General features: G+C 65.2%; 114 protein-coding genes, 4 tRNA genes, 1 pseudogene and 1 riboswitch (2 of these 120 cut by a window edge). Of the genes and pseudogenes, 52 read left to right on the top strand and 67 right to left on the bottom strand.

The features are described 5' to 3' along the window. The 11 genes from JF52_RS0111365 to JF52_RS0111310 form a co-directional block, all read right to left on the bottom strand. Window positions 1-1283, bottom strand: the 5' portion of a protein-coding gene (locus JF52_RS0111365; RefSeq protein WP_033106705.1) for an AAA family ATPase. Its footprint begins 1297 nt before the window's first position; only the first 1283 of its 2580 coding nucleotides appear in the window; the start codon lies at window positions 1281-1283; its stop codon lies off the left edge, out of view. Window positions 1284-1316: 33 nt separating this feature from the next. Further along, window positions 1317-3287, bottom strand: coding sequence for an AAA family ATPase (locus JF52_RS0111360; protein WP_160175054.1), 1971 nt, complete (start codon window positions 3285-3287; stop codon window positions 1317-1319). A gap of 5 nt (window positions 3288-3292) precedes the next feature. Then, the gene (locus tag JF52_RS0111355; protein ID WP_033106703.1) at window positions 3293-6280 is read right to left on the bottom strand and encodes a restriction endonuclease; all 2988 of its coding nucleotides are present in this window, start codon (window positions 6278-6280) and stop codon (window positions 3293-3295) included. Further along, window positions 6280-8268, bottom strand: coding sequence for a site-specific DNA-methyltransferase (locus tag JF52_RS0111350; RefSeq protein WP_033106702.1), 1989 nt, complete (start codon window positions 8266-8268; stop codon window positions 6280-6282). The genes JF52_RS0111355 and JF52_RS0111350 overlap by 1 nt, the downstream gene beginning before the upstream one ends. A 55-nt stretch (window positions 8269-8323) precedes the next feature. Beyond that, window positions 8324-11203: an SNF2-related protein gene (locus tag JF52_RS0111345; RefSeq protein ID WP_033106701.1), complete on the bottom strand. Its 2880-nt coding sequence runs from the start codon at window positions 11201-11203 to the stop codon at window positions 8324-8326. Between the two features lie 436 nt (window positions 11204-11639). Next, window positions 11640-12152: a DUF3846 domain-containing protein gene (locus JF52_RS0111340; RefSeq protein ID WP_033106700.1), complete on the bottom strand. Its 513-nt coding sequence runs from the start codon at window positions 12150-12152 to the stop codon at window positions 11640-11642. Continuing rightward, a complete protein-coding gene (locus JF52_RS0111335; RefSeq protein ID WP_033106699.1) occupies window positions 12146-12670 on the bottom strand; it encodes a DUF3846 domain-containing protein in 525 nt (174 codons plus the stop codon). The genes JF52_RS0111340 and JF52_RS0111335 overlap by 7 nt, the downstream gene beginning before the upstream one ends. Before the next feature lie 181 nt (window positions 12671-12851). After that, the gene (locus JF52_RS0111330) at window positions 12852-13169 is read right to left on the bottom strand and encodes a ribbon-helix-helix domain-containing protein (RefSeq protein ID WP_033106698.1); all 318 of its coding nucleotides are present in this window, start codon (window positions 13167-13169) and stop codon (window positions 12852-12854) included. A 190-nt stretch (window positions 13170-13359) separates the two neighbouring features. Then, a complete protein-coding gene (locus JF52_RS0111325; protein WP_152594879.1) occupies window positions 13360-15411 on the bottom strand; it encodes an NACHT domain-containing protein in 2052 nt (683 codons plus the stop codon). After that, window positions 15366-16816 (bottom strand): IS3 family transposase gene (locus JF52_RS0111320; protein WP_223309011.1). Its coding sequence is split into 2 segments (ribosomal slippage): window positions 15366-16441 and window positions 16441-16816, totalling 1452 coding nucleotides; the frame shifts between segments, so codons are not numbered across the junction. Before JF52_RS0111320 ends, JF52_RS0111325 begins: the two co-directional genes overlap by 46 nt. A gap of 61 nt (window positions 16817-16877) precedes the next feature. Beyond that, window positions 16878-18245 (bottom strand): NACHT domain-containing protein, encoded by a 1368-nt coding sequence (locus tag JF52_RS0111310; RefSeq protein WP_152594878.1) that lies wholly within the window; start codon window positions 18243-18245, stop codon window positions 16878-16880. A gap of 376 nt (window positions 18246-18621) precedes the next feature. Between JF52_RS0111310 and JF52_RS0111305 the strand changes: the two genes are divergently transcribed. From JF52_RS0111305 to JF52_RS18025, 16 genes and pseudogenes are all read left to right on the top strand, one after another. Continuing rightward, window positions 18622-19389, top strand: a complete 768-nt coding sequence (locus JF52_RS0111305; protein WP_033106695.1) for a hypothetical protein — start codon at window positions 18622-18624, stop codon at window positions 19387-19389. Between the two features lie 5 nt (window positions 19390-19394). Next, window positions 19395-20480 carry a hypothetical protein gene (locus JF52_RS17480; protein ID WP_160175053.1) on the top strand — a complete coding sequence of 362 codons (1086 nt, stop codon included), beginning with the start codon at window positions 19395-19397 and terminating at the stop codon, window positions 20478-20480. Then, the gene (locus JF52_RS0111295; RefSeq protein ID WP_033106693.1) at window positions 20477-21190 is read left to right on the top strand and encodes a hypothetical protein; all 714 of its coding nucleotides are present in this window, start codon (window positions 20477-20479) and stop codon (window positions 21188-21190) included. Before JF52_RS17480 ends, JF52_RS0111295 begins: the two co-directional genes overlap by 4 nt. Before the next feature lie 188 nt (window positions 21191-21378). Next, window positions 21379-21759 carry a hypothetical protein gene (locus JF52_RS0111290; RefSeq protein ID WP_033106692.1) on the top strand — a complete coding sequence of 127 codons (381 nt, stop codon included), beginning with the start codon at window positions 21379-21381 and terminating at the stop codon, window positions 21757-21759. Window positions 21760-21931: 172 nt separating this feature from the next. Then, window positions 21932-22534, top strand: a complete 603-nt coding sequence (locus JF52_RS0111285) for an MT-A70 family methyltransferase (protein WP_033106691.1) — start codon at window positions 21932-21934, stop codon at window positions 22532-22534. Beyond that, window positions 22534-22731 (top strand): hypothetical protein, encoded by a 198-nt coding sequence (locus tag JF52_RS0111280; protein WP_033106690.1) that lies wholly within the window; start codon window positions 22534-22536, stop codon window positions 22729-22731. The genes JF52_RS0111285 and JF52_RS0111280 overlap by 1 nt, the downstream gene beginning before the upstream one ends. A gap of 104 nt (window positions 22732-22835) precedes the next feature. Beyond that, the gene (locus JF52_RS0111275) at window positions 22836-23240 is read left to right on the top strand and encodes a hypothetical protein (protein ID WP_033105362.1); all 405 of its coding nucleotides are present in this window, start codon (window positions 22836-22838) and stop codon (window positions 23238-23240) included. 2 nt (window positions 23241-23242) lie between these two features. Continuing rightward, window positions 23243-24268, top strand: a complete 1026-nt coding sequence (locus tag JF52_RS0111270) for a DDE-type integrase/transposase/recombinase (RefSeq protein ID WP_152594825.1) — start codon at window positions 23243-23245, stop codon at window positions 24266-24268. A gap of 170 nt (window positions 24269-24438) precedes the next feature. Next, window positions 24439-24642, top strand: coding sequence for a hypothetical protein (locus JF52_RS17290; protein WP_152594877.1), 204 nt, complete (start codon window positions 24439-24441; stop codon window positions 24640-24642). Next, complete coding sequence (locus tag JF52_RS17285; protein WP_152594876.1) at window positions 24635-26770, top strand: type IV secretory system conjugative DNA transfer family protein; 2136 nt, start codon at window positions 24635-24637, stop codon at window positions 26768-26770. The genes JF52_RS17290 and JF52_RS17285 overlap by 8 nt, the downstream gene beginning before the upstream one ends. A gap of 166 nt (window positions 26771-26936) precedes the next feature. Next, window positions 26937-27779 (top strand): replication-relaxation family protein, encoded by an 843-nt coding sequence (locus JF52_RS0111255; protein ID WP_084595811.1) that lies wholly within the window; start codon window positions 26937-26939, stop codon window positions 27777-27779. Further along, window positions 27776-28069: a hypothetical protein gene (locus JF52_RS0111250; RefSeq protein WP_033106688.1), complete on the top strand. Its 294-nt coding sequence runs from the start codon at window positions 27776-27778 to the stop codon at window positions 28067-28069. The genes JF52_RS0111255 and JF52_RS0111250 overlap by 4 nt, the downstream gene beginning before the upstream one ends. Further along, window positions 28066-28872: a hypothetical protein gene (locus JF52_RS0111245; protein WP_033106687.1), complete on the top strand. Its 807-nt coding sequence runs from the start codon at window positions 28066-28068 to the stop codon at window positions 28870-28872. Before JF52_RS0111250 ends, JF52_RS0111245 begins: the two co-directional genes overlap by 4 nt. Before the next feature lie 162 nt (window positions 28873-29034). Then, window positions 29035-29871: a recombinase family protein gene (locus tag JF52_RS0111240; protein WP_084595810.1), complete on the top strand. Its 837-nt coding sequence runs from the start codon at window positions 29035-29037 to the stop codon at window positions 29869-29871. 61 nt (window positions 29872-29932) lie between these two features. Further along, a protein-coding gene (locus tag JF52_RS0111230) for an IS3 family transposase (protein ID WP_235272326.1) occupies window positions 29933-31383 on the top strand; the annotation gives its coding sequence in 2 pieces (ribosomal slippage) (window positions 29933-30308 and window positions 30308-31383; 1452 coding nt in all). Window positions 31384-31457: 74 nt separating this feature from the next. Then, window positions 31458-31520 (top strand): annotated as a pseudogene (locus JF52_RS18025) (hypothetical protein); the annotation flags it as partial. A 552-nt stretch (window positions 31521-32072) separates the two neighbouring features. On the opposite strand, the gene JF52_RS0111220 reads toward JF52_RS18025, so the two are convergent. The 5 genes from JF52_RS0111220 to galU form a co-directional block, all read right to left on the bottom strand. Next, window positions 32073-32372 carry a hypothetical protein gene (locus JF52_RS0111220; protein WP_033106685.1) on the bottom strand — a complete coding sequence of 100 codons (300 nt, stop codon included), beginning with the start codon at window positions 32370-32372 and terminating at the stop codon, window positions 32073-32075. A 94-nt stretch (window positions 32373-32466) separates the two neighbouring features. After that, a tRNA-Ala gene (locus tag JF52_RS0111215) sits at window positions 32467-32542 on the bottom strand. A 54-nt stretch (window positions 32543-32596) separates the two neighbouring features. Next, a complete protein-coding gene (locus tag JF52_RS0111210) occupies window positions 32597-33457 on the bottom strand; it encodes a hypothetical protein (RefSeq protein WP_033106684.1) in 861 nt (286 codons plus the stop codon). Between the two features lie 75 nt (window positions 33458-33532). Next, window positions 33533-34162, bottom strand: a complete 630-nt coding sequence (locus JF52_RS0111205) for a GNAT family N-acetyltransferase (protein WP_084595841.1) — start codon at window positions 34160-34162, stop codon at window positions 33533-33535. 23 nt (window positions 34163-34185) lie between these two features. Next, a complete protein-coding gene (galU, locus tag JF52_RS0111200; RefSeq protein WP_033106682.1) occupies window positions 34186-35073 on the bottom strand; it encodes a UTP--glucose-1-phosphate uridylyltransferase GalU in 888 nt (295 codons plus the stop codon). Between the two features lie 50 nt (window positions 35074-35123). Between galU and JF52_RS0111195 the strand changes: the two genes are divergently transcribed. The 3 genes from JF52_RS0111195 to mscL are packed head-to-tail and all read left to right on the top strand — an operon-like array spanning window position 35124 to window position 36443. Further along, a complete protein-coding gene (locus JF52_RS0111195; RefSeq protein ID WP_033106681.1) occupies window positions 35124-35720 on the top strand; it encodes a 5-formyltetrahydrofolate cyclo-ligase in 597 nt (198 codons plus the stop codon). Window positions 35721-35735: 15 nt separating this feature from the next. After that, a complete protein-coding gene (locus tag JF52_RS16975) occupies window positions 35736-36008 on the top strand; it encodes an FmdB family zinc ribbon protein (protein WP_033106680.1) in 273 nt (90 codons plus the stop codon). 27 nt (window positions 36009-36035) lie between these two features. Then, on the top strand, window positions 36036-36443 hold the full coding sequence (mscL, locus tag JF52_RS0111185; RefSeq protein ID WP_033106936.1) for a large conductance mechanosensitive channel protein MscL: 408 nt from the start codon (window positions 36036-36038) through the stop codon (window positions 36441-36443). A 61-nt stretch (window positions 36444-36504) separates the two neighbouring features. Here the strand turns inward: mscL and JF52_RS0111180 are convergent, their stop codons facing one another. Further along, window positions 36505-36705, bottom strand: coding sequence for a hypothetical protein (locus JF52_RS0111180; protein ID WP_033106679.1), 201 nt, complete (start codon window positions 36703-36705; stop codon window positions 36505-36507). After that, on the bottom strand, window positions 36698-40360 hold the full coding sequence (locus JF52_RS0111175; RefSeq protein ID WP_052167019.1) for an ATP-binding protein: 3663 nt from the start codon (window positions 40358-40360) through the stop codon (window positions 36698-36700). The genes JF52_RS0111180 and JF52_RS0111175 overlap by 8 nt, the downstream gene beginning before the upstream one ends. Window positions 40361-40571: 211 nt before the next feature. On the opposite strand from JF52_RS0111175, the gene JF52_RS0111170 reads away from it, so the two are divergent. After that, a complete protein-coding gene (locus JF52_RS0111170) occupies window positions 40572-41081 on the top strand; it encodes a methylated-DNA--[protein]-cysteine S-methyltransferase (protein WP_033106678.1) in 510 nt (169 codons plus the stop codon). A gap of 57 nt (window positions 41082-41138) precedes the next feature. Here JF52_RS0111170 and JF52_RS0111165 read toward each other — a convergent pair whose 3' ends face one another. Beyond that, on the bottom strand, window positions 41139-42773 hold the full coding sequence (locus JF52_RS0111165) for a solute symporter family protein (RefSeq protein ID WP_033106677.1): 1635 nt from the start codon (window positions 42771-42773) through the stop codon (window positions 41139-41141). After that, window positions 42770-43117 (bottom strand): DUF485 domain-containing protein, encoded by a 348-nt coding sequence (locus JF52_RS0111160; RefSeq protein ID WP_052166983.1) that lies wholly within the window; start codon window positions 43115-43117, stop codon window positions 42770-42772. The genes JF52_RS0111165 and JF52_RS0111160 overlap by 4 nt, the downstream gene beginning before the upstream one ends. Window positions 43118-43228: 111 nt before the next feature. Between JF52_RS0111160 and JF52_RS0111155 the strand changes: the two genes are divergently transcribed. The 3 genes from JF52_RS0111155 (at window position 43229) to JF52_RS0111145 (ending at window position 44912) form a co-directional block, all read left to right on the top strand. After that, complete coding sequence (locus tag JF52_RS0111155) at window positions 43229-44086, top strand: LuxR C-terminal-related transcriptional regulator (protein ID WP_033106676.1); 858 nt, start codon at window positions 43229-43231, stop codon at window positions 44084-44086. Window positions 44087-44114: 28 nt separating this feature from the next. Beyond that, window positions 44115-44182, top strand: a riboswitch (guanidine-III (ykkC-III) riboswitch). 11 nt (window positions 44183-44193) lie between these two features. Further along, window positions 44194-44520 carry a DMT family transporter gene (locus JF52_RS0111150; RefSeq protein ID WP_033106675.1) on the top strand — a complete coding sequence of 109 codons (327 nt, stop codon included), beginning with the start codon at window positions 44194-44196 and terminating at the stop codon, window positions 44518-44520. A gap of 47 nt (window positions 44521-44567) precedes the next feature. Further along, window positions 44568-44912 carry a histone-like nucleoid-structuring protein Lsr2 gene (locus JF52_RS0111145; protein WP_033106674.1) on the top strand — a complete coding sequence of 115 codons (345 nt, stop codon included), beginning with the start codon at window positions 44568-44570 and terminating at the stop codon, window positions 44910-44912. Between the two features lie 10 nt (window positions 44913-44922). Here JF52_RS0111145 and JF52_RS0111140 read toward each other — a convergent pair whose 3' ends face one another. Further along, on the bottom strand, window positions 44923-45510 hold the full coding sequence (locus JF52_RS0111140; RefSeq protein ID WP_033106933.1) for a MarR family winged helix-turn-helix transcriptional regulator: 588 nt from the start codon (window positions 45508-45510) through the stop codon (window positions 44923-44925). 72 nt (window positions 45511-45582) lie between these two features. Here JF52_RS0111140 and JF52_RS0111135 point away from each other — a divergent pair, with 72 nt between their 5' ends. Beyond that, entirely contained in the window at window positions 45583-47757 is a 2175-nt protein-coding gene (locus JF52_RS0111135) for an MMPL family transporter (RefSeq protein WP_033106673.1), read from the top strand. A gap of 19 nt (window positions 47758-47776) precedes the next feature. Here JF52_RS0111135 and JF52_RS0111130 read toward each other — a convergent pair whose 3' ends face one another. Next, window positions 47777-48157: a hypothetical protein gene (locus JF52_RS0111130; protein WP_033106672.1), complete on the bottom strand. Its 381-nt coding sequence runs from the start codon at window positions 48155-48157 to the stop codon at window positions 47777-47779. A gap of 113 nt (window positions 48158-48270) precedes the next feature. Between JF52_RS0111130 and JF52_RS0111125 the strand changes: the two genes are divergently transcribed. After that, entirely contained in the window at window positions 48271-48516 is a 246-nt protein-coding gene (locus JF52_RS0111125; RefSeq protein ID WP_052166982.1) for a hypothetical protein, read from the top strand. A 25-nt stretch (window positions 48517-48541) separates the two neighbouring features. On the opposite strand, the gene JF52_RS0111120 is transcribed toward JF52_RS0111125, so the two are convergent. The 4 genes from JF52_RS0111120 to JF52_RS0111105 all read right to left on the bottom strand — a co-directional run bounded on the left by JF52_RS0111120 (window position 48542) and on the right by JF52_RS0111105 (window position 51290). Then, window positions 48542-48616, bottom strand: a tRNA-Arg gene (locus JF52_RS0111120). A gap of 39 nt (window positions 48617-48655) precedes the next feature. Then, window positions 48656-49153 (bottom strand): HNH endonuclease, encoded by a 498-nt coding sequence (locus tag JF52_RS0111115; protein WP_033106931.1) that lies wholly within the window; start codon window positions 49151-49153, stop codon window positions 48656-48658. Window positions 49154-49480: 327 nt separating this feature from the next. After that, a complete protein-coding gene (locus tag JF52_RS0111110; RefSeq protein ID WP_033106930.1) occupies window positions 49481-50227 on the bottom strand; it encodes a M23 family metallopeptidase in 747 nt (248 codons plus the stop codon). Window positions 50228-50588: 361 nt separating this feature from the next. Next, the gene (locus tag JF52_RS0111105) at window positions 50589-51290 is read right to left on the bottom strand and encodes a metal-dependent transcriptional regulator (RefSeq protein ID WP_033106671.1); all 702 of its coding nucleotides are present in this window, start codon (window positions 51288-51290) and stop codon (window positions 50589-50591) included. Between the two features lie 101 nt (window positions 51291-51391). Between JF52_RS0111105 and serC the strand changes: the two genes are divergently transcribed. Continuing rightward, complete coding sequence (gene serC, locus JF52_RS0111100; protein ID WP_033106670.1) at window positions 51392-52504, top strand: phosphoserine transaminase; 1113 nt, start codon at window positions 51392-51394, stop codon at window positions 52502-52504. Window positions 52505-52584: 80 nt separating this feature from the next. Here the strand turns inward: serC and JF52_RS0111095 are convergent, their stop codons facing one another. Together JF52_RS0111095 and JF52_RS0111090 are read right to left on the bottom strand one after the other, a co-directional pair. Then, window positions 52585-53217, bottom strand: a complete 633-nt coding sequence (locus JF52_RS0111095; protein ID WP_033106669.1) for a DUF3027 domain-containing protein — start codon at window positions 53215-53217, stop codon at window positions 52585-52587. Then, entirely contained in the window at window positions 53210-53590 is a 381-nt protein-coding gene (locus JF52_RS0111090; RefSeq protein WP_033106668.1) for a cold-shock protein, read from the bottom strand. The genes JF52_RS0111095 and JF52_RS0111090 overlap by 8 nt, the downstream gene beginning before the upstream one ends. A 94-nt stretch (window positions 53591-53684) precedes the next feature. Between JF52_RS0111090 and JF52_RS0111085 the strand changes: the two genes are divergently transcribed. The 6 genes from JF52_RS0111085 to JF52_RS0111060 all read left to right on the top strand — a co-directional run bounded on the left by JF52_RS0111085 (window position 53685) and on the right by JF52_RS0111060 (window position 60289). Continuing rightward, window positions 53685-53960, top strand: a complete 276-nt coding sequence (locus tag JF52_RS0111085; RefSeq protein WP_033106667.1) for a hypothetical protein — start codon at window positions 53685-53687, stop codon at window positions 53958-53960. Window positions 53961-53962: 2 nt separating this feature from the next. Beyond that, window positions 53963-55723 carry a helicase-associated domain-containing protein gene (locus JF52_RS0111080; protein ID WP_052166981.1) on the top strand — a complete coding sequence of 587 codons (1761 nt, stop codon included), beginning with the start codon at window positions 53963-53965 and terminating at the stop codon, window positions 55721-55723. Window positions 55724-55750: 27 nt separating this feature from the next. After that, window positions 55751-57394, top strand: coding sequence for a DNA repair helicase XPB (locus tag JF52_RS0111075; RefSeq protein WP_033106666.1), 1644 nt, complete (start codon window positions 55751-55753; stop codon window positions 57392-57394). 72 nt (window positions 57395-57466) lie between these two features. Further along, on the top strand, window positions 57467-58153 hold the full coding sequence (locus JF52_RS0111070) for a response regulator transcription factor (RefSeq protein WP_033106665.1): 687 nt from the start codon (window positions 57467-57469) through the stop codon (window positions 58151-58153). Window positions 58154-58171: 18 nt separating this feature from the next. Continuing rightward, on the top strand, window positions 58172-59890 hold the full coding sequence (locus JF52_RS0111065) for a sensor histidine kinase (protein WP_084595809.1): 1719 nt from the start codon (window positions 58172-58174) through the stop codon (window positions 59888-59890). A 111-nt stretch (window positions 59891-60001) separates the two neighbouring features. After that, a complete protein-coding gene (locus tag JF52_RS0111060) occupies window positions 60002-60289 on the top strand; it encodes a WXG100 family type VII secretion target (RefSeq protein WP_033106664.1) in 288 nt (95 codons plus the stop codon). 77 nt (window positions 60290-60366) lie between these two features. Here the strand turns inward: JF52_RS0111060 and groL are convergent, their stop codons facing one another. The 4 genes from groL to JF52_RS0111040 all read right to left on the bottom strand — a co-directional run bounded on the left by groL (window position 60367) and on the right by JF52_RS0111040 (window position 63991). After that, window positions 60367-61986 carry a chaperonin GroEL gene (groL, locus tag JF52_RS0111055; protein ID WP_033106663.1) on the bottom strand — a complete coding sequence of 540 codons (1620 nt, stop codon included), beginning with the start codon at window positions 61984-61986 and terminating at the stop codon, window positions 60367-60369. 111 nt (window positions 61987-62097) lie between these two features. Further along, window positions 62098-62673: a LytR C-terminal domain-containing protein gene (locus JF52_RS0111050; RefSeq protein ID WP_033106662.1), complete on the bottom strand. Its 576-nt coding sequence runs from the start codon at window positions 62671-62673 to the stop codon at window positions 62098-62100. 58 nt (window positions 62674-62731) lie between these two features. Continuing rightward, on the bottom strand, window positions 62732-62989 hold the full coding sequence (locus tag JF52_RS0111045) for a DUF3263 domain-containing protein (RefSeq protein ID WP_033106661.1): 258 nt from the start codon (window positions 62987-62989) through the stop codon (window positions 62732-62734). Window positions 62990-62998: 9 nt separating this feature from the next. Then, window positions 62999-63991, bottom strand: coding sequence for a DUF2332 domain-containing protein (locus JF52_RS0111040; RefSeq protein ID WP_033106660.1), 993 nt, complete (start codon window positions 63989-63991; stop codon window positions 62999-63001). Between the two features lie 85 nt (window positions 63992-64076). Here JF52_RS0111040 and msrB point away from each other — a divergent pair, with 85 nt between their 5' ends. Continuing rightward, window positions 64077-64487, top strand: coding sequence for a peptide-methionine (R)-S-oxide reductase MsrB (gene msrB / locus JF52_RS0111035; protein WP_033106659.1), 411 nt, complete (start codon window positions 64077-64079; stop codon window positions 64485-64487). Next, complete coding sequence (locus tag JF52_RS0111030) at window positions 64484-65044, top strand: nitroreductase family protein (RefSeq protein ID WP_033106658.1); 561 nt, start codon at window positions 64484-64486, stop codon at window positions 65042-65044. Before msrB ends, JF52_RS0111030 begins: the two co-directional genes overlap by 4 nt. Here JF52_RS0111030 and JF52_RS0111025 read toward each other — a convergent pair whose 3' ends face one another. Then, complete coding sequence (locus JF52_RS0111025; protein WP_033106657.1) at window positions 65045-65989, bottom strand: DMT family transporter; 945 nt, start codon at window positions 65987-65989, stop codon at window positions 65045-65047. A gap of 64 nt (window positions 65990-66053) precedes the next feature. Between JF52_RS0111025 and JF52_RS0111020 the strand changes: the two genes are divergently transcribed. Continuing rightward, complete coding sequence (locus JF52_RS0111020; RefSeq protein ID WP_033106656.1) at window positions 66054-66680, top strand: SOS response-associated peptidase family protein; 627 nt, start codon at window positions 66054-66056, stop codon at window positions 66678-66680. Between the two features lie 9 nt (window positions 66681-66689). Next, complete coding sequence (locus JF52_RS0111015; protein ID WP_033106655.1) at window positions 66690-67964, top strand: cation:proton antiporter domain-containing protein; 1275 nt, start codon at window positions 66690-66692, stop codon at window positions 67962-67964. Window positions 67965-67976: 12 nt separating this feature from the next. On the opposite strand, the gene JF52_RS0111010 is transcribed toward JF52_RS0111015, so the two are convergent. After that, window positions 67977-68702, bottom strand: a complete 726-nt coding sequence (locus JF52_RS0111010) for a tyrosine-protein phosphatase (protein ID WP_052166979.1) — start codon at window positions 68700-68702, stop codon at window positions 67977-67979. 66 nt (window positions 68703-68768) lie between these two features. Here JF52_RS0111010 and JF52_RS0111005 point away from each other — a divergent pair, with 66 nt between their 5' ends. Next, window positions 68769-69074 (top strand): hypothetical protein, encoded by a 306-nt coding sequence (locus tag JF52_RS0111005; protein ID WP_033106654.1) that lies wholly within the window; start codon window positions 68769-68771, stop codon window positions 69072-69074. Window positions 69075-69093: 19 nt separating this feature from the next. On the opposite strand, the gene JF52_RS0111000 is transcribed toward JF52_RS0111005, so the two are convergent. Together JF52_RS0111000 and JF52_RS0110995 are read right to left on the bottom strand one after the other, a co-directional pair. Beyond that, a tRNA-Thr gene (locus JF52_RS0111000) sits at window positions 69094-69169 on the bottom strand. A 45-nt stretch (window positions 69170-69214) separates the two neighbouring features. After that, window positions 69215-70168 (bottom strand): DsbA family protein, encoded by a 954-nt coding sequence (locus JF52_RS0110995; protein ID WP_033106653.1) that lies wholly within the window; start codon window positions 70166-70168, stop codon window positions 69215-69217. A gap of 216 nt (window positions 70169-70384) precedes the next feature. On the opposite strand from JF52_RS0110995, the gene JF52_RS0110990 reads away from it, so the two are divergent. Beyond that, entirely contained in the window at window positions 70385-71491 is a 1107-nt protein-coding gene (locus tag JF52_RS0110990) for an ABC transporter ATP-binding protein (protein ID WP_033106652.1), read from the top strand. Between the two features lie 67 nt (window positions 71492-71558). Next, on the top strand, window positions 71559-72863 hold the full coding sequence (locus JF52_RS0110985) for a DUF4032 domain-containing protein (protein ID WP_033106651.1): 1305 nt from the start codon (window positions 71559-71561) through the stop codon (window positions 72861-72863). Between the two features lie 48 nt (window positions 72864-72911). Here JF52_RS0110985 and JF52_RS0110980 read toward each other — a convergent pair whose 3' ends face one another. Genes JF52_RS0110980 through JF52_RS0110960 form a run of 5 tightly spaced genes read right to left on the bottom strand, consistent with a single transcriptional unit; the run spans window position 72912 to window position 77724 of the window. Beyond that, window positions 72912-73550, bottom strand: a complete 639-nt coding sequence (locus JF52_RS0110980; protein WP_033106650.1) for an NAD(P)-dependent oxidoreductase — start codon at window positions 73548-73550, stop codon at window positions 72912-72914. A 12-nt stretch (window positions 73551-73562) separates the two neighbouring features. Next, the gene (rlmB, locus tag JF52_RS0110975; RefSeq protein ID WP_033106649.1) at window positions 73563-74573 is read right to left on the bottom strand and encodes a 23S rRNA (guanosine(2251)-2'-O)-methyltransferase RlmB; all 1011 of its coding nucleotides are present in this window, start codon (window positions 74571-74573) and stop codon (window positions 73563-73565) included. Continuing rightward, window positions 74566-76005 (bottom strand): cysteine--tRNA ligase, encoded by a 1440-nt coding sequence (gene cysS / locus JF52_RS0110970; RefSeq protein WP_033106648.1) that lies wholly within the window; start codon window positions 76003-76005, stop codon window positions 74566-74568. Before cysS ends, rlmB begins: the two co-directional genes overlap by 8 nt. Window positions 76006-76014: 9 nt before the next feature. Beyond that, complete coding sequence (gene ispD, locus JF52_RS0110965; protein WP_033106647.1) at window positions 76015-77205, bottom strand: 2-C-methyl-D-erythritol 4-phosphate cytidylyltransferase; 1191 nt, start codon at window positions 77203-77205, stop codon at window positions 76015-76017. 36 nt (window positions 77206-77241) lie between these two features. Further along, window positions 77242-77724, bottom strand: coding sequence for a CarD family transcriptional regulator (locus JF52_RS0110960; RefSeq protein ID WP_033106646.1), 483 nt, complete (start codon window positions 77722-77724; stop codon window positions 77242-77244). Window positions 77725-77858: 134 nt separating this feature from the next. Between JF52_RS0110960 and JF52_RS0110955 the strand changes: the two genes are divergently transcribed. Beyond that, entirely contained in the window at window positions 77859-78338 is a 480-nt protein-coding gene (locus tag JF52_RS0110955) for a hypothetical protein (protein WP_033106645.1), read from the top strand. A gap of 76 nt (window positions 78339-78414) precedes the next feature. Here JF52_RS0110955 and JF52_RS0110950 read toward each other — a convergent pair whose 3' ends face one another. Further along, window positions 78415-79098, bottom strand: coding sequence for a response regulator transcription factor (locus JF52_RS0110950; RefSeq protein ID WP_033106644.1), 684 nt, complete (start codon window positions 79096-79098; stop codon window positions 78415-78417). Continuing rightward, the gene (locus JF52_RS0110945) at window positions 79095-80315 is read right to left on the bottom strand and encodes a sensor histidine kinase (RefSeq protein WP_033106926.1); all 1221 of its coding nucleotides are present in this window, start codon (window positions 80313-80315) and stop codon (window positions 79095-79097) included. Before JF52_RS0110945 ends, JF52_RS0110950 begins: the two co-directional genes overlap by 4 nt. 198 nt (window positions 80316-80513) lie before the next feature. Here JF52_RS0110945 and phoU point away from each other — a divergent pair, with 198 nt between their 5' ends. After that, on the top strand, window positions 80514-81242 hold the full coding sequence (phoU, locus tag JF52_RS0110940) for a phosphate signaling complex protein PhoU (RefSeq protein WP_033106643.1): 729 nt from the start codon (window positions 80514-80516) through the stop codon (window positions 81240-81242). Between the two features lie 75 nt (window positions 81243-81317). Here phoU and JF52_RS0110935 read toward each other — a convergent pair whose 3' ends face one another. The 4 genes from JF52_RS0110935 to JF52_RS0110915 form a co-directional block, all read right to left on the bottom strand. Next, window positions 81318-82067, bottom strand: coding sequence for a phosphoglyceromutase (locus JF52_RS0110935; RefSeq protein WP_033106642.1), 750 nt, complete (start codon window positions 82065-82067; stop codon window positions 81318-81320). Between the two features lie 55 nt (window positions 82068-82122). After that, the gene (gene ygfZ, locus JF52_RS0110930; RefSeq protein WP_033106641.1) at window positions 82123-83247 is read right to left on the bottom strand and encodes a CAF17-like 4Fe-4S cluster assembly/insertion protein YgfZ; all 1125 of its coding nucleotides are present in this window, start codon (window positions 83245-83247) and stop codon (window positions 82123-82125) included. Between the two features lie 2 nt (window positions 83248-83249). Then, window positions 83250-83852 carry a nitrobindin family protein gene (locus JF52_RS0110925; RefSeq protein WP_033106640.1) on the bottom strand — a complete coding sequence of 201 codons (603 nt, stop codon included), beginning with the start codon at window positions 83850-83852 and terminating at the stop codon, window positions 83250-83252. 191 nt (window positions 83853-84043) lie between these two features. Next, window positions 84044-84334 carry a hypothetical protein gene (locus tag JF52_RS0110915; RefSeq protein WP_033106638.1) on the bottom strand — a complete coding sequence of 97 codons (291 nt, stop codon included), beginning with the start codon at window positions 84332-84334 and terminating at the stop codon, window positions 84044-84046. Between the two features lie 138 nt (window positions 84335-84472). Between JF52_RS0110915 and JF52_RS0110910 the strand changes: the two genes are divergently transcribed. The 8 genes from JF52_RS0110910 to JF52_RS0110875 all read left to right on the top strand — a co-directional run bounded on the left by JF52_RS0110910 (window position 84473) and on the right by JF52_RS0110875 (window position 93731). Beyond that, window positions 84473-85156: a winged helix-turn-helix transcriptional regulator gene (locus tag JF52_RS0110910; protein ID WP_033106637.1), complete on the top strand. Its 684-nt coding sequence runs from the start codon at window positions 84473-84475 to the stop codon at window positions 85154-85156. Window positions 85157-85223: 67 nt separating this feature from the next. Beyond that, window positions 85224-87389: an RNA degradosome polyphosphate kinase gene (locus JF52_RS0110905; RefSeq protein ID WP_033106925.1), complete on the top strand. Its 2166-nt coding sequence runs from the start codon at window positions 85224-85226 to the stop codon at window positions 87387-87389. Further along, window positions 87386-88354: an NUDIX hydrolase gene (locus JF52_RS0110900; protein WP_052166978.1), complete on the top strand. Its 969-nt coding sequence runs from the start codon at window positions 87386-87388 to the stop codon at window positions 88352-88354. The genes JF52_RS0110905 and JF52_RS0110900 overlap by 4 nt, the downstream gene beginning before the upstream one ends. Before the next feature lie 135 nt (window positions 88355-88489). After that, the gene (gene pstS / locus JF52_RS0110895; RefSeq protein ID WP_033106636.1) at window positions 88490-89593 is read left to right on the top strand and encodes a phosphate ABC transporter substrate-binding protein PstS; all 1104 of its coding nucleotides are present in this window, start codon (window positions 88490-88492) and stop codon (window positions 89591-89593) included. 136 nt (window positions 89594-89729) lie between these two features. After that, a complete protein-coding gene (pstC, locus tag JF52_RS0110890) occupies window positions 89730-90698 on the top strand; it encodes a phosphate ABC transporter permease subunit PstC (RefSeq protein ID WP_033106635.1) in 969 nt (322 codons plus the stop codon). Window position 90699: 1 nt separating this feature from the next. Then, entirely contained in the window at window positions 90700-91785 is a 1086-nt protein-coding gene (gene pstA, locus JF52_RS0110885; RefSeq protein ID WP_033106634.1) for a phosphate ABC transporter permease PstA, read from the top strand. A 51-nt stretch (window positions 91786-91836) separates the two neighbouring features. Beyond that, window positions 91837-92616, top strand: a complete 780-nt coding sequence (gene pstB, locus JF52_RS0110880; RefSeq protein WP_033106633.1) for a phosphate ABC transporter ATP-binding protein PstB — start codon at window positions 91837-91839, stop codon at window positions 92614-92616. A 263-nt stretch (window positions 92617-92879) separates the two neighbouring features. Then, window positions 92880-93731, top strand: coding sequence for a type IV toxin-antitoxin system AbiEi family antitoxin domain-containing protein (locus JF52_RS0110875; protein ID WP_052166977.1), 852 nt, complete (start codon window positions 92880-92882; stop codon window positions 93729-93731). 155 nt (window positions 93732-93886) lie between these two features. Here JF52_RS0110875 and JF52_RS0110870 read toward each other — a convergent pair whose 3' ends face one another. The 4 genes from JF52_RS0110870 to sigK form a co-directional block, all read right to left on the bottom strand. Continuing rightward, window positions 93887-94771: an aminodeoxychorismate lyase gene (locus JF52_RS0110870; protein ID WP_033106632.1), complete on the bottom strand. Its 885-nt coding sequence runs from the start codon at window positions 94769-94771 to the stop codon at window positions 93887-93889. A 197-nt stretch (window positions 94772-94968) separates the two neighbouring features. After that, on the bottom strand, window positions 94969-95598 hold the full coding sequence (locus tag JF52_RS0110865; RefSeq protein ID WP_033106631.1) for a hypothetical protein: 630 nt from the start codon (window positions 95596-95598) through the stop codon (window positions 94969-94971). 19 nt (window positions 95599-95617) lie between these two features. Next, on the bottom strand, window positions 95618-96379 hold the full coding sequence (locus JF52_RS0110860; RefSeq protein ID WP_033106630.1) for an anti-sigma factor: 762 nt from the start codon (window positions 96377-96379) through the stop codon (window positions 95618-95620). Beyond that, a complete protein-coding gene (gene sigK, locus JF52_RS0110855; protein WP_200881011.1) occupies window positions 96376-96975 on the bottom strand; it encodes an ECF RNA polymerase sigma factor SigK in 600 nt (199 codons plus the stop codon). Before sigK ends, JF52_RS0110860 begins: the two co-directional genes overlap by 4 nt. A gap of 155 nt (window positions 96976-97130) precedes the next feature. Between sigK and JF52_RS0110850 the strand changes: the two genes are divergently transcribed. Then, on the top strand, window positions 97131-97787 hold the full coding sequence (locus JF52_RS0110850) for a fasciclin domain-containing protein (protein WP_033106629.1): 657 nt from the start codon (window positions 97131-97133) through the stop codon (window positions 97785-97787). 545 nt (window positions 97788-98332) lie between these two features. Here the strand turns inward: JF52_RS0110850 and JF52_RS0110845 are convergent. From JF52_RS0110845 to JF52_RS18020, 8 genes are all read right to left on the bottom strand, one after another. Beyond that, window positions 98333-98830, bottom strand: a complete 498-nt coding sequence (locus JF52_RS0110845; protein ID WP_084595808.1) for an IMPACT family protein — start codon at window positions 98828-98830, stop codon at window positions 98333-98335. A 122-nt stretch (window positions 98831-98952) separates the two neighbouring features. Then, complete coding sequence (locus JF52_RS0110840; RefSeq protein WP_033106628.1) at window positions 98953-99552, bottom strand: isochorismatase family protein; 600 nt, start codon at window positions 99550-99552, stop codon at window positions 98953-98955. Between the two features lie 71 nt (window positions 99553-99623). Then, a tRNA-Thr gene (locus JF52_RS0110835) sits at window positions 99624-99699 on the bottom strand. Between the two features lie 104 nt (window positions 99700-99803). Then, window positions 99804-101303, bottom strand: a complete 1500-nt coding sequence (locus tag JF52_RS0110830) for an alpha/beta hydrolase (protein ID WP_052167018.1) — start codon at window positions 101301-101303, stop codon at window positions 99804-99806. Between the two features lie 65 nt (window positions 101304-101368). After that, window positions 101369-102529 carry a DNA polymerase III subunit delta' gene (locus JF52_RS0110825; RefSeq protein ID WP_033106626.1) on the bottom strand — a complete coding sequence of 387 codons (1161 nt, stop codon included), beginning with the start codon at window positions 102527-102529 and terminating at the stop codon, window positions 101369-101371. A 171-nt stretch (window positions 102530-102700) separates the two neighbouring features. Then, on the bottom strand, window positions 102701-103327 hold the full coding sequence (gene tmk / locus JF52_RS0110820) for a dTMP kinase (protein ID WP_374058512.1): 627 nt from the start codon (window positions 103325-103327) through the stop codon (window positions 102701-102703). Window positions 103328-103333: 6 nt separating this feature from the next. Then, window positions 103334-106135, bottom strand: a complete 2802-nt coding sequence (gene topA / locus JF52_RS0110815; protein ID WP_033106624.1) for a type I DNA topoisomerase — start codon at window positions 106133-106135, stop codon at window positions 103334-103336. A 152-nt stretch (window positions 106136-106287) separates the two neighbouring features. Continuing rightward, complete coding sequence (locus JF52_RS18020; protein WP_407661509.1) at window positions 106288-106794, bottom strand: RNA polymerase sigma factor; 507 nt, start codon at window positions 106792-106794, stop codon at window positions 106288-106290. Between JF52_RS18020 and JF52_RS17815 the strand changes: the two genes are divergently transcribed. Further along, window positions 106756-106902 (top strand): hypothetical protein, encoded by a 147-nt coding sequence (locus JF52_RS17815; RefSeq protein ID WP_235272412.1) that lies wholly within the window; start codon window positions 106756-106758, stop codon window positions 106900-106902. The two genes, JF52_RS18020 and JF52_RS17815, sit on opposite strands and share 39 nt — an antisense overlap. On the opposite strand, the gene JF52_RS0110805 is transcribed toward JF52_RS17815, so the two are convergent. The 6 genes from JF52_RS0110805 to JF52_RS0110780 form a co-directional block, all read right to left on the bottom strand. Beyond that, window positions 106890-107501, bottom strand: coding sequence for a hypothetical protein (locus tag JF52_RS0110805; protein ID WP_033106623.1), 612 nt, complete (start codon window positions 107499-107501; stop codon window positions 106890-106892). The genes JF52_RS17815 and JF52_RS0110805 overlap by 13 nt on opposite strands. 219 nt (window positions 107502-107720) lie before the next feature. Next, the gene (locus tag JF52_RS0110800; protein ID WP_033106622.1) at window positions 107721-108050 is read right to left on the bottom strand and encodes an Rv3654c family TadE-like protein; all 330 of its coding nucleotides are present in this window, start codon (window positions 108048-108050) and stop codon (window positions 107721-107723) included. Beyond that, entirely contained in the window at window positions 108050-108394 is a 345-nt protein-coding gene (locus tag JF52_RS0110795; protein WP_033106621.1) for a TadE family type IV pilus minor pilin, read from the bottom strand. The genes JF52_RS0110800 and JF52_RS0110795 overlap by 1 nt, the downstream gene beginning before the upstream one ends. 33 nt (window positions 108395-108427) lie before the next feature. Beyond that, window positions 108428-108625, bottom strand: a complete 198-nt coding sequence (locus JF52_RS0110790; RefSeq protein WP_033106620.1) for a DUF4244 domain-containing protein — start codon at window positions 108623-108625, stop codon at window positions 108428-108430. A 28-nt stretch (window positions 108626-108653) separates the two neighbouring features. Further along, window positions 108654-109571: a type II secretion system F family protein gene (locus JF52_RS0110785; RefSeq protein WP_307823261.1), complete on the bottom strand. Its 918-nt coding sequence runs from the start codon at window positions 109569-109571 to the stop codon at window positions 108654-108656. After that, entirely contained in the window at window positions 109565-110569 is a 1005-nt protein-coding gene (locus JF52_RS0110780; RefSeq protein ID WP_084595806.1) for a TadA family conjugal transfer-associated ATPase, read from the bottom strand. Before JF52_RS0110780 ends, JF52_RS0110785 begins: the two co-directional genes overlap by 7 nt. Before the next feature lie 370 nt (window positions 110570-110939). Here JF52_RS0110780 and acs point away from each other — a divergent pair, with 370 nt between their 5' ends. After that, window positions 110940-112907, top strand: a complete 1968-nt coding sequence (gene acs / locus JF52_RS0110775; protein ID WP_033106619.1) for an acetate--CoA ligase — start codon at window positions 110940-110942, stop codon at window positions 112905-112907. Between the two features lie 65 nt (window positions 112908-112972). Here the strand turns inward: acs and JF52_RS0110770 are convergent, their stop codons facing one another. Both JF52_RS0110770 and JF52_RS0110765 read right to left on the bottom strand, forming a co-directional pair. Then, window positions 112973-113431 (bottom strand): RidA family protein, encoded by a 459-nt coding sequence (locus tag JF52_RS0110770; protein ID WP_033106618.1) that lies wholly within the window; start codon window positions 113429-113431, stop codon window positions 112973-112975. Then, window positions 113428-113516, bottom strand: the 3' portion of a protein-coding gene (locus JF52_RS0110765) for a hypothetical protein (protein ID WP_033106617.1). 136 nt of this gene lie beyond the right edge of the window; only the last 89 of its 225 coding nucleotides appear in the window; the start codon falls outside the window, past its right edge; it ends in the stop codon at window positions 113428-113430. Before JF52_RS0110765 ends, JF52_RS0110770 begins: the two co-directional genes overlap by 4 nt.

Here is a 113516-nt window from a genome sequence, read left to right as displayed (position 1 = left end):
TGCAGCTTCTGCAGATCGTTCTTAGCACTCTGCGCGGCAGCTTCTTTGGCCTTTGCATTCTTGGCCGTCTCGTCATGAACGAACGAGCGGAACCGCGCAAGTCGCGCAGACGCATCCGAGCCGAGCTCCTGCTGGCAGAGCGGGCAGCGGGCGTTGGCATCAACGTTCGGGAAGTCGTGTTCATGGTAGGCCTCTTGACGTGAATACGCTTCGGCAGCTTCCCATAATGCCCTCCACGTTGTAGAGCCGACGCCGTCGAGAGGTTCGTCTGTGAAGTTCGACTTGGACGCAAGGTCAGCGGCAGCTCGGAGCTCCTGCGCTTCTATCTGAGTCGCTTCGAGCTTGGTGCCAGCGTCCACGCTCAGTTCGTTCCCCAACGTGTCGAAGTGATCCGCCAGAAGATCGAGGGACGCAGCGACCTTCACCAGCCGCGCCTTCTCGTTCACTGGGTTCGTCGATTGCAGACGCCCCTCTTCCTTTACGCGATCAGCGAGTACGTCCTCGGCCTTTGTCGGGAGTTCAACCGCTGCGTCGATCTGCGCGTCGGTAGTGTCGGCGTCGAGCGACACAGCGAAGGCACCAGCGGCAGTCGAGTCGAGAAGCCCTGGAACCTCGTAGGGCGCACCATCGACACTCGTCAGCGCACGATCCACGCCTCCCCGAAGTAGATCGGTAGCTTGGATGAGTTGGTCAAGCAGGGTTAGTGCTGAAGGGCGATAGCTAAGTTCAGTGTCGTTGACGAGATAGTGATCGCCGCACGCCTCGTCATAAAAGTGGACCTGACGTAGCTCCGCGTCAACGTCGTTCGGCCACACGAGTGTCCGTTCTTCTCCATCCACGCGATACGTGATGACAGCACTTTGTTCCTTCGGCGCAGTGGGGCTGAAGGCGTTCGGCAAGATCGTCTGCTGGTGGCGCGCTCCGACTGCGTCCTTGACTAGGCGGGCGAAACCAGACTTGCCGCTGCCGTTGTCGCCATAGATCACCGTCAACCCCGACTCGCCGAACGTTAGCTCTCCACCATTGGCGAGCGCGTTCACATTCGCGAGATCGCCAATCTTAGTTAGCTCAACTCGCGCGCCCGTGCTCGCGGAGGTTGGAAGATCCTTCGCCGTGAATTCAGAGGGTTCGCGCAGCTCACGTCCCGCGACCAAATCAGCCGAGAGCGATATCGCAAACGCTTCGTCGACTCCACCCCCTCGGAGTATCTGGGCTGCAAGAATGCGGATCCAGAGGGGCCGCTGATTCAACCAGGTAGAGATCTCTTCTTCAATCGACGGCATCGGTTGCTCTCTTCCATGTTGGGCCGGTGCTCATCAGACTGAGTCTCCTGGATTGTTTTGGGGCGACGGACGCATCAAAAGGTCTTCGATCTCGCGATGTAGTTGCTTCAAGATCGGCAAGCCGTATGTACTGGGAGATGCGCCACCTTCCTCGACGAGCCTGCTTGCGACGACACGCTTGCCGGGCATCTTCAGCGCGTGTTCGGACGCCCAACGGTCGAGAAACTTCGGCCAAACTTCGCCAGTTGCGTCTGGCAACGTTGGCATCTCGGGTACTACTGCATCCGGGTTGCACTCGGTCAGCAACTTCGCGATCACACGCAGATATGGGCCAGAATCCAGAAGGTTCTCGAGCGTCAATGCACCGAGGGTGATGATGCGCTCTGCGGGTACACCGCCCGCTATGAGTGATGAGCGTCGCTCGAGTCCGCCGCGATCCCCGTCCACCAAATACGCCACACGTGCTCCCGCAAGGTCTAGCTCCGGATACATCTCCGGAGCGACTTCCGACAGCCCGGGCGCAACCTGGTACTCGAGATCAGCGACACCAATCGCTCGCTTGATGAGCGTTGGCAACGCGAGCATTTCGGAAGCGCCCTCGCCGAGCACTACGTACCGAGCGGTCGAGAATGCAGCGGCTCCCGCTCCCATTGCTAGAAGCAGTGGAGAGAACCCGGCAGCAGCGCTCCAAAATGATCCTTGTATGACGCTGCGGTACTCGAGTGTCGGATGAGGGACAACTGCGCGGATATTGGAGCCTAGATCGGGTGGGAGACACGCAGGTGAATGGGTGGTGTAAATAATCTTCGCTGCCTGCTGCTGAGTCATGAACGTGTTCACCAGATCGGCTTGCGCATCAATATGGAGATGAGTCTCCGCTTCGTCGATCAGGAGAACGGGCGGCACCTGCTCTTCCCGCACTTCCAGGAACGCGACAAGAGCAACAAACATCTTCAGTCCAGCGCTGCGCTCATCGAACTGTGTGATCCGCCGACCGTCCTGCTTGATGCGAATGGACAGCACGGTGCGTTCCGTCTTCAGCACAACCGTCACGTCAGATTGCTTCCAGGCAGTCGCGAACTTCTGTGCAAGAGTCTGGTTTGCCGCGTCTATGAGCGTTTCACGTTCGCCCTCGTCTCCGCTCGTGTAGGTCGCCCAGAGCTCACGAAGGTCTAGCTCGGCCATGCCGACGAGATTGGCAAGTGACGCAGGAGGGTTTGCGACGAGCTCATCCGAAAGGGTGTGGGACGACTCAAGCGTCCGATCCTGTTCACTGAACAGCAGGATGTTTGGTGCCCTCTCATAGAGTTCCGAAGCCACACTGTTGGCTGGATCTTCGCGATCGATCCACGTCACCATCGCGCTCAATGCGGTGGTGAGCGGTTCGGCGACACCGTAACGTATCGCAGCGTCGCGAATCTCGCGCAATTCTATTCCGTGATTAGTGGCAACCGAGGCAATATCGCCTTCTCGCACGTCCTCGAAGAACGCGGATAACACAGCCTCTGCGCGCTCCGCCAAGACGGCATGTGCTTCATCGCTGGGTTCCACGTTGCCGTCCGCATCGGGCTCTGGATCCGAATAGGCCAGCTCTGCCATCACCTTCTTGGTGTGAGCAGCGCGAACCTTCTTGATGGCGTCAGCGAGCGGCGCGACGGCCTTGCGCGGAGACGGTTCGACTTCGCTTCGAACGTTTGACTCCCCGGCCGCTGTGCGTGAAATCCAAAGTGATGTCGGCGCATCCTCAAGGTCGTACTGTGCAGTTGCTTCTCGATCCAAGTCGTCAAGAATGTACTGCACACGACTTACAACCGCGCCATCCCCGATATTGAGCCCGCGCGATCTCTCGGAAGCCGTCAGAGTCGCGCCATTATCGATATACGCGAGCGCACGAAGCAGTGTCGTCTTCCCCGCCTCGTTTGGTCCAACGATCGCCACAACCTTGTTGTCGAGGTTCACGTTGCCATCGGCAAGACGACCGAAGCCGTGGAACTCAGCCTTCACCAGCCTCATATGTTCCAACTTCCCGGCGCAGATCGCGCGTAATCCTCAATACCAATCGCCTTGAAGTGCTGCTTCGCGGACTTGATCTTCGCGAGTTCGCTCGGGCGAAGCTTCGAGTCGTCCATAGTGCTTTTCGTCTCGCGAATCATGTAGATCCGGTCTTCACCGTCTTCACGCTTGATGATCGCCCAGTCGGGGTTATACGGGCCGACAGGTGTGTCGATCTTGAACTTCGACGGCAACTTCATGAACATCTTGACGTCCTCGCGAGAGTCGAGAAGTTCGGCGAACTGACGCTCAACGTCGGAGTCGTAGACAACGTAGTCGAAGTCGGTCTTCTGCTTGTTCTGCACCTGATACATCTGGTCGAGGAAGCGCTCCTTCTCTTCGAGCCCGTCCGCTTGCAGGTCCCGCAGTTCGTAGACATAGCCAGCAATCTTCTCGTACTGGATGCCGTCCACGACGATCTTGGACAGCTCGGTCTGCAGTGCGCGCTTTGCCATCGCGATGAAGTCGTTGGGGTTGCTAATGAACTCTTCGAGCCGACCAGAGCCGATCAGGATATCGACGATTGTCCGACGAGTGAGGGACGTCGCCTCTTGCAGTTCAGCGATGATGTCGGGGAGGTCGTAGCTTCCCTTGAGATCCGCCGAGCGTGTGCCTAGTTCGGCACCCTTCGCACCGCCGCGCAACACCTTCACACCGGCACGAGTGACTTGGATACGTAGTGCGTCAATCTTGGGCGACTCCCGGATCGCCTTGACCGAATTCTCGATGATCTGGTCGCGCTTCACGCTGACCCGATACGTGGTCTTACGGCTGATCGCGTGCCAGAAATCATCGAACTCCGGCGTCGAGTACAACTGCTTATTGAGCAGACGCGGGTGCCGATTGCTCTTGGGCCTGACGTAGCGCTCGATGCTCGTGTGGCGCACCAGGTCGATGATCTGCGGTTCGTAGTCGTCCAGATACTCCGGCAGATTGAGCGAGAATCCAATCGTGTCGGGAAGGAACTTCGACGTGACGTTCCCCTCTGCCAGATAGCCGTTCAGCGTCAGGTGGTCAAAAACCTCCTTCGACCATGTGAAGCCAAACAGTTCATCGGTGACCGCGCCATCCTGAGCCTGACGCGGGATCTTCGCAAACTCGCTGACGCGCACCCGGCCAATTTCCACACCAGCCGACTTGTACTCGTTCTGCAAGCTCTTCGCGAATGCCGTGTAGGACTCGTTCGCAATGACCGTCAGAGTGGCGATGCCACGGTCAGCGACGCGTGTATAACCATCCGCTGTCTTGGTGACAGGCAAACGAAGTCCACGGCCGATGGTCTGTCGACGCTCGACCTCAGCCCCCATCTCGCGTAACGTACAGATCTGGAAGACGTTCGGGTTGTCCCAGCCCTCGCGCAGCGCTGAGTGGCTGAAGATGAACCGCACCGGCTCGGACTCGTCGAGAAGCCTCTCCTTGGCCTGCATGATCAGTTCGTAGGCATCATCGTCCGCCTTGCTCGCTCCCGATGAGTCTTGGAAGCTCGTGACCTTGCCGCGCTTGATCTGCGAGAAGTACGCTCGACGCAATTCACTCGGAGCCTGCGGCAGGAGTTCCTGATAACGGGCGGATTTGGCGCGCTCTTCGATGAACACCTCATCGAACCACTTCACGAACTCACCATTGGCGTCCTCGTTGCTGGCTCCGTCACCGAGGAAGCTCACGACCTTGTCGACGAAGAACAAGCTGAGCACCTTGATGCCCTTGTCCCGAAGCATCGACTCCTTGCGGAGGTGCTCGCGAATGGTCTCGCGGATCATTTCCTTATAAATTGCACTACTCGAGCCGCCGATGCTCTCGCCCTCGTAGAGGAAGCCGTGCTGATTCAGTTCAATACTGCCCGGTTCACCGCCATACGCGATGTTCATCCCACTCATCACGCGCCAACCGTCATAGACGGGGTTGTTCGTGATTCGCGCGTCGGAAAGCTCCTGGTCCGGTTTCGCTGAAACAATACGTCGCTCAAGGCTCCCGTCAGCTTTCCGCACTGATAGCTCGACTCGAGCCGCCCAGCTTGGCTCACGCTTAACCTCAACGAGCTTGATGTACGGCGCTGCGTCGGCACCTTGCTGCTGGACATCCGCGACCACGATCTGCTTAACGAGACCGAGATCATGCGCATCGACCGGGTCGAGCCGGTAGACGACATTGCGCTGCTTCTTGTGCGTGGCACTGTAGCGAAGCGTGAAGGCTGGGTCGAGTTCACCCACTGCCGACTGCGAAAGTTGCGACTCCATGTTCTGCGGCTCATCCATGATGACCACGGGGCGTGTCGCCTTGAGGTAGTCGATCGGACGCAGGCCGTTGAGGTTGTCGCGAGTCTGGTGGATGATGCGAGTAGCCGAGTTTCCACGGATCGAGTCGATCGTCATGATCAAGATCTGCACGTTCGTCGAAGTGGCGAATGCCTGCACCTCTTCAGCGCTCTTGCCACTGTAAACAGAGGCATCAAACGGATACCCCGGATAGAGATCTTTGAAATGCTGACGCATCAAACGGATGCTGGTACTTACACCCTCACGAATGGCGACACTCGGCACGAGGATTACGAACTTCGTGAAGTTGTATTTTTGCGCCAGTTCGAAAATAGTGCGTAGGTAGACATAAGTCTTACCCGTGCCGGTCTCCATCTCGACGTCGAAGTCGAGCTCATCGTTGTAGAGCTCCGCCGCAACCTCGAGGCCATTGCGGTCCTGCACGCGTTGGACGTTCTGCAGCACAGTAAACTTATCGAGCACCACGTTGTTACCAACAGCGCCGACCTCCTGCGTGAGGTCGATATCGAGGGCGGCCTGATTAGTCTCCGTCAAGGAGACCTGGCCGCGCAGGGTCATGACAAGCTTCTCGGCGTCCTTAGGCTGACCGTCGAAGAGATCGACAACGGAGCCAATGGCGTCGAGCTGGAATGGCTGGCTGGGGTCGAACTTGAATCCGGCACTACTCATTACGTCGTCCACAGTTCGATGCCCTTGCTCTTGCAGAGCTGGACAAGGTTAGTCTTCAACTCGTCATCACCCTTGAATGCGTCTTCGAGCACGATCATGCGCGCAGGCGACTTGTCAACGAGTGCACGGAGTTGTTCCAACGTTGGCTTGACGTGTTCGTTCAGGTACGCGAGCACACCGATATCTCCGTCGCGGTCACGAACGATACGAACGTCGAGGTCAGCAACCTCAGCCGACTCGATCTTTTCAGTCAGTGAATAACCCTGCTTGAGCAGAACTTCGGTGAGAAGGTTGTCGGGTGTTGCCTCATCGGCGCTGCTGCTCTCGCGTAGATCAAGCATGTGTTGCTCGAGGGCATTGAGTTCGACGTCACTCGACAACTTCCACTTAGAGAAGTTTGTCTCGGCAAGGCGATAGGCACGTACACCAGTGTCACCCGAACGATCATCACCGAGGCGGTTCCGCTCCTCCTGCTCGATCGACTTCGCCGCGGCACGGATGCGAGCCACGGAGATATCAGCGATCGATGTCAGGCCCGCGGCGCGTGCATCGTGATTTTCAGCCAGGGGTTCTGGTAACTGAACTTGGATGAAGCGTCGTTGTCCTTCACCATCGGAATTGGCCATCATTACGGCATGTGCCGTTGTGCCAGAACCAGCGAAGAAATCAAGGACAATTGAATCCTGCTCCGTCGCCGCCTCAACGAGGAGCTTGATGAGGTTTACTGGTTTCGGGTAATCAAACCATTTTGGGTCCAGGCCAAGCTTGGCAATGTCGGCCGCGCCTTCATTTGTAGTGATGTCCATGATGAGGTCCTTAACCGTCGCAGCATCCACATCGCGAACTTTGGTATAGACCTTCCAACCAGAGGGAGATTCAATGAAGGCGAGATCGTATGATTCGGCTTCGACCTTTTTGGTACTCCACCGAAATGCGTGATACTCGTGTGTGCCATTGTTGTTCCGCTTTGGACTGATCTTGACGTACCCAGCATGAACGTGCCCATCCGTGACAGGGCCTGTCCGTATGTCGCCGCTAGCGGGGTCGTAATAAATGTCGTACACAAGGTTCGGGCGAGTCACCTCATTGAACGCTGAGTTCGTGTTGTAAAGCTCGTTCTTTAGTACGTATGGGCCGCGCTCATCGCTCTCAGGCTTGTAGTTGAAGCCCTTATAGATCGTGGGCATTAACACCTTGAGACGAGACGCGGAGCCCCTGAACTCAGGGGCATCGTCGCCTCGCCGGGCATAACAAAGCAAGTACTCCTTCGTTCCGGCCGCACCACTCGCCGAGATCTGTCGCCCCTTGAGGTTGCTCACCCAAACAAAAGTATTTAGGTAGTTTGACTCGCCGAAGACGCTGTCGCAGAGCTTCTTGAGATTGTCGTATTCATGGTCATCGATCGAGACAAAAATGACACCGTCCTCGGTGAGGAGGTTGCGCGCGAGCTTGAGTCGCGGGTACATCATGTTCAGCCAATTCGAGTGGTAACGACCCTCGGTGTCTGCGTTGGTTGAGAGCTTCTTGCCCTCCTCATTGACCTGACGTGTCCATTCCAGGTAGGTGTCGAGGCCCTCCTTGAAGTTGTCGGGGTAGACGAAGTCTTTACCGGTGTTATATGGCGGATCGATGTAGATCATCTTGATCTTGGCGTGATAGTGCTTCTGTAGAATCTTGAGCACTTCGAGGTTGTCGCCCTCGATGAAAATGTTCTTGGTGGTGTCCCAATCCTTGCTGTTCTCAAGGTCTGGTCGCAGCGTTGCGGTCGTCGGCTCCTGAGCAGCACGCAAGGCACGTTTCTTCCCCGGCCAGAACAGGCCGAAACGCTCGTTGGGCTCGGCAGCGTCCGTGCTGAGGAGTTCCTGGAGCTTGGCGACGTCGACCTTGCCATCGGCAATGGCTTCCGGGATCAGATCGGCTAGCTGCGCTGCCAGCTCGGTCTGAAAGTTCGGTGTCGTAGATGGTGTTTCGTTAATGTCGTCGGTCATTTGTCGTTCTCCGTGATTGCGTTAGTAGTTTCGTGTGCGATCGTTGCCGTGCTGCTCATGCGGCGACCCTCCATCGGATCGTGAACAGCTGCTCGGTGTGCTGCGTGCCCTTGAGGGATTGCTCGATGAGGTCAAGGAACTTGTCAGCCTCAGCGCGCAAGCTCTTGCGGGTGTCGCGGAAGTCTTCATCGGCGTCCTCGGCGCGTTGCTCCCAGCGGCGGGCTTCCTTCTTGTGGCGAAGTTGCTCCATCGGGTCGTCTGCCTGACGTGCGAGCTTGCGGGCTTCCTTCTCCTTGGCGCGGTACTCGCGGATTTGCCCTTCATGCTCCGCCTTGCGATCCTGCTGGTTTCGATACAGCAGCTCTTCCTGTTGGTCGTAGTAACGAGAGTTGCGCCCTTGGACTTCTTTTTCGAGTTCAGTCCGGCGCGCGTCCAGGTAGGGAGCAAACTTGGCATCGTCCACCTCGATCAAGCCGTCGCTGGTGCTGACGCAGGCCAGATCAAGGATGTCCGCCACATACTCGTGGTCGAGCCATTCGCCGTCGTCGGTGAGCGTGCCGGCGAGCATGTAGGACTCGGAGATGTCGTCGTGTTTGGCTTTCATACTGAAAGTGACCAAGTTGACCGTAAGCTCGCCACTTCGGCCTTCGAGCGCCTTAGCCGCGCCGCTCGCGCGCTCCGACTGCGCGAGGCTGAACACTAGTTCGCGGCTCGGCGTCGCGCGCTCTTTCGCTTCCTCGAGCACATGCTGAGCGAGCGGGCTGGCGTAGCGATACTGATGGGCGTTGTCGAGCGGCTGGGACTTGAAGTAGTAACGGCCAGTCGGCGCATCATCGACAGGTGAATTGTGTAGCACGAAGTGACGTCCGTCGCCCTCGAACGTGGCGTAGCTGGCCAGTCCGTGACGAGTAACTGCGAGGAGCAGGCGCTCGAACTTGTTCAGCACCTCTCCCGACTCCGTGTCATATGCCTTCAGGCGGTCTTGCACGTGCGGATCAAGGTTGTCGAAGACCTTCGCCTTGGCCCGGGCCATCTCACTGGATATCTCACCCGCGTACTCGGCCTCCAGTTGCTTGAACGCGCCGTCGAGTTCGTCGGCGGTTCGGCAACTAGTGAGGATGTTGCTGATGGTCTTCTCGAAGTCGAGGCCATCTTCGATTGCTCCCAGCACTTCGTCGCTGGCACCGAAGACGCTCTCGAACAGGTGGAACTTGTTCGCCAGTAGTTCGAGGATGCGTTGCTCGGCGATATTGCCCTTGTTCGAGAAGTTCACGACCACAACGTTGTGCTTCTGTCCGAACCGGTGCGCACGGCCGATGCGCTGCTCTACGCGCTGAGGGTTCCAGGGCAGGTCGTAGTTGACAACCATCGAGCAGAACTGCAGGTTGATACCTTCGGCAGCTGCCTCCGTGGCGATCATGATCGTACCCTCGGTGCGGAAATAGTCCACCAAGGCTTTACGCCGGTCAGCAGCGGGAATACCCGTGATCAGGTCGCCGTCCTTGTTGGCCACGAGCCACCTCTGATAGATCGCCGCTGATTCGGGTGAATTGTTGGAGCCGTTGAATAGAACCAGTCCTTCGCCGCGCCCGATGTCTCGCAGGTGACGGGCGATGTATTCCTGGGTCTTGGTGCTGTCGGTGAAGATGATCGCCTTCTGAGGGGCACCGATCTCTGCAAGTCGTGCGAACCCCTGATCCAGGGCGTCGCCGAGTTTGGCCGCTTTCTGGTTGACCGTGATCGAACGTGCCAGCGCTGCAAAGCTCCGGAGTTCGGCGACCTCGGCCTCGATGCGCTGCCGAAGTGTTGGATCCGCACCCGCATCGACCTCCGGCCCGAACGCCGTGTCCTGGTTCTCCTCGACTTCCTCAACCTCGTCACTGGTGAGGTCCTCGTCAAAGAACAGACCGCCACGCGCATCGCGGCTCTGACCGGCGTCAAGCTCGCCGGCCAGTCGGTTGGCGATGTTCTCCAGCGTGCTCGAGACTGCGTACGTTGAGGAGCCGAGCCGCTTCCGAATGATCAGCGCCGACAGATGCCGCTGCGACCCGGCGAAGGCGAGCAACTCATCCCTTTGCAGGTATTCGTTGACAAGGTCGTATAGACGCACTTCCTCCGGTGACGGGTCGAACTCGACTGTCAGCGGCAGTCGCTTGGTGAAATGGATGTACTTATCCGCGTCTCTGCGCAGGGTCCGCTTGGCGATCGTCCCGACCCGTTCGGCCAGGTCATCACCCGAGACATCACGGTTCTTGATGTAGCGCTCACGGAACGCATCGAGCGAGTAGAAGTAGTCCGGGCTAAACACCGAGACCAGGCCATACAGCTCTTCCAGCCTGTTCTGAAGCGGAGTCGCTGTCAGGAATACCGTCTTCGATGCACCAGACACCACATGGGCGACAGCTTCGGAGACCTTTGCCTTGCCGTTCCAATAGTTGCGAAGCCGATGTGCTTCATCGGCAATGACCAGGTCCCACGCTTTCAGCAGCGACTGCTCGTTGCGCAGTACAAACTCGTACGAGCAGATTAGAATCTGTGGGGTTCGCAGTCCTGACGGAGAGAGTAGCGACGCTTTGGACTTCGCGTCGAGCAAGGCAGAAGGGATCAAGAATTTCTCAGATAGCTCCTGCTGCCACTGCTGCCGCAGACTCGACGGAGCCACGATCAGGATGCTGCGCTTCCGCTCCGCCCAGTACTGCGAGATGACGATCCCCGCCTCGATCGTCTTGCCCAGCCCGACCTCGTCCGCGAGAATCACACCGGGCAGGAACGGCGTCTGTAGCGCGAAGAGAGCCGCATCGATCTGATGCGGCTTGGGCTCGACCTGCGCGTCGAAAAGGAGACCAGCGAGCTTCCCTACGTGGTCGTTGGCGTAGCTTCGTTGAAGCTCGTGAGCAAAGTACTTGGCCTGGTAGTCGCTGAGCGGAGTCGTCACGAGACAAAACTCCCGACTGCCGAGGCACGTGAAGTTGGCATCAGAACAAGCGACGCAATCGCGAAAGCCTTCGGGCAGGGGTAACCGATCATGCGTGCTCCTTTCTCCACAACCTGGCGGTCGGCGCAGTTATCCACAAAGCGTTCTCTCAGAGTATCGGCGACCGCGGACAGCGGGCCGATGCGCTTCGGGTGATTCGATTCCGGGAGAGACCTCGAACCGGAAGATGAATACTGCGCTTATTATTGCATGAACAGGGATTTTCGTGAACCCTTTCACCAACGCGGGGTTACCCGGTGCAGTCTTGTATGGTGCCCATCACCTCTCCACTGGGGCGTCTTCACCATTTGAAAAGGCGGCGACCGCTCCAGCCGAACGCTCAGGAGCGCTCAAAGCTGGGCAGTCGCCGCCGTAGCGGAGAGGTACGCGAAGTCGCTTACGCCGCTCCTCCGGTGTCGCTGGCGTCCTCGACCGGCAAGACGCGAACATCCTCGGCCAAAGTCCACGGTTCGAGCGTGACCATCGCCCAGACGACCGCCTCCCAGTAATCGGGATAGATCGCCTGGTTGCCGTACCACTTCGGGTCACCGGTAGTTCGAACCTCGACGCGGTAGGACGTGTGTGCGAGTAGTAGTCCGCGCACGGCGTCTGGTACATCGGTGTTCTCGCCATTTAGGTCAGGAAGACCGACGACGACCGCGCTACCGGCGAGCACTGCCGTCTGGCGTGCTGCAGGCACGTGGTACCACCACAGGAACGAGGCTCGGGAGTTGAACAGCAGTTGCCGTACACGCCCTTCTTCGTTGACGTAGATGGTCACGCCGAGGTCGTGTAGGTCGATCGCTTCAATCCACCCACCGACGGCCGCACGGTAGTCCTCAAGCCCCGCGAACTCGCGTTGCTCGAGTGGCTGCTCGGCATCCGCTGGGATGATGATCCCGGTCACCATGATCCACCTCCCCACGCACCGTGCGATTCCTCCGTGGGCTTGTGAACGGTAAAGCGGAAGCCGGGTCCGGGATCGGTGGAGTGAGCGAATAGCATGCACCAGAGCGCTGCCTCGTAGACATTGCCGAAGCGAGCATAGGTGTCACGCCAGACTCCGTCGTCGTGCGGGCTGATCTGCACAACGAACTCGTGTGGGTTCAGTAGTCCGTCAAGCACCGGCTCCGGGATCTCCGCGCTCCCATCAGGGGTGACCGTGCCAGCAACAACGACGTCGCCGACGATGGCACCTGCCGTATCGCTTCGGACGTTGTAGTACCAGCACAGTGCCGTTGCCCGACCGTTCATACGCTCGTGCTGGCGGGGTGCCGCCTCGTTTGCCCAGAACGTGATGCCGAGTACCGGTATGTCGAACGGCTCGAGCCAGCCACCCGCGACTTCTTGGAAGTCGCCGATGCTGGCCAACTCCTCGACGCGTGGCTCGCTGGCCTGGCTATGCGGGATGACGATAGTAGTGACCATCGGTCCCACCTCCTTACTGTTGTCGCGGCCGAGAACTCTGGTGTTCTCTGACAAGCCGCGGGGCAGCAACGAGGGACAAGTGGTTTTGAGGGCAGCCGCCCGGGGAGAGCGCGCTGGCTGCGCACTGCAATCCCCAGACGAGCCGCCCCTCTGCTCCCCAGTTCAGAGGGAGCTCTTGGTGTCAGGCAGAGCCCGACTTGGCACGCGACGCTTTCGCTCCCGTGCCACCGAAGATGGCCTCGATCGCGCTCTGCTTGGTCTTCGCCTCGCGTTCGATCTCGGCCCTGACCGTCTCGGCACGCTGGAGCACGTTGGGATCGGACTTGCTGGTCTGAATCCAGGACTCCAGCGCGAGCCGGATCTCTTCGGTGACGCTGCGGTCGTTGAGCTGGGCGATGACGTCCAACTGCGCCCGCAGGTCGTCCGTGATGCGCACCGCGAGGGTTCGCACCGGACTGGATGTCGCCGATGGTTCGGCGACGGGGTTGTTCTCACTCATGGTGAGCCTCCTCATCAGGAGCGGCGGATGAACCCGGGATGGGTTCGTCTACACCGCATGCCAATGAGGAGCGAGGTCGATTATGGGCCGATGCTGTACGGCGTCAATCTTCCGTTCGCGAGCGTTGTAAATAATACGGCGACCGGAGCCTTGAACAGATAGTGCTCATGAGCGAAACGGTGGGTTCAAACTACTGGAAGATCGGCGCCAAGAGTTCTCGTCGACGCGCGCGCCAGACACCACGGTCGAAGAGTTCCATGGCCTCGTCAAACCACGCGAGATTCGCTGGTTGGCGTAGCGTGTTCACGTCAAGTCGCTCGTAGATGCTGTCCCGCACAAGTGGGGCCTCGATTATAGACATGTTGAAGAGGGGCATCATCGGCATACCTGCTCGAGCGCCCCAGTCAACCACACGCAGGAACAAGTCGGTCAATGCGTCCCACGCTTCTTCATACTGCGCATCCGTCCACCCCGGAGCGCGCATTCGACGAACGCTTTCGGCGTACTCGGCAATGACGTCAATTCGCCCCTCGGCGGTTGCCCAAGTGGCGGGGTCTGTCTGGAGGATCTCCACTACAACCAGCTCAAGTCCACGGTGCCGGAGAGCCTTACGGACTACTCGTTCAAGGTCGATCGTGTCGACCCGGGCAGTCACATAGTCCAGTGGTCGGCGATCGGGATCGCAGATGACCCTTCGGTACAGCTCGACAACATTGGGCACTGCGATCGTGTCTGGAGAAAGGAGGATATCGCCAATTGCCCGGTACGTTTGTCGCATTCGCTCTGCATCGGTTCGCCATTCAGAACGGTACTGGGTCAGCACCTGCTCAGAACGCTGTGGCTCTTCGCGGATCAGGGCGGTGTCAGTGGCGTTGCCGCCGTGGATGATCACATACTCCCAGGCGCCAACAACTGCCCATGGGTAGTTGACCGTCTCCCTAATCGCCTCCGCTGATAGCCCTTTTGCACAGAGATAGGCGAGGACATCCCCGTACTCTCCAGCAATCGCGGCAGCCAGCACTTTTCCTTGTCTGAATGCGCTGGGACCATACTGCTTCTCGACCAAATAGACAGCGTAGAACTCCGCTGAGGTAAGAGGCCCTTCGTCTCCGATGAAGGGTGCCGGATCCAGTTTCAAGGCGCGAGCGAAGAAGTGCGCCAGTCGCCAGCGCGGCTCCGGCATGCTCGTTTTCGCGATCCGGCGCGCGAGGCGTGCTGCGTCCACATTCGCTCGGATGTCCTCCTCCCATTCATCTGCGAGGCCAACGAGGCCAGCCTCAACAGCGTCGACGTATGCTTCGGCGCCGTCATCAGCTGAGTGACGCGCAAGGAGCATGCAGGCTTCGACCAGGAGTGGGGCATTGTGGTTTGGACGCACCTGCAGTGCCGCGATTAGTTGCTTCAGGTACGCCATCTCCAAGTTCTCCGCCGAGGCGCTCAATGGTAGCCAATCGTCTATGACGTCCCCGTCGATGATTGCCTGGAGGAGTTCGACTCGCGCCTTCCTGTGCTCAAGTATCAGACGGGATTGCCAGCCACCTGCAATCCGGTCGCGCTCAAGAAAGTAGTCTCCGACCCCGGGGTACAGGTCAGACTGCTCGATCAACGTCGACAGCAGCTTCCCCGCAGTTCCGGACAAAAGCTTGGGATCATCGTCGTGAGTATCCAACCATTTCATCAATGCCATGCGCGCCGGACCAGGAAGGACTGCGTATAGATGGGTGATCGTCACCGACCAGTCATCACCGCGCTCCAGAAGGGACGCGACTTCCTCAACGAGACCGTCCGGGGAATCGGCGCTGAGGCTGGCACGCAGATGCATCCCAACGAGATGCTCTTGAACGGTTCGATGGACCCAGCGATATGACGTATGTAGACGACTCGCTGCATGATCGGCGACCGTAAAGAGACCCTCTGTGCGAATCAGTCGGTTGACTTTGTCACGGTCTTTCTTCTTCGTCGCATTGAGGAGTGCGTCCAAGGTTGCGACTTCTCGCCAGCCTGCTCCGCGGCGCGAATCTCCAGCGTCTCGGGCAAATCCCGAACCGTCGGCCATCTGCCAAGCGAGGTCTGTAACGATGCGGACAAGGTCGTTGATCACAACATCGTCGACTTCTTGCGCCCCAGATGCTTTCCAGATCCGCTCGAACGTCAAGGCGATGCGGAATTTGTCAAGGCGAGTGAGGCCGGTGGGTGTTAGGCGGCGAGTTGGATCTCGTCGGTTGGTGGCTGGTTGATCCACGCGGCCGGGTCTCGGTCGAGGATCTTCGGTCGCGTCTGTCGCGTCGTGAACCGTTCGGGGTGGGCGCGGCGGGCGGCCTCGAGTGTGGCGTCTCGGTCGCGGTCGATGGCGTCGGCGTGCCCGTAGTGCACGTCGGCGGGCGTGTGCATGCCGATGCCGGTGTGCCGGTGGTGGTGGTTGTAGGCGTGCACGAATTCGTCCAGGAACTGCCGTGCGTGGGCGAGGGAGACGAACCGGTCGGGGAAGACGGGCAGGTACTTCATCGTCTTGAACAGCGCTTCGGAGTAGGGGTTGTCATTGGACACGTGCGGTCGGGAGCGGGACGCGGTCACGCCGAGATCGGCGAGCAGGGTGCGGACGGTCTTCGACGTCATCGAGGGGCCGCCGTCGGAGTGCACGACCTCGGGGGTGCCGTGGATCCCGAACGCGTCGGTCATCATCTCCTTGGCGAGTAGGCCGTCCTCGCAGGCGTGCACGATGGCGCCGACGATGTAGCGGGAGAAGATGTCGATCATCACGTACGCGTCGTAGTACGTGCCTTTGACAGGGCCGGCGAGTTTCGTGATGTCCCAGGTATAGACCTGCCCGACGGCGGTCGCGATCAGCTCCGGCACCTTCCGCGGCGGATGGGTCGCGAGCCGGCGCCGCTCCCGTACCTGCGTGTGCTCGCGCAGCACCCGATACATGGTCGAGACCGAGCCCACGTATTCGCCGCGCTCGAGCAGGATGGGATAGATCTGCAACGGCGGCTTGTCGACGAACTCGTCACTGTTGAGCGTGGACAGCACCAGCGACCGCTCGACGCTCGAGAGCTTGTTCGCTGGGGCAGGACGAGCCGACGGCGGCTCGGGGTCCGGTCGGCGTGCGCGGGAGGCGGCGCGGGTCGCGGTCGCACGCGCCACGCCGGTCAGGGCTGCCGCCTGCCGGGTCGGCACGTCCGCGGCGGCCAGTTCGACGTAGGTGTTCATGAGCGCTTCCCGCGCCGCGGGTCGGTGTCCGCGCTCTCGGAGATCTGCCCCAAGAGCGCGTGCGCTTTTCCCATGATCTCCAACGCCGTCCGCGTCATCGACAACTCCACCTCGGCCTTCCGCAGTTGCGCCTTCAACCGGGCGTTCTCGGCCTGCGCGGCGCTGGGACGACCGACCGCTTCGCCGGGGTTCTTGCCCTCCAGCAGACCCGCGTCGCGCTGCTTGCGCCACTCCGAGATCAGCGACGAGTACAGGCCATGTCGGCGCAGGTATCCCGCGCCCTCACCCGTCTCGCACGCGACCTCGTACTCGGACAGGTACTGCAACTTCTGGCCCGGCGAGAACGAACGCCGACGCGTCGGCCCGTCCGGGATCGAGGGTGCGCTCACGACTCCATCATCGGCCGCGACGACCGCGACCGGGGAACTCAAACTCATCAGATTGGTGATCCTTCAACTCGCCCCACGAGGCGGACTTGCTATAAACCGGTGGACTCACTCAACCCTGACACGTAGGGATGTACTGGTCGTACAGATCCGCGATGGTGTGGAAGTCTCGGGAAAAGCCCGCCACGTAGGCGACAAATCCAAGGAGCAAGGGGCTGTCAGCGATGTCGGCGATCATGCCCTTGCCTATCACGTCAAGGGTTCGCGCTTTCCGCTCGTCATCCGGATCAGGGAACCAGAGATCGAGCAGCTGCCGGATGCGCTCGCTGCGCATCCGGCCCGTCCAGACGACGTCCGAGCCCGCCGCGCCGCGTATCTGGATGTGGGAGGATGGCCGCGCTGACAGCACGATACTTCCCGGAAGCATCCCCAGCACCTCCAATGCTGCCTCCAATCGCGAGCGGGGGGCGCCATCCGGCACTTCGTCGAAGCCATCAAGACACACCAGCGCATCCCGCCGTTCGAGGAGTGCACGAGCAACCTTGCTGCGCGCTGCATCGTCGAGAGGCCCATACGTACGCGCCGCAATCGTCAGCATCACCGCCACGAGTTCCCCCACGGGCAGCGCATACTCAGGAAGCTCGTCGGCCAGTTCAGTGAGCGGCAAGAATAGCGACACTGCCGTTGGGTGCACTTCCATGTGCCGAAGCACCGCGCCACGGAGCAAGGTCGACTTACCCGTCCCCGGCAGGCCGTAGATGACCACGCGCGCACCGGGCGCCTCCAAAAGTCCATTGACGTCGTCCGTCTCATCGCGCCAGAGTCGAGGCAACTCGGGCACTCCTGACTCAGCTGTCTGGGTCCGTTCCTGACGCTCAGGATGTGCGTCGAGGAGCGGGGCAAGCAACGAGGTACGCAGATGCTGCGGATAGTGCTCGGGCAACAGCTCCATCCGCCGCCTCAATTCCCGCTGGACACGCTCCGGCCAGACGCCGCTACGGGTTGCGCGTGTTTCTCGGGCAATTAGTTCGATCTCTGCGAGCAGGTGTCCGGCGAGCCGGTCGATCACTGCGTTATCGCGATCCTGGCGGATCTGCTCCGGTAGCACGGCTCCGAGCTCTTTCCATGCCTCAGTTTGCCGCCAGCGCTTCTCCGTCTGACCCGTCTTTGTCTTGTTTGCCGGCCCTGGGGTGATGCGAAGCAGATGACGCAGAGCGGCCCGCTCCCGACCGTATTCGGCAAGCCCCTTCAGACGACTGTGTAGCAAGTCCCAGGTGTCAGCATCTGTCCAATCGTCATCGACGGCGCTCATCTCCCGAAAGAGTTGGTTGGTCTCAGAGCAGCCGACTTCCGTGCTGACATCCTTCGGTGAGCGCCATCCAACCTTGTGGACTCCTGGTTTCTGCCAGTGCAGGAGGAGGCGCAGTTCATGAAGCACACGTGTTCGACTCGCGGTAACGGTGACTCCCAGATCGGACATAGTTCATCGTATCGAGCGCGTCAGTGCTGACCTTCCACCTCCAAAGCGTTCCACGTGTCCATACACGATGGGCCTCTGGCCCGCACCGATTCTTTCGGTGCGGGCGTTCTCCCCTTCCCCGGTCATCAGCCCTTTCAGTGGGCGCTGACAGAGCACTGCCACATCGACACTGCCCTCGCGCCCCGTCTGTCAACGACCGCGATCAGGCTGAGCCCATGACCACGAACACCCGAGCACCTCTCGATCCAGCGCCACTCGAACAGGCGACGGCGATCCACAGATGCGTGCCGAAGGGAAAGCGCTTCGCACCAACGAAGCCCTACCTGCTACCCGAACGTCTCTCTCACTCATTGCGACATGAATCAGGAGCACTCTAATGACTCTTTCCACCGTACGCTGCACCGCTTTCGGTGCGGCCCTTGCCCTCACCTCGGTTCTTCTGCTGGCGTCATGTGCCGGTGCCCATGGCACGGCCGAGGCAGATCAGCAGCTCGCCGCCTCATGTCCCGCGAAGTCGATCGCCTCGACCACTGCGATTGACGTATCTGGCTCGTTCCAGTCCGACTCAGTGCACACCGGCACCTTGGACGCAATCGCCATCGAAGTACGCCGTACCGCCATCTGCGGAGGTCATCTCCGGGCCTTCGCGTTCGCTTCCTCGACCGGCGCGACCATGATGCTCTACGACGGCGACCTGATCGTGGATGCGCCGACCGAGAACGCCCAGCTCCGTAAGGCCGGCAAGCTGGCCGACCAGACGCTTGCCACTATCACCGAGCACTATGACCGAGCGCTCACGGATGTCACCGGCTATGGTTCGGATCCGCTCGGGATGCTGGCACTCTTCCAGCAGACGAACACCGCCTACCCGGGTCATGCCCTGACGAACGTGCTGGTGACCGACGGTGCCCTCAATATCGGCATCGACCCGACGTCGGTGCCCAACGCGGACGCCGCCCGAGCGCTCGCAGATCAGCAGCAGGTGCCCGATCTTTCCGGCGCGGAGCTATCGATCATCGGGATCGGGAAGCAGGGCACGGGCGAGTTGCCGTCGTCGGTGATCGCGAACTTGACGGCGTTCTGGGAGCAGATCTGCCGGAACACCGGCGCGAGCACCTGCCACGTATCCACCGAGGGGCGGTGAGTACCGTGGCGACAACTCCTAAGACGAACACCACGCCGCTGGACCCGCTGGTTGTTGCGGACGACGCCGAGGATGCTGCGTCTCGCGTGACGATCCCGCATGCGGAGCAGGCGACCGTGTTTGCCCGCCCCGATGGCATCGGGCACCTCTGGGTCGAGGACGAGTACGACGAACTCCAAGAAGAACAGCACCATCTGTGGTCAGCATCCGCCGACAACACGTCCCGCAAAGTGGCGATCGAAGCCGCCAAGCTCCGGACAACCGCGGCTGAGGCCGAGGCCTTGATCGCCGCGAACCGAGCAGTGGTCGACGCGGCCCGCGAGCGGGCTGTGCGTACGACCAACGTGCTCGCCCCATTCCGTCGCCGCGCAAAGGGCGCCAAGCTTTGGTACCAGGCCGGTAAAGCGGGACTGCTCTGTGGCGACGTCGCGGGGTTCGGCACAGCCGCAATCTGGCTGGGCGAATTGCCGGCCATCGCCATCGCGCTCGCCAGTAGTGCGGCTATCGCAACTATTGCCGCGGGGCTTATCGGCGTCGATGTCCGCGACCGTGAGCAGCGCCGCCAACGGCAACTCGCCGTTCCTGATCCGTCACAAGCGCAGCAAGAGTTTCCACACCTATTCATCGAGCCCAGCGGCGGTGTGCTTCGCCGAATGCTCATGCTCGCGGTCGTCACCGCCAGCATGATCGGGGTCGGCATCGCCGCCCTCCGCTCTGCCGTTGACGATCCGTTCGTGGGCATCGTGTTCGGCGGCATCGCTCTCGCCGTTGCCGGGGGTTCCTTCCTCGTCTCCTACGCCGGAGCCGACGAGGTTGCTGATCTCCTCGACCATGCCGATGCGGACTACAACCAGACAGCCCAGAAGCACCTAACGCTGAGCGGCCACCCGGCCTTGCGATCAGCTGCTGGGGCGGAGGCCGAAGCAGAGAGCATCACCCTCGAACACTCCGCTCGCGGCGAGGCGGCTGAACGCCGCGTGCGATCGCTGAAGTGGGGCATCCTTCGGCGCAACCCCAGCCACGCCGGCCACGGCCCGGCGACCGCTCGTATCGGCGGCCAGACCCCACGACGAGAGGACACCCGGTCATGAGTTCGCTACTGCTTCCTCCCGGCCTCAGCAACGGAGGCACCCTCGGCTCACAACCCTCACCAGGCACCGAAGTACAACTGCGCTGGCCCGGCCTCGATCCCGTCGAGCCGTGCCTGGACATCCTCATCTTCGACGACTCCTGGTCACTCTGCGGCCTCGCCGGCAACGACCCAGTCGGGAACCGGTACTCGGAAGCCCGGCGGGCAGTGCAGCTGCTGGCACAGTGGACGACCTCCTCTCGGCAGCAAGTTGCGGTCGCGCATTTCGACTACCCGAGCATCGGCCTCGACAACCCCCACCGGCTCGACCGTGCGACGAGTCGCGCCCAGGTATTGGCCTCGCTGACCGCCCCCTCGAGTGTTGTCGGTTCAAGTGCGCTTGCCCCCGCGATGGGCGCAGCCAACCGACTAGCCCGGGCTCATGGTGGCATCGTCCGCTGCACGATCTTCTCCGACTTCGAACTCACCGACGCCAACCCGTCGCAGCCGTATGACGAGATGGCGCAGTTCCCCGGACAGATCCACACGGTTGTCCTCAACGCCAACCCACCCGTCATGCTGACGGCGCGTACCAACGTCACCATCACGCGCATCGCGACCGACAGCCCGCCTGGGCTCGCGGCTGCGGCCCTGATGCACTCGCTCACCACAGGCCGGCGTGGTGCCCGACGCTCAGCGCTGCGTCAGCCGCGGTCACGGAAACCGCCCTAGCCGAACAACCAGCAGCACCCGTTGTTGTGATCTTCACGACATATCCGAACAGAACATTGACTTCCGCTTGGAATTGGCGCACACCAATACGCCTGGCTCCAAGTGGGCTCCAGACCTCACCACGGTGAGGAACCACAACTGAATAGGCAGCCCGCGAGGGAAGCCAGACCTCATGAAAGGAGGGCGATATGACGACATCACCAAACGAGAGGGAGGCTGCGTCGGTCGGTGCACTCCTCTGGATCACGGAAATCGGCACCATACCGATGGCCGCTCCTGAGCAGTACGGCGGACGGCGGTGGGATGAACAGCTGAACAACGTCGCAGAGTGGGCCAAACGAGAGGGCATCACGCTGACGACAGATGGTGACCTGTTCGCCGCACACGTATCCGGCACCGGCTCATCGGGCGAGCGACTCGGCAAGCTGCTCGAGTTCGTGGACAAGTACCCGACCAAGAAGCTCTTCGTCCCGGGTTCGGTGTTCGCGAATCTCAGCCCTGCTGATCGGGCCATGTACATCACCACCTTGGATGTGCATGACACGGAGCTGATCATCTGCGACCAGTGAGGTCAAGGCCGTGTCCGCTGTCGAAAGGCAGCGGACACGACTCCCTATCCACGAATGACGTAAAAAGCACATCATTCGCGACTAGAAGATTGACGGCCGATTCGGGCTAGTGCACAGTCAACCGTCTCCACAGCTCGCGCCATCTGCGAGCCCGAGAGAGGAGTACATCGACATGACAACCACCACCAAGTACAAGGGCAAGAAGTTTGCGGTGATCTACGCAGATCCGCCATGGGACATCGCCCAGAAGGGCGCCCGCGGAGCGGTCAAGCACTACGAACTTATGACACTCGCGCGAATAGAAGCACTACCGGTCGCAGACCTGGCTGCTGACAACGCCACACTTCTGCTGTGGACGACGAACGCCGCCCTACCTGGGGCGCTCGAAGTCATGAAGGCGTGGGGCTTCGAGTACAAGACGAACGCCGTCTGGGACAAGTACTACATGGGACTCGGGAACTACTTCCGCGGCTCCCACGAGATCCTGCTGCACGGCGTGCGCGGTCGCGCACCATTCAAGTTCCGTGGGCAACGCTCGACGCTGCTGTTCCCACGTCAGGGCCATTCGCATAAACCCGAGGAAATGATCCCGCTCATCGAGCGCGTCCTCGACGGCCCGTACTTGGAACTGTTCGCGCGTCAGCGCCCGAACAGTCATGCCGATTGGTCGATATGGGGCAACGAATGTGACGCCGATATCACCATCCCTGGCTACCCAGTGCCCAGCGACTTCACCCGCGGCATGGCCGCACATGAGGGAGCAGGTGATGAGTGATGGCCGACGACACTCCCCCAAACATCGTGCAGCGCTTCTTCCGCGCCTGTCTGCTCGTCCTCGGCGGCATCGTCGCCCTTTGGCTCGCGCTCGAACTCCTCGCCCAATTCTGGGGCTGGTTGCTGCTGATCGCTGCCATCGCGCTTATCTTGTGTGCCGCGGTCTGGGCCTACCGCTACTGGTGGGGTGGGCGATGAGAAGCTCAAGCAGGTTCACCTCTGTTATGTCGTTGTGGAATAGACAACGCCCCTCTTTGTCAAGCTGGTTGTGAGTCGTTCATGATCAGTAGGGAGTCAGGGTGATGACTGTCAGTCCAGGGTTCACGGCCACGGAGATCCGTGAGATCGTGCACGAGTATCAGGTGCAGCCGCACGGTCAGAAGCGGCCGTGGCTCGCCGCGCGGGGCGTGTCGTATGCCCGGCTGCGGCGGTGGCGCGACGCGGTGTTCGAGGGTGACCTCGACCGGGGGCTGGTCCCGCGAGAAGGTAGTGGTATGACGATCCCACCGAGCAAGCGCACCGCGCTGGAGAAGCAGCGTGCGAGAGAACGCGCCGCGCATGAGAACGAGGTGACGCGGTTGACCGCGCGGGTGCGGGAGCTGGAGGACACCAACGATGCGCTGGGAAAAGCTATCGGGCTCTTGCACGCGATGAGCGAGCCAGAGCCCGCCGAGATCCCGACGACGACCGATCCGTCGAGTTCCTGAGCATGGAGAACGACCTCGTGGCGGAGTTGGCCTGGATCACCGGATCCCAGCGGCAGGCGCTGGAGCTGACGGGGGTGTCCCGGTCGACGTGGCACTACCGGCAGCACCCGCGGGACCGGGTCGCCGATCCGATCCCGCAGACCGAGCGGGCGTACCAGTCGCGGATCAGCGAGCCGGACCGGGAGAAGATCACCGAGCACATCCTGTCCGGGTGGGCGGGACAGAACTCCGTCGATCACGCGTTCGCCTCGGCATGGGACCAAGGGATCATGCTCGGCTCCCGCCGCACCTGGTGGCGGATCGCAGCGGAGATCGAGGACCAGATGCTGCGCCCGAAGGTCCCGGCTCGTAAGGAGCGCACGGCGCCGCGGAACAAACCCGTGCTGAAGGCGACCGGCCCCGGGCAGGTTTGGACGTGGGATATCAGTGACCTGTACTCGCCGTGGCGTGGGGTGGTGTTCAAGGCGTACAAGATCACCGACATCTTCTCCCGTGAGATCGTCGGATGGCGGGTCGAGGACCGTGAGGCCGACCACCTCGCCGTCGAGATGTTCGCGCAGGCGATCGCCATGCACGGCACGCCGTGCATCGTGCACGCCGACAACGGCGCCGCGATGAAATCGAACCTGCTGCGAGACTTCCTGAAAGAGCAGCACGGCACTGAACTGTCACACAGCCGGCCGTACGTGTCCGATGACAACCCCTTCAGCGAGGCGGGATTCCGGACCATGAAGTACCGGCCGGGCTACCCGAAAGTCTTCGCCGACCTCGACTCCGCCAGGGCATATCTCGGCGAGTACGTGCCCTGGTACAACCAGGAGCACAAGCACTCCGGTATCGCGTTGTTCTCCCCGTCCCAGGTCCACGATGGATCCTGGCGCGAGGCCTGGCAGACACGCGAACACGCCCTGCAACGCTACTTCGAGGCGCACCCGGAACGCTTCCGCGCCCGCCCGAGCACACCCACACCCGCTGGCACGGTCGGGATCAACCTGCCCAACGAGAAACCACAAAACAAGGCCGCGTGACTCCACACAGCTTGACATCGCTCGCGCCCGTTCAAAACGATTGACAAATCAGGCGTTCGAGTTCATAACAGTCCCCATTACGTCGAACCGGCTTATGCCTATCGACGAACCCAACGTCCTTCCGCGACCGTTACGCGAAACCAAAGCCGAGGTGGGAAGGAGGTTCACGCATGACCAGTCATGCCCGCGGCAAGCGCCGCTATCGCAAAACTCAAGGACGCCGTGTCTGGGTCTTTTCGGAGCTCAACCACGACCTCCGTCCCGAACAGGTCGCGAAGATCATCACGGTTGCGGGCCTCGAGCAGGCACGCCTCGAAGTTGCTGCCCAAGCGCACGCGACAACGCATACAGACGAGGAGGCCAGCCATGCCTGACTCATTCGTTTTCACACGGCTCTTTCTCGCCCGACCGCTCAGCGCCTCGACAGTTGCTGTCATGCTGATGCGCCTTGCTTCAAGCGACATCCGGCGTCCCGTGGCATTCGAGCTGCAGGCCCGTAACGAGGGCATTGTCGCGACGTTTGGCTGCGCCCCAACGGCGGTTCACCGCCTGAAACGGCTCTTTGGCGGCATGGCGCCCGGACTCCGGTTTGAGGCCGCCAAACGCGCCGACATGGCCACGGTCAACCGAGTAACGGCCCGCCCAGGAGGGCTGCCACTGGCGGACGTGGAACCGGAGCAGATCGTCGGCAGCATCTATCAGGCGCTGGCCAGCCGCCGGAAGGAGGAAGTCGTCGGCATCCAGGTCGTACTGGGTGCGGTTCGTCGGCCTCAACAGTTGTCGGGCGCTCCCCTCGACCCACTCCAGCCACTCGGTTCGCGGATCCTCGACGGCGCACGTCCAGCGTCAACAGATACACGCAAACGTCTACACGAGCATGCTTCTGAGGTTCGCTTCGAAACGACGCTTCGCATTGGCGTCACTGCCGAGACGGTCAAACGAACCCGTGCCTTCACCTGGGAGGTCTTCGGTGCGTTCCAGCCTTTGGAGAGCCCCGGTGTTCGGCTGTCGCTGGTTCGTGACTCGGCGTCACGTTGGAAGTCCGGACGCCCCGGTGGTGGGAGCAAACTTCGCCTCCGCGTCGACGAACTCGTACCGCTACTCGGATGGCCGCTCGGCGAGCGCGACTACCCCGGCGCTCCGGCCGTGCACCCACGACTGCTGCCGGTTCCAGAGATCGTGTCGCGCACTAAGGGGGTATTCGCAACCGGGACAGCGCCCGGACCAGTCCGCCCGATAGGCCTCGACCCACAGAGCCGCCTCCTGCACACCCTGGTACTCGGGCCGACGGGCTCCGGCAAGTCCACGTTGCTTGAGCATCTGATTCAAGAGGACATCAGAGCGGAGCGCGCCTGCTGCGTGATCGAACCGAAGGTGCAGCTCATTAACCGCATCCTCGACACAGCGCCCGCTGAGGCAGCCGGTCGCATCGTGGTACTCGACGCCAGCGACGAGGATGCACCCGTCGGGTTCAACCCGCTCGACGTCGGCGATCGCGATCCAGACATTGTCGTCGACGGCATCCTCTCCGCCCTTGCCGCTGTTTTCCACGACGGCTGGGGACCACGCACCGAGTACCTGATTCAGGGATCGCTTCTCTCGCTCGCACGGGCGGGCCAAGTTCGCGGTGAGCCTTACACGCTCATCGACCTGCCCCGACTTCTCACCGATGCCTCGTTCCGTCGCCCCGTCATCGCCGCCGTGCAGGGCGACCTGACACTCGCCGCATTCTGGGATGAGTTCGAAGCCATGCGTCCCGGGCAACGCGCCGCCGCGATCGCGCCGAGCCTTAATAAGCTTCGCAAAATTGTGATGCGAAAGCCCCTCGTGCGTATCCTCGGGCAGTCCCAGCCACGCTTCCGGTTGCGCGACATCTTCCGGGAACGAAAGACCGTTTTAGTGCCGTTGAACGATGCGCTGGTGGGCGCAGGGGCATCCAAGCTGCTAGGGAGCCTTATCGTCGCCGAACTGTTTCTGGCCACAACTGAGCGCGCAGCCGAGAAAGACCCGATGAAGCGTCCCGGCATGATCTTCATCGACGAGGTGCAGAACTATCTGCATCTGCCAACACCTATCGGGGATGCCATGAGTGTCTTCCGTTCCTACGGCGTTGGCCTCCACGTCGCACACCAATATCGAGAGCAGCTGCCTGCCGCCATGCGCTCCGGATTCGATGCGAACGCCCGCTCCAAAATTTGCTTCCCGCTCGAACAAGACGATGCCCACGACATGGCGAAGCAAGCGCCAACGCTCAACGCTGAAGATTTCAAAGCACTCCCCAAGCACCACGTCTATGCGCGACTCGTGGCCGGTGGAACGACCACCGAATGGTGCTCCGCATCAGTCCTCCCGCCGCTCCCCGAGACCGGCGCAGGCAAGACCATCCGCGAGGCAAGCCGTCGCCTCTACGGAGCCGAGCCGACCGCCACATCGCCGCAGCCAGTAGCGGCCACGCAGCAATCGCCATCGGCACCAACGCACCAGAAGGCGAGGCGAACATGATCGGCTTCCTCTGGCAGACGGGATCCGGTCAGTATTCCGCTCGACGTTCGTGTCACCACGATCAACCCCCAGCGTTGTCGCCCCTGTTCCGCCCCTTCTGGCCACTTCCTGGCTGGGACTCCCGCTGCGTTGCAGCGGATCTTCCGACCACAGGCCGGAGGCAGCTATGAGTGCCCAGCGGGTCGCCCGGCTCGAGGAACACCTCAGCCTCCGCGACATTCGCATACTCGAAGACGTCGAACGATTTCGGCTCCTGAGCACCCGCCAACTCCAACGACTCCATTTGCCAGCCGCACCACTCGGCGACCACGCCACTGTCAGCAGCGCGACCCGAGGCACAACGCGCGTCCTGAACCGGCTCGAGCAGTTGCGCGTCATCGCCCGCTTGGAGCGGCGCATCGGCGGCATCGCACACGGCTCCGCTCTCATCGTCTGGCAGCTCGGCGCAGCCGGTGACCGCTTCCTACGCGCCCGACGAGGCGACCGAGGGCGACGACGCTACGAAGAGCCGGGACGCACCTTTATGCGGCACATGCTCGCAGTCGCTGACACCGCCGTCAGCCTGATCGAACAGGCGAATGCTGGACGCTTCGAACTCTTGGAGCTCGAACTCGAACCGGCCTGCTGGCGAAGCTTCACCAGCGGCAGTGCTGCGGAGATCACGCTCAAGCCCGACCTTCTGGTCGTCACCGCAGATGCCCACACCGAGACCCACTCGTTCATCGAAGTAGACCTCGGCACCGAGCACATACCCGCAGTGCTCCGTAAGTGCCGCATCTACCAGCGATACTTCGCCACCGGGACGGAACAGGCAGCTCGCGGACTCTTCCCGGCAATCGTCTGGATCGTGCCCGATCCCATCCGCGCCAAACGCATCCGCGACGCCATCGCCGCCGACCAAACCGTCACATCGAACATGTTCTGGGTCATCACACCGGAGTCCATGAACCGTCAGCTTGCCCCGTATCCGGAACCCATCACTACCTCACCGAAAGGAGGAACGATATGAACTCATCAACCATCACCACCGTCAGCCCAGACGAGACCGCCAAGGCGATGCAACTCATACAAATGGGGCTCGCCCTGGATCCCGAAGCACGCTCGGAAACGCTTGCACGGCTCATCGCCGGAAGCGTCCACGGCGGCATTGACACTGCGCTGTGCTGGTTTGCCGGCACCGGAGAACTCCGAGCCGAAACAGCGCTGGCCGAACTCAACGACCTCCGGGTGCCCTTCGAGCAAGAGGGTTGGGTCGACGCCCTCGGGCGATACGTCCTCGCCACCGGAGGCCGATCATGAACGAGCACGAACCCCGACCAGCCGCGCAATCAGACGATGCCGATTGGCGACGTCTCGAAGTCGCGCACCAACGCTTCAATGAGCGCATTACAGATGGCATCGCGATGGCGATGGCCGAGAAGGGCGAGATCAGCGACAGCACAGCCCGCATGATCGCCCACGTCCTTGGACGAGCTTTCGGCCGTGAATCCGAGCTCGCAAACTTCGGTCGTACTGGAGAAGCCAACTACCTCTCGCTGCGCGACGAGTACCTCCATCTCTACAGCAGCCCCAGCGCCGACGCATACGTGAGAGAAGCGATCGACTGGTTAGGCACGTACCTCGTCCAGCGAGAGAACTACGGCAGCGGCCGACAGTTCATGAACGAGCATCTGCCACCGAAACTCGACAAACTGCTCGTCCGCACGGACCTGTACGTCCAAGGCATCCCCTACCGAGTGCATCTTCCGGCCTCCGTCGATAGCGGAGGAACCGACGCGCTGTGCGAAGAACTCATCAACCTGGATATCGAGAAGGATGACGCACTCCAGGCATTTCTTTCCTTACCCGACGTCGACGCCACCACACCACAGCTCATGGAGGCATTCCGCGAAGCCCACGCCGGCAGCTACGAGAACCACGAGCAAGCGCTACGAGCACTCAGCCCACTCGAGGACTGGGAGAACGAGCTTGCCGACTGGTGCATTGATCACGGCGTCGACTTCGAAGCGCTCCAGTGGAACTACGAGCCACTGATAGAGCGGCTCCGCCAGATCTATGACCTCGTGGAAGTGAAGGGGTACATTCATGCGTTCGCCAGCTAGCCCGTGGAACTTCCCATGAACGCGCTAGCGCGAGGTGAAAACTACATCGGACATGCGCCCCCGGTCGGCAGCGATGAAACTGCCGTGGAAGCTCCGTTTGGACTGGACTTCCTCGCCCAGAAGAGGGTTAATCCGGAGGACCTAATCGAAGGAGGGCCCCTAATGAGCAATCTTGACGCTTCTACACCGATCGCTTTCACTGCCGCGCCACCAGCTCTACGACCTGTCGTGATTGAGCTGAACGAAGCGGATGGCGCGCTCAACCTCACGACGTCGACCGCGTTCGGGGGTGCTGACGTCCCGGTCGGATCACGCGCAGTGACGTATCTCCGGGTGTCAAGCAAGGGGCAGGTCAACACTGACTACGACCCCGAGGGCATCTCGATCCCAGCCCAACGCGTCTCGTGCCAGCGCAAGGCAGAACAACTTGGCCTCACAATCGTCGCGGAGTACGTCGAGCCGGGTAAATCCGCCACGGAGATGACAAAGCGCATCGCCTTCCAAGAAATGCTCGAACGCATTCGGCGTGACCGGGATGTCGACTACGTCATCGTCTACAAGCTGTCGCGTTTCGCCCGAAACCGCATAGACGACGCGGTGGTGATGGCAGACCTCCAGAAGCGTGGGGTTAATCTGATCTCCGCTACCGAATCGATCGACGCGACACCCGTTGGTCAACTGATGCACGGCATACTCGCCGCATTCAACGAGTACCGTTCCCGCGAAGATGGAGCCGACATCGCGTACAAGATGGCTCAGAAGGCCAAGAACGGCGGCACGCTGGGACGCGCACCCCTTGGCTATCTCAACGTCACGGAAAATGTCGACGGGCGAAAGATCAACACCGTCGCGATCGACACCGAGCGAGCACCATTCGTCCAACTCGCGTTCGAGCTTTACGCCACCGGAAACCACACCTACCAGGACATCGCCGATGAACTCACCGATCGCGGCTTGCTCACTCGCGCCACATCGCGAAGCCCTACGTGTCAGGGTTGAGTGAGTCCACCGGTTTATAGCAAGTCCGCCTCGTGGGGCGAGTTGAAGGATCACCAATCTGATGAGTTTGAGTTCCCCGGTCGCGGTCGTCGCGGCCGATGATGGAGTCGTGAGCGCACCCTCGATCCCGGACGGGCCGACGCGTCGGCGTTCGTTCTCGCCGGGCCAGAAGTTGCAGTACCTGTCCGAGTACGAGGTCGCGTGCGAGACGGGTGAGGGCGCGGGATACCTGCGCCGACATGGCCTGTACTCGTCGCTGATCTCGGAGTGGCGCAAGCAGCGCGACGCGGGTCTGCTGGAGGGCAAGAACCCCGGCGAAGCGGTCGGTCGTCCCAGCGCCGCGCAGGCCGAGAACGCCCGGTTGAAGGCGCAACTGCGGAAGGCCGAGGTGGAGTTGTCGATGACGCGGACGGCGTTGGAGATCATGGGAAAAGCGCACGCGCTCTTGGGGCAGATCTCCAAGAGCGCGGACACCGACCCGCGGCGCGGGAAGCGCTCATGAACACCTACGTCGAACTGGCCGCCGCGGACGTGCCGACCCGGCAGGCGGCAGCCCTGACCGGCGTGGCGCGTGCGACCGCGACCCGCGCCGCCTCCCGCGCACGCCGACCGGACCCCGAGCCGCCGTCGGCTCGTCCTGCCCCAGCGAACAAGCTCTCGAGCGTCGAGCGGTCGCTGGTGCTGTCCACGCTCAACAGTGACGAGTTCGTCGACAAGCCGCCGTTGCAGATCTATCCCATCCTGCTCGAGCGCGGCGAATACGTGGGCTCGGTCTCGACCATGTATCGGGTGCTGCGCGAGCACACGCAGGTACGGGAGCGGCGCCGGCTCGCGACCCATCCGCCGCGGAAGGTGCCGGAGCTGATCGCGACCGCCGTCGGGCAGGTCTATACCTGGGACATCACGAAACTCGCCGGCCCTGTCAAAGGCACGTACTACGACGCGTACGTGATGATCGACATCTTCTCCCGCTACATCGTCGGCGCCATCGTGCACGCCTGCGAGGACGGCCTACTCGCCAAGGAGATGATGACCGACGCGTTCGGGATCCACGGCACCCCCGAGGTCGTGCACTCCGACGGCGGCCCCTCGATGACGTCGAAGACCGTCCGCACCCTGCTCGCCGATCTCGGCGTGACCGCGTCCCGCTCCCGACCGCACGTGTCCAATGACAACCCCTACTCCGAAGCGCTGTTCAAGACGATGAAGTACCTGCCCGTCTTCCCCGACCGGTTCGTCTCCCTCGCCCACGCACGGCAGTTCCTGGACGAATTCGTGCACGCCTACAACCACCACCACCGGCACACCGGCATCGGCATGCACACGCCCGCCGACGTGCACTACGGGCACGCCGACGCCATCGACCGCGACCGAGACGCCACACTCGAGGCCGCCCGCCGCGCCCACCCCGAACGGTTCACGACGCGACAGACGCGACCGAAGATCCTCGACCGAGACCCGGCCGCGTGGATCAACCAGCCACCAACCGACGAGATCCAACTCGCCGCCTAACACCCACCGGCCTCACTCGCCTTGACAAATTCCGAAGGCCTGCTGGGCCAGTCTCGGATACCAAGATCCAACAGATGCTTCGTGATCGCTACTACATCGGAGAGATCACATATAAAGACGAAGTCTTCAAGGGACGCCACACTCCGCTCATCGACGAGGGGGTGTTCGACGCTGTGCAAGGGATCCTCGAAACACGAGGTGTGTCGGGAGAGCGTCGCCGCCGCTACACCCATTATCTCAAGGGCAGCATCTGGTGCGGGCACTGCCGCCTTGAGCGCAACTCCAACCGGCGGCTGATCCAGCAGCGCTCCGTTGGCAAAGGTGGCGGCGAGTACTGGTACTTCTTCTGCAGAGGTTCCCAGGACGGCACGTGTGACGCACCATTCGCCAACGTCGACAATATCGAAGCCGCAGTCGAGGAGCATTACAAACAGGTCGAACTCAGCCCCGAGTTCATACACATCGTGCGCGACAATCTTGAGCGCGCCATGCGTGACGAAGCCAACGCTGAGCATTTGCGCCGCGCCCAGCTCGAAGACCGACTCGTCGTTCTTCGGGCGAAGGAAGACAACCTGCTCGACCTCGCTGCCGACGCTTCGCTTCCTAGCGAGCGCATCCGCCAACGACTCCGCGAGCTTGGTCGTGAGCGGGAGAGCGTTCGAGAACAACTCGATACTGCCACCACAGACCTAAACGCGGGTAAAGCACACATCGAGGCGTTCCTCGAGCTGCTTACCGATGTTCGGGCGCTTTACGTCGCCTCCAGCGACGACGCACGACGCGCGCTGAATCAGGCGATATTCAACAATCTCTACGTCGCCAACGATGACGTCATTGGTGACGACATCAAACAGCCACTCAGGGAACTCCTCGCGGCACAGCGCGGCTGGACGGCCTACAGCGCCGACTTGGGTAGCACAGCGGCTGACGCGAGCGCTCAAGCCGAAGCCGCGCGCCACACCGGGCCACAACAAGAAGAGACCGCCCATATGGGCGGTCTCTTGGGATCAGATCTCTCGGGTCGTCTCACCGAAGCGATCCTCGCCGGCATCGAAGAGGACGGCGATTCTAGTAAGACTCTTATGGTGGACCTAAGGGGATTCGAACCCCTGACCTCCTCGATGCGAACGAGGCGCGCTACCAACTGCGCCATAGGCCCGTGAACCTCAGTTAGATTATCACGCTCCACAGGTGGGCTGCGTCGCGATGGTGCTCAGCCGGCGGCGCGTCGTTCGAGAAGCTGCCGCACATGCTGCTCGATCTCGGCGTCGTCGACGAACCCCATCCGCGCGTACGGCGAGGTCGCTTCCTTGGCCGCGGGCAGCGACACCGGCGCCGGCGCTGCCATCTCCTCCGCACGCTCGCGAAGTGCTGCGACGCGCGCGGCACGGCGCAGCGCCTGCTGCGCGTCGATCTCGGCCCGCGCGATCTGGGTGGCCGACCCTGCGACCTGCACCAGCGGCGCCGGCAACGGCCTCGGTGTCCACGATGTACGGCCCTGATCGTGCAGCGGCGGAGAGACACGACCCGCGGCCGTGCTCTCGGTGACGACGGAGACGGGGCGACGAGCCGCACGTCGTGACACTGATGCCATCTTCTGCAGCGTCATCGCGGCCACGAGTGCGAGAGAGCCGCCGGTCCAGACGAGCAGCTGCGCGCCGCCGCTCAGCAACTGCCACACGCCGAGTCCTGCGACGACCAGCCCTGCGATCAGGAGCACCGTCGCGACCGCACGCACCCGCCGACGGGCACGCGCCTGCCTCACGACGGGGTCGGTGCGGGTCGCTGCGAGTTCCTCACGGAGCCGTACGAGCTCGACCGACTCCTTCTCCGACTGCAGCCGTTTCGCAAGCTTCTGCTGGGCGTGGGCGGTGCGGGCGTTGAGCTCGAGGTGCACTTCGGCCGGCGTCTCGCTGGTCTCGGCGAGCACGCGCAGGGCCTGGTTCAGCCGGACCGCGTTGCGTTCGGAGGCGTTGTACTGGTAGCGACCGCGCCAGGAAGGCAGCAGATACAGCATCCAGAGCAGCACGGCGACGAGGACGATCACGCCCCCGCTCAGCACCGGCCCATCCATAGGGTCAACGGTATGCGACCCGGTCGCCCCTGCCCCTCACCCCGGGCGCGTGTCGCGACCGGGCGTGGACGATTCTCAGATCGAGAGCCGATCCGACGGCGGAACCATTGCGGCGTCTTGCGGCGCTCGCCCGTGGATCCAGCGGTTGAGCACGCCCTCTGGTGCATCCTCACGAGTGAGCGCGAAGGCGTAGTGGTCGCGCCAGTCGCCGTCGATGTGGATGTAGCGGCGTCGGAGTCCCTCGTAGCGGAACCCGAGCTTCTGCACGACGCGCAGGCTCGCCTCGTTCTCAGGACGGATGCAGATCTCCATCCGATGCAGGCCGAACTCCCGGAACGACGCATCGGTGGCGAGGGCGACCGCCGTCGGCGTGATGCCCTTGCCCGCGAACCGCTCGCTGACCCAGTACCCGATCGTCGCCGAGCACAGCGACCCCCGCGCGACGCCCCAGATGTTCAGCTGGCCGGCGATCTCGCCGTCGTGCTCCATCACGAACGGGTATCCTCCGCCGTCGCGGTACTGCTGCAGCAGGCGACGGATGCTGAGGCGCATGTCGAACGACGCCGATCCGTTCGGGATCGTCGCCTCCCAGCGCTGCAGCCACGAGCGATTGTTCACCAGTTCGTGCTGCAGCACGCGGGCATCGCGGGGGCGGACGAGCCTCAGCTCGACCGGACCGTGACGGTGCCCCGGCAGCAGATCCATGCGCATCCCCGCCCTCGAAACGCCTAGAGGCGCTCGCTGAATTCCTTCAGCCACGGCCGCAGTTCGGCGCCGAGGTCGTCGCGATCCGTCGCGAGCTGCACGATCGCTTTGATGTAGTCGACGCGGTCGCCTGTGTCATAGCGTCGTCCGCGGAAGACGACTCCGATGACACCAGGGCCCTCCGAATCCGCGGCGAGCTCCTGCAGCGCGTCGGTGAGCTGGATCTCTCCGCCCTTGCCCGGCTCGGTGCGCTCCAGAATCGGGAACACAGCTGCCGGCAGGATGTAGCGGCCGATGATGGCGAGGTTGGAGGGGGCGTCCTCCGGAGAAGGCTTCTCGACAAGCCCCGTGACGCGCACGATGTCGGTCTCGTCGGTCTGCTCGACAGCCGCGGCACCGTAGAGGTGGATGCTCGAGGGGTCGACCTCCATCAGCGCGACGACGGTCGCGCCGGTGCGCTCGTTGATCTCGATCATGGTGGTCAGCAGCTCATCGCGCTCGTCGATGAGGTCATCGCCGAGCAGCACGGCGAACGAGCTGTCGCCGACGTGCGCCTTCGCGCGCAGCACCGCGTGCCCGAGCCCCTTGGGCTCGCCCTGGCGCAGATAGTGGATGTCGGCCAGGTCGCTCGACTTCATGACGCGCTCGAGGCGGGCCATATCGCCCTTCTCGGTGAGCTTCACCTCGAGCTCCGGCACGGAGTCGAAGTGATTGGAGATCATGTTCTTGTTGCGGCCGATGATCACGAGGATGTCATCGATGCCGGCTGCGGCGGCCTCTTCGACCACGTACTGGATCGCCGGCTTGTCCACCACCGGAAGCATTTCCTTCGGCATCGCCTTGGTCGCGGGCAGGAACCGCGTTCCGAGGCCAGCTGCCGGAATGACTGCCTTCATTTTCTGGTGTCCCATCAGGCCAGCTTAGCGGGGGCTCCTCACTCATCGACACGTAGACTCGAGGCATGTCCACCGATGTCGAGCACGAGAAGCGCGCGCTGCGCGCCGAGCTGCGCGAGCGGCGGCAACTGCTCTCAGACGCACAGCGCGCGACCGCGGCATCCGGCATCCGTGAACAGCTCGATGCCCTGATCGAGGCGCACTCGGCCGAATCGATCTCATGCTTCCTCTCGGCCATGACAGAGCCCGGCACCCGGGAGTTCGTCGCCGCAGCCGTGCAGCGCGGCATCCGAGTCCTCCTGCCGGTCACGCGCGCGGACGGCCTGCTGGACTGGGCGGTCGCCGACGACACCGACGAGACCTCCGAGGGGCTCTTCGGATTGCCGGAGCCGACCGGCGAGGTTCTCGGCCCGATCGCCGTGAACGACGTCGATCTCATGATCATCCCCGCCGCTGCCGTCGACTCCACGGGCATGCGGCTCGGCTGGGGCCGCGGCTACTTCGACAAGACCATCGGATCCATGGAGAAATGCCCTCCCGTGTACGCCGTGATCTATGATTCCGAGGTACTCGAATCCCTCCCGCGCGAGGTGCACGACCAGCCGGTCACCGGCATCGTGACGCCCACCCGCACGCTCACCCTGTCGCCATCGCGACCCTGATCCACCCGAGACGATATGCCCACCTATGCCTACGCCTGCACATCGTGCGGCCACAAGTTCGACGCCGTCCAGAGCTTCTCGGACGACGCTCTCGCGATCTGCCCCGAATGCGGCGGCGCGTTGCGCAAACAGTACGGATCGATCGGTGTGACGTTCAACGGCTCCGGATTCTATCGGACCGACTCTCGGAGTGGCTCTGGCGGAAAGGCCGATACTTCGTCATCATCGAAATCGGAACCGTCGACAAGTGCCAACCCGGCGCCTGCTGCGGCTCCAGCCTCTTCCTGAGGTCTGCATCGAAAGATGGGGGTTCCCGTGTTCCAGGGATTCAAGGAATTCATCACCAAGGGCAATGTCATCGATCTTGCTGTGGCCGTCGTCATCGGCGGTGCGTTCACAGCGATCGTCAACGCTGTGGTCTCAGCGATCATCACCCCACTCGTCTCGCTGTTCTTCGACGCGGGTGCGACGGGTGAGATCGGCATTCAGATGACCGGCATCTACAGCCAGGAGGTCACATTCCCGATCGGCGATCTGATCTCGGCCATCATCAGCTTCCTCGCCGTCGCGCTGGTCGTGTACTTCGTGTTCGTCGTGCCGATGAACAAGTACAAGGAGCGCCAGGCTGCACGCAACCCCGCGGTCGAGGAGGAGACCCTGCCGACCGAGCAGGAACTGCTCATCGAGATCCGCGACGCGCTCCGCAGGGATGCATTGAGCTGACCGGAGCAGCTGCCCGGGCCCTCATCTCCTTCGGGAGGTGGGGGCTTCCTGCTGTTGTCCGTCAGTAGTGCGGTGGCACGTCGTCGCGCAGGCGTGCGTCGTTCGGGCCGGCGTCGCCATGGGGTTTCCTCGTACGCGCCGGATTCGTCACGACGTCCGGCGAAGGGTCGGTGTCAGGTGCCGGGGTGAGCCGGGCACGCCTGCTGCCCGGAACCCGCACGATGCGCTGGCGGGCCGGTTCGTTCGACTTCGCGTCAGGCATCGCCGGGAAGGTCGATCGGCTGCGTGTCCGTGTCGGAGCGCACGGTGTCCTCCGCGATGCCGAGCACCGCCGCGATACGCGACGCCGCCGTGACGGGGTCGCTGTAGAGGTCGAACGCATGCACGCGCACATAATGCCATCCGAGCCGGCGCAGCACGTGCGGGCGCAGCCGCAGCGTCTCTCGCAGCGACTCTCCACGTGACTCGGGGTCGGACTCGATGACGACGGCCTTGCCGCCGTGCTGCGCGACCAGCGGCAGCAGACCGCGGTAGTCGACGTCGACCGAGGCGCCCAGCCTGCGCAGTTCGCGTGCGAGAGCGAGGGTGAGGGGATCAGCGAGATCCTCGAGACGAGAGTCGCGCCCGCGTGCGGCGAGTCCGCCCAGGATGGACATGAGCGTGGATGCGCCGTGCTCCAGGCGTCCGTCGTCGAAGGACGAAGGGCGGATGGACGACACGAGCACCATCGAACGTCGCGCCCTGGTCATTCCCACGGTCAGCAGCCGTTCACCGTCCGGTGTGGACAGGTCACCGAAATCGCTGAGCACACGGCCATGCTTGGTCAGGCCGTAGCCGAGCGAGAAGATCACGCGGTCTCGGCTCTCCGCGACCGACTCCTCGAGGGTGAGGACGGCGAACGGCTCCGCCGTGTAACGACCGACGAAGTCGGCGACGTCCGACCGGCCGGCGAACGCACTGGTGACCGCCGCGCGGACGCGCTCGGAATGACGCGCACTCGCCGTGATGACCATGAGCGACTCGGACGGGCGATGCACGGCGTGCTCGACCACGAGCGTGACCACGCGGGCCACCTCGGCGTCAGGGCTCTCGACAGCGCCCGAGATCGGATCCGGTGCGCCGACGCCGCCCTCGACGTAGTCGACGGTGAGGCTGCCGCGCCCGAGGTACGAACCTGCCCACGGCAGGGAGATGATCTCGCCGCCGTAGAACGCGTCGTTGATGAGTTCCGCCAGGTCTTCGCCACCGGCGCGGTAGCTGCGGGTGAGCGTCATCACCGGCAGAAGCTCGGCGAGGCGCTCGAACACCGAGACGTCGTCGAACGGAACCTCCGCCTCCCATTCGCGATCGGCGTCGACAGCGACCTCGAACGGCGTCGGGCGCTGGGTGACCGGGTCGCCGAACGCGACCACCTGGCGCGCCCTGCGGATCGCGGGCGCGGCCTCGGCGAGGTTGATGGCCGCAGCATCCACCAGCATCACAGCGTCGAACTCCACCGAGTCGGGGATCTCCGGCACCTGATACGGCGAAGATATCCACGCGGGGGCGAGCACGTTCATGAGCGTCGGCGCGGCACTGATGATCTCTGCGGTCGACGGCACTCCCTGCGTGAGCGCACGCCGCAGATGCTGGGACTCGGTGGGCTCGTCGACGATCGCGATGCGCCACTGATTGGCCAGCTGCCATGCGAGTAGTGGGCCCGCCATCGACGCGTGCGCCTCGTCCACGAGGCGGAAGTCGCGCTCAAGCCGGTCGACCACCGCGGTGTTGGCGCCCAGCAGGGCACGGTCGTCCTGCAGCGCGCGCTCGAGCAGGGACTGCCACCAGGCGAACTCCAGCTCCTCCGCGACCTGATCCTCGGCGACGTGACGCACGGAGAGCTCCGCAAGCAGCGGCTCGAGCCCCAGCGTCGCGAGAGTGTCCCGGATGGTCGCACGCTCGACCAGGTTGTCGAACACATCCGAGCGGGCGGCGAGCCCGGCGAGGGTGCGCACCAGCCGCTCGACGGGAAGCGTCGCCAACGGCTCACGTCTGCCGAGGGCGACGTCGAGCTCCGCCAGCTCAGCGCTGACCCGCTGCCAGGAGCCGTACACGTCGGAGAGGCCGAGCGGGATCTCCGGGGCGACACCCGCGTCGACGAAGCGCTGCCACTGCGTGCGCTGCTGCTGGATGCGCAGCAGAGCCTCGTGCATCTCGGTGATGTGCACACCTGGGCGCACATACTCCTTGGCGAGGCGGCGCAGACGACGCCGGTTCGCGCCGGACATGCCGGGCGAGTCGCGCCGCGAGCCGTGAGCCTGGATGAGTTCGCCCAGTGGCCGCTCGAACACGGTCGGGCTGAAGCGGTCGAGCGAATCGCGGATGCCCTCGATCAGCCGCAAGTACTCCCCCAGTTCGTCGATCGTCGCGAACGGGCGCATATGCGTCTGGGAGATGAGCTCGTAGCCGCGCTCGAGCAGGGCGGGGACGCTCGAAGCGTGCAGTCTGCCGGCCAGCTCATGCGCGGAGCGAGCAGCCTCGGTGCTGGAGAAGCTCACCCCGTACCAGGGCGAGTCGTTCGGACCGAAGCGGAACTCCCCGAGTCGTGCCGCCTGCACCAGTGCCCCAGCTGCCGCGGTGCGGTCACCGGCGAGGCGACGCAGCGTCTCGGTACTCAGCCGCGCCGTCGTCGAGGGGGGCGTCGGAAGCGACGCGAGCCTGGCGAGGTGGCGGGTGGCGTCCAGAACAGACACGTCGAGTCCTGCCACGGGAGCCGTGAGCGCCTTGCGGTAGTCACGCAGCACCGTGCGCAGGCGCACCAGAGCATCGTCCACATCGCTGACCTTGGGGGCGGTCGCCTTCTCGTTGCGCCCGATCGCGCGGACCAGATCGCGTCGGACGCTGGCAGGCGACACCGCGAGACTGTCCAGGGCGATGCCCGCCAGCCTGTGGCGCACTCCGTCGAGGGTCGAGCGACGAGCGGAGACGACGAGGACGCGCTTGCCGGCGCGCACCAGCTCGCCCAGCGCGTTGATGACGGTCTGCGTGCCGCCGGTGCCAGGAAGCGTGGCGACCACGAGCGAGTGCCCGGCGGCGATGCGGGTCAGCACGGATTCCTGTTCGGCATCGGCATCCAGCAGCAGGGTGTCCGAGGCGGGGGCGCGATCGTCCGCACTAGTGATGTGCGGTTCGGGGCGGGCCGCCGTGACCTGCTCACGGTCGGCGACGTGGCCGGCGAGCGCGTTGAGGAGTGGGTGATCCAGCGATCTGCCGTCACTGGTCATCGCGGCGCCGACGTCTGCGAACGTCGAGACGACCAGGCGCGGCAGGACGGTGAAGGTGTCGATGGACTGGGTCGCCGCGCGCAGCCTGTCGATCACGGGCTGCGGCTTGAAGATCCCGCCGTCGTATGCGAGTGCCGCAAGCGCATCGGCATCGATCGTGATGCCGAAGTGCTCGCGGGTGACGCGCACGAGCTCGGGGTTCACGATGAAGGCGCCCTGCAGCTTCAGCTCGAAGTCGGTGTGGTGCCGGCGGATGGCGAGCGGGCGCAGCAGGACAGGGGCGGCGAAGTCCGCCCCGCCGATGCGCCACCCGGCGAGTCCGACGGCGAGATGCACGGCCTCGATGCCGCGCACGGTGCGCAGTTCGGTGTGCTTGGCCGTGATGCGCTCGGCGGCGAGGCGTGCGGTGCGCAGCCCGACCTCGTCACGGAACAGGTTCGAGAGCAGAGTCGATTTGCCGGTGATGAACTGCGGCAGGCTCCCGGGGTGGGCGCGGGAGATGTCGATGCCGCCCTCGACCGTGTCGCGGTAGGTGACCAACGGCGATGGCCCACCGAGATCGGCGGCTTCGGCGCGGAGTCTGGTGCGTTCGGCGTCGGCGATGTGCCAGGCCACGATGGCCGTCTGGTCGCCCTGTTGGTCGCCGAGAGTCATCGCGGCTTCCGCTGCCGCGGCATCCGCGGCCTTCTCTTCACGTCGCCACACACAGGACAGACTAGGCTCCGAGCCTGCGCACTCCCGGTATCCCGGGCGGGCTTCACCGGATTGATCCACTTTTCCTGCACATCGGGGGCTGAATCGGCTCTTCTCCCCCACCAGCGGCATCGAACGCACGGACGTCGGCCGCGCACGTCAGGATGGGGTCATGACCTTCCGCTACGACTTCGCCCCCACTCCGTTCGGCGACGCACTCGTGGTCTTCTCCGACGAGGGGATCGTACGCTTCGACCTTTCCGAGTCGTCCGATCCCACCGTTCCCTGGCTTCTGGAAGGCATCTCCGCCCGACTCCACGAGGTGCCGGTGCCCGACCCGGGGGCGGCCGATGAACTCGCGCATCTGCTCGACGACTACTTCGCAGGTGACGCGGTGCGCTTCGACGAGCATGTCCGGCTCGACTGGCGCCTGATCGACGGATTCCATCGCACCGCGCTGCAGACGATCGCATCGATCGAGTGGGGTCAGACGATGAGCTACGGCGAGGTCGCCGTGGTCGCAGGAAGCCCGGGCGCGGCGCGCGCGGTCGGTACCGCGTGCCGGCTGACGCCGTTCTCGATCATCGTGCCGGTGCACCGCGTCGTGCGCTCCGACGGCAGTCCGGGGCAGTACGGCGCTCACCCCGAGCACAAGCGCTATCTGCTCGACCTGGAGCGATAGACGACAGGAACCCCCGAGGTGTGGGCCTTCGGGGGTTCCTGCTCCGGCTGATCTCCGCTAGTGCTCCGTCGCCTTCTCGGCGCCGAACCCGGTGAGCGAGCGCACGTCCATCTCGGCAGCGAGCTGCGGAGATTCCGCTGTGCGGCTCGTGATCGTGCCGAGCCAGCCCAGGATGAATCCGAGCGGTATCGACACGATGCCGGGGTTGTTCAGCGGCCACAGCACGATGTCGATCCCGGGGATCATCGCCGTCTCCGATCCCGAGAACACCGGGGAGAACACGATCAGCAGGATCGCCGAGCCGAGACCGCCGTACATGCTCCACACCGCACCGCGCGTGTTGAAACGGCGCCAGAACAGCGAGTACAGGATCGTCGGCAGGTTCGCGGATGCCGCGACGGCGAACGCCAATGCGACGAGGAACGCGATGTTCTGCCCCTGCGCTCCGATTCCGCCGAGGATCGCGAGAATGCCGATGACGACCACCGTGCGCCTGGCGACTCGGACTTCCCCGTTCGGATCCGGATCGGCGGCTGTGCCGTCGGCGTTCTTGCGGTTCTTCTGGATGATGTTCGCGTAGATGTCGTGCGCGAACGACGCCGCCGCCGTGATCGTGAGCCCTGCCACCACCGCCAGGATCGTCGCGAACGCGACTGCCGAGATGAAGCCCAGCAGGATCGGACCGCCGAGGTGCTGAGCCAGCAGCGGCGCAGCCGAGTTCACACCTCCGGGCGCGGCCAGGATGGCGTCGGCACCGACCAGTGCACCGGCGCCGTAGCCGAGCACGAGCGTCAGCAGGTAGAACCCGCCGATGAGCCAGATCGCCCAGACCACCGACCGACGCGCCTCCTTCGCGGTCGGCACCGTGTAGAACCGCATCAGCACGTGCGGCAGCCCCGCCGTGCCGAGCACCAGAGCCATGCCGAGGGAGAGGAAGTCCCAGGGGTTCGCGCCGTACTGGAGCCCTGGTGCGAGTACCGCCTCCCCTGCAGGCGACTTCGCGACCGCGGCCTCCAGCAGGGTGTTGAGGCTGAAGCCGTTGAGCGCCAGTACCCAGATCGTCATCACGACGGCGCCGGCGATGAGCAGGACGGCCTTGACGATCTGCACCCAGGTGGTGCCCTTCATGCCGCCGATGAGCACGTAGACGATCATCAGAACGCCCACGACGCCGATCACGATCGACTGCCCGATCCGTCCGTCGATGCCGAGCAGCAGCGAGACGAGTCCGCCTGCTCCTGCCATCTGTGCGAGCAGGTAGAAGAAGCACACCGCGAGTGTCGTGATGGCCGCAGCCATCCGCACCGGACGCTGCTTCAGGCGGAAGGAGAGCACATCGGCCATCGTGAACTTGCCCGTGTTGCGCATCAGCTCGGCGACCAGCAGCAGGGCGACCAGCCAGGCCACGAGGAAACCGATCGAATACAGGAATCCGTCATATCCGTTCACCGCGATCGCACCGCAGATTCCGAGGAAGGATGCCGCGGACAGATAGTCACCCGCGATCGCGATGCCATTCTGGGGCCCGGTGAAAGAACGTCCGGCCGCGTAGTAGTCCGCCGCCGTCTTGTTGTTCCGGCTTGCGCGGATGACGATGAACAGCGTCACCGCGACGAAGGCTGCGAAGATCGCGATGTTGAGGATCGGATTGTTGTCGGCTGTGGTCGTGGTGGACATCGGGATGACATTCATGCCTGAGCCTGCGCCTTCTCGAGTTCCTCACGTATCTCCTGCGCCTTCGGATCCAATTTCCGATTCGCGAACGAGACGTATCCCATGGTGATCGCGAATGTCGTCACGAACTGCCCCAATCCGAAAAGCAGTCCGACGGTGATATCTCCCCATACCCGCTGGCCCATGAAATCCGTCGCGAATGCGGCGAGCAGCACATATACGAAATACCAGATCAGGAAGAACGCGGCCATCGGGAAGATGAACGAGCGCTGCGTCTTCTTCAATTGCCGGAATCGAGGTGATTCCTCGACAGCGATGTAGTCGATTCCACCTGCCGATTCTGAGTCGATTCGGTCGGTCATGGGGCCTCCTTGCCACATGTCGGGAACTCGCATGGTGGCACCGTGCGAGTGGTAGGGTCGACGCTACGAAACGGGGCACGGCGTCGTCCACCCCCGAAAGTAGGTACTTTGGTGAGCACCACGATCACACTGGATGCAGACACAGATCTCGTCGCTCGTGCAGTGCGCGAGCTGTCCCGCCGCACCCGATTCCCCGTCGCCTTCGGCGGGCTCTTCGAAGACGGCGTCGTCTCGGTGACCAGCATCGTCGGCAACCGCACCCACAGTCTCGAGGGACTCCGAGTCCGCCCCGAGCGCGGTCTCGGCGGGCGTGCCATGACCGAGTTGCGTCCCCGGATGACCAGCGACTACGGAGCCTCCAGGCAGATCACCCACGACTACGACGGCTTCGTCCTCGGCGAGGGGCTGCGAACCCTGCTCGCCATCCCGATCGTCGTGGGCGGCCGCTCTCGCGGCGTGCTCTACGCCGGGGCGTGGCACGAGACCCCAGTGGGCGGAGTCAGCACGGCACCGGCGATGACCGTCGCCGATTCCGTCGCATCCGAACTCCGCATCCGCGACGAGGTCGAGCGCCGCATGCGCTCGTTCGCGCCGCGCGCACAGGGCTTCTCCCCGGCCAGGCTCGAAGAACTGCGGGAGAGCTTCGCAGAGCTGCGCAGCGTGTCAGCCGATGTCACGGATGCGACGTTGAGAGAGCGGCTCGCCCGGCTGGAGAGCCGGCTGCTCGACGTCGTGGGCGGCGAGCATGACGTCACGACCGGTCCGATCTCATCCATCCGCCTCTCCCCCCGGGAGACAGACGTGCTGGCATGCGTCGCGCTCGGAGCGACGAACTCGGAGATCGCGTCCCAGCTCGGACTGCGCGAGGGGACGGTCAAGGCGTATCTGGGCACGGCGATGTCGAAGCTGGATGCGTCGACCCGCCACGCCGCTGTCGCGCGGGCCCGGCGGGCGGGATTGCTGCCCTGACATCGCACAGGCTCGCCCGGTATTCTTGATCATGTCGCCATCTGCGGCACCGGACGAGGTGAACCAGTACCCGGAGAGCGAAAAGACTGGCTCCGAAGGAGCAGACCGTGTCGTGGATCATTCTCATCGTCTCCGGAGTTCTCGAAGCAGTCTGGGCGACTGCATTGGGAAAGTCCGACGGCCTTTCCAAGCTCTGGCCGAGCGTCGTGTTCTTCGTCGGCCTCGCCCTGTCGATGTTCGGCCTCGCATGGGCGATGAAGGACATCTCCACCGGCACCGCATATGCGGTGTGGGTGGGAATCGGCGCCTCATTGACGGTGATCTACGCCATGATCACCGGAGATACGGATATCTCGTGGGTGCGAATCCTTCTTCTGCTCGGACTTGTCGGATGCATCGTCGGTCTGAAACTCATCGACCCCGGTCATGAATAGCATCTGAATCGTTTGTCGGTGCATTCTCCGGCGCGTATGCTGACGAAATGGCCCGACGTATTGTGCATCAGCTCGTAGACGACATCGATGGAACCGTTCTGGGAATCGGAGAGGGCGAAACCGTCCATTTCTCTCTCAACAGCACGGCTTACGAGATCGATCTGACTTCAGAGAATGCCGACGCATTCCGAGAAGCACTGGAGCCGTATGTCTCGGCCGCTCGTCGGGCGTCCTCGGCGTCTGCTTCGCGCGGAAGCGCATCGCGCAAACGCGCGGCGGGCTCTCCCGAGACGGCGGCGATCCGCGAATGGGCGAATGAGAACGGCTACACCGTCTCCGAACGCGGTCGCATCCCCGGCACCATCGTGGACGCGTACCGCGCCGCGCACTGACCTGCTCTGATCACTCTTCTTCGGAGATCGCCCACGGCACATCGCCGAGGGCGATCTCCGACGTCATGTCCACGAGGAATCTTCGGACGACCTCGCGCTCTTCCGACGACAGTCTGGCCGCCGCGATGAACCGGCGAGCATGTTGCCGTCCGACCGTCTCGATGGCAGACCGCCGCGTCTCGGGCGTGATCGCGATCGCCAATGCGCGCCGATCCGACGGGTGCGGTGACCGCGTGATGTGACCGCCGCGCTCGAGGCGGTCGAGCAGCTTGGTCGTCGATGCCGTCGAGATGCCGAGATGCGCAGCGATCGCACCCGGTGTCGCCGTCGCATCGCTGTTCTCGACAGCGATGAGGAAATGCAGCGCCCGCATGTCCGTCTGGTTGAGCTTCATGTAGCGAAGCGATGCTTCAGACAGCTTCTGCTCGGCGTCGCGGAGCTCGCCGAGTGCCTGCATGAGGTCACTGATCTCGCTGATATCGCCCTCTGACATGCCCGCACGGTCGACGAGCTCACCGTTCGGATCGCTGACGTCGACGTGGTAGATCGACGACCCGAGTGCGAAGGTTCGCGATTCGGATTCGTCGGAGGAGGGCATGATCACGATGATATCCCTCATTATCTTCATGCTAGGCTTTCTTCTCGCCAGGCTAACTATATTGAGGATGAGATGACTGACGACAGTACTTCACCCGAGCGCGTGCGCATCCGCCGCCGCTCATGGGCGCGCGTGCTCATCCCCGTAGTGCTGATCCTCGCGTGGCTGGTCGGCGCCGGACTCGGCGGACCGCTGTTCGGCAAGGTCGACGAGGTGTCCTCGAACGATCAGACCAGCTACCTCCCCTCCTCCGCGGACGCCACGAAGGTGCAGGCTCTGCTCGGCGAGTTCAACGACGGGGATGCGATCCCCGCGATCGCGGTCTTCGTCGGCGAGGATGAGCTCACCGACGCCGAACTCGAGACGATAACGGATGCCGTGGCCGATGCACCGTCGCTGGAAGGCATCAGCGATGAGGTCTCCCCTGCGATCGCATCGGATGACGGCATGGCCGCTCAGGCCTTCATCCCCATCCAGAGCGATGCCGAGCTCGCCGACGCCGCGAAGGCGCTCGGCGCACAGTTGCAGGCTGATGCACCGGATGGCGTGAAGGTCTACATCACCGGGCCCGCAGGATTCAGCGCCGACCTGGTGGCGGGGTTCTCCGGCATCGACGGCCTGCTGCTCGGCGTCGCCCTCCTCGCCGTGTTCGTGATCCTGATCCTCGTGTACCGCTCGCTGCTGCTGCCGATCGTGGTGCTGTCGACGAGCCTGTTCGCGCTGTGCGTCGCACTGCTGGCCGTGTGGTGGCTGGCGAAGGCCGGGATACTGCTGCTGAGCGGGCAGACGCAGGGCATCCTGTTCATCCTCGTGATCGGCGCGGCCACCGACTACGCACTGCTGTTCGTCGCGCGGTTCCGGGAGGAGCTGCGCATCAGCCACGACAAGGGCGCCGCAGTCCTGGCCGCATGGAAGGGCTCGTTCGAGCCGATCCTCGCCTCAGGCGGAACCGTGATCGCAGGACTCCTCTGCCTGCTGCTGAGCGATCTGAAATCCAACAGCACGCTCGGGCCGGTCGCGGCGATCGGCATCTTCTTCGCGATGCTCTCGGCGCTCACGCTGCTCCCGTCGATGCTGCTCCTGTTCGGCCGTGCGGTGTTCTGGCCGCGCCGCCCCGCCTTCGAGCCGGAGGTCGTGGCGGCCGAGAACGGTATGCCGAAGAAGGGCCTCTGGGCGAAGCTGGCATCGCTCATCAAGCGGCGCCCCCGGCTGATCTGGATCGCGACGACACTCGTACTCCTGGCTGGTGCGATCGGCGTCACACAGCTCGACGCCGTAGGCGTTCCGCAGTCCGACCTCGTGATCGGCTCGTCAGAGGCGCGCGACGGCCAGGTCGCGCTCGGCGAGCATTTCCCCGGTGGATCCGGTAGCCCCGCATACGTCGTGGTGAACGAGGGTTCGCTGCAGGACGTCGCCGACGTGCTGCTCGGGCACGACGGTGTGGATACTGTCGCCGTCACCGCGTCGGACTCCCCCAGCGGCACCGCGAACGTGACCGCCGACGGGATCACTGCAGTGGGCCCTCCAGGCACTCCTGCGCCGGATCCCACGGTCGTCGACGGCGACATCATGCTGCAGGCCACGCTGACGGATGCCGCGGACTCCGATGGCGCAGCATCCACTGTCCGTGACATCCGCACCCAGCTCGCCGACTACGACGCCCTCGTCGGCGGCGTCACGGCGACCGCTATCGACACGAACGACGCATCGATCCGCGACCGCAACCTGATCATCCCGGTGATCCTCGTCGTGATCATGCTGATCCTGATGCTCCTGCTGCGCTCGATCCTGGCGCCGGTGCTGCTGATCCTCACCACGGTGCTCTCGTTCGGAACGGCGATGGGTGTCTCCGCACTCGTCTTCAACGGGATCTTCCACTTCTCAGGAGCCGACCCTGCGGTGCCGCTGTACGGCTTCGTGTTCCTGGTCGCCCTCGGCATCGACTACAACATCTTCCTCATGACCCGGGTGCGCGAGGAGTCGATCGCTCACGGAACCAGGCAGGGCGTGCTCCGAGGGCTCGCGATCACAGGCGGCGTGATCACATCGGCGGGTCTCGTGCTCGCGGCGACATTCGCGGCGCTCTCGGTGATCCCCATCCTGTTCCTCGTACAGCTGGCCTTCATCGTCGCCTTCGGTGTGCTGCTCGACACGTTCATCGTGCGCTCGCTTCTCGTGCCGGCGCTGAGCTACGACATCGGCCGACGGATCTGGTGGCCGTCGAAGCTGGGTCGCGGCGAGGACTGACGCTGCCCGGCCGGCTGCTTCAGACGAAGGCCGGCAGGAAGGACACGACCGAGCCGATCACACCGACGACGGCGAAGATGATGCCGAGCGTGAGCAGCACGCGCTTGGCCATCGGAGGATGGATCCGTGCGTTCTCAGGGTTCCTGGTGCTCACATAGCCGCTGTGCCAGTCGTCGGCGGTCGACTCGGATCCGCGCAATGGTCGCTCGTGGAAATCACCGCGAGCGAACCAGCGCGCGAAAGGAACGCCGTCGCGCTCGATGACGGCGATGTCGACGCGTTCCCAGCGCCCTTCGGCGAGCGCGACCATGCCGGCGACGATGAGCAGCGGGATGCCGACTCCGAGACCGATCCACGACATCGCCTCGCCGACCACGCCGAGGATGTCGAGAGTCTGCACCCGCTCATCGTATTGCGTATAACGCGCGCGGGTGCTCCGGTCAACCGGGTCGTGCACTGTGCCGCGGGACCCTACTCTGACAGATCCAGATCGATCGAGAGGATGGACGGCGGATGAGTGGCATCGAAGACCAGGGCCTGGGCCCGGAGAAGGTCGAACCGGCACCGGTGGACGAGTCCGACCCGCATGAGAACGCAGAAGAGCCGTCGACCCAGGATCTGAAGGAACCGAGTACTGAGAAGGAGCCGGGGGAAGAGCCGAAGGCACCGGACAGGACGGATCCGGAACCGAGCCATGAAGCGGTCGGCATCGGCATCGTAGGTCGGCCCCAGACCGAGGTGGAGAACGAGACCGACTGACATCGGCCACGTTCACAGCGGCAACTGGTGCCCCTGGAGGGACTCGAACCCCCAACCGTTTGCTTAGGACGCAACTGCTCTTCCATTGAGCTACAGAGGCTGGCTGGTTCAGTCTATCCGTCCTGAGGGCCGGACGATGTCACGCCGCCAGCGCGAGATACGGCTCCCAGCAGGGGTCGCTGCGCTCCGTTCCGCGCACCGTCCACGCCGTGCCGTGCGGCGGGAGCGGGGTGAAGCGCAGATCCCACCGCATCTCCTGCGGTGTGCGGTCGCTCTTGACGTTGTTGCAGCGAAGGCAGCAGGCGACCAGGTTCTCCCACGAGTCCGCTCCCCCGCGCGAGCGTGGCAGCACATGATCGATCGTGGATGCGGACTTGCCGCAGTACCCGCAGCGGTGGTTGTCGCGGCGCAGCACTCCACGCCGCGTGACAGGCACACGTCTGCTCATCGGCAGCCGGACGTATCTGCGGAGGATGATGACGGCCGGACGGTCGTACGCTCCGCGTGCACCCCAGACGGGATCGTCTTGCACCCGTTCGATCACGGTGGCCTTCTGATTCATCACGAGCACCAGGGCTCGCTTGAAGGACACCACCGCGAGCGGCTCGTACCCGGCGTTCAGAACAAGTGTGCGCATCGTCATCCTCTCGATCCGCCGGGACGGCTTCCCGGCACTCTCGAATCACACGACGTCACACAGACAGCAGAATCTACGCAGGGACGAAAAAAGGCGCCGTCTCAGAGACAGCGCCTTTCGCACACGACGACATCGGTGCATCCCTGCGGGCGATGCCGAAGAACGTAACGACCGAGCGCATCCATGGTGCGGATGCTCGGTATACGTTCCATCGGCTTCTCCCGTCCGTGCGACGACGGGATCAGATTAGCCCATCGCGCCGACGGATGACGAAACGCCGAGTGAACACTCAGACGTGTGTCGCCTCGCAGATCCGGTCGGTGATGGTCAGCCGGCGTTCGCAGCGAGCCAGGAGTAGGGCTCGAGGACACTGCCGTTGACGTTGACCTCCAAGTGGAGGTGATTGGCCGTGGAATTTCCGGTGCTGCCGACGGCTCCGATGAGTTGTCCTGCTACCACCGTCTGCCCTGCCGAGACCTGGCGGGACCCGTAGGTCATGTGCCCGTAGGTGGTCGATACGCTCTGCCCACCGATGACGTGGTCGATCGTGATGCCGACGCCGTAGCCGTAGTAGCTCTCCGACGACACCCTGACCACTCCGGCCGCCACCGCGTAGATGGGCGTGCCCGCCGGGGCCAGCATGTCCGCACCCTGGTGTCCGCCGCTGTCGGGCCCGACGGTAGTACGCGCCTCGGTATAGGAACCTCGCGGGAGCGGGTAGCGCACTTCACCGGAGCCAGGGGAGACGAGTGCATAGCTGCCGATGTCGATGCCGCCGCCGGACGACGAAGCAGTCGCATTCGCGGCGGCTGCAGCAGCGGCGGCAGCAGCAGCCGCGGCTGCTTCTTCAGCCTTCTTCTTATCGATCTCTTCCTGCGTGGTCGCGCTGTACGTCGAACGAACAAGCGGAGAGGCGGTGGCTTCGGAGGCCACGACAAGGGACTGGGCGTCACCTGCCGCTACCTGCTGCAGCGTGGCGGCGGCGTCGACCGGCGTCGACGAGGCGGCGTACGCGGGCAGTGCGACAGCCGCGACGAGCGCGCCGACGGCGCCGAAGATGGCGATCGACCGCATGGGCTTGATCATCTTTCGCGCGACGTCGCGGGGCGCTGCACTGCTGCTTCGCTTCAGAGACTTTTCAGATGTGTTCGCGGTCGGTTCGATATCTGCGGCCAAAAGGGAATCCTCCAGTGCCTCGACGCTTCGGGTGCGCTGGCTCGTCTGCACTCTGCTACTCGTGCCACTTGTCGGGTGGCATTCTGTGCGGATTGTCCGCGGAGAGGACGAGCCGGTGAGGCGATCTTCGCGGGAATGCCGCCAGCGGGCTTCTTCACTGACGACCTGACCGAGGTTACCGGAAGATAACGATTCTGTCACCCTGAGACGCTGGCAATCTCCCGAACGCGTCGCTCGAGCGGTGCAGCGCGGCCGAAGATCAGGTTGGCGCGCCCACCAGGAAGATGTGCGACGCGAGTTCGACGGGCAGCTCGAGCCCCTCCTCGACGCCGTCCATCTGGATCAGCACATATCCCTCGTTGAAGCGGTAATTGCCGTGCGCTCCCGGCACGACGCCGGCGTCGCGCAGCTGCTCGAGCAACTCGGGATCGACCTGGGCGGGTTCTGCCAGCCGACGCACCGTGCCCTCGATCGGCTCGTTCGCCGCATCGAGCTTCTTCACGAGGCCGATCACTCCCTCGTCGAACGTGCGCGCTGGAATGTCGCCCAGCTGATCGAGTCCGGGGATGGGGTTTCCGTACGGCGACTCCGTCGGATGCCCGAGCAGTTCGACGAGGCGCCGCTCCACCTGCTCGCTCATCACATGTTCCCAGCGACAGGCCTCTTCGTGCACGAACGCCCAGTCCAGACCGATCACGTCCGAGAGCAGACGCTCGGCCAGACGGTGCTTGCGCATCACATTGACAGCCTTGCGTCGCCCCGCGTCGGTGAGCTCCAGCGTGCGATCTTCCGAGACGACGACGAGACCGTCGCGCTCCATCCGACCGACCGTCTGAGAGACAGTGGGCCCGGAGTGACCGAGTCGTTCGGAGATGCGCGCGCGCAGCGGCACGATGTTCTCCTCCTCGAGTTCGAGGATGGTGCGGAGGTACATCTCCGTGGTGTCGATCAAGTCCGTCATTAGGCCCTCCGGGTCTTCTTAGGCAAGCCTACATTCTCCACTGGGTGCGGGTACGTGTCACACGGGGGAATCGCTGCGCCCCGCGGCCCTAGAATCGACGCATGGCGATCGAGATTCCCCGTGACCTCCTGCCCGTAGACGGCCGCTTCGGCTGCGGTCCCTCGAAGGTGCGCGCAGCGCAGCTCGAAGCGCTGGTCACTGCCGGGGCGAGCATCCTCGGCACCTCGCATCGCCAGGCGCCCGTGAAGAACCTCGTCGGCAGCGTCCGCGAGCAGTTCGCGAGTCTGTTCCGCCTTCCGGACGGCTACGAGATCGTGCTCGGCAACGGCGGGTCGACCGCATTCTGGGATGCCGCCGCCTTCGGCCTCATCGAGCGTCGTAGCCAGAACCTCACCTTCGGTGAGTTCGGCGGCAAGTTCGCCAAGGCCGCAGGCGCGCCGTGGCTCGATGCTCCTGACGTGCGCACGGCCGAGCCTGGCTCGCTCGTGGCCGCCGAGGCGGCCGAGGGCATCGACATCTACGCGTGGCCGCACAACGAGACATCGACCGGCGTCGCAGCGCCCATCGAGCGCGTCGTAGCCGACGGCGCACTCACCGTCATCGACGCGACCAGCGCAGCCGGTGGCATCGACATCGATGTGAGCCAGGCCGACGTCTACTACTTCGCACCGCAGAAGAACCTCGGCTCCGACGGCGGTCTGTGGTTCGCCGCGGTATCGCCGGCCGCCATCGAACGGATCGAGCGGATCGCGGCATCCGATCGGTACATCCCCGAGTTCCTGAGCCTGAAGAACGCCGTCGACAACTCACGTCTGAACCAGACCCTGAACACTCCGGCGCTGGCGACGCTGCACCTGCTCGACAGTCAGCTGAAGTGGATCAACGAGAGCGGCGGCCTGGCCTGGGCCGGCGCCCGCACCGCCGAGTCGTCGCAGGCGCTCTACAACTGGGCCGAGGCATCCGAAGTCGCGACGCCGTTCGTCACCGACCCGGCGCACCGCTCCCCCGTGGTCGTCACGATCGACTTCGCCGAGGGCATCGACGCGGCGGGCATCGCGAAGACCCTGCGCGCCAACGGCATCGTCGACACGGAGCCCTACCGCAAGCTCGGCCGCAATCAGCTGCGCGTCGCGACGTTCGTGTCGATCGAGCCAGACGATGTGCGCCAGCTCATCCGCTCGATCGACTACGTGCTGGAGAACACCGGCGCCTGAGGCCGGCGCGCGATACACCTTTCAACAGTCGCTACATCGATCGGTGTAGCGACTGTCGAAGCGTGTCGCGCGAAGGGCGACTATTCCTCTTCGTCGGAGTCTTCGTCGGAGTCGTCGGAGTCTTCGTCGGAGTCGTCGGAGTCTTCGTCGGAGTCGTCAGCCGAGTCGTCGAGCTCGTCGATGTCGACGCCGTCGAGGTCGCCGGCGTGCAGCGTGCGCGGCTCTGACGGGTCGCCGTCCTCGTCGTCGTCGTCGTCATCATCGTCGTCATCATCGTCGTCCAGGTCGTCGTCGACGTCAGCATCGAAATCGTCATCACCGTCGTCGTCCGAACCGGATGCTGCGGCATCCGCCGCCTCGCCCGCCTCCGCCGCGAGAGCCGCGGCCTGCTCGGCGAGTTCGACCTGGTGCGCGCGGTAGTCCGCGAGTCGTTCGGCCCACGGCACCCACTCCGGCGCGAGAAGCGCGCCGTCGGTCGGCATCAGCTCGACCTCGAGTACGGTCGGCTCGGCATCCTCGACGCGGGCGACGGTGACAGTCCAGTACCACCCCGGGTATCCAGGCAGCCGGTTCTCGAACCGCAACGACACCGAACCGTCGTCCTCGACGAGGTAGCCCGCTGCTGGGCCGACCGTCGAGGCGGGTGTGATCTCGTGCAGCGCCGCGAGCGCGAGATCGTGCGCGCCGATCAGGCGTGCGTCGGCATCAGGCATCGAGGTCCTCGGCGACCTTGCGCAGCATCGCTGCGACCTTGCGTCCATGACCGGAGGACGGATAGCGTCCGCGGCGGAGGTCCCCTCCGATGCTGTCGAGCAGCTTCACGAGGTCTTCGACGATGATCGCCATGTCGTCTGCGGGCTTGCGCTTCGCCTTCGTGAGGCTGACGGGAGCCTCGAGGACCCGCACCGAGAGCGCCTGGAGTCCGCGCTTGCCGTCGGCGACGCCGAACTCCACGCGGGCACCTTGCTTGACTGTCGCGCCTGCGGGCAGGGCGGAGGCGTGCAGGAAGACGTCCTGGCCATCATCGCTGGCGATGAAGCCGAAGCCCTTCTCGTCGTCGTAGAACCTGACCTTGCCGGTGGGCATGGAGAACCTCGCTGTGTGATGGTGCCGGTGTGAAGGCGCGCGCATTCGCGCCCACCACCAGCCTACCGGTGTTCAAGGGACTAAGCTGAGACGGATGAGCACGCAGAATTCCGGACCGGACCTTCCCGTCCGCCGCCTGGATCGTATCCTCGCCTTCACGGCCTTGACGCTCGCCGCACTCTCGGTGATCTGTTTCTTCGCGATCATCATCGGCAGCGCATCCGGCATGACGCAGAAGTCCTTCTCGGACGGGATCTGGCCGTTCATCGTCGCGATCCCGCCGTACGGTCTGCCGCTCGCATTCGCGATGATCATCGCGCTGCTGGTGATGAGCTTCGTGAGGAAGGGACGCGCAGCCAAGCGCTCCTGACGATGAGCACGCATGCCCGCCCGCTCGCTGTATGGCTGGCTGCTGCGAGCGACTCGCAGCTGGCCGCCCTCTTCGAGGCGAATGGCGTGCGCACGGATCCATCCTGGTCCGACTTCTTCGATGCGGCGGAAGCGCTCCTCGACCCGGCATCCATCGAGCGGATGCTGCCCCGCCTGACCCTGTCGGAGGCGACTGCCCTGCGCCGCGCAGTGGACCATGCAGCCGGCGGTACCGGTGGCCCGGCCGGCGGATCGACGGGCGAATCGTCGTCGCTGATCGCACTCGCGCTGCTTCGCCCCGACGGCATCCCCTCGCCTCCCGTCGTCGACGCCGTCATGAACCGCCCGGTTCCTCCCACCGTCAGCGCCGCGGCCACGGCGCCAGCCTCTGAGATCGCCGAGGCGCACGCCGCAGAGCGCGCCTTCACGAGTGTCGCGGCACTCGCCGACCTGCTCATGATGGCGAGGGAGACGCCGCTGGCGCTTCTGACCAGCGGGAATCTGGCTGCCGGCGAGAAGCGGCGGCTGGCGGATGCGGGCCTCCCCGTCGACATCATGGACGCACTCATCGCACTTGCAGACGATGCGGCGCTCGTAACCACCGCGCATCGGCAACTCCGCACCACTTCCCTCGGCGACACCTGGCTGCGACTGACCGCGTCCGAGAGATGGACGCGGCTCGCCGACGCCTTCCGCCGCGCACTCCCCCGCGGCCTGCGCACGGCGTCGGGCGGATGGCTTCCGGTGCCGTTGTGGGAGCACCAGCATCCGTGGGATCCGTCGTGGCCGGAGCGCTGCGCAGCCCTCCGAGACCGCGCGCGGATCCTCGGCCTGATCGCCGAGGGCGACAGCGAGCCGGCATGGGCGGTGCCGATCCGCGAAGGACATGCGCCCGAGGTCGCGACTCTGCAGCGGCTGCTTCCGGCAGAGGTGGATCGGCTCTTCCTGCAGAACGACCTCTCGGCGATCGCTCCCGGACCGCTTTCGCCGGCTCTCGACGTTCGTCTGCGCGCAATCGCCGTCCGTGAGTCCGCTGCCCAGGCCTCGTCGTACCGGTTCACCGCCGAGTCCGTCTCGCACGCGCTCGCATCAGGGGAGACTGCGGCATCCATCCTCGACTTCCTCGCACAGCTCTCACTGACGGGGATCCCCCAGCCGTTGGAATACCTCGTCACGCAGACGGCGCAGCGCCACGGCCTCGTACGCGTGTTCGCCGAGGCGGATTCCGGACGCACTCGGGTCAGCAGCACGGATGCCACTCTGCTCGACGCGATGGGTGTCGATCAGTCCCTTCGCCCTCTGGGACTGTCGCGCGATGCCACCGGACTCACCTCACGGGTCGGCCGCGACACCGTGTACTGGGCGCTGACGGATGCGCGCTACCCCGCCACGATCGTCGGCGCCGACGGGCAGCCGGAGGTCGTGGATCGCAATCCTGCGCCCGCAGCCGAGGAGGCGAGCGCCGTGTCCTACGACGCTCTCATCGCACGTCTGCGCGCTCACCAGGGTCCTGACGCCGATGCGGCATGGCTCGACCGCGAGCTCGAAGCCGCCGTGCGCGCCAAGGCGGTGCTGCTGGTCGAGGTCGGCATGCCGGACGGATCGACGCGCGAGCTGCTGCTGGAGGCGAGCGGCCTGGGTGGCGGTCGCCTGCGCGGCCGCGATCGTGCAGCGGATGTGGAACGCACGCTTCCGGTCAGGAGCATCCGCTCCGCCCGGGTGTTCGACCCTTCGCTCCCCCCGCCCACGACGGCGAGCCCGTGACACCCGAGGACGGTAGACTGGTCAGCTATGTCTGATGGCCCACTGATCGTCCAGAGCGACCGCACCGTCCTGCTCGAAGTCGCGCACGCGGACGCCGAGAGCGCCCGCCACGAACTGGCGATCTTCGCCGAGCTGGAGCGCGCCCCAGAGCACATCCACACGTACCGGATCACCCGCCTGGGTCTGTGGAATGCACGTGCGGCAGGGCACACGGCCGAGGACATGCTGGACACCCTCGAGCGCTGGTCGCGGTTCCCCGTGCCGCCGTCTGTGTCGGTCGATCTTCGTGAGACTGTGAACCGCTACGGCCGCCTGGTGATCGAGCGCGACGAGGAAGGCGTGCTGATCCTCAGTTCGAGCGACCCCGCGGTGCTCGCCCAGGTGGCGAACAACAAGCGCATCCAGCCGCTGCTGATCGGGCACCCGGCCCCTGACCGCTACGCGGTCGATGCGTGGGCGCGCGGTCAGATCAAGCAGGAGCTGCTGAAGATCGGCTGGCCGGCCGAAGACCTCGCCGGATACACGCCGGGGACACCGCACGACATCGAGCTCGCCGAAGACGGCTGGCACGTGCGTCCATACCAGCAGGATGCCGTGGACGCGTTCTCGAAGGACGGCTCCGGCGTGGTGGTGCTGCCGTGCGGTGCGGGAAAGACGATCGTCGGCGCCGGTGCCATGGCAGCGACGAAGACGACGACCCTCATCCTCGTCACCAACACGGTCTCGGCCCGGCAGTGGCGCGACGAACTGCTCAAGCGCACGAGCCTCACCCCCGAGGAGATCGGCGAGTACTCCGGTCAGGTCAAGGAGGTCAAGCCGGTCACGATCGCGACCTACCAGATCCTCACCGCGAAGCGGAAGGGCGAGTACGCGCACCTCGCACTCCTGGATGCTCTGGACTGGGGACTCATCATCTACGACGAGGTGCACCTGCTGCCCGCTCCGGTCTTCAAGCTGACCGCGGATCTGCAGGCGCGCCGCCGCATCGGTCTCACGGCGACGCTCGTCCGCGAAGACGGCCGTGAGGGCGACGTTTTCAGCCTGATCGGTCCCAAGCGCTTCGACGCGCCGTGGAAGCAGATCGAAGCACAGGGCTACATCTCCCCTGCCGCCTGCTACGAGGTGCGCGTCGACCTGCCCGCGTACGACCGGCTCGAGTACGCGGCGGCGACGGATGACGAGCGGTATCGTCTCGCAGCATCCGCACCTGCGAAGATCGACGCCGTCCGCGAGCTGATCGCGAAGCACCCGGGTGAGCGCATCCTCGTGATCGGCCAGTACCTCGATCAGCTCGAGACCCTTTCAGAGGCCCTGAACGCCCCTCAGATCACCGGTGCCACACCGGTGGACGAGCGCGAAGAGCTGTATCAGCAGTTCCGCGAGGGCGAGATCGAGCTGCTCGTGGTCTCGAAGGTCGCCAATTTCTCGATCGATCTGCCGGAGGCATCCGTCGCGATCCAGGTGTCCGGTTCGTTCGGCTCCCGTCAGGAAGAGGCACAGCGCCTCGGCCGGCTGCTGCGTCCGAAGGAATCGGGCCACACCGCCAGTTTCTACACGCTCATCGCGCGCGACACGGTCGACCAGGACTACGCGCAGAACCGCCAGCGCTTCCTCGCGGAGCAGGGCTACAGCTACACGATCCTCGATGCGGACGCGCTCACTGCGGCGTGAATGCGAGGGCGTCTGAGCGGCGCTCCGTCAAATGATCAGCCACTGCATCGGCTTAGTCACCATAATGGGGACATGACTGACGCGCGCATCCTGGTCGTCGATGACGAGCCGAACATCCGCGACCTGCTCTCCACAGGTCTCAGCTTCGCCGGATTTCAGGTGAAGACGGTCGCCAACGGCGCCGCCACGATCTCCGCAGTTCTCGAGGAGGAGCCCGACCTCATCATCCTCGATGTGATGCTGCCCGACATGAACGGGTTCAGCGTGACCAAGCGCCTTCGTGGCGCAGGGTTCACCGCGCCGATCCTGTTCCTCACCGCGAAGGACGACACTCAGGACAAGATCGAGGGCCTCAACGCCGGTGGCGACGACTACGTCACCAAGCCGTTCGCGCTCGACGAGATCGTCGCCAGGGCCCAGGCCATCCTCCGCCGCACCATGCAGGCGGATGAGGAGTCGATCATCCGCGCCGGCGAGCTGTCGATGGATCAGGACACGCACGATGTGTTCGTCGGCAAGGAGCCCATCGAGCTCAGCCCGACGGAGTTCAAGCTCCTGCGCTACCTCATGCTCAATCCCAACCGCGTGCTCTCGAAGGCGCAGATCCTCGACCATGTGTGGGAGTACGACTTCAACGGCGACGCCGGCATCGTCGAGAGCTACATCTCCTACCTCCGCCGCAAGATCGATCCGCACACCGAGGAATCGGTGATCCAGACCAAGCGCGGCTTCGGCTACATGCTGAAGGTGGGGAAGTAGCGCTCGAAAGGGAGCCGCATGGGGCAGCAGCCTGACGCGGTCACCGGGTGGTGGCGGCGGATCAGCCTTCGCGCGAAGGTCACCGGCGTCACAGTCGCCGTGCTCGCGCTGGGGCTCGTCGTCGCCGGTATCGGCACTGTGCCGCTGCTGCGAGACTCCCTGATCAGGAACATCGACGCGCAGCTGCCCTCCCTGGTCACCAGCGACCTGGCCAGTCGCTGGTTCGACATGAGCCTGGTCGACGGAGCTCTCGAGCTGTCCCCCGCCGAGAACGCTCCGCGGTCATCGGACTACTTCTTCGCGATCTATGCCGCTGACGGCACACGGCTCGCGGATGCCGGCGGAACCGCCGACTCGGAGCGACCGGTCTTTCCGGAGACGATGACGATCGCTCAGGCTCATGCCCAGGAGGAGGAGACCACGATCCCGCTGCAGGGGGAGGATGGCGGCGCGTTCCACGGGTCGGTCGTGGTCAGCGACGGCCCCGCCGGCACGTTGTACGTGCAGTACGTCGCACTCCCGCTGGAGGAGGCGGACCGCATCATCGCCACGTACTTCGGCGTGTACACGACCGTCGCCCTGGTGACGATTCTCATCGCTGCCCTACTGATCCGCGGTCTGGTCACCCTGACATTCCGCCGGCTCGGTCAGGTCGAGTCGACCGCGATGCTGATCGCCTCCGGCGACTTCAGCCAGCGCCTCACCGACCTGGAACCCACGACCGAGGTCGGTCGCCTCAACTATGCGATCAACACGATGCTCGAGCGCATCGATCAGTCGATCGCCCAGCGCGACCGCACCGTTCAGCACATGCGCCGATTCATCGGAGATGCGAGCCACGAACTGCGCACACCGCTGGTGAGCGTACGCGGCTACGCGGAACTGTACCGGATGGGCGCCATCCGTGGCGAGGAGGACACCGCGAGAGCCATGGAGCGCATCGAGAAGGAGGCGATCCGGATGGGCGTGCTCGTCGAGGATCTGCTCGCTCTCGCCCGCCTGGATGAGGAGCGCGAGCCCGAGATCGCTCCGATCGACCTGCGGCCCGTCGCCAGAGACGCCGCCCTCGATGTGCGTGCTGCAGCTCCCGGTCGGACCATCATGGTCGTGGACAGGACAGCGGACGCCATCGACATCGCACCGCGGCTGCTGAATCCGACGACCACCACGACGACGACGACGACCACGGTCACGGGTCGCAATCGCACGGGAGCCCTCGCGCGGCTGCGTCGCCGGCCGCGCAACACCCAACCCGAAAGTCCGGAGATCGACTTCACGGAAGCACAGGATGCCCCGGTGCGCACGCCGCCGATCGTTCTCGGCGAGGAGAACAAGGTACGCCAGATCGTGGCGAACCTGCTCGGAAACGCCCGACGGTTCTCCAGCGAGGACAGCCCGATCGAGGTCGTCGTCGACTCCGATCGCGTCGCGGGAACCGGCAGCATCGCGATCGTCGACCACGGTGAGGGCATCCCGCCTCAGATCCGCGAGCAGATCTTCGAGCGTTTCTGGCGTGCCGACACCTCGCGGGCACGCGAGACCGGAGGCTCGGGTCTCGGACTCGCGATCGTCGCCTCGATAGTGTCCGCGCTGCACGGCAGCGTGCGCGTCGACGAGACACCCGGCGGCGGAGCGACATTCACGGTGACTCTCCCGCTGGCACCTGCGCACGCGACGCCGGAGCATCTGCTGGAGGACACCCAGCCGCTGGAGCGTCTCGACCTCGACAGCCTCTGACTCCCTCTGCACAGACGGGAGATCGGGAAGAGCGTCCACCGATGCTGTGTTCTCGGTGTTCATCGACGGCGCAGCCCTCGTATCGTCAGAGCTCCGATGAGAGGAGTTCCCATGTCCGTATACACCGTCGACACCGAAGCGGTCTTCGCCGCCACAGGTGCCGCCCGAGCAACAATGGAACGGCTGCGCAGCGAATCACTCGCCCTGAAGGCGCAGCTGACCCAGCTGCAGTCGTCCTGGACCGGCACCGCATCCGTCGCATTCCAGGGGTGCAGTGATCAGTGGAGTGCCGCGCAACTGCACGTCGAGCAGGTGCTGGAGTCGATCAGCGGCGCGCTCGGCTCCGCCGCCACGCAGTACTCGGACGCCGATCAGTACTCGGCCAGCCTGTTCCGCTGACCCCGAGCCTGTTCCATCGCCCCCCTGGAACGCAGAAACGCCCCGGCCGAGGCCGGGGCGTTTCTGTCGGTCAGGACTTAGAAGTCCATGCCACCCGTCGGGTCGCCTGCCGGAGCGACGGCCTTCTCGGGCTTGTCGGCGACGACGACCTCAGTGGTGAGGAAGAGGCCGGCGATCGAGGCTGCGTTCTGCAGAGCAGAGCGCGTGACCTTGGCCGGGTCGATGATGCCTGCTGCGAACATCTCCACGTACTCACCGGTAGCGGCGTTGAGGCCGTGACCGCTGGGCAGTTCGGAGACCTTGTGAGCGACGACACCCGGCTCGAGACCGGCGTTGAGCGCGATCTGCTTGAGCGGCGCCGAGATCGCGACGCGAACGATGTTCGCACCGGTCGCCTCGTCGCCCGACAGCGTGAGTGCGTCGAGCGCCTTCGTGCCGGCCTGGATGAGCGCGACGCCACCACCGGGGACGATGCCCTCTTCGACGGCTGCCTTCGCGTTGCGAACGGCGTCCTCGATGCGGTGCTTGCGCTCCTTGAGCTCGACCTCGGTTGCAGCTCCGGCCTTGATGACGGCAACGCCGCCGGCGAGCTTGGCGAGACGCTCCTGGAGCTTCTCACGGTCGTAATCGCTGTCGGTGTTCTCGATCTCGCGGCGGATCTGGGTCACGCGACCCTCGATCTGCTCGGTCTCGCCAGCACCCTCGACGATGGTGGTCTCATCCTTGGTGATGATGACCTTGCGCGCACGGCCCAGAAGGTCGAGCGTCGTGTTCTCGAGCTTGAGACCGACCTCTTCGGTGATGACCTGACCACCGGTGAGGATCGCGATGTCCTGCAGCTGAGCCTTGCGACGGTCGCCGAAGCCGGGAGCCTTGACGGCGGCCGACTTGAAGATGCCGCGGATCTTGTTCAGCACGAGAGTCGCAAGGGCTTCGCCCTCGACGTCCTCGGCGATGATGACGAGTTCCTTGCCATCCTGGATCACCTTGTCGACAACCGGGAGAAGATCCTTGATGTTCGAGATCTTCGAGTTCGCGATGAGGATGTAGGGTTCCTCGAACACGGCCTCCTGGCGGTCTGCATCCGTCACGAAGTACGGGTTCAGGTAGCCCTTGTCGAAGCGCATGCCCTCGGTGAGCTCGAGCTCGGTGCCGAAGGTCTGCGACTCCTCGACGGTGACGACGCCTTCCTTGCCGACCTTGTCGATAGCCTCGGCGATGAGCTCGCCGATCTCGGGGTCAGCGGCGGAGATGGATGCCGTGGCTGCGATCTGCTCCTTGGAGTCGATCTCCTTGGCGCTGGCGAGCAGCTCCTCGGTGATGGCCGCGACGGCCTTCTCGATGCCGCGCTTGAGCGAGATCGGGTCGGCGCCGGCTGCGACGTTGCGCAGGCCTTCGCGGACGAGCGCCTGAGCGAGGACGGTTGCGGTGGTGGTTCCGTCACCTGCGACGTCGTCGGTCTTCTTGGCGACCTCCTTGACGAGCTCCGCGCCGATCTTCTCGTACGGGTCGTCCAGCTCGATCTCCTTGGCGATCGACACACCGTCGTTCGTGATCGTGGGAGCGCCCCACTTCTTCTCGAGCACGACGTTGCGACCGCGCGGGCCGAGGGTCACCTTGACAGCGTCGGCGAGGATGTTCAAGCCACGCTCGAGGCCGCGTCGGGCCTCCTCATCGAAAGCGATGATCTTTGCCATGAGTTTTGTCGTCCCTCCTGGACGTAGACGTTCTGATTAGCACTCAGGGTATGCGAGTGCTAACGCCCATTCTGGCACTCGACCCCATCGAGTGCAAGCCGCGGGCGACGTCTATCCGGCTGGAGTCTCTTCGGACTCCGGCGCGACGGTCGAACGATCGGTGCCGATGACGACCACGAGCTGCTTCTGCTCGGGATCGTTCGGGTCGGCGTAGAAATCGTCCTGCACGACCTTCGCACCGCCGATGACATCAGCGAGACCGATCGCGGCGAGTTCATCCGCCTCGGAGACGTAGTAGACGGCGGTGTCGGCGAAGTCCTGCGAGCCGGCGGGAGCGTTGCTCACCATGTCGGCGGCCCAGCCGGCGTTGACGATCGTGTCGCGCATCTGGGCGTCGAGATCGTCCTGTCCGGATGCGTTGAGCACCAGCACCGAGTAGGTCGGGTCAACGACACCGGTGACCTCAGGCGTCGGAGCGATCGTCGGCTCCGCTGCGGGGAACAGGTTGATGCGACCCATCAGCACGAGGGCGACGAAGATGCCCACGACGATGAGGACGAGGGCTGCGACGAACGACCACAGCAGCACGACCCAGCCGTTCATCCCCGGGGCTTCGGCGCGATGCGCTCCTACACGTCCCGAGGCATGGGCGACATCATCGAATCGATCTCTGACGGATTTGGACACCCGTCGATGCTATCTGCCCACTGCCGAGAATCCACTCACAGCCGGTGGCGCCGACACCTCAGCCGGCGAATCCGCGCATCCTCGCCACCCGCTGGTCGGTCCTGTTCTCACGCAGACGGCGCAGGCGACGAACCAGCAGGGGATCGTGCTCAAGTGCCTGCTCGGTGTCGATGAGTCGGCCGAGCAGCTGGTAGTAGCGCGCCGGACTCATGCCGAGCGAACTGCGGATCGCCTCTTCCTTGGACCCGCCGTGCCGCGGCCAGCGCGCCTCGAGCGCGAGGATCGCGCGGTCGCGATCAGTGAGGTCTCCGAGCATGCGTCCAGGCTAAGCGCGAAGATCGCCTGTATCGGTGCGCCACTCCCACCAGCGCCCCAATGGATCCGCAGCCGCACGCACGCCGCCATCGAGCGCGACGACGAAATCCGGCCAGGTGTCGGCATCGACCGACGGATGCCATGCGTCGTGCAGCGACGGAGCGTCGATCGTGATCCAGCGGGCGGGCAGCGCCTGCACCTTGGCGATGAGCGCCTGTCGCTCTGCCCACGGGATGTGGGCGAGCACACCTGGCGTCGTGATCACGAGCGTCGCATCTCGAGGTGCGGATGCGGCGACGGACTCGATGTTCGCGCCGGCATCGCCGCGCACGAGCACAGGAGGTTCGGCGGCGGCGATGTCGAGAGCCGCAGTGATGCGGTCCTCACGCCCCGTCTCCCCCGGCCATACGAGGCCCCGCAGCCACGCCCGATCACGCGGATCCCGCGCGTCGAGCGGATCGAGATCGATGCCCGCGCGCCAGATGATCTGCGGCATCCGGACCGGTGGCATCTCACCGCGGACCTCGCTGACCAGCGAGACCGGCGACGCCCCGTCGTCCGGGTCGAGCGCCGCGCGCAGCGCGCCGCTCGAGTCGACGAAGCGGTACGAATACCGGTCGGGAAAGAGGCAGAGACCCGCGGATGCCCCGATCTCGAGCAGCGCGATCGGACCGTCGATCTCGGAGAGCACCGGCAGGAGCGGAGCGAGCCGCAGCGGCTCGTTGGTCTGCACGCGGCGGGCCGCGCACTCGGCGACGATCTCGTCGGCGTGCGCGAGCAGGAAGGTGCGCCACCGATCGAAACCAGCGAGAGGGGCGCCCAGCATCCTGGTCACCGCGAAGACGAGCGGCGGCTGCCGGTGCGTCGCCGGAATGCGGGCGAGAACCTCCTGCGCGGCTGCATCGCGCTCGACCCCGAGCGCCCACTCCTCATACAGCGGCGAGCGCCCTGGCGCCTCGTCCCTGGCGAAGCGCCCGTAGCGTTCGCGCACAGCATCCGTCATCTCCCCATTCTGATGCCGGGCATTGCGTAACTGCGACGCCACGGGTGCGCAGGAGGGGCAGAATGGAAGGGACTCAGGAGGCACGATGGACTACAGCGTGAAGAAGACAGAAGACGAGTGGCGCGCAGAGCTCGGCGATGAGCAGTACTCGGTGTTGCGACAGGCGGCCACAGAGCGCGCGTGGACGGGCGAACTGCTCGACGAGAAGCGTGCCGGCCTCTACACATGCGGCGCGTGCGGCGTCGAGCTGTTCAAGAGCGGCACCAAGTTCGATTCCGGATGCGGTTGGCCGAGCTTCTACGAGTCGATCCGCCCTGACGCCGTGCAGCTGATCGAGGACAACACCCTCGGCATGCAGCGCACAGAGGTGCGGTGCGCGAACTGCGGTTCGCACCTCGGGCATGTCTTCCCCGACGGGTTCGGCACCCCGACCGGTGACCGCTACTGCATGAACTCCCTGGCGCTGAACTTCACCCCCGGCGACGCCGAGGCGTGAGCGCGCTCGACGCCGTCAGGGCGCGGCATTCCTGGTCGAAGGTCACAGACGACGCTCCGACCCGTGAAGAGCTGCTGACGCTGGTCGCCGCCGCAGGGCGCGTCGCCGACCATTCGTCACTGCGTCCGTGGCGCCTGATCGAACTGCGCGGCGACGATCGCGTGGTGCTCGGCAAGGCGATCGCCGAAGCCGAGGGCGACAAGAAGCCCTCGTCCAAGCCGTTGCGCGCTCCCCTGCTGATCGCGGTCGTGGCGAGTTTCCGCACGAGCAGCAAGGTGCCGCGCTGGGAGCAGGAGGCCGTCGCCTCGGGCGTCGCGCACACCATGAGCCTGCTGCTCGACGACGCCGGGTGGGGCGTCTTCTGGCGTACCGGCGAGTACACGCGCTCGAAGGCGGTCGCCAAGGCGCATGGGCTGCACAAGGACGAAGCGCTCCTCGGGTGGCTCTACGTCGGCGGCAAGCCCGCAGGCAAGAAGGCGGGGCGCCGCAAGAGCGTCGACGCCCGCGCGATGCTGACCCGGATGCCCGCGAAGACGAAGAAGAAGCCGGCGAAGTAGTCAGCGCCGGCGACGCCGCCAGGGCAGCGCCACCACGACGGAGGCCACGGCGACGGCGACCATCAGGGCGAGCTGCCAGTGCGCGGGGCCGGATGCCGGGGGCCAGAGCAGATCGATGGCCACCGAGGCCGTCAGCTGCCCGAGCACGGAGCCGAGGCCGAGCAGCAGCACCCCGGTGTGCGCGACGATCGCGGCACCGAGCAGGATGTAGGCGAAGCCCAGCAGTCCGCCGAGGTACAGCCACGGTTCTACGGGGAGCGCATTCGGCATCCCTCGCACCCCCACACTGACCGAAGCCGCGACGATGAGCACGGCTGTACCCGCGACGAAGCTCATCAGGGTCGCCGACATGGGCGAGCTGACGCGCTGGGCGAGGCGCCCGTTCGTGGCCGCCTGCCATGCGATGCCGACACCAGCGGCGAACGGCAGCAGGAGAAGCCAGAGCGGCGTCCGCGAGATCACGTCGCCGCTGAGCGAGACGCCCACAGCAGCGAGCGCGAACGCACCGCCGAGGACGCGCCCCGGAGTCACCGCGACGACTCCGGCGGGTCCGAAGCCGATCCGATCGAGGACCAGCCCGTGCACCGTCTGCCCTGCGACGACGCCGACGGTGAACAGGGAGACGCCGAGGACGCCTGCCGTGACGCCCTGCGTCGAGACGGTGAGCGCCCCGCAGGCGCCGCCCAGCAGCATCCAGTTCGGGATGGTGCGTGTGCGGATGCCGCGCCAGAGGCGTACGGCGCCGGTACGCGCCGATGGGAGCGCGAGCGTGACCACGATGAGGACGACGAGCCCGGCGCCGAAGGAGACGAGCCCGGCGACGATACCGTCATCGATGCGAACGCCGAGCACCCCGTTGATCCGCGCCTGGATCGCAGTCATCGCGCCGATCGCGACGGCTCCACCCAGTGCGAGGGGCGCGGGAAGACTTCGGGTCGCGGTCACTCGAGCACACTACCCGAGCGTTCACCCCTGCTCGAGGTCGCCGGTCGGCGCTACTCTTGCTCACATGTGTGCGAGCTACGGACTGGATCCCCGATTCACTGATGCCGAGCTGCTTGCCGAGGCGGATGCCGATGTCATCGAGGGGCTGCGCGACTGGGCTGAGCAGAACGCGGGCGAGACCCTGCGCCCCACGGGCAAGAACCTGCGCAATCTGAATCCGCTGGTCGTTCCGGGTGGCGACGCCGCCGCGCTGGAGCCGGCGTGGTGGGGCTACCTCGTGGACGGCGAGCCGGCGAAGTTCCCCTCGATCAACACCCGCTCCGAGCGTCTTCAAGAGCGTCCGGGTGGGCTGAGGACCCGCGCGATCGTGCCGACGACCGGGTGGTTCGAGATGCAGAAGCCGGCCAGGCTCTGGCACGAGTTCGCCCTCGACAACCAAGCACTGTTCGGCATGGCCGCCGTGACCCAGCGCGGACGCACCCCGGACGGGGAGTGGATCACGTGCTACTCCATCGTGATGGCGCCGGCCGCCGATCATCTCAAGGAGTTCCACGACCGGATGCCTGTGCTCATCCCGCCCGGAATGAGTCAGGAGTGGCTGACAGGCACGCCGAGCCGAGAACTGATCGACGAGGCGATCCTCGCCTCGGGCGTACTGGCTGAACGCATCACCGTCTCGGCACGACCCTAGGCGTCGGCCATGCCGCATCTCGTCCTGATCGGGCTCGCCGCGATCCTGCTCTGGTCTCTGATCTCGCACCGCTTCGAGCGCTGGGGCGTCGCCGGGCCGATCGGCCTGGTGCTGCTCGGAGCCGTGACGGTCATCTGGGACGTCGACTCCTTCGGCACCGCGATCGATTCTCCGATCTCCGAGAAGATCGTCGAGGTGATCCTCGCGATCCTGCTCTTCGCCGATGCCACCGAGGTCAAGGGCGGCATCTTCGGTCGCGAAGGAAGGGTGATCGCTCGCCTCGTGCTCATCGCGCTGCCGTTGTCGATCGTGTTGACGGTCGCGACAGGCATGCTGCTCATCCCTGACACCGGTCTGCTCGTGCTTCTCGTCGTGGCGTGCGTGATCCTGCCGATCGATTTCGCGCCGGCCGCATCTCTGCTTCGCAATCGACGACTCCCCGCGCGGTTGCGTCAGATCCTGAACGTGGAGAGCGGCTACAACGACGGACTGATCTCCCCCGTCTTCGGCATGTCGCTGGCGCTGGCCGTCATCTGGTCGACCATTGTGCGCACCCCGGAGTCCGATATCACCGACGACGCGCTCGAGGGCCCGGCGATCCAGTTCATGGACGCATTCATCAACGCCGTTCCGTCGACCGTGATCGCCGTCGTGATCGGCATCGTGCTGGGTACCGGAATCGGATACCTCGTGCGCATCGCGCGTGCACGCCTCATCGCAGACGCACTCGGCGCCCGCTACGTCATGCTGATCCTCCCGCTCATCGCCTACGGGGTGGCGAGCATCCCGATCTTCAACGCGAATGGCTTCGTCGCCGCTTTCGTGGCCGGGATCGGATACCGGTTGACACGTACGAGAGGTCATCGATCCGAAGGGATCGACCGCAGCGAGCTGCTCCTGGTGGAGGAAGTGGGGGCTCTGGCCGCGAACTTCGTGTGGTTCGTACTCGGCGGAGCCATGCTCCTGGTGATCACGTCGGGGATCGACTGGTGGATGCTGCTGTTCGCCGTGCTCGCGCTGACTCTGCTGCGCGTCGTCCCGGTGTACCTGTCGCTCATGGGCAGCTCGGTGGGCAGGCGCGACCGGCTTCTGATCGGCGCGCTCGGCCCGCGCGGCACGGCGTCGATCGTGTTCGGGCTGCTGGCGTACAACGCGCTCCCCGAGGACGAGGGCGTGGCCGTGCTGACGATCATGGTCGCCACCGTCGTCGGCAGCATTCTGCTGCACGGACTGGCCGCGCCGCTGCTCGTGAATCGGCGAAAGGTCGGCGAGGAGATCACCTGACGCCGCTTCGCGTCAACCGGTGCGGGGAAGCAGTGCCTCTCGCAGCTGGTCGCGCACAGCGCCGTCGACGCCGGCCTGCTGCAGGTAGGCCAAGGCACCGCCGTGTTCGCGGTCGAGCCAGTCGAACGTACCGCTCAACACCGCGGCCGGCGATCTCGTCAGCACCTCCATCAGGTTGTCCGTCATCGGCACGCGGAAGCGCCGGATCTTGCGCAGCATCCGCTCTGTCCACTCTCCCGAGAGGTTCGCCGCAGTGGCCGAGTAGTCGGCGAGGATGATGTCGCGATCGATGTCGAGCGCGGTGAGGATGAGCGCCACGACGAGGCCGGTGCGATCCTTGCCGGCGGTGCAGTGCACGAGGACAGGGCCGTCGGTCGACGCGACTGCGCGGACGACGCGCCCGAGATCGCTCTGATGACGGCTGAGCACGGTCTCGTAGATCTCCTGCAGGGTGAGGGTGCGCGGATCGAACGCGCGCGGAGCGCCATCGATCGGCACGGATAGCCGGGTCGCGCCCGTCCCACGGAGCCGGTCGCGCCCGCCGATGCGCCGGTCGAATGCCGAACGAAGGTCGATGACCTGCCGGATGCCGAGCTCGTGCAACGTGCCGCGTCCCTCGCGGGTGAGCCGGTGCAGTGCGTCGGAGCGGTACAGCATGCCGGGTGTCAGCACGCCAGGAGCGACCTCGCGGAAGTTGTGCGTGCCCGCGAGCTCGAGGCGGTTGACGGGCTCATCCATGCGGTCATGCTATCTGCGACGTCGCGGCTGTGAGTTATCGTGAGCGTTCATACACGGAGGGTTTCCATGTCATCTGAACAGAACGGCTCCCGGCCGCGCGCTCTGCGCGACGGCACGGCAGAACCGCGGTTCGCGGCCCGCTACGCGACGATCGATGAGGTCGCAGAGCTGCTCGGAGTCACACCCGTGTCACTGCGCCAGACGATGCGCCGCCGCGATGCGGGTGATGCGTCATCCGCCAGCGATGCATTCATCGATCCGATCGGCAATGTCTCGGGATACCTGTGGGATCGCGACGACCTCACACCCGAGGCGATCGCAGCCTGGCACGATCGGCCGCGGCGCGGGCGTAAGCCGAACAGCGCGCGATGACGCTGCAACCCACGAAGAATGGAGCCGACTACGGGATTCGAACCCGTGACATCCTGTTTACAAGACAGGTGCTCTACCAGCTGAGCTAAGTCGGCGAACGGATCCAGTTTAGCGAGAGTGGAGCACGTCTCCGAACCGGGCTACTCCGCGGGTGTCTCTGTCGGGGCCGGAGTGTGCGTCGGCGCCTGGGTCTCGTCGGTCTCGCTGGCCACTGTCAGCACGAACTGCGCGAACTCGGCAGGATCCTTCAGGGAGCCGACGTAGGCCTCGCCGTTCACGACGATCATCGGAGCGCTCGTGAGCACGAGGTCGTCGGAGCCGACGAGTGGGCCTTCGAGGGCACGCGAGGTGGCCTCCTTCGCCCAAGAGACGAAGTCTTCCTTCTCGATGCACTTGCGAACGACCTTGGGGTCATCGACGCCGACCGCCTGGGCGAGGTCGGCGAGTTCGACGTTGGACCGGCCATTGGTGTCGACCTCGGGCTGGTCGACGAGCAGTTCGTTGTTGAACGAGTAGAACTGCGCCGGAGAATACGTGGACACGCACGCCGCCGCCGCCGCCGCACGCAGCGAGTACTTCGTGCCGTTGGAGCTCGCAGTGAGCATCGACACCGGGTGATATGTCACGGTGACGGCATCCTCGTTGATCCAGCCCGCCAGCTGGCGCGCATTCGCTCGCTCGAACTCTCCGGCACCGGGCGAGAGGTAGTCGACATAGATGTGCACATCGACGGCCGCAGCCGATGCCGTCGGCTGCGGTGTCGGATCAGGCGTCTCGGTCGCGCCGGACGTCGTCTCCTCCGGAGCCGGCGTCTCAGGCACGTCCTCGGCACCGACGTTCGGCGCCGAGTTCACGACGATGCCGTCGGAGTCCATACCGCTCGGACTCATGGTCGGCTCCGATACCGATGAGTTCACCGCCATCGCCACCGCAGTGCCAATGGCGCCCACCGCGACGACGGCGACGGCACCGACGATGATCCGTCGCATGATCCGCGCCCTGGACTGCTTGGCGTGCACCTGCTGGGCCTTTTCCCGAACCGCCTCACGGGAGCTGCGAGGGGAGGGGACGTTCGGCGTTTCGTCGCTCGACATCGTTCCTCTTGAAAGTCGTGGTGGGGACGGGCTCCCCGATGTCCTCTGCACAAGCAGGACCGCAATCGATGTTAACCAGTCAGGCTGGGAAATACCCAGGTGCCTCCCCTCCGTGCCATACTTGACTCGGCCCGAAGGCGGGCCACGGTGGCTCATACCCACCGCATCCATCACAACGGATCGTCCGGCACGTACCTGCCGGTGAAGGAGAAAACAATGGCATCTGTCACTTTCGACGCGGCCACGCGTCTGTACCCGGGCGGCACCCGCCCAGCAGTCGACAAGCTCGACCTCGAGGTCGCTGACGGCGAATTCCTCGTCCTCGTCGGCCCTTCCGGCTGCGGCAAGTCCACGTCCCTGCGCATGCTCGCCGGCCTCGAAGAGGTCAACGACGGCCGCATCCTCATCGGCGACCGCGATGTCACCGACGTACCGCCCAAGGACCGTGACATCGCCATGGTCTTCCAGAACTACGCGCTGTACCCGCACATGACGGTCGCCGAGAACATGGGCTTCGCCCTGAAGATCGCCGGCGTCAACAAGGAAGAGCGCGCAGCCCGCGTGCTCGAGGCCGCCAAGCTCCTCGACCTCGAGGAGTACCTGACCCGCAAGCCGAAGGCGCTCTCCGGTGGTCAGCGTCAGCGCGTCGCCATGGGCCGCGCGATCGTCCGTCAGCCGCAGGTGTTCCTCATGGACGAGCCGCTGTCGAACCTCGACGCGAAGCTGCGTGTGCAGACGCGTACGCAGATCGCTTCCCTGCAGCGTCGCCTCGGCGTCACCACGGTCTACGTCACGCACGACCAGACCGAGGCCCTCACCATGGGCGACCGCATCGCCGTCCTCAAGGACGGTCTCCTGCAGCAGGTCGGCACCCCGCGCGACCTGTACGAGAAGCCGGAGAACGTGTTCGTCGCCGGCTTCATCGGCTCGCCTGCCATGAACCTCTTCTCAGCTGACCTTGCAGAGGGTGGCGTGCGCTTCGGCACCGAGGTCGTCGGACTCGACCGCGACACCGTCGGCCGCGCGAACGGCAGCCAGGTCACGGTCGGCGTCCGCCCCGAGGACATCGTCGTCGGCCCCGCCGACGGCAAGGGCCTCTCGGTCACGGTCGACCTCGTCGAGGAGCTCGGTGCTGACGGCTACCTCTACGGCCACACCGACATCAACGGCAAGCGCACCGACCTGGTCGCTCGCGTCGACGGCCGCAGCCACCCGAATGCCGGCGAGACGGTCACGCTCGCGGCATCCGTCGGACACGTTCACGCGTTCGACATCGAGTCCGGTCTGCGTCTGAACGACAAGCCGGTCGTCTCGGCCTCGTAAGTTCCATCGCACACGGCGCGGGCTGACCTTCGGGTCACCCGCGCCGTGTCGTTTCCCCGGGAGCCACATGCAGGACGCACTGCGCATCACCGCCAGCAAGGTCAACCCTGAGCTGCTGTCGCTGCCCTGGTCGACTCCGCTCGCGAAATGGCCATCTGAGCGCATCGTCTCGCTGCCCAAGGGTCTCTCCCGGCACCTCGTGCGATTCGCCGATCTGTCCGGCCGTGTCGTCGCCGTCAAAGAGACCACCGCCGAGATGGCGCAGCGCGAGTACGACATGCTCGGCAACCTCGCACGCCTCGACGTGCCATGCGTGGATCGCGTCGCCGTGATCGCCGGGCGCTCGGACGACGCAGGTACTCCGCTTCCGGCTGTACTGGTGACATCGCACCTGCGCTTCTCCATGCCCTACCGGGCGCTGTTCACGCGCGTCCTGCGCCCCGACACCGCCACCCGACTCGTCGATGCCCTGGCGCTGCTGCTCGTCCGGGTGCACAACGTCGGCTTCTACTGGGGTGACGTCTCGCTGTCGAACACGCTGTTCCGTCGCGACGCCGGCGCCTTCGCCGCCTACCTGGTGGATGCCGAGACCGGCGAACTGCACGAAGAGGGCCTCACGGAAGGACAGCGCCTCTACGACCTCGACCTCGCCCGCACGAACATCGCCGGCGAGATCATGGACCTCGCAGCCGGCGGGCGCCTGGAGCACGGAGTGGATGCGGTCGCCATCGCCGACGGCATCGTGTCGTCGTATCACTCGCTGTGGGCGGCGCTGACCGCAGAGGAGTCGTTCTCGGCCAACGAGACCTGGCGCATCACGGAGCGCGTCGAGCAGTTGAACGCGCTCGGCTTCGACATCGATGAGATGTCGATGACGACCACCGGAGACGGGACGGTCGTGGAGATCCAGCCGAAGGTCGTGGACGCCGGTCATCACCAGCGCCGCCTCATCCGGCTCACCGGGCTCGATGTCGAGGAGAACCAGGCGCGTCGGCTGTTGAACGACCTGGATGAATTCCGTGCACGCTCCAAGAAGGAGTGGGCGGATGAGGAGATGTACGCGCACGAGTGGCTGACCAGGGTGTTCGAACCCGTCGTGCGGGCGATCCCGTACGAGCTGCGCGCCAAGCTGGAGCCGGCAGAGGTGTTCCACCAGGTTCTCGAGCACCGCTGGTACCTGTCACAGGCCAACGACCGCTCGGTGCCGCTGGCAGAGGTGCTCACCTCGTACATCAACGATGTGCTGCGCCATCGCCGCGACGAGGCCACGATCATGGGCCCGCCGACCGAGACCATGTCGCTGCCGGTGATGACCGGCGCCGTGGCGGTCGCCGACGACACCGGTGAGGTCGACTGGCGCGACCTCGTCTGACGGCCAGTAGGCGACGGCTCAGTAGCCGATGGCTCAGTAGCCGATGGCTCAGTAGCCGACGGCGAAGTTCTCGCGGTGGTGCTTCGGGTTCTCGATCTCATCGACGAATGCGACACCGAGATCTCGTCCGGAGATGTACGACTCGCCCGCGGCATCCGTCACCAGGACCGGCCCGCCGTCGCGGTATGTGCCGGTGCGCTCACCCGGTGCCCAGTTGCCGAAGCCGCCGGCCGGGTGCACGAAGAACCAGTCCTTGCCCTCCGGCGCGCCTTGAAGGTCCTCCAGCACGCCGACCGCCTCCATGGCTTCGGCCTTGAACTCCTCAGGGAAGCCCGCATCCACGAGCCGAGGACCGCCCGGTGCGACCAGGCTGCCTCCCGCTCCCCCGACGACGCCGAGACGCACGCCGTCGGGCAGCGCCGCGAACAGCTCAGCGGTCGCCGGACGCACCTTGCCGACCATGTCGCCACGCGGCGAAAGCGCCTGGATGACGACGTCGACCTCTTCGATCTGGGTGAGCAGTCCTGGCACGTCGAGGATGTTCCCTTCGACGTACACGGCGCCTTCCACCCGCTCAGTCGGCACGGAACGCGCCAACGAGACGACGGAGTGGCCGCGCGAGACGGCCTCGGCGACGATGTTCGAGCCGGCGTAGCCGGTTCCTCCGATGACGGCGATACGAGCCATGACTTCTCCCGACTACTTTCCGGCGAGCTGCGCCCGCACCGTGGCGACCTGATACAGCGCGACGGATGCCGCGATGCCTGCGTTCAACGATTCCGTGGCCGCCGAGATCGGGATCGAGACGATCTGGTCGCAGTTCTCCGTCACGAGACGCGAGAGACCCTTGCCCTCTGAGCCGACGACGATCACGACGGGGCGATCGGCGAGTGCGAGGTCGGGCAGCGACACATCACCGCCGCCGTCGAGTCCGATCACGAACACGCCCTGCTTCTTGAATTCCTTCAGCTGCGTGGTCAGGTTCGTCGCCATCGCCACGGGGATGCGGGCGGCGGCACCGGCGCTCGTCTTCCATGCCGCGGAGTTCACACCGGCCGAGCGACGCTGCGGCAGGATGATGCCGTGCCCGCCGAACGCGGCCGTCGAGCGGATGATCGCTCCGAGATTGCGCGGATCGGTGATGCCGTCGAGCGCGACGAACAGCGGCAGCTCACCGCGACCTGAGACCAGTTCGAGCAGATCCTGCGGGTGCGCGTACTCGTACGGTGGGACCTTGAGCGCGACACCCTGGTGCACTCCATCGAAACCGGCCATGCGGTCGAGTTCCTGCCGCGTGACCTCCATCACGGGGATTCCGCGATGCGTGGCGATCGAGAGCATCTCCTTGACGCGGTCGTCCATCTCGACGCGCTGCGCGATGTAGAACGCCGTCGCGGGGATCTTGGCGCGCAGCGCCTCCAGCACCGAGTTGCGTCCGGTGACGTTCTCGGTCTCGTCGCCGGCCTTCGCCTTGGACGAGCGGTTCTGGCTGCTCGCGTTACTGGGACGTCCACCGGGCCTGCCCTTGCCGCCGGATGCCGCAAAGCGTTCGGCGGCGGCCTTGCGCTTGCCAGCCGGGTGCCAGGCTCGATCCTCCGCCTTCGGGGTCGGTCCACGGCCCTCGAGCGACTTGCGCCCGAGTCCGCCGGTGCCCTTGAGAGGGCCCTTCTTCTTGCCGTTGCTTGCGCCGGGGCGCTGTGGCTTAACCATCAATACTCCAATGAGTTCCGTCTGCTGTGTCTTCAAGAGCGATGCCTGCCGCCGCGATCGCGTCGCGGATGCGGTCGGCCGTCGCCCAGTCCTTGTCGGCCCGTGCCTGAGCGCGCTGCGTGATCATGGTCTGCACGAGGGCGTCGAGAGCGGATGCCTCGGCGTCAGCATCACCGGATGCCGCGGATGCCGCATCCAGCCCCAGCACCTGGATCATCTCGCGCACTTCATGCAACGCCCGTTCGGCGGCCGCATCGTCGCCGTGGTCGAGCGCCTGGTTTCCACGTCGCACCCGATCGTGCACCACGGCCAGTGCCTGCGGCACACCGAGGTCGTCGTCCATGGCTTCCGCGAACTCTCCGGGGATCAACGAGATGTACTCCACGGCCTCGTCGTCCAGGTCGCGCCCCCGCCGCCGCATCTCGTTGCGTTCGGCTGCCCGCCCCGCCCTCTCGACGAACGAGTGGATGCGTCCGAGGGCAGCCTCTGCCTCTGCCCATGACGACTCGGTCAGATCGAGGCTCGATCGGTAGTGCGCGGCGGCGAGCGCGTAGCGCACGACGAGTGGGTCGTGCGCGGCGAGCACGTCGGCTGCGAGTGTGAAGTTGTCGAGCGACTTCGACATCTTCTGCCCGTCGACGGTCACCAGGCCGTTGTGCACCCAGTACTGCGCGAAGCCTTCGCCTGCCGCCGTCGACTGCGCGAGCTCGTTCTCATGGTGCGGGAAGCGCAGATCGAGCCCACCCCCGTGGATGTCGAACTCTGATCCGAGGTAGCGCCTGGCCATTGCCGAGCATTCGATATGCCAGCCGGGTCGGCCAGCACCCCACGGCGAACTCCACATCGCGTCGGCGGGCTCATCTGGTTTGGAGCCCTTCCAGAGGGCGAAGTCCTGCGGATTGCGCTTGCCTCGAGGATCGGCATCCTCAGCAGCCTCCATCGCGTCGACGGACTGATGCGTGAGCGCACCGTATTGCGACCACGATCGCACGTCGAAGTACACGTCGCCCGAGCCGTCGGGCGCGGCGTAGGCGTGCCCGCGGCCGATCAGGGTCTCGATGAGCTCCTGCATCTGAGGAATGGATGCCGTCGCACGCGGCTCGTACGTCGGAGCGAGGATGCCGACGCCGGCATATGCCGCCGTGAACTGCTGCTCCATCCGGTACGCCAGCGCCCACCACGGCTCACTCGCGGTGGCGCCGGCGAGAACCTTGTCGTCGATGTCGGTGACGTTGCGCACGAAGGTCACACGACCGAATCGATGTGCGAGCCAGCGGCGAAGGAGGTCGAAGCTCAGGGCCGCGCGGACGTGACCGATGTGAGGGCCGGATTGCACCGTGGGTCCGCATACGTACATCGTGACGTTCTCGGGGTCGAGAGGCACGAAGTCGCGCAGCTGCTGTGCGCGCGTGTCGTAGAGGCGGAGAGTCACTGCACCAGACTACCCGGGGTATATGAGCGCGACCGCTGTGACGGCGACGCCTTCACCGCGGCCGGTGAATCCGAGGCCGTCAGTCGTCGTCGCGGTCACGGCGACGGATGCTCCGCCGAGTGCGGCAGACAGTGAGCGCTCGGCTTCACCGCGACGCGCGCTGAATCGCGGACGGTTTCCCTGGAACTGCACCGAGACGTTGCCGATCACGAAACCCGCCTCTGTCACGAGTTCGGCTGTGCGTGCGAGGAAGACATCGGCGTGCGCACCGGCGTACTCGGGATGCGAGGTGCCGAAGTGCTCGCCGATGTCACCGAGTCCGGCAGCGCCGAGCAGGGCATCGACGATGGCATGCGCGACCGCGTCGCCGTCGGAATGGCCAGACAGCGGCTGCTCACCCGGCCATTCGAGCCCCGCCAGCCAGAGGTTCCCTTCACCACCGAACGCGTGCACGTCGGTGCCGACGCCGATGCGAGGAGCAGACACGGCCGCCGGCTCCGCCCGCACGTCGAGGATCTGTCGCGCGCGCGCAAGGTCGCCCGGCGTGGTGATCTTGAACGCGCGTTCTGAACCGGCGATGTGTCGCACGGGATGCCCCGCTGCCGCGAACAGCGCAGCGTCGTCGGTGTATTCGATGCCCGATGCCGAAGCGGTGGCATACGCCGCTTCGAGAAGCGCTCGAGGAAAACCCTGCGGGGTCTGGGCAGCGGCCAGCTCCGACCGATCCACCGCAGCGACGACATCATTCCCCTCCACGCGCTTGAGCGTGTCGATGACGGCGATCGCCGGGATCACTCCGGCATCGACGGTCACTGCCACGGCGACGGCGTCGATCTGGGCCGGTGGTGTCAGAGCGCGCGCGGCATCGTGGACGAGCACCGTGGTGATGTCTCCCCACAGCGCCGCAAGACCAGCAGCGACGGACTGCTGCCTGGTCCCCCCACCGGTCACGACACGACCGAGGTCGCGCCGATCCCCTGCGGCTGCGAGCAACTCGGTCTCGGCATCCCCCTCGTGCCCCGAGGGCGCGACGACGACGACCTGCGCGACCTGAGCCGCGAAGACGCCGTCGAGCGCATGCCTGAGCACCGTGTGCTCGTCGATGCCGACGAACGCCTTGGGCGCGACACCGCCCAGACGTGTTCCGGAACCCGCCGCGACGACGATGATCGCCGTCGTGGGCACAGGGATGAGAGTCACACGCTCAACACTAGCGAGGCCCGAAGGCCTCGGCCATCAGGACGCAAGGACCTCGTCGAGCAGCGCCCCGGCCTTGTCCTCGTCGCACTTCTCGGCGAGCGCGAGCTCGGAGATGAGGATCTGACGCGCCTTCGCGAGCATGCGCTTCTCACCCGCGGACAGACCGCGGTCCTGATCGCGACGCCACAGGTCGCGCACGACCTCGCTCACCTTGATCACATCGCCGGAGGCGAGCTTCTCGAGGTTCGCCTTGTAACGACGTGACCAGTTCGTGGGCTCTTCCGTGAACGGAGCGCGCAGCACCTCGAACACGTGATCGAGACCCTCCTGGCCGATGACGTCGCGGACGCCGACGAGGTCGACGTTCTCTGCAGGAACCTCGATGATGAGGTCACCCTGGGTGACGTTCAGCTTCAGGTACTTCTTCGTCTCGCCCTTGATGACGCGATCCTTGACCTCGATGATCGTCGCGGCCCCATGGTGCGGATAGACGACCGTCTCGCCAACTTCAAAAAGCATAAAATCGTGTCCTTTCGGCAACCTCCAGAATACCACAGGCGACATGCACTAGGGTTTGCTCCGCACGGCCACGTGGGCACCCCTCGCGTACCCATAGAATGGATGCGGATATCCCAAATCTCCCAGGAGGACTCGTGAAATCGCGCCTTGTAGCGTCTGCCGCCATCAGCGCCCTTGTTCTGCTCGGCGCCACGGGATGCACGTTCATCACCCCGCAGTCGACTGAGATCGCGTACTCAGCATCCGACGGCGTGAACATCGCCGATTCCGACGGTCCGCTCGAGATCCGCAATGCGATGATCATCGCGACCGAAGACGGCGCCACCGGCAACCTCATCGCCGCGATCGTCAACCCGACCGACAAGCCCGCGACACTCACCGTCGAGATCGAGGGCCTCGATCCCCTCACCCTGCGGGTGGGCGCGGGAGACACCGTGAGCCTCGGCGCCAACGCCGAGCCGTTGCGCATCGACGACCTCGACACGATGCCCGGCGCCACGATCAAGATCTACTTCCAGTCGGGCGACGCCACCGGTACCGCTGCAGACGTGCCCGTCCTCGACGGCGCTCTCTCGTACTACGCCGATCTGGTCCCGCAGGAGGACGACGCCTGATCGGACGTTGCCGCGCTCTTCACGCAGAGAGGCCGGTCACCCCATGGGGTGAACGGCCTCTCTGCGTCTGCGGATATCAGCCCTCGAAGCGGTATCCGAGTCCGCGCACGGTGACGAGCATGACCGGCTCGCCCGGGTTCTCCTCGATTCGGGAGCGGATGCGCTTGATGTGCACGTCGAGCGTCTTGGTGTCGCCGAAGTAGTCGCTGCCCCATACGCGGTCGATCAGCTGACCGCGAGTGAGCACTCGACCTGAGTTGCGCATCAGCACCTCGAGCAGCTCGAACTCCTTCAATGGCATGTTGATCTCCTCACCGGAGACCGTGACGGTGTGCCGATCGATGTCGAGCGTGACGCGCCCGCCGTCGAGCACGCGCTCATCGAGATCGCTGTCGGCCTGCACCACACGGCGCAGCACGGCGCGCATGCGTGCGAGCAGCTCACGGGACGAATAGGGCTTGGTGATGTAGTCGTCCGCGCCGAGCTCGAGCCCGACGACGATGTCCACCTCCGAGTCCTTCGCCGTGAGCATGATGATCGGAACCACCGAGGTCGAGCGGATCTGCCGGCACACCTCGGTGCCCGGCATGCCGGGAAGCATGAGGTCGAGAAGGACGATGTCGGCACCTCGCTCTCTGAACGCCGTCAGCGCGCCGGGGCCGTCCTCTGCGATCTCCACCTCGTAGCCTTCACGACGCAGCAGATAGGCAAGGGGGTCGGCGAGATCGGGTTCGTCCTCGACGAGAAGAATTCGGGTCATACGGTCTCTCCGTTTCGGGCGCGCACTGCCGCGGCCTTGGCCGCCTTCTTGGCGCGCTTCTTCTTGTTCTTGCGGTCTGTCGTGTCGGGCATCGGAGCATCGATCCGAGGCAGCACCATGGTGAAGGTCGATCCGCGACTCGGCCTCGACCATACCCGCACCTCACCGCCGTGACGCTGCGTGGCGTGCTTCACGATCGAGAGTCCGAGCCCCGTGCCGCCGGTGCGCCGCGAGCGAGCCTCATCGGCGCGATAGAAACGCTCGAAGATGCGCTCCCGATCCGACTCCGAGATGCCGATGCCCTGATCGGAGACGGCGATCTCCACTGTCTCCCCTTCGATCTTGACGCCGACGCCGACGCGCGAGCCGGTCGGAGAGTAAAGGATCGCGTTGGCGACGAGGTTGCCGACCGCCTCGATCAGGATCTGCAGATCGCCGCGGACGAACACCCCCCTGTCGCCTCCGCGCATGAGCTCAACGCCGGCGGAATCGGCCTGCACGGCGTGAGCCTCGATCGACGCGGCGACGACCTCGTCGATGGCCACCGGACCGAAGTCGTTGGCGCCGTCGGCGGTCTGAAGACGCGAGAGACTCATGATGCGTCCGGTGAGCTGTCCGAGCCTTGTCGCCTCGGCAGAGATGCGTGACGCGAAGATCCGCACCTGCGCCGGATCGTCGGCGGCGGACTCGATGGCTTCGGCGAGCAGACTCACGGCCCCGACAGGGGTCTTCAGCTCATGGCTGGTGTTGGCGACGAAGTCGCGGCGCATCTGGTCGAGGCGCTCCTGCTCCGTCACATCGCGGATGATCAGCAAGGTGAGGCGCGCCGCCAGCTCGCTCGCCCTGGCGGACACCAGCCGCGGATCGAGGCTGACCCCTGGACGCGTGATGCGCATCGTCTCGGTGGATGACGCGCCGATCGAGCGGACCGTGCGCACGAGTTCTCGCAGCTCCGGGTTGTCGAGCGTCGCCCCGACCTCGATGCCGAAGCGCGCAGCAGCATGGGAGATGGCCAGCACGAGTCCGGACGAGTCGATCACGCACGCCGCATCGTCCATGCTCTCGAGAACGTCGACCGTGCCCTGCGGAACCGTCGTGGACGATTCCTCCACCACCTTGGCGCGAGCACGGTACGCCCAGAAAACGAGCACGGCCAGCCCTATGCCGATCGCCAGCCCGACGGCGAGGGCGAGCAGCGCGATCTGCGGCGTGGTCATGTCACCAGCGTAGAGTGCGTTCACCTCGGCTCTGGCGGGTTTGCGCGCCACAGCGGATGCAGGCGAACTAGTATTCACGTGCTGGGCACCGTTCGTTAACCTTCGACGAACACAATCAGCAAGGGCGTGCGCACATGGCAGCGCGCCGTCATCAGCCGGCCAGACCACCCGAGCTCCGAACGAAAGGTTGCGCCGCTCATGCGTGAACTCTTCCACCAGTCCCTCGAGGATGTGCAGTCCCGTCTCGTGGAGATCGCCGACCTCGTCAACGTCTCCATCGACAAGGCCACCCGCGCCTTCGCCACGGGCGATGTCGCGCTCGCAGAAGAGGTGATCGCCGACGACGCGAAGATCGACGAGCTCGCGGTGAAGCTCGACGAGCAGGCCATCGAGATCCTCGCCCGTCAGCAGCCCGTCGCACGCGATCTGCGCATCGTCGTCTTCGCGCTCCGAGTGAGCGCGTCCCTCGAGCGCATGGGCGACATGTCGGAGCACATCGCCCAGCTCGCGCGACTGCGCTTCCCCGAGCGCGCCATCCCGAAGGGTCTGAAGAGCACGTTCACCCGGATGGGTGAGCTCGACGTCGAGATCGCGCGTACGCTCAGCGAGCTCCTGCGCACCCAGGATCTGCGCTTTGCAGACGAGATCCGCAATTCGGATGACGACGTGGACGAGTTGCACGCCAAGGTCTTCGAGAAGGTGCTCAGCGACAACTGGAAGGGCGAGGCGGGCGCCACCGTCGACGCGACCCTCGCGAGCCGCTATCACGAGCGCTTCGCCGATCACGCGGTCGCCATCGCGAAGAAGGTCGTCTACCTCGCGACCGGTGACTGGGCGGTCGACGAGGAGGACATCGCCCTTGCCGCTGCAGAGGCGGAAGCTCAGGTGGCAGAAGTTCAAGATCCCGACGGCAAGGGCCTCGCCTGACCCAGGTCCTCCGGTTTCATGAAGGAACCCCCTGCAGATCTCTGCAGGGGGTTCCTTCGTCGAGCGTGACGGGTGTTACTTCTTGCCCTGGGAGGCGACAGCGGCAGCGCCTGCGGCTGCGGCCTCGGGGTCGAGGTAGCGGCCGGGGCCGGTGGGCATGTTGTTCTCGTCCAGTTCGTACACCAGCGGGATGCCGGTGGGGATGTTCAGCTCGGCGATCGCGTCGTCGCTGATGCCGTCGAGGTGCTTGACCAGGCCGCGCAACGAATTGCCGTGTGCTGCGACGAGAACCGTCTTGCCCGCTTCGAGGTCCGGCACGATCGCGCTCTCCCAGTAGGGCAGCATCCGGTCGATGACGATCTTCAGCGACTCGGTGCGAGGCACCTCTCCGTCGATGTCGGCGTACCGGGGGTCATTCACCTGACTGAATTCACTGTCATCGTCGAGCAGGGGCGGCGGCACATCGAACGAGCGACGCCACAGCTGGAACTGCTCAGGACCGAACTCCTCGAGCGTCTGCGCCTTGTCCTTGCCCTGCAGCGCGCCGTAATGGCGCTCGTTGAGGCGCCAGGAGCGCGTCACCGGGATCCAGAGACGGTCGGCGGCGTCCAGCGCGATGTCGGCGGTCTGGATGGCGCGGCTGAGCAGGGAGGTGTGCAGCACGTCGGGCAGCAGACCGGACTCGGCGAGCAGCTCACCGCCGCGACGGGCCTCGTTCTCGCCCTGCTCGGTGAGGCGGACATCCACCCAGCCGGTGAAGAGGTTCAGTTCGTTCCACTCGCTCTGGCCGTGGCGGAGCAGGATGAGGGTGCGCGTCGCAGTCATGCGTTCAGTCTATGAGGTCTGGGACAATCGTGGCCTGGGATGCCGTGGCACCCGGTCAGGCGTTGCGCGGATCCTGACCGGCCGGGCGCCGCGAGAGGCGCGTCAGGCGTGGCACGTCGGCCGTGGCTCCGGCGTCGGCCGGAACGATCACCTGCTGCGAGGCCGCGATATCGGTGCCCTCCGCCTTCACGATCAGGTCGCCGATCGGCGCCCTCCGCGACAGGATCGCGAGGGCGATCGGTCCGTCCTCATGATGCCGCGCCACGGACGTGATGCGACCGACCTCGTCTTCGGCCGCGAACACGGCGTCGCCAGGTGAGGGAAGGACGTCATCGCTGCCATCGAGCTGCAGCGCTGCGAGGCGGCGTGGAGGATGGCCGAGGTTGTGCACCTTCGCCACGGTCTCCTGGCCGCGATAGCATCCCTTGCTCAGGTGCACCGCGCTGCGGATCCAGTCGGATTCGTGCGGCAGCGAGCGCTCATCGACCTCGCTCGCCCAGCGGGGACGCCAGGCGGCGACGCGCAGAGCCTCTGTTGCGAGGATGCCTGCGACGCCCACCGCGGTTTCGTCGATCAGACCGACGACGGATGCCGCGGCATCCGCATCGACGATCGCCACCCGCCACTCGTACGAGGCGGACGGATGCTGTTCGATCGTCGCGTACTGGTGGCCGCCCAGCTGCACGGCAGCCCACGGGTCGGCCCACACGAGGGCGGTGCCGTTCGGCGTGAGCGCCAGCCCACGCACGACGGCCTCGGCGTCGCCGCCGGCGAAGAAGCCGACCAGGTCGAGTTCAGGGCGAACGGCGACGGTCACGCGGGAGCGGAACACCATGCGCTGCAACCAGGTCGCGAGCGATTCGGCATCCGCGGCATCCGCGATCAGCCAGACCGACGAACCGTCCTCCAGAACACCGGCGGCGTGCTCGACGCGCCCCTGCGGATCGAGGATCAGCAGTTCGGTGCTGTCGCCGGCGCCGAGGCGGGCGACCGACTGCGACGTGATGGAGTCCAGCCAGCTCAGCCGGTCTTCTCCCGCGACCTCGATGACGACACGATCGCCGAGAGGCGCCACTGCGGTGCCGGCGACGAGTCGTCGCTGCTCGCGGATCGGATCCCCGAAATGGAGAACGACCTCGTCTTCTGACACGGCGCCGGGCAGGGCGGAGAAGGCACTCATCGTCAGACCTTCGCCAGACGAGCCGACGCATGCGAGGCGAGCTCGGATCCGAGCGCTGCGATGTCCCAGGCCCACAGCAGATGACCTTCGACCAGGCCGTACATACGACTCGCCGCGCCGTACTCCTTACCGCCGGCGCCGCGCACGACCGCGTCAGTCGCGATGTCGATACGGGGCCCGTTGATCTCGCCCAGATACAGCTCGAGCGTGCCGTCCGAGTGCGCGAGGGACACCTCGATCGGGAACCCGCCCGAGTCGGCTCGCAGTTGCTCGACGTCGTCTACCGTGCGCGCAGGTGTGCTCTCGATGGGCGGCAGCAGGGCCGGCCCAGGATCCGCCGCAGTGGCGGGCCGGGAGAGGCGCCAGAATCCGGACTCGGCGACCAGCGCGACCGACGACTCGCCCTCGGCGGCCGCCATCCATCCCGTGGCCGAATAGTTCAGGTACCCGGCGCCGTCGTGACTGAAGCTGACGCGATGCGTGAACTCGCCCACGAAGCGGTGGCCGTCAGCGGTGTACTCGATGACGCCCGTGCCTTCCCACACGCCGATGAGCCAGCTCAGCGGGGCAAGATCTGCCGGGAGGTCAGTGGGAAGCTCGAGCATGGCGCTCTCCGATCAGCAGTCGTCTCGGATCAGCGCTGACCGCGGAAAAGGTTCCACAGCACGGTGCCGGCCACGAAGGCGATCGCGAGACTCGCAAGGCCCAGCAGACCGATGAAGAAGAGTTCGAGTGCGACGAGATCCATGACCCCCACTCTACCCCCGGGGCGGGTGCACGGCGGCGAGCGCGCGCGTCAGGCGGGGACCAGCGCCGCCAGCGCGAATCCGGCGGAGACGACTCCGAGCAGGAGCAGCGCGCCGGTCACGCTGGCCGCGGTGCGGAGGATGAAGCCCTTCGTCTGGCCGTACCAGAGCTGCAGGGCGAAGGAGAGCAGCACCGCGCCGCCGAAGCCGACGATCAACCATTGCACCCGCCACTCGGGAGGTACGAAGATGCCGATCGCGATCGCCGCGAGCAGTGCCGCGCCCCACACGATGACGACGCCGCCGAAGGGGCTGCGCGGCGCGAGAGCAGGTTCGGACATGTCTCCATTGTCACCCATACGTCGGCTGATCCGCGGTTGCGCGCAACGACCATCTGCGTCGCTGGGTATCATTGGCGCACGGCGTCGTACCCGATCGCCGTTCAGGGCGACGGATCCCGCAGCCCGGAAGGAAAGTGCGTGGCCCTGCTCCTGGTTCTGACCTCAGCTCCCGCTTCGGAGCAAGTGCTGCCCGCCCTGGAACTGCTCAGTCACCGTGTGCGGCAGATCCCCGCGGAGCCGGCGCAGCTCGTCAGTGCCCCCGAGAGCGACATCGTCATCGTCGACGGTCGGCACGATCTCTCCGCGGCCAGGTCGCTGTGCAAACTGCTGCGCACGACGGGGCAGGACGCGCCGCTTCTGCTCGTCGTCACCGAAGGTGGGATGAGCGCCGTCTCAGGCGACTGGGGCATCGACGACGTACTCCTGACCGACGCCGGTCCCGCGGAGACGGATGCCCGCATTCGCCTGGCGATCGCGCGCGGCGAGGCCACGGCCGAGCCCTCGAGGGTCCAGGCCTCCGGTGTGACCATCGACGAGCAATCGTATTCGGCCAAGCTCCACGGCAGGTCGCTGGATCTCACGTACAAGGAGTTCCAGCTGCTGCACTTCCTCGCCACGCATCCCTCACGCGTGTTCACCCGCGAGCAGCTGCTGAGCGAAGTGTGGGGGTATGACTACTTCGGCGGTACGCGGACAGTCGACGTGCACGTCCGGCGCCTGCGCGCCAAACTCGGCGACCAGGAGCAGATCATCGGCACCGTGCGCAACGTCGGCTACCGCTTCAACGTCTACGACGAGGACCAGGTCGCCGCCGCACGGTGACACGGCACGGTGACATGAAGCCGGCTCGTTCACGCGCGTGTCATCTGGCGGTGCCAAGATGTACTCCATGATCGATTCCGCGCTCGCCGACGCCGGGCTGGGTGACGCCGAAGATGATGACTTCGACGCCATCGAGTCCCCGGACTCCCTCCTGCCTGACCATCGCTATCACGATCGGGAGGTCAGCTGGCTCGCGTTCAACCAGCGCGTGCTGGAACTCGCCGAAGACGCGACGCTCCCGGAATTGGAGCGCGCGAACTTCCTGGCGATCTTCGCGAGCAACCTCGACGAGTTCTTCATGGTGCGCGTCGCGGGCCTCAAGCGCCGCATCGTCACCGGTCTCGCCGTGCCGACGAATGTCGGCCGCTCCCCCGCGGATGTGCTCGCCGACATCTCCCGCGAGGCGCACGCCCTGCAACTGCGCCACGCCGCTGCGTGGACCGAGTCGGTGCGCCCTGCGCTGGCGGATGCCGGGATCGAGATCACCGAGTGGGACATGCTCACCGATGCCGAGCGCGCCGCGCTCACCGAGTACTTCCAGTTGCATGTCTTCCCGGTGCTCATGCCCCTCGCGGTCGACCCCGCTCATCCCTTCCCGTACATCTCCGGCCTGTCTCTGAACCTCGCGATCCGCATCCGCAATGCGCGCACCGGCCGGCAGGAGTTCGCTCGCCTCAAGGTGCCGCCCATGCTCCCGCGTCTCGTCGAGGTGCCGGGCAGCAGCGAGATCGCACGCTACCTGCCGCTGGAAGATCTCATCTCCAACCATCTCGGCGACCTCTTCCCTGGCATGGAGGTCCTCGACCACCACGCGTTCCGTCTCACGCGTAATGAAGACGTGGAGATCGAGGAGGACGAGAGCGAGAACCTCATCCAGGCGCTCGAGGCAGAACTGCTCCGGCGCCGATTCGGACCGCCGATCCGCCTCGAGATCGCCGACGACATGGACGATCTGACCCTCGATCTGCTGATCAAAGAGCTCGACATCACCGACCAGGAGGTCTATCGACTGCCGAGTCCTCTTGATCTGCGCGGGCTCTTCTCGCTGTCCCGCGTCAACCGACCGGACCTGCGCTACCCGCCGCATCTGCCCACGACCGCCGTGCCGTTCCAGCCGACGGGTTCGAACAGCCGTGCCGACATCTTCAGAGCCATCCGCAAGAGCGATGTTCTGGTGCACCACCCGTACGAGTCGTTCGCGACCAGCGTGCAGGCGTTCCTCGAGCAGGCGGCTCGCGATCCCGATGTGCTCGCGATCAAGCAGACGCTGTACCGCACCTCCGGTGACAGTCCCATCGTGCAGGCGCTGATCGACGCGGCAGAGTCCGGCAAGCAGGTGCTCGCCCTGGTCGAGGTGAAGGCGCGCTTCGACGAGGCGAACAACATCGTCTGGGCCCGCAAGCTCGAAAAAGCCGGCGTGCACGTCGTGTACGGCCTGGTCGGCCTCAAGACGCACTGCAAGCTCGCCCTCGTCATCCGCGAGGAAGACGGCAAGTTGCAGCACTATTCGCACGTCGGCACCGGCAATTACAACCCGAAGACCAGCCGCATCTACGAGGACTTCGGACTCTTCACGGCCGATGCGCAGGTCGGCAAGGACCTCACCCGCCTCTTCAACGAGCTCAGCGGCTACGCGATCGAGAAGAAGTTCAAGCGCCTGCTCGTCGCTCCCCTGCACCTGCGCAAGGGACTTCTACGTCAGATCGACAACGAGCGCAAGAATGCCGAGGCCGGCAAGGCCGCCCACATCCGCATCAAGGTGAACTCGATGGTCGATGAGGAGATCATCGATGCGCTGTACCGGGCGAGCGGGGCGGGAGTGAAGGTCGACATCTGGGTGCGCGGCATCTGCAGCATCAAGGTCGACCTGCCGGGAATCAGCGACAACATCACGGTGCGCAGCATCCTGGGGCGTTACCTGGAGCACTCCCGGATCTTCGCGTTCGACAACGACGGCGACCCGCAGGTGCACATCGGCAGCGCCGACATGATGCATCGCAACCTCGACCGCCGCGTCGAGGCACTCGTCCGCGTGACGGACCCCGCTCACATCAGTGAGCTGCTGTCGTTCTTCGACCTCGCTTTGGACGACGGGACCATCTCGTGGCATCTCGGTGAGGACGGGGTCTGGACCCGACACTCAGTGAACGCGGACGGGGAGTCGCTCATCGATCTTCAGGACAAGACGATGAGCCAGATCCGGCGCCGCCGGCGTACACGGACGGTGCGATGACCCTTCAGGACGCGACCGAGGTGGTGCGAGACGACAAGGCCGTGTACGCCGCGGGAGCGGTGGTGTGGCGTCTCGTCGATGCAAAGCTCTGCATCCTGCTCATCCATCGCACGAAGTATCGCGATGTGACGCTGCCGAAAGGCAAGGTCGATCCGGGCGAGATGCTCGCGCAGACGGCCGTGCGCGAGGTTCACGAAGAGACCGGCATCCGCGTGGACCTCGGCGTTCCCGTGGGCGTCAGCCGCTATTTCATGCGCCCGAAGCGGCAGAAGGTCGTGCACTACTGGGCGGCAGAGGCCACTGAGGAGGCCATCCGCAATTCAGCGTTCGTCCCGAACCAGGAGATCGCCGCGATCGAATGGGTGAGCCTGAAGAAGGCGCGCAAGAACCTGAGCTACCCGGTCGATCTGGAGATCCTCGACGAGTTCGAACGGCTCGTCGACGACGGCGTGCTGCACACCTTCCCGATCATCGCGCTGCGCCATGCGAAGGCCATCTCGCGATCGGACTGGGACGGTTCCGACGCGTCGCGCATCCTGACCGAACGGGGGCGGAAGCAGGCCAAGGCGATCGTCGCACCGCTGCGAGCATTCGGCGTGCGGAAGATCATCACCAGCGACGCAGAGCGCTGCGTGCAGACGGTCGCTCCCCTCGCGAAGGCACTGGATCGCAAGGCGGTCGAGACGGAACTGATCAGCCAGGATGCATGGGAAGAGGGTCGATCCGACCTGCGCGCGGTGATCGGCAAGCGTGTGCGTGCCCGCAAACCGGCGGTCCTCTGCAGCCATGGCCCTGTTCTGCCCGGTCTGCTCGGCGAACTGGCGCTGGCCACCGGCACCCTGCAGGGCTCGTACCTCGGCAGCGCCTCCGCGTTGGAGGTCGCCGCATTCTCCGTGGCGCACCTGTCTGCGACGAATCCCGGTTCGGGGATCATCTCGATCGAGACGCACGTGCCGAAGCAGTGATCGTCGCCACCCCAAGGGGTTGCCAGTCGTTCACCTTCTGTTTACCCGTGCGGGAGAGTCTCGTTAACCGCCGCCCATAGCGTCACTGTGTGCCCTGCACCGGGCCTCAACCATCCACGATCGAAGGATCCCACAGTGAAGATCTCCCGAATCGCTCGCATCGGCGCCGTCGGCGCCGTCGCCGCTCTCGCTCTCGCCGGCTGTGCCGCGAACGAAGGCGGAACCCCGGAGGGCTCCACCGAGCCGTCGACCTCGACTCTGTCCGGTTCCATCGAGGCCACCGGCGCCTCCTCGCAGGAAGCAGCCCAGCAGTCCTGGGTCGCGGCGTTCCAGACCGCCAACCCCGACACCACGATCAACTACACCGCCACGGGTTCCGGCACCGGCCGCGAGAACTTCCTCGCCGGCTCGTCGAACTTCATCGGCTCCGACCGTGCGTTCAACGCCGAGGAGATCGCCGCAGGCGGCTTCGGCTCGTGCACCTCGGACGATATCGTCGAGATCCCGGTCTACATCTCCCCCGTCGCCGTCGCATTCAACCTCGAGGGTATCGACGAGCTGAACCTCGATGGCGCGACGATCGCAGGCATCTTCGCCGGCACCATCACCAACTGGAACGATCCGGCCATCGCCGACCGGAACCCGGATGCGACGCTCCCCGACCAGGCGATCGTCCCGGTGCACCGCGCTGACGCGTCGGGCACGCAGGAGACCTTCACCAGCTACCTCGAGGCCGTCGCACCCGAGGTGTGGACGAACGAGGCCAGCGACGAGTGGCCGCTGTCGACCGGTGAGGCTGCCGACGGCACCTCCGGTGTGGTGAGTGCCATCACGAACGGCGTCGGCTACATCGGCTTCGCCGACGCTTCGCAGGCTTCAGAGCTCGGTCAGGTCGCTGTCGAGGTCGAGGGCGAGTACGTCCCCTACTCGGCCGAGGCAGCATCCGCACTGGTCGCGGCTTCGCCGCTCGAGGAGGGCCGTTCGGCTAACGACCTCGCGTTCGCGGTCGACCCGGCTGCGGCTCCGGCGGGGTCGTACCCGATCGCCCTGGTGTCGTACCTCATCGGCTGCGTCGACTACGAAGACACTGAGGTCGCCGCGCTCGTCAAGGGATACTTCCAGTACGTCGCATCGGCTGAGGGCCAGGACGTCGCCGCAGAGGCTGCCGGCAGCGCCCCGATCTCGGACGACCTGCGCGAGAAGGTCGACGCAGCGATCGACGCGATCGTCACTGAGTAACACGGATCCTCAGTCATAGGCTGAGAGCTGTGCTGAAGCCCCTGCGGCGCTGGTCGAATCGATCGAACCAGCGCCGCGGGGGCACCCGCATGAACACACCCCGCATGTCCCTCCGAACACCCGTGGAGCCGCTCAGATGACCACCACCACGACGGACACCGAGAGCACCCGTTCGGCCGTGTCGCCGAAGGCCGTCCTGCGTCCAGGAGATCGGATCTTCTCCGGCACCGCGCTCGGCGCCGGCATCGTCATCCTCGTCACCCTGGCCGCAGTCGCCGTCTTCCTGGTCGTGCAGGCGATCCCGGCGTTCGCGCCTGACACCTCGAACAACCAGATCCTCGAGGGACAGTCGTTCATCACGTGGGTCTGGCCGTTCGTCTTCGGCACGCTGTGGTCGAGCCTGATCGCTCTGGTCATCGCGGCCCCGATCGCCGTCGGTATCGCGCTGTTCATCTCCCATTACGCCCCGCGTCGGCTCGCTGGGGTGCTGGGCTACATCATCGACCTGCTCGCAGCTGTCCCGTCTGTGGTGTTCGGGCTGTGGGGCGCGCTCACGTTCGCGCCCATGCTCGTGCCGTTCTACAAGTGGCTCAACACGAACCTCGGGTGGATCCCGATCTTCGGCGGTACGCCGTCCGGCACGGGCAAGACGATCCTGACGGCATCCCTCGTCCTCGCCGTCATGATCCTGCCGATCATCACAGCGATCTGCCGTGAGATATTCCTCCAGACACCCAAGCTGCACGAAGAGGCCGCACTCGCTCTCGGCGCGACCCGCTGGGAGATGGTGCGGATGGCTGTGCTCCCCTTCGCCCGCAGCGGCATCGTCTCCGGAGCGATGCTCGGCCTCGGCCGCGCACTCGGCGAGACGATGGCGGTCACGCTCGTGCTCTCGCCGCTCGGTATCGTCACCTTCAACCTGCTGAACCCCGAGAACCCCACGACCATCCCTGCGATCATCGCGCTGCGGTTCCCGGAGGCCCACGACGAGGGCGTCAACACCCTCATCGCGGCCGGTCTGATCCTGTTCATCGTGACCTTCGCGGTCAACTTCGTCGCACGCTGGATCGTGTCGCGTCGTGCCGAGTTCTCGGGAGCCAACTGATATGAGCGCCATCGCCGTCGCCCCCGCCACTCACACGACCAGCGCAGGGCATCTGCCCAAATGGGCTCCGTGGGCTCTTCTCGCGATCTGCTTCCTGATCGCGGGCACGATCTTCGCCTTCGCCAACAGCGGCGGCGACCCGGCCGACTTCAACATCGCGCTGACCCTCGTCGTCGGGATGATCCTCTACATGGGGCTCATCTTCGTCGTCTCCACGGTCGCCGAGAGCCGTCGCCATGCGACCGATCGCCTGATGACCGCCCTCGTCTCGGCGGCGTTCACGGTCGCGCTGCTCCCCCTCATCTCGCTCCTGTACACGGTGCTCATCAACGGCCTCGCACGGTTCGACGGCGAGTTCTTCAGCTTCTCGATGCGCAACATCACCGGAGAGGGAGGCGGCGCCATCCACGCCGTCTGGGGCACGCTGCTCATCACGCTCGGCGCGACGATCATCTCGGTGCCGATCGGCCTGATGACGTCGATCTACCTCGTCGAGTACGGTCAGGGCAAGAAGCTCGCCCGCGGGATCACGTTCCTCGTCGATGTGATGACCGGCATCCCGTCGATTGTCGCCGGTCTGTTCATCTACTCGGTGTTCGCACTCATCATGGGACCGGGAACGCGCATCGGCATCATGGGTTCGCTCGCACTCTCCGTGCTCATGATCCCCGTCGTCGTGCGCGGCTCGGAAGAGCTCCTGCGCATCGTGCCGAACGAACTGCGAGAGGCCGCATACGCGCTCGGCGTTCCGAAGTGGCTGACGATCATCAAGGTCGTGATGCCCACTGCCATCGCCGGAATCGTGACCAGCATCATGCTGGCGATCGCGCGCGTCATCGGCGAGACCGCACCGCTGCTGCTCACGGTCGGCATCGTGCAGGGAATGAACCTCAACATGTTCAGCGGGCAGATGTCGACGCTGCCGGTGTTCTCCTACATGCAGGCCAAGTACCCCGGGCTTCCGGCCGATGCGTTCATCGACCGTGCGTGGGCTGCCGCGCTCACGCTCATTCTGATCGTCATGGTCCTCAACCTGGCCGGTCGCCTCATCGCCAAGGTGTTCGCACCCAAGTTGTCCGGCCGCTGAGCCGTCTCCCCTTTTCCCGACAGAAGCTTTCCCGACCGAAGGATCTCTCAGGTGTCCAAGAGCATCGAAGTAAACGACCTCAATGTCTTCTACGGCGACTTCCTCGCCGTGGAAGGCGTCAGCATCGACATCAAGCCGAACACCGTGACGGCTTTCATCGGCCCGTCCGGCTGCGGCAAGTCGACCTTCCTGCGCACCTTGAACCGCATGCACGAGGTCATCCCCCGTGCGCGCGTCGAGGGCGAGGTGCTGATCGACGGCAAGAACCTCTACGGTGCGAACGTCGACCCGGTGCTCGTGCGCCGTCAGGTCGGCATGGTCTTCCAGCGTCCGAACCCGTTCCCCACGATGTCGATCAAGGAGAACGTGCTCGCGGGTGTGAAGCTCAACAACACGCGCATGTCGAAGAGCGACCAGGAGACCCTCGTCGAGCAGTCGCTGCGCGGCGCGAACCTCTGGAACGAGGTCAAGGACCGTCTCGACAAGCCTGGCTCCGGACTCTCCGGCGGCCAGCAGCAGCGTCTGTGCATCGCTCGTGCCATCGCCGTCTCACCCGACGTGATCCTCATGGACGAGCCCTGCTCCGCGCTCGACCCGATCTCGACCTTCGCGATCGAGGAGCTCATCGCCGAGATCAAGACCCAGTACACGGTCGTCATCGTGACGCACAACATGCAGCAGGCGTCCCGCGTCTCCGACAAGACCGCGTTCTTCAACATCGCCGGCACCGGTAAGCCGGGCAAGCTGATCGAGTACGACGAGACGGCCACCATCTTCACGACGCCGTCCGTGCAGGCGACGGAGGACTACGTCTCGGGCCGCTTCGGGTAACTCCCCTCCCCCTGACCTCTGCCCTCTCTGCCCCCTGCCCCCTCTGCCACCTCTGACCCCTCTGCCCATCTGCCCCCTGGGAAAACCCAGACCATCTGGCGTGTCTCCGGCGCGTCGCACTGCGACACACCGCGCGACACGAAGTCGGTCTGGGTTTTCCCATTTATGACTGGTTCTGCACAGGATGCCGGTTCACCGGCTCCTACACAGAACGTGCTTTTGCGGGGGGCGCGCAACAGCGGCGACCGGGCAGGATCGTGCCCATGTCATTCATGGCTGCACCCGCCGCGCTGCACTCTCTGGGGCGAATGGCGCGCACGGCGGAACTCACACGGCTCGGGGTGACCGAGGCGGAGCTCACTCGCGCAGTCCGCGCCGGTACCGTCGTTCGGCCTCGCCAGGGCGTGTACGCACTCCCCGATTGCTCGGACGATCTGCTGCATGCCGCCTCACACGGCGGAACCCTGGGGTGCAGTGCCGCGGCGAAGATGCTCGGGCTGTGGATCCTGGAGGTCCCCGAGCAGCACCACATCTGGCTCGGCGACGCAGGAACTCCGCGATCAGGATGCTCGGACTGCCGCGTGCATTGGGACGAAGGCACCGCCGAGGTCGGTGTTCTGCCGCCAGTGCACAACGTTCTCCTTCAGATCGCGGTGTGCACCGACGAGGACACGTTCCTCGCGGCGTTCGAGTCAGCACTCCGCCATCACAAGATCTCATCCGGGGGCATCGCCTGGTTGAGGAGTCGTCTCCCACGGCGCCGCCGCTGGCTGATCGACTTCGCCCGATCCGACGCCGACAGCGGACTCGAATCGCTCTTCCGGCTACGGATGCATCGCCTCGGCATCACGGTGCGCTGCCAGGTCAGCATCCGCACCGTCGGCGAAGTCGACTTCGTCATCGGCGACCGATTGATCGTCGAAGTGGACGGCCGCGAGAACCATGAGCGTGAGAAAGAGCGATCCAGAGATCTGGCTCGCGATGTTGCCGCAGCGACCCTGGGTTACGATACTCTGCGCTTCACCTACGCCATGATCGTCCATCACTGGAAGAGCGTCGAATCTGCGATCCTCGCCAAGATCGCAGATCGCGCTCACCTGCGGCCTCTGCACTGACGCTCGTTGCGCACCCACGCGGTGGAATCTCGGAAAACAGAGACCGTGTGGCGTGTCTTCGGCATGTCGCGCGAGAACACGCCGCCGACACGCCCGCCCGTCTCCGTTTTCCGATTCGCGGCATTGCGGATGCCGCGTCCGAAGCTGTGCGCGGATCAGTCGCGAGGCGACAGGAGGTACTGGTTCAGTTCGGCCGTGAGGGTGTGGTCGACCGAAACCGCAGCACCGTCGACGGCGGTGATGGGGACGGCGAGGCGGATGCTGGAGACCAGCCATGCGGCATCCGGCCGCGAAAGGTCCGTCGCCGGGATGCGGCCGTACTCCGCGTCGAAGCCTCGACCCGCCAGGTGCTCGTACACGCTCAACTGAGTCGTGCCGTGCAGGATGCCCCCTGTGGGCGCCGGAGTGGTGAACCGATCGCCGAAGCGCAGGATGAGCGATGCCGTCGGCGCCTCGAGCACGAAACCGTCGCTGGAGACGAAGATCGCGTCGTCCGCTCCCCTGCGATGCGCCTCGCGCAGCGCAGCCATATTCACGGCGTACGACAGCGTCTTCGCCCCGAGCAGCAGCCAGGGCGCCCGCTCCGCGGCGTCCAAGCCGTACCCTCGGTCGAGAGTGACGACCTTGACGCCCGCCTCGCGGACCGCCCGAAAATCGGATGCCGGCGCCGCCGTCACCCAGGCGGTCGGAGTGGGTCCGTGCTCGACGCCGCGGCTGAGGATCAGCTTGATCACGCCTTCTCCGGCGGGGCACTCCGAGGCTGCGACCGTGACGGCCTGACGCCACTGCTCCTGGTCGGGTACCGGCAGATCGCACAGCCGTGCCGAGTTCGCCAGGCGCTCCAGATGCGGAATGACCTCCTGCGCATGCCCATCGACAACCCCGATCGACTCGAACACGCCGTCGCCGCGCTGGGTGCTGAGCTCCCCCACGCTCAGCGCAGGAGCCGCGGCATCCACGACGGTGAATGTGTCCGCGTAGTCGGTGCGCTCCTCAGAGGCGCCGACGGGATCGATGATCAGAGCGAAGCGCCGGGTCATACAGCGACTCTACGGCCACGGCACCGAAGGGAATACCAGCGACGTGCGGACGTTACAATGGAGTGGCCGGGCCGCATAACCCCGGGCTCCAAATTCTGCCGCTGCGAGCGGCCTTCCGCCGAGAGGCGTTCTTGCGGCCCGGTCTTTCCATATCCGCGGCAGCTCTGCAGCGGGTCGTTGAGTTCGCCTCGTGAGCGTCAGTTCAATCCGCCGCTGCGCCAGAGGCCGGCCGCCGCGCTCAGATCGCCCGCGTACATGTGGAGCCGCCGCGCACGAGCCGTGAGTTCAGTCGCACGCTCGGGTTCGGTCGCCTCGTAGTCGTCAGCGGTGTGTGTCGCGCCCGAGACCTGAACGCGGCAGAATGCGGCCGCGCGATCGAGAGCGACCGAGAAGTCGCCGCGGAACACACCCCGAAGGATCGTGTCGATCAGCGACACGATCTCCTCCGGGTTCGCCGGTACCGGCGCGCCGGCGACGACAGCATCCACCGAGCCGAGTTCGACGCGGCCCCGTTCGTAGAGCAGCGCGGAGGTCTGCGGATCGCTGTGGATGGCCAGTTGCAGCAGGTACAGGCGCCAGAGCGCTCCGGGAAGCGAGACGGCGGGGGCGGTCGCCCACAATTCGGCGATGTCATCGATGCCGTGCTCGGCCGTGAAAGCGATGAGACGTTCTGCGCTCTCCCCGCTCTCGTCTTCGCGAGCGCGTGTCAGCAGAGCGGATGCCGTGGCGTGAGCGACCCTCGTCGCCTCCGCAGAATCCGAGGATCCGACAAGGTTGTCGAAGGACGCAGACGGGCGGCGGACGGGACGGTGGAACTGCTCGGACATCCGTCCAGGGTACTCGCGCTCAGGCGGTCGGGATCGCGATGATCGGATCGCTCGTCGGCTGCCCCGTGGGTGATCCGCCCGCCGGCTCCACCGTCACAGCGATCACGTCGCCTTCACGCATGACCCCTTCGAGCAGCGCGGTGGCGTCACCGGCATCCGCTTCGAATAGACCCGCCGGCACCGGCTCATCGCCGCGCACGAACCAGAGCTCGTAGGTCTTGTCGTCGCTGAGGGGCTCGAGACCGTCGGCGACGAGAACCGCGCTGCCCACTGTGGCTGACCAGTGGGCGATGGCGACTGCGCCGGATTCGAGCTCTATCGAAGCCTTCTGTGCATCCGGTGCCGCCTGGATCTCGTTCAGAGCGACGACGGATGCCGGTGTCGTCAGCTGCGACGTGAGGGCGACGATCCCGAAACCCAGACCGGCGAGAAGTACCAGGCACGCGGCGAGAACGAAGATGGCGCGTCCCCAGCGACGAGGCGGGCGCAGGAAGGGCTCTTCGACCTCGGGGGTCGCCCGTTCGACAGAATGCGGCGCGACAGCGTCGTCACCCTGGGGCGTCGTCGCGATCTGCGCGAGCAATGCGGCGCGGATGTCGGAGGGCGGTGCAACCGTCACCGAAGCGTCGGCGAGAAGGTGAGCGGTCTCGATGTCGTCGTCCGCGATCGCCTGCCATTCAGGGTGGCTGATGAGGGCATCCGCGAAAAGCTGCTCATCGGCATCCGAGAGCGCGTGCAGGGCGTGGCCCGCAGCCAGCTCGGCGAATTCCTTCTCGTTCATGCGTTCACCCCCATCTCGCTCCTCAGACGTGAGAGTCCATCTCTCATCCTCGTCTTGATCGTTCCCAGCGGCGCACCGATCAGCACCGCGATCTCGCTCTGGCTGTAGCCCCCGTAATACGACAGGACCAGTGCCTCCCGCTGCGGGTCCGGCAACGTCGCCAGAGCTGCGACGACCTTGCCTCCCTCGATGCTCAGCTCGACCTGCTCCGCCACGCTGTCGTGCGAGACGCCGAGGTCGCGTATTCCGACCCTGACGTCTCGATCAGTACTGGACTGTGACGCACGCACTCGATCGACCGCCCTCCGGTGAGCGATCGTGAGAACCCACGTTCTGCCCTGCCCCTTGTTCGGAGCGAACCGTCCGGCGGATTGCCACACTTCGAGAAAGACCTCCTGGAGCACTTCCTCGCTCTGCGAGCGATTGACGAGCACACGCAGGATCAGTCCGAAGACGCGTGAGGAGAGCAGATCGTACAGATCGGAGAAGGCTCTCTGGTCTCCGTCGGCGACACGGACGAGGAGGTCGGCGGCGAGATCTCCCGCCGAACCGTCCTCCGGCATGTCCACGCCGTCAATGACCATCCACATAAGCATGCCGTATCGGGCGGGTCCCGTCCTCTTCCCCCGCCCAATGGCCGATCATCCACCTGCCAAAAGTTTTTCCGAACCATTCCCATCCGATCCGTGAGGGGCTCCGAAGAATCCTCGACACCGCGGGAATGCCGCGGTTCCGATTCCCGGAGGTAGACATGTTCAGCACCAAGAAGAAGATCACCGCAGCTCTTTCACTCGGCTTCGTCAGCGTTCTCGTGCTGTCGGGTTGTTCGATGAGCTCCGACACGGCCGAAGAGCCGGCCGAGTCCACCGCGCCGGAGACGTCGCAGGAGACACCGGACACGATGGATCCGGCCGCGAACCTCGTCGGCCCCGGCTGCGAGGCGTATGCCGAGGCAGTGCCGGACGGCGGCGGCTCGATCGCGGGAATGTCGAAGGATCCTGTTGCGGTCGCGGCATCCAACAACCCACTGCTCAAGACGCTCGTCGCAGCCGTGAGCGGACAGCTCAACCCTGACGTCGACCTCGTCGACACCCTCAACGGAGACGAGTTCACCGTCTTCGCTCCGGTGGATGACGCGTTCGGCAAGATCGACCCGGCCACCATCGAGGCCCTGAAGACCGACTCTGCCACGCTGTCGTCGATCCTCACTTACCACGTGGTTCCCGGCCAGATCGCTCCCGAGGACATCGCAGGCACGCTCACAACCGTGCAGGGTGCGGAGCTCGAAGTCACCGGCAGCGGCGACTCGCTGATGGTCAACGACGCCAACGTTGTCTGCGGTGGAGTCCAGACCGCGAACGCAACCGTGTACCTGATCGACTCGGTACTCATGCCCCCGGCTGAGTAATAAGAAGTTCCGGCCTTTGGGGAGGTTGGAATTGGGGGGGCGACGCGGTCGCCGGCGAAGCTGTGTCGCCGGCGGCCGCGTTCTGTCGTTCACGGCAGTTACGGGTCGACGGCGCGTGTGCCCGATTCGAACCGGCTCCGGCGCCCGCTAGAATGGAAGCACGGGCCTCTAGCTCAGTTGGCAGAGCATCGGACTTCAACATAATAGGAGCGCCTCGGGGGAAACCTCGGGGATGACACCACTCAAAGTCGGGGAACCCTTCCTGGGAGACCAGTTGGCAATCCCGAGCCAAGCCGGACGCGAGTCCGGAAGGTGTAGAGACTGGACGGGTGGCACCTAAAGCGAAAGCCAGGGTGAAGGGACAGTCCAGACCACGAACGTCCGACGGACGGCGGCGAAAGTCGAAGTGGTATGTTAATCCGCGGGTCATGGGTTCGAGCCCCATGGGGCCCACCGTATCCAACGTCTGACAGCGAGGTCATCGAGGAGATCGCCGAGGCACCCCCACGAAGGGCAGACGGCCTGACGCCTCCGCCGCGCGGCGCTCAGGACCCCGCACGAGAGCGATGACGCCTGACCGCCACAAGCCTCTCGGTACCGGTGAGGACGGCCTCCATCGCGACCGTCACGCCGGCGAGCATGTGCCGATCGACGACGGTCGCGAGATCGAGCACCTCTGACACCGCCGTCGAGTATGCCCGCACCAGTCCCCCTGCGCCGAGTTTGACCCCTCCGAAGTAGCGCGTCACGACGACGACTACGTCGGTGAGCCCGCGGCGCAGCAGCACCTCGAGCATTGGCACCCCCGCAGTGCCGGACGGCTCGCCGTCATCCGAGGAACGTGCCCGATCGCCCAGATCTCCCGTGACCTGCGCCGAGCAGTTGTGTCTTGCGTCCCATGCTCGGCGCTTCACCTCGGCGATGACGGCATCCGCTTCTGCAGACGACGCCACCGGCGCGGCGTGTGCGATGAATCGGGACTTCTTGATCACCAGTTCGTGGTCGACGGTCGCGGCGATCGTGGAGGGGTAGATGCGAGTCATTTCGCGGCGGTGAGATCGGCGAGCTTCCTGGTGGTGCGCAGATTGCGGCCGACGAGTGCGAGCCGCTCCCCTGGAATTGCGACCACTGACGTTGACGGCACGCAGCAGCAGGACGCTGCGATTCACGCGCCGGATTCCGCGTCCACCTGCGCGCTCTCGACCAGCTCCGCCCCGGCATGCGCCATCTCGGCGAGCGCCTTGTCGCTGGACTCGGCGCCGACGCCGGCGACGAGGTCGGTCAGCACGCGGATGTGAACCCCGTGCGCGATCGCGTCGAGCACGGAGGCGCGCACGCAGTGGTCCGTCGCCAGCCCGACCACATCGGCGGTGAGCACACCACGAGCACTCAGCACCTCGGCCACCGTGAAGCCGTCCTGCGTGATCCCTTCGAACATCGAATAGGCGGGCTTGCCCTGGCCTTTGTGCACGTGGTGGGTCACGGCATCCGTCGTGAAGAGCTCGTCGTACTCCGCACCCGGCGTTCCCGCGACGCAGTGCTCCGGCCAGGTGTCCAGGAAATCAGGGTCATCTGCGAAATGCCCGCCGTTGTCGCCGTCCGCGTCGTGCCAGTCGCGTGACGCGGCGACCACGTCGTAGTCGCCCGCGCGAGCTGCGAGGAAGGCGGACACTCCGGATGCCACGGCATCGCCGCCCGCGATCGCGAGCGCACCGCCCTCGGTGAAATCGTTCTGCACGTCGATGATGAGAAGCGCCTTCGTCATGATTCGAGGGTACGCCGATGCCGGCGCGCGAACGACGAAGCCCCGTGATGTCTTTCACATCACGGGGCTTATGGAGCCGCCTGTCAGAATCGAACTGACGACCTTTTCATTACGAGTGAAATGCTCTGCCGACTGAGCTAAGGCGGCGTGCGCTGCAAGAGCGGCACGATCAACGATATTACCCTGTCGAAGGCGCCATCGCGAACCGACGCCACGGTGGGCTCAATTCGATCCCTGAGCCTGTCGAAGGGTCAGCTGCATTCGAGGTCGGCCTCTGGCACGGCGTCATCGAGGAAGTACGCCTCGACCGCTTCGTCAACGCACGTGTTGCCCTTGTTGTAGCCGGTGTGGCCCTCGCCGACGCGGGTGATCAGCACGCCCTCCTCGAGCTGCGCGGCGAGCGACACCGACCACTCGTACGGCGTCGCCGGATCGTTCGTCGTGCCGACGACGAGGATGGGGCCCGCGCCTTCGGCATTGATCTCACCGCGCGTGCCGGTGGGCGGATACGGCCACACCTCGCACGTGTCGGGGCCGCTCCAGTACGGCGCGATCGTCGGCGCAGCGGCTTCGATCTTCGCCATCGTGGCGTCTTCCGCGGCCTGATCGTTCTCGAGCGGGTAGTCCATGCAGTTGTACGCGGTGAACGCCTCGCTGGAATTCGAGAGATAGACGCCGTCTTCACGTTCGTTGTAGAAGTCGGCGAGGTAGAACGCGCTGTACGGATCGCCCTGCAGCGCTTCGTCGAGAGCCTGAGTGAGGAAGTCCCAGCTGTCCTGGGAGTAGAGCGCGGCGATGATGGCCGTCATCAGCGAGTCGGCGCCGAGCATGCGCCCGTCGTCGTTCTTGAGCGGCGTGCGGTCGACGCTCGCGAGCAGCGCTCCGAGGTCTGCCATGGCCTCATCGACCGTGCCGTTGAACGGGCATGACCCGGAGTCGAGGCAGTCCTGCATGTAGGCGCGCAGCGCCGCCTCGAATCCGATGGCCTGCGTCGCTCCGACCTCGAGGCCGGGAACGGCGGGGTCGATCGCACCGTCGAGCACGAGCCGGCCCGCCTTCTCGGGATACAACTCGGCGTAGGTCGCACCGAGGAACGTGCCGTAGGAGTAGCCGAGGTAGTTCAGTTGCTTGTCGCCGAGCACGGCGCGGATCAGGTCCATGTCGCGGGCCGAGTTCACGGTCGTGATGTACGGCAGGATGCCGTTGCTGTTCGCCTCGCACGCATCCGCGAACGCCTGATCCGCCTTGGTGAGTTCGGCCTCCCACGCATCGGTGCCCCGCGCTGCGGTGGGGATGTCGTAGAGGTACTTGTCCATGTTCGCGGCATCGAAGCAGCTCACAGCGCCGGAGTCGCCGACGCCGCGTGGGTCGAAGCCGATCACGTCGTAGTTCTCGATCAGGTCGGCGCCGACGGCGTAGTCGAGGCTGTCGAGGATGAAGCCACGGCCGCTGCCGCCTGGGCCGCCGGGGTTCGTGAGCAGTGATCCCATCGGCGTACCAGTGGCCTGGTGGCGCACGATCGACAGCTCCATCGTGGCCCCATCCGAAGGGTTCTCCCAGTCCAGCGGAGCCGTGACGTACGCGCAGTCGAACCCTGCTGCTCCCTCGTCGCACTCGGTCCATTCCAGCGTCTGCTCGTAGAACGGCAGCAGCTCGGCCGCGACGCCCTCGGTGTCCGGCGCGTTCGTCGTGGACGGCCTCGGTTCGGCGCTTTCCGGGATGAGCGAGTACAGGCATCCGCTCAGCATCATGGATGCTGCGGCGAGACCCGCGGTGATCGCGACGATGCGTCGCACGCGAGAAGTCTGTCGAGTGGTCACGGTTTCCTCCCGCTCGCGACAGTCACGAGCAAACTCTCCAGGGCGAGCGTCGGGGCGACGTTGCGCTCCAGCGATTCCCGGGTCTCGGCAAGATGGTCAAGAACAACCAGCGTACGTGTCACCGACCACGCGTGAGCCATGGCGCTCAGATCGTCACGCAATTCCCGGTTGATGAGATCTTCGCCTCGGCCGTACTGCAGCATCACGACGTCGCGGAACATCGACTGCAGGTCGGTGAGCACCCGATCGATGCCGTCGCGCAGGCTGCGGGTCGCGCGCTTCTTCTGGTCGTCCTCCAGCGCGGATATCTGCGAGCGCAGCGCAGGCGGAACCGCCTGTCCCTCAGCGATGCCGACCGTACGCAGCAGACTCGCGCGCTCTGCGGCGTCGCGCTCGGCGGTCAGCGCCTTGGCGTCATCGGTCGCCGCCTGGATGATGTGCCCTGCCACCTCGACCGCGCTGCCGACCCCGCGAACCCCGAGCACGGAACGCAGCGTGGTGTCGCGTCGTTGCCGTGCCGCGTCGTCGGTCGCCAGGCGCTGCGCCATGCCGATGTGGCGCTGCGAGTGACGGGCGGCTTGCTCTGCCGTGACCTCGTCGGCGCCGGTGCGCTGCACGATCAGCCGCGTGACATCGTCGACATCGGGCTCACGCAGCCGCAGGGGCCGCACGCGGGAGCGGATGGTGGGCAGCAGATCGGCCTCGCTCGGTGCGCAGAGGATCCAGACCGTGTTCTCCGGTGGTTCCTCGAGAGCCTTCAGCAGCACATTCGAGGTGCGCTCGACCATGCGGTCGGCATCTTCCACGACGATGACCCGGTAGCGACCGGCCGACGGTGCGAAGTACGATCTCTCGACCAGCGACCTGGCCTCTTTGATCGTGATGATGACCTTGTCGGTGCGCAGCGCCGTGACGTCGGGATGCGTGCCGGCGAACACCTGCCGCATCGTGTGCTCGTCGTCGGGGCTGTCCGCGACGAGCGCCGCCGCGAACGCATAGGCCAGGGTGGATCGCCCGGATCCTGGAGGGCCGGTGATCAGCCAGGCGTGCGAGAGCGCGGAAGGATCGGATGCCGCGGTGCGAAGAGCTGCGACCGCATCGTCCTGCCCCCAGACGTCCGTCCAAGGGAACGGGGCGAGCGTGACGGCTGGTGGCATGAACTCAGCCTAACTGGAGAGTCAGACAGCCTGTGCGGCGCGCACAGCGCGCGCCTAACTCGGAGAAATGCACCAGCTTCGGAGCCCTACAGGGAATCGCTCCGAAGAAAGCGCAGTTCTCCGAAGTTGGCGCACAGGTTCGCACTTCTATGCGGAATCAGCCGACGTCGATCAGACGAGCCGCGCGACGCGGAGGCGGATGGCTTCTGCGATCTCCTCGGCGGATGCCGCGGCATCCAGCACCAGGAACCGCTCGGGCTCGGCACCCGCGAGCGCGAGGAAGGACTCGCGCACGCGGGTGTGGAACTCGGCCTTCTCGGACTCGAGCCGGTCGAACGGCTTGTCTGCGGAGTCGAGACGGGTCCTCGCAGTCGCAGGGTCGAGATCGAGGAGCAGCGTCAGGTCAGGCAGCGCCCCCTCGGTCGCCCACAGCGACAGCTCTCGCACCTCGGTGGCATCGAGCACGCGTCCGGCGCCCTGGTAGGCGACGGAAGAGTCGAGATAGCGATCCTGCAGCACGATCTCGCCCCGCTCGAGCGCGGGCCGTACGACCGTCGCGACGTGGTGCGCGCGATCTGCCGCATACAGCAGCGCCTCGGCGCGCGGTGCGATGTCGCCGCGGTGATGCAGCACGATGTCGCGGATCAGCTGACCGACCTCGCTGCCGCCCGGCTCTCGCGTGCGCAGCACGGTGTTCCCGGCATCCGTCAGCCACTTCTCGAGCAACTCGGCCTGGGTCGTCTTCCCCGAGCCGTCGCCGCCCTCGAGAGTGATCCACACGCCTGAGCGTTCACTCACCGGCATCTACTTCTTCGCCGCATTCGCGGCACGCGTGGCCGCGGCCTTCTTCGCCGCCGCCGAACGTGCGGCGGCCTTCTCCTCGTCGGTCTTCACCGCAGGCTTCTTCGCGGGCGCCTTCTTGGCAGGCGACTTCTTGGCCGGTGCCTTCTTCGCGTCGCCCCGCTTCGGAGCCGGACCCTTGGCGCGCTTGTCAGCGAGCATCTGCACGGCGATCTCGAACGTGATGTCCTCGGGCTTCTGACCACGCGGAATCGTGACGTTCGTCTCGCCGTCGGTGACGTAGGCGCCGAAGCGCCCGTCGCGGATGCGGATCGGCTTGCCGCTGACCGGATCTGCCTCGAACTCGGCGAGCGCGCTGGAGGCACGGCGGGAACCGGCGCCGTACTTCGGCTGCGCGTAGATCGTGAGCGCCTGCTCGAGGCTCACATCGAAGATCTGCTGTTCGCTCTCGAGCGAGCGCGAGTCGGTGCCCTTCTTCAGGTACGGGCCGTAGCGGCCGTTCTGCGCGGTGATCTCGTCACCGGACTCCGGGTCAGCGCCCACGACGCGCGGCAGGCTCAGCAGAGTCAGGGCGGTGTCGAGGTCGATGTCCTCCACGGACATCGAGCGGAAGAGCGAGGCCGTGCGCGGCTTGGGCGCATCCTTCTTCGCGGTCTTCTTCTTGGGCTTGTCGACGACTTCGCCGGTGGCCTCATCGACCGCGACGTCCTCCTCCGGCAGGTTCTCCTGCACGTAGGGACCGTAGCGGCCGTCCTTCACCACGATGACGCGACCGTTCTCGGGATTCTCGCCGAGAACACGATCACCCGCGACAGGGGCGTCGATGAGCTCCTGCGCCTTCGCCGCTGTCAGCTCGTCTGGCGCGAGGTCCTCGGGAACGTTGACGATGCGCCCCCGCTCGTCGGGCTTCGCGGGGTCGACGACCTCGAGGTAGGGGCCGTACTTGCCGAAGCGCAGTGTGGCGGTGTCGGTGATGGGTGTCGAATTGAGCGCACGTGCGTCGATCTCGCCGAGGTTGTCGACGACCTGACGCAGCCCCACCTGCCCCTCGGTGCCGAAGTAGAACGACTTGAGCCATTCGACGCGCTTCTGCTCACCGCGCGCGATCGCATCGAGGTCGTCTTCGAGGGCGGCCGTGAAGTCGTAGTCGATCAGGTCTGCGAAGTGCTCCTCGAGCAGTCGCACGACGCTGAACGCCATCCAGGTCGGCACGAGCGCCTGTCCGCGCTTGGTCGCGTAGCCACGATCGATCACGGTGCCGATGATGCTCGCGAACGTCGAGGGCCGGCCGATGCCGTGCTCCTCGAGCGCCTTGACCAGCGAGGCCTCGGTGAAGCGCGGCTTCGGGTTGGTCTTGTGGCCCTTGGCCTCAGCATCCGACATCCCGAGCTCGTCGCCGACGGCGACGGCGGGCAGCGACTGGTTGGAGTCGGCGTCGGCGTCGGCGCGCTTCTCATCGCGGCCCTCTTCATATGCCTCGAGGAAGCCCTTGAACGTGTAGACGGTTCCGGATGCCGTGAACTCGGCGACCTCGCCGGCGGCATCGACGGACAGCGTGACCGTGGTGGTCTCGTACTTGGCGTCGGCCATCTGGCTGGCGACCGTGCGCTTCCAGATGAGGTCGTACAGTCGCAGCTCTTCGCGGTCGAGCTCGCCGGAGACGGACGCCGGCTTGCGGAAGTTCTCGCCCGAGGGGCGGATCGCCTCGTGCGCCTCCTGCGCGTTCTTGCTCTTGGACTTGTAGACGCGGGGCTTGAGCGGCACGGCCTTGTCGCCGTAGAGGGCGACCGCCTGGCTCCGTGCCGCCTGCACCGCCTGGGTGCTCAGCGCGACGGAGTCCGTTCGCATATAGGTGATGAAGCCCTTCTCATACAGGCGCTGGGCGACGCTCATCGCCTGCTTCGCGCTCATCGAGAGCTTGCGGCCTGCTTCCTGCTGCAGCGTGGAGGTGGTGAACGGAGCGTACGGGCTGCGCGTGCCGGGCTTCGCCTCGACCTTGGTGACGGTGCCGGCACCTGCGGCGTCGACAGCGTGCGCGAGGGACAGCGCCCTCTTCTCGTCGAGGATGACGACGGCCTTCTTGAGCTTTCCGTTGTCATCGAAGTCGGTGCCACGGGCGAGCTGACCCCCGTCGACGCGAACCAGGCGCACCTTGAAAGCGGTACCGGTCGCGGAGGCGGATGCTTCGACATCCCAGTAGTCGGCGGAGACGAACGCCATGCGCTCGCGCTCCCGCTCGACGATCATGCGTGTCGCTGCGGATTGCACGCGTCCGGCGGAGAGGCCGGTCTTGACCTTGTACCAGAGCACGGGCGAGACATCCCAGCCGTAGAGGCGGTCGAGGATGCGGCGGGTCTCCTGGGCGTCGACGAGCGCGAGGTCGAGCTCACGGGTGTTGCCGACGGCTGCCTGGATCGCGTCCTTGGTGATCTCGTGGAACACCATGCGCTTGACGGGCACCTTCGGCTTCAGCGTCTCGAGCAGGTGCCAGGCGATCGCCTCGCCTTCGCGGTCCTCATCAGTGGCGAGCAGGAGTTCACCGGCATTCTTCAGCGCACGCTTGAGTTCGGCGACGGTCTTCGTCTTGCGATCCGAGACGACGTAGTACGGGTCGAACCCGTTGTCGATGTCGATCGAGTACTTCCCGTACGCGGCCTTGTCGGCGGCGGGGATGTCCTTCTTATCAGCGAGGTCGCGAATGTGGCCGACAGAGCTGAGCACCTCGTAGTCATCACCGAGGTACCCCTGAATCGACCTCATCTTCGTCGGAGACTCGACGATGACGAGCTTCTTGCCTTCAGCCAAGGGTGCGTCCTTTCTTCAACGACTCCACATAACCCTAGTTCTCTGAGTCGTCGTCCCAGGCCGGGACAATGCACCAGCGTACGCCGCGGTCGCCGACGTGCGTTACCGGGCGGATCGCCGCACATGCGATCCGCCCGGTCCGCACGCTGGCCTTATGTACGCAATTGTTGACTAGATCGGGCGTTCCGCATGTCTGTTGACTTGGACGCAGCGAACTGGTGCTCGTCGGACCCGAGCGTTGCCTCGAGTCGGCGGAGTGCGCGAACGTGACGTGTTCGCGCGGTCGATTCGTTGATGGAGAGAAGCCGGGCAGCGTCAGCGATGCTGAAGCCGTCCCAATAGATGAGTATGAGAAGTTCCTTCGCTCGCTCATCGAGAAGCGTCAGTGCCCTACGCACGTCCCCCGCTCGCATCCTCGTCTCAGCGGCGACGTCTGCAGCGGTCGCCAGGAGTTGTGCGTCTCGAAGGTGGTTCCGCAAGGCGGTGGCAAGGTCGAGTGTTTTCGTCGCTCTGCGCCGATGCTCGCGGAGCACATTTCGGGCGATGCCGAAGCACCACATTCTCGCGTCCTCATCGGTCGTCGGGACGCGTAACCCTTTCTCCCAGAGAACAAGGAGAACTTGTCCGAGCAGGTCTGCAGCGTCCTCGGGCTGGCTCACGCGCCGTTCGAGGTAACGCAGGAGATCGACGGCGTTGTCTTCAACGACGATTTCGACCCAATCGCGAATCTCTGGCGGGAGTGGTCGCTGGCGCTTCAATGGAGCTGACCTTTGCAATCCATCGTTCCGCCAGAAGACTGGTAGTCATCTATCAGTTCGTCGGGCAACTCTTCCCAGATGACCTCTAGCGCTCGGTTAAACGATGCTCGGTCACGGAGCTCTGGAGTGTCCACTTGCCAATCGTCATTGGGGCCTGGCACAAACGGATTGGCGATCGCCTCGTCGTAGATGCGTTGCCCTATTCCGGACCAATCATGGTTTTGAACGAAGTCGGCCAGTTGTTCGTCGGCCTCGGTTCGATTAGTGGGGACGCCGAAGTAGATCCCGTATCGACAACTCACATCGACTCCGGTGTCTGTCGTGTAGACGATCGGAATCTCCGCGTCGAACTCGACAGGTACGTCGTTCACCCACAACTGTCCGAGGGGGACCAGAACGGCCGCACCCGTCAAAGCAAATGCAGCGACGAGACCAATCGGAAGCATGGCACGTCGGCGCTTCCACCATGGAACGCGCCTGTTGACCCCGCTCGTCGCCGCCTTCCGCGCGTCTGAGGCCAAGTTCCGAACGAGGCCACGCAGTTTCGCGTCTTCCCCGGTGATGATCGGATCGGCAGATGCCAGATCTGACTTCAACTGTTCGTTCATTGCGCTCCTCATCATCGTCCCTTACATAGGACATGACGGGATCACGCAAACCGTCTCAAATTGATCATTGTCGCGTCGTTCGGAGGTGCGACATCGGCGCAAACCTCCGGACTCAACGGCGGAGTCACTGGTGAGGGGCTAAGTGCGCGCTTTATGTTCGAAGCACACCATACACACCACTGTCGTGGTGCATTCACAGCGGAGCCGTGGGTGGAGCCGTCAGAATCCCTCGGGTGGCCCGGCACGGGCTCGGGAGACGGCAGCAAGACCAGCGTACGCCGCCTCGACCTGCACGGTCGCCACCGGCCCCTCCAGCGTGCACGATGTGAGCGTCGCTCCGGATGCCGCGGCCACCCTCGCGGCGAGCGCGCACGGCTCTTCTCCGGTGACGATCGCGCCGGACGACGCGTCGGCGGCCGCGAGTGCGGCAGCGTCTGCTGCGCCCGCGGCGCGTTGCGCCGTGACCGACGCGCCGCCGACGGCGGCGAGTCCCAGCGAGAGGGATGCCGCGACCGCCAGCACGCCGGCGGCGAGCGCGCTGCCGGCCATCAGAGCCCTCCGCTGAGCGCGCAGCTCGATGCGGTCAGCGGGATGCGGATGACGCGCCCCACCACCGCATCGACGCTGGCGCTGACGCAGCTGAGGTCTCCGCTGAGCTCGCTCGACACGTTCGCATCGCTGACAGAGGCCGTCACCGCCGCGTGCGCGGTCGCAGCGCTCTCACCCCGCCCCAGCAGACGGGCTGCGTCGGCCACGGCATCCTGCAGCGATACCTGTCGCGCGGCGGCTCCGAGCGCGCCCGCCCCCAGCAGCAGTGCGAGCACCACCGCCGGGAGCGCGATCGCCAGCTCGGCTGCGACCGATCCGCGCTCCGAGTCGCTCTTCTTCTTCATGAAGTGCTCATCGCTCGTTCACCGCATCGGCGTCTACGAGACCGTGAGCGCACGGCGGACGAGATCAGTCAGGATGCCGCGCACCTCGTCCGAACGCATGATCACGACGAGCAAACCTGCGAACGCGACGGCTGCCATCGTCGTGATGGCGTACTCAGCGGTGGCGGCACCGGATTCGTCGGTGAAGAGCGACGCCGCGCGGCGTCTGGTGAGGGCGGGGATGGTGTTCATCGTGTTCCTTCTTTCTGTTGTGCTGCCGTCAGATCGGCAACGGGGTTGATGACATGACGGAGAGCATGAGCGGCGCGACGCCGAGCAGCAGGAAAGCGGGGAGCGTGCAGACGCCGAGGGGGATGATCAGTTGCGAGGAGAGCTTGGATGCGCGCAGCCGCCCGCGGATGCGTGCGTCGTGACGCTCCTGCGCGGCGGCCGCCCGCAGCAGCTCCCCCGCGGGGACGCCGGCCGCGCGCGACAGCTCGAGTACGCCCCTGGTGTGCGTGCCGCTGATGCGATCGCGCGCCGGGCTGTCGTCGACGAGGCGCAACGAGCGCTCGATGGATGCGCCACCCGACAGTGCCACGGACATGAGTTCGGCATGCATTCCCGGGGTCCCCGGATCCGGCTGCGCCCGCCGGAGAAGGCGACGAGTCCACAGGCGGGCTCCGAGCACGAGCAGCAGGCCGACGATCAGGCAGGCAGTGCCGAGGGGATTGCGGAAGAGCACACCCACTGTGTCGAATCCAAGGGCGAATCCGAGCAGGAGCCCCGCGAGCGGCATCCAGAGCAGCAGCCGCGCGGTGCCGGCCGGCTCTGCGAGAGCGATGCGCACATCGTCAGCAGCAGCCGCCGCATCACGCATCGTCTCAGCGAGCGACCTCAGCACTTCCGCGAGCGGAGCCCCCACGGTCGTCGCGACATCCCACGCGGCGGCGACATCGGCCCACGCCCCGCCCTCAGCCTCGATCGCGTCGACGAGGCCGGCGCCCTCATCGCAACGCGCGACCACGCTCTCCGCATGCACGTCGCCCGAATCGGCGAGATGACGCCAGGCGTTGAGCGGCACCGCGCCCGCCTGCAACAGCACGGCGAGTGTGCGCACCGAGACCGCGGCCTCCTCCGCGCCGGCATCCGCTGCCTTCGCCGGACGCAGCCCGTGCAACGAAACGAGGCTCACCACGGCCGCACTTCCTCGATGTCGAGTCGATCGGCCCGCAGCAGAAAACGTCCGACCTTGGAGATGCGTCGCACGCCGTCACCGCCGCGGGCGAGGTGGATCACGATCGTGAAGGCACTGACTGCCTGCCGCGCCAGTGCCGTTGCGTCCATCCCGGCCAGCGCTCCCAGCGCCTCCAACCGGGCCGGCACGTCGACGAGCCCGCTGGCGTGCAGAGTGCCCGCGCCACCGTCGTGGCCGGTGTTCAATGCGGAGAGCAGTTCACGCACCTCCTCACCACGGCACTCGCCGACGACGAGACGATCAGGACGCATGCGCAGCGACTCGCGCACGAGGCGTGCGAGCGTGATGGAGCCGGCGCCCTCGAGATTCGCCTGCCTGGCTTCAAGAGCGACGTGGTGCGGATGCGCCGGCCGAAGTTCCGCGACGTCTTCTATCGTGACGATGCGCTCGGATGCAGGAACGCTGTGCAGCAGCGCGGTGAGCAGGGTCGTCTTTCCGGTGCCGGTGCCACCGGTGATGAGGATGTTCGCGCGGTCGACTACCAACTGCTCCAGCCACGCCTGCTGCGGCGCATCGAATGCCCCGAGCACGGCCAGAGCACCGAGATCGGCTGCGCGCACGCGTGGAATGCGCACCGACACGGCGGTGCCCGACGTCGACACCGGGGCGAGCACGGCATGCACTCGGATGCCGGACGCGAGCCGCACATCCACGCACGGTGACTGATCGTCGAGGTGGCGCCCGCCTGCTCCGATCAGCGCGACGGCGAGGTCGCGCACCTCGCGCTCCGATGCCGCCCATCCCGCCACTCGCTCCGCGCCGTCGCCGCGATCCACGAAGAGCCCGTCCGCACCGTTGACGAACACGTCCGTCACCCGAGGATCGGCGCAGTGCTCGGCGAGCGGCCCGAATGCGGCATCCACGTCGGCGGGGAGCGCGCTGGCGCCCTCGTCGGCGGGCACCGCATGACGCGGCTGGATGATGAACGGCTGTGGCATGCCCCGACGCTAGGCGCCGCTGCGTTCCCGTGCGCCCCGGAATCCCACGTGCTGTGCGCAACACGGCACGTCCGCCCGCAGTGCAGAACGACTGCGCACGCTGCGATGGGGGCGGCTTGACACAGAGGAGGGCGGCACCTCACGGGGGGAATGGGATGCCGCCCAGAGGCGTGCCTGATCGGGGGAGGATGGGCACGCCGAGGCCGAATGAATACACGGCTGCGTCGAGTGTACGCAAGGCGACCGTCCTCACAAAACCCGTCCTGCTACCGACTTCCGGCAGTATTGATGCATTGAAGCGCAGACTAGATTCACCGTGTCACGGTCGTGCGTTCTGCACGATCTCGTCCGCCGCAAAGGAGCGCATGCCATGAGCAGCCAGATCGATCACCTCCTCGATGAGACTCGCAGGTTCCCGCCTTCGGATGATTTCGCCGCATCCGCCGTCGCGCAGCCCGAGTTGTACCAGCGCGCCGGCACTGATCGGGAAGCCTTCTGGGGCGAGCAGTCCAGAGACCTGCTGCACTGGCACAAGCCGTTCACGCGCGTGCTCGACTGGTCCACTCCCCCGTTCGCGAAGTGGTTCGACGACGGCGAGCTCAACGTCGCCTACAACTGCCTAGATCGGCACGTCGAAGCAGGCAATGGCGACCGCGTCGCCATCCTCTGGGAGGGCGAGCCGGGCGATTCGCGCCGCATCACCTATGCCGAGCTGACCGACGAGGTCAAGCGCGTGGCGAATGTGCTGTCCGGATTCGGAGTCGGCACCGGGGATCGTGTCGCGATCTACCTGCCGATGATTCCCGAGGCTGTCGCGGCGATACTCGCCGTCGCCCGCCTCGGCGCCGTCCACTCCGTCGTCTTCGGCGGTTTCAGCGCGGACAGTCTGCGCTCGCGCATCGACGATGCCGGCGCGAAGGTCGTCATCACCGCGGACGGCGGCTATCGCAAGGGTCGCGTCTCGGCGCTCAAGCCGGCTGTCGACCAGGCCCTCAGCGACAGAGGCGACGGTGTGCAGCAGACCGTCGAGCATGTCCTCGTCGTCAAGCGCGGTGAGAACGAGGTCGATTGGACCGAAGGCCGCGATCACTGGTGGCACGACGCGGTTCCGGCAGCATCCGCAGAACACGAGGCACAGGCGTTCCCCGCCGAGAGCCCGCTGTTCATCCTCTACACGTCCGGCACCACGGGAAAACCGAAGGGCATCCTGCACACCTCTGGCGGCTACCTCACCCAGGCCGCGTACACGCACAAGAACGTGTTCGACCTGAAGCCGGAGACGGACGTGTTCTGGTGCACCGCCGACATCGGCTGGGTCACCGGCCACACCTATGTCACCTACGGGCCGCTCGCGAACGGCGCGACGCAGGTGCTCTACGAGGGCACACCCGACGCCCCGCATCCCGGACGCTGGTGGGAGATCATCGAGAAGTACGGCGTGACGATCTTCTACACCGCGCCGACCGCGATCCGCTCGTTCATGAAGATCGGCCGCAGCGTTCCGCGGAAGTTCGATCTGTCCTCCATCCGGCTGCTCGGCTCGGTGGGCGAGCCCATCAACCCCGAGGCCTGGATGTGGTACCGCGAGGTCATCGGCGGCGGCAACGCCCCGATCGTCGACACCTGGTGGCAGACCGAGACAGGAGCCATCATGGTCTCCCCGCTGCCCGGAATCACGGCGACGAAGCCGGGCTCAGCGCAGGTGCCGCTGCCCGGCATCACCATCGACGTCGTCGATGAATCGGGAGAAGAGGTCGGCAACGGCAACGGCGGACTGCTCGTGATCACCGAGCCCTGGCCGAGCATGCTGCGCGGCATCTGGGGCGACCCGGAGCGCTACAAGGAGACGTACTGGGACAAGTTCGAGAAGCAGGGGTACTACTTCGCGGGCGACGGTGCGCGCCTGGACGAGGATGGCGACCTGTGGCTGCTCGGACGCGTGGATGATGTGATGAACGTCTCCGGCCACCGCCTCTCCACCGCCGAGATCGAATCATCGCTGGTCGCTCACGAGGCCACCGCTGAGGCCGCCGTGGTCGGCGCGGCGGATGAGACCACCGGCCAGGCCGTCGTCGCGTTCGTGATCATCAAGGAGAGCTACCTCTCCGCGCACGATGCGGCGGGACTCGCGACGCAGCTGCGCCAGTGGGTCGGCGAGCAGATCGGCGCGATCGCCCGCCCCCGCGACGTCTACATCGTCGGCGAGCTGCCCAAGACCCGCTCCGGCAAGATCATGCGCCGGCTGCTGCGCGACGTCGCGGAGGGCCGCGAGGTCGGCGACACCACGACGCTGGCAGACACCGCCGTCATGAGCATCATCTCTGCACAGGTCAAGTAACCGGGATGTGAAGAAGGTCCCCGCGCTCACGGTGCGGGGACCTTCTTCACGTAGAGACGAAATGCTCAGGCGAGGGTGAAGGTCACCTCGACCTCGACGGGGCTGTCCAGAGGCAGCACGGCGACGCCGACTGCGGCGCGTACGTGCTGTCCGGCGTCGCCGAATATCTCGCCGAGCACGTCGCTCGCCCCGTTGATGACGCCGGGCTGGCCGGTGAAGGCCGGATCGGATGCGACGAAGCCGCCGACGCGCAGCACGCCGCCGATCTTCTCCAGCCCGCCTGCGGCGGCGGCTGCCGCGGCGAGAGCGTTCAGCGCGCAGGTGCGCGCGTAGACCTTGGCATCGTCAGCGGTGACTTCTACGCCGACCTTTCCGATCGCGGGCAGCGCACCGGATGCGAACGGAAGCTGACCGGAGGTATAGACGAGTCCGGCGTGCACGATGGCGGGGACGTAGGCCGCTACGGGGGCGGCCACGTCGGGCAGCTCTATCCCGAGCTCACTCAGCCGTGCTGCGATGCTCATGCGGCACCGCCATCGAACTGGCGCGACGCCTGCGCTGCGGCCGCGAGGCCCGCGCTGTTCGACCCGTCCTGCGACACGGGTCGCT

Source organism: Microbacterium profundi (assembly GCF_000763375.1).
Lineage (GTDB): Bacteria > Actinomycetota > Actinomycetes > Actinomycetales > Microbacteriaceae > Microbacterium > Microbacterium profundi.
This window is presented reverse-complemented; position numbering and strand designations above follow the sequence as displayed.

Coding starts and splice junctions, on each gene's coding strand:
- pstC (WP_033106635.1), top strand. CDS start 89,730: ATGACCACCACCACGACGGACACCGAGAGCACCCGTTCGGCCGTGTCG.
- JF52_RS0111110 (WP_033106930.1), bottom strand. CDS start 50,227: ATGCGGTCGATCGCCATCTTCGGCGCCGTCGGCGCGCTCGTCGCGGCT.
- galU (WP_033106682.1), bottom strand. CDS start 35,073: ATGGGACACCAGAAAATGAAGGCAGTCATTCCGGCAGCTGGCCTCGGA.
- JF52_RS0110870 (WP_033106632.1), bottom strand. CDS start 94,771: ATGACCCGGCGCTTCGCTCTGATCATCGATCCCGTCGGCGCCTCTGAG.
- JF52_RS0110840 (WP_033106628.1), bottom strand. CDS start 99,552: ATGACGAAGGCGCTTCTCATCATCGACGTGCAGAACGATTTCACCGAG.
- JF52_RS0110865 (WP_033106631.1), bottom strand. CDS start 95,598: ATGTCCGAGCAGTTCCACCGTCCCGTCCGCCGCCCGTCTGCGTCCTTC.
- JF52_RS0110805 (WP_033106623.1), bottom strand. CDS start 107,501: ATGAACGAACAGTTGAAGTCAGATCTGGCATCTGCCGATCCGATCATC.
- JF52_RS0110830 (WP_052167018.1), bottom strand. CDS start 101,303: ATGATGCTGAGCGGATGCCTGTACTCGCTCATCCCGGAAAGCGCCGAA.
- phoU (WP_033106643.1), top strand. CDS start 80,514: ATGCGTGAACTCTTCCACCAGTCCCTCGAGGATGTGCAGTCCCGTCTC.
- JF52_RS0110935 (WP_033106642.1), bottom strand. CDS start 82,067: ATGACTGCGACGCGCACCCTCATCCTGCTCCGCCACGGCCAGAGCGAG.
- JF52_RS0111280 (WP_033106690.1), top strand. CDS start 22,534: ATGGCCGACGACACTCCCCCAAACATCGTGCAGCGCTTCTTCCGCGCC.
- JF52_RS0111355 (WP_033106703.1), bottom strand. CDS start 6,280: ATGAGTAGTGCCGGATTCAAGTTCGACCCCAGCCAGCCATTCCAGCTC.
- JF52_RS0111310 (WP_152594878.1), bottom strand. CDS start 18,245: ATGTCCGATCTGGGAGTCACCGTTACCGCGAGTCGAACACGTGTGCTT.
- JF52_RS0111045 (WP_033106661.1), bottom strand. CDS start 62,989: ATGCTCGGAGACCTCACTGATCGCGACCGCGCGATCCTCGCGCTCGAG.
- JF52_RS0111090 (WP_033106668.1), bottom strand. CDS start 53,590: ATGCCCACCGGCAAGGTCAGGTTCTACGACGACGAGAAGGGCTTCGGC.
- JF52_RS0111330 (WP_033106698.1), bottom strand. CDS start 13,169: ATGAGTGAGAACAACCCCGTCGCCGAACCATCGGCGACATCCAGTCCG.
- JF52_RS0111135 (WP_033106673.1), top strand. CDS start 45,583: ATGACTGACGACAGTACTTCACCCGAGCGCGTGCGCATCCGCCGCCGC.
- JF52_RS17290 (WP_152594877.1), top strand. CDS start 24,439: ATGACCAGTCATGCCCGCGGCAAGCGCCGCTATCGCAAAACTCAAGGA.
- JF52_RS0111245 (WP_033106687.1), top strand. CDS start 28,066: ATGAACGAGCACGAACCCCGACCAGCCGCGCAATCAGACGATGCCGAT.
- JF52_RS0111040 (WP_033106660.1), bottom strand. CDS start 63,991: ATGACGGATGCTGTGCGCGAACGCTACGGGCGCTTCGCCAGGGACGAG.
- JF52_RS0111340 (WP_033106700.1), bottom strand. CDS start 12,152: ATGGTGACCGGGATCATCATCCCAGCGGATGCCGAGCAGCCACTCGAG.
- JF52_RS0110905 (WP_033106925.1), top strand. CDS start 85,224: ATGATCGATTCCGCGCTCGCCGACGCCGGGCTGGGTGACGCCGAAGAT.
- JF52_RS0111070 (WP_033106665.1), top strand. CDS start 57,467: ATGACTGACGCGCGCATCCTGGTCGTCGATGACGAGCCGAACATCCGC.
- ygfZ (WP_033106641.1), bottom strand. CDS start 83,247: ATGAGTGCCTTCTCCGCCCTGCCCGGCGCCGTGTCAGAAGACGAGGTC.
- JF52_RS0110915 (WP_033106638.1), bottom strand. CDS start 84,334: ATGTCCGAACCTGCTCTCGCGCCGCGCAGCCCCTTCGGCGGCGTCGTC.
- JF52_RS17285 (WP_152594876.1), top strand. CDS start 24,635: ATGCCTGACTCATTCGTTTTCACACGGCTCTTTCTCGCCCGACCGCTC.
- JF52_RS0111165 (WP_033106677.1), bottom strand. CDS start 42,773: ATGAATGTCATCCCGATGTCCACCACGACCACAGCCGACAACAATCCG.
- JF52_RS0111140 (WP_033106933.1), bottom strand. CDS start 45,510: ATGCCCTCCTCCGACGAATCCGAATCGCGAACCTTCGCACTCGGGTCG.
- JF52_RS0111060 (WP_033106664.1), top strand. CDS start 60,002: ATGTCCGTATACACCGTCGACACCGAAGCGGTCTTCGCCGCCACAGGT.
- JF52_RS0111115 (WP_033106931.1), bottom strand. CDS start 49,153: ATGCGCACACTTGTTCTGAACGCCGGGTACGAGCCGCTCGCGGTGGTG.
- serC (WP_033106670.1), top strand. CDS start 51,392: ATGGCGATCGAGATTCCCCGTGACCTCCTGCCCGTAGACGGCCGCTTC.
- JF52_RS0110825 (WP_033106626.1), bottom strand. CDS start 102,529: ATGCCACCAGCCGTCACGCTCGCCCCGTTCCCTTGGACGGACGTCTGG.
- JF52_RS0110945 (WP_033106926.1), bottom strand. CDS start 80,315: ATGACCACGCCGCAGATCGCGCTGCTCGCCCTCGCCGTCGGGCTGGCG.
- JF52_RS0111085 (WP_033106667.1), top strand. CDS start 53,685: ATGAGCACGCAGAATTCCGGACCGGACCTTCCCGTCCGCCGCCTGGAT.
- JF52_RS0111220 (WP_033106685.1), bottom strand. CDS start 32,372: ATGGGCGGTCTCTTCTTGTTGTGGCCCGGTGTGGCGCGCGGCTTCGGC.
- JF52_RS0110950 (WP_033106644.1), bottom strand. CDS start 79,098: ATGACCCGAATTCTTCTCGTCGAGGACGAACCCGATCTCGCCGACCCC.
- JF52_RS16975 (WP_033106680.1), top strand. CDS start 35,736: ATGCCCACCTATGCCTACGCCTGCACATCGTGCGGCCACAAGTTCGAC.
- JF52_RS0111295 (WP_033106693.1), top strand. CDS start 20,477: ATGAGTTCGCTACTGCTTCCTCCCGGCCTCAGCAACGGAGGCACCCTC.
- JF52_RS0110985 (WP_033106651.1), top strand. CDS start 71,559: ATGCAGGACGCACTGCGCATCACCGCCAGCAAGGTCAACCCTGAGCTG.
- JF52_RS0110960 (WP_033106646.1), bottom strand. CDS start 77,724: ATGCTTTTTGAAGTTGGCGAGACGGTCGTCTATCCGCACCATGGGGCC.
- JF52_RS0111255 (WP_084595811.1), top strand. CDS start 26,937: ATGAGTGCCCAGCGGGTCGCCCGGCTCGAGGAACACCTCAGCCTCCGC.
- JF52_RS0111195 (WP_033106681.1), top strand. CDS start 35,124: ATGTCCACCGATGTCGAGCACGAGAAGCGCGCGCTGCGCGCCGAGCTG.
- JF52_RS0110795 (WP_033106621.1), bottom strand. CDS start 108,394: ATGAAGAAGAAGAGCGACTCGGAGCGCGGATCGGTCGCAGCCGAGCTG.
- JF52_RS0110990 (WP_033106652.1), top strand. CDS start 70,385: ATGGCATCTGTCACTTTCGACGCGGCCACGCGTCTGTACCCGGGCGGC.
- JF52_RS0111145 (WP_033106674.1), top strand. CDS start 44,568: ATGGCCCGACGTATTGTGCATCAGCTCGTAGACGACATCGATGGAACC.
- pstA (WP_033106634.1), top strand. CDS start 90,700: ATGAGCGCCATCGCCGTCGCCCCCGCCACTCACACGACCAGCGCAGGG.
- JF52_RS0110980 (WP_033106650.1), bottom strand. CDS start 73,550: ATGGCTCGTATCGCCGTCATCGGAGGAACCGGCTACGCCGGCTCGAAC.
- msrB (WP_033106659.1), top strand. CDS start 64,077: ATGGACTACAGCGTGAAGAAGACAGAAGACGAGTGGCGCGCAGAGCTC.
- JF52_RS0111015 (WP_033106655.1), top strand. CDS start 66,690: ATGCCGCATCTCGTCCTGATCGGGCTCGCCGCGATCCTGCTCTGGTCT.
- JF52_RS0111065 (WP_084595809.1), top strand. CDS start 58,172: ATGGGGCAGCAGCCTGACGCGGTCACCGGGTGGTGGCGGCGGATCAGC.
- JF52_RS0110860 (WP_033106630.1), bottom strand. CDS start 96,379: ATGAACGAGAAGGAATTCGCCGAGCTGGCTGCGGGCCACGCCCTGCAC.
- JF52_RS0111010 (WP_052166979.1), bottom strand. CDS start 68,702: ATGGATGAGCCCGTCAACCGCCTCGAGCTCGCGGGCACGCACAACTTC.
- JF52_RS0111180 (WP_033106679.1), bottom strand. CDS start 36,705: ATGCCTGACGCGAAGTCGAACGAACCGGCCCGCCAGCGCATCGTGCGG.
- JF52_RS0111170 (WP_033106678.1), top strand. CDS start 40,572: ATGACCTTCCGCTACGACTTCGCCCCCACTCCGTTCGGCGACGCACTC.
- JF52_RS0110800 (WP_033106622.1), bottom strand. CDS start 108,050: ATGGCCGGCAGCGCGCTCGCCGCCGGCGTGCTGGCGGTCGCGGCATCC.
- JF52_RS0111005 (WP_033106654.1), top strand. CDS start 68,769: ATGTCATCTGAACAGAACGGCTCCCGGCCGCGCGCTCTGCGCGACGGC.
- JF52_RS0110925 (WP_033106640.1), bottom strand. CDS start 83,852: ATGCTCGAGCTTCCCACTGACCTCCCGGCAGATCTTGCCCCGCTGAGC.
- sigK (WP_200881011.1), bottom strand. CDS start 96,975: ATGCTTATGTGGATGGTCATTGACGGCGTGGACATGCCGGAGGACGGT.
- JF52_RS0111095 (WP_033106669.1), bottom strand. CDS start 53,217: ATGCCTGATGCCGACGCACGCCTGATCGGCGCGCACGATCTCGCGCTC.
- JF52_RS0110900 (WP_052166978.1), top strand. CDS start 87,386: ATGACCCTTCAGGACGCGACCGAGGTGGTGCGAGACGACAAGGCCGTG.
- JF52_RS0111275 (WP_033105362.1), top strand. CDS start 22,836: ATGACTGTCAGTCCAGGGTTCACGGCCACGGAGATCCGTGAGATCGTG.
- JF52_RS0110770 (WP_033106618.1), bottom strand. CDS start 113,431: ATGAGCATCGCAGCACGGCTGAGTGAGCTCGGGATAGAGCTGCCCGAC.
- JF52_RS0110850 (WP_033106629.1), top strand. CDS start 97,131: ATGTTCAGCACCAAGAAGAAGATCACCGCAGCTCTTTCACTCGGCTTC.
- JF52_RS0111290 (WP_033106692.1), top strand. CDS start 21,379: ATGACGACATCACCAAACGAGAGGGAGGCTGCGTCGGTCGGTGCACTC.
- JF52_RS0111125 (WP_052166982.1), top strand. CDS start 48,271: ATGAGTGGCATCGAAGACCAGGGCCTGGGCCCGGAGAAGGTCGAACCG.
- JF52_RS0111335 (WP_033106699.1), bottom strand. CDS start 12,670: ATGGTCACTACTATCGTCATCCCGCATAGCCAGGCCAGCGAGCCACGC.
- acs (WP_033106619.1), top strand. CDS start 110,940: ATGAGCAGCCAGATCGATCACCTCCTCGATGAGACTCGCAGGTTCCCG.
- JF52_RS0110790 (WP_033106620.1), bottom strand. CDS start 108,625: ATGAACACCATCCCCGCCCTCACCAGACGCCGCGCGGCGTCGCTCTTC.
- JF52_RS0111205 (WP_084595841.1), bottom strand. CDS start 34,162: ATGGATCTGCTGCCGGGGCACCGTCACGGTCCGGTCGAGCTGAGGCTC.
- JF52_RS0111250 (WP_033106688.1), top strand. CDS start 27,776: ATGAACTCATCAACCATCACCACCGTCAGCCCAGACGAGACCGCCAAG.
- JF52_RS0111080 (WP_052166981.1), top strand. CDS start 53,963: ATGAGCACGCATGCCCGCCCGCTCGCTGTATGGCTGGCTGCTGCGAGC.
- JF52_RS0111350 (WP_033106702.1), bottom strand. CDS start 8,268: ATGACCGACGACATTAACGAAACACCATCTACGACACCGAACTTTCAG.
- JF52_RS0111305 (WP_033106695.1), top strand. CDS start 18,622: ATGACTCTTTCCACCGTACGCTGCACCGCTTTCGGTGCGGCCCTTGCC.
- JF52_RS0111210 (WP_033106684.1), bottom strand. CDS start 33,457: ATGGATGGGCCGGTGCTGAGCGGGGGCGTGATCGTCCTCGTCGCCGTG.
- JF52_RS0111160 (WP_052166983.1), bottom strand. CDS start 43,117: ATGACCGACCGAATCGACTCAGAATCGGCAGGTGGAATCGACTACATC.
- JF52_RS0111175 (WP_052167019.1), bottom strand. CDS start 40,360: ATGACTCTCGGCGACCAACAGGGCGACCAGACGGCCATCGTGGCCTGG.
- JF52_RS0110875 (WP_052166977.1), top strand. CDS start 92,880: ATGTCATTCATGGCTGCACCCGCCGCGCTGCACTCTCTGGGGCGAATG.
- JF52_RS0111240 (WP_084595810.1), top strand. CDS start 29,035: ATGAGCAATCTTGACGCTTCTACACCGATCGCTTTCACTGCCGCGCCA.
- rlmB (WP_033106649.1), bottom strand. CDS start 74,573: ATGGTTAAGCCACAGCGCCCCGGCGCAAGCAACGGCAAGAAGAAGGGC.
- groL (WP_033106663.1), bottom strand. CDS start 61,986: ATGGCAAAGATCATCGCTTTCGATGAGGAGGCCCGACGCGGCCTCGAG.
- JF52_RS0110780 (WP_084595806.1), bottom strand. CDS start 110,569: ATGCCACAGCCGTTCATCATCCAGCCGCGTCATGCGGTGCCCGCCGAC.
- JF52_RS0111105 (WP_033106671.1), bottom strand. CDS start 51,290: ATGACGGACTTGATCGACACCACGGAGATGTACCTCCGCACCATCCTC.
- JF52_RS0110845 (WP_084595808.1), bottom strand. CDS start 98,830: ATGACTCGCATCTACCCCTCCACGATCGCCGCGACCGTCGACCACGAA.
- JF52_RS0111285 (WP_033106691.1), top strand. CDS start 21,932: ATGACAACCACCACCAAGTACAAGGGCAAGAAGTTTGCGGTGATCTAC.
- JF52_RS0111075 (WP_033106666.1), top strand. CDS start 55,751: ATGTCTGATGGCCCACTGATCGTCCAGAGCGACCGCACCGTCCTGCTC.
- JF52_RS0111020 (WP_033106656.1), top strand. CDS start 66,054: ATGTGTGCGAGCTACGGACTGGATCCCCGATTCACTGATGCCGAGCTG.
- JF52_RS0111270 (WP_152594825.1), top strand. CDS start 23,243: ATGGAGAACGACCTCGTGGCGGAGTTGGCCTGGATCACCGGATCCCAG.
- JF52_RS0110995 (WP_033106653.1), bottom strand. CDS start 70,168: ATGTCGAGCGACGAAACGCCGAACGTCCCCTCCCCTCGCAGCTCCCGT.